The organism is Streptomyces sp. NPDC007917 (assembly GCF_042959105.1).
Taxonomy (GTDB): Bacteria; Actinomycetota; Actinomycetes; order Streptomycetales; family Streptomycetaceae; genus Streptomyces.
In genome coordinates this window covers 115,344-229,951 of the sequence record NZ_JBIBKK010000015.1, presented here as the reverse complement: position 1 = coordinate 229,951, position 114,608 = coordinate 115,344, and the positions used below count along the sequence as shown (strand labels likewise).

Annotated in this window: 91 protein-coding genes, 5 pseudogenes and 1 riboswitch (2 of these 97 cut by a window edge); of the genes and pseudogenes, 58 read left to right on the top strand and 38 right to left on the bottom strand. The window is 72.1% G+C overall.

What is annotated here, in order from left to right:
* The 5 genes from ACFZDL_RS28790 to ACFZDL_RS28770 all read left to right on the top strand — a co-directional run.
* Positions 1-175, top strand: the 3' end of a protein-coding gene (locus ACFZDL_RS28790) for a family 2B encapsulin nanocompartment shell protein (RefSeq protein ID WP_353591770.1). It extends 1,238 nt beyond the left edge of the window; only the last 175 of its 1,413 coding nucleotides appear in the window; the start codon falls outside the window, past its left edge; it ends in the stop codon at positions 173-175.
* 63 nt (positions 176-238) lie between these two features.
* Entirely contained in the window at positions 239-2,485 is a 2,247-nt protein-coding gene (locus tag ACFZDL_RS28785; RefSeq protein ID WP_353591771.1) for a germacradienol/geosmin synthase, read from the top strand.
* Between the two features lie 197 nt (positions 2,486-2,682).
* Complete coding sequence (locus ACFZDL_RS28780) at positions 2,683-5,004, top strand: glycoside hydrolase family 95-like protein (RefSeq protein WP_353591772.1); 2,322 nt, start codon at positions 2,683-2,685, stop codon at positions 5,002-5,004.
* A gap of 94 nt (positions 5,005-5,098) precedes the next feature.
* Positions 5,099-6,655: a phosphatase PAP2 family protein gene (locus ACFZDL_RS28775; protein WP_353591773.1), complete on the top strand. Its 1,557-nt coding sequence runs from the start codon at positions 5,099-5,101 to the stop codon at positions 6,653-6,655.
* Between the two features lie 95 nt (positions 6,656-6,750).
* A complete protein-coding gene (locus ACFZDL_RS28770; RefSeq protein WP_353591774.1) occupies positions 6,751-7,929 on the top strand; it encodes a DMT family transporter in 1,179 nt (392 codons plus the stop codon).
* Between the two features lie 4 nt (positions 7,930-7,933).
* On the opposite strand, the gene ACFZDL_RS28765 is transcribed toward ACFZDL_RS28770, so the two are convergent.
* Positions 7,934-8,800: an NAD(P)-binding domain-containing protein gene (locus ACFZDL_RS28765; protein WP_353591775.1), complete on the bottom strand. Its 867-nt coding sequence runs from the start codon at positions 8,798-8,800 to the stop codon at positions 7,934-7,936.
* Between the two features lie 138 nt (positions 8,801-8,938).
* Here ACFZDL_RS28765 and ACFZDL_RS28760 point away from each other — a divergent pair, with 138 nt between their 5' ends.
* Positions 8,939-9,298: a helix-turn-helix domain-containing protein gene (locus ACFZDL_RS28760; protein WP_353591916.1), complete on the top strand. Its 360-nt coding sequence runs from the start codon at positions 8,939-8,941 to the stop codon at positions 9,296-9,298.
* 56 nt (positions 9,299-9,354) lie between these two features.
* Here ACFZDL_RS28760 and ACFZDL_RS28755 read toward each other — a convergent pair whose 3' ends face one another.
* Complete coding sequence (locus tag ACFZDL_RS28755) at positions 9,355-10,275, bottom strand: family 16 glycosylhydrolase (protein ID WP_353591776.1); 921 nt, start codon at positions 10,273-10,275, stop codon at positions 9,355-9,357.
* Positions 10,276-10,505: 230 nt separating this feature from the next.
* On the opposite strand from ACFZDL_RS28755, the gene ACFZDL_RS28750 reads away from it, so the two are divergent.
* The 3 genes from ACFZDL_RS28750 to ACFZDL_RS28740 are packed head-to-tail and all read left to right on the top strand — an operon-like array spanning position 10,506 to position 13,876.
* Positions 10,506-11,846: an MFS transporter gene (locus ACFZDL_RS28750; protein WP_353591777.1), complete on the top strand. Its 1,341-nt coding sequence runs from the start codon at positions 10,506-10,508 to the stop codon at positions 11,844-11,846.
* A gap of 30 nt (positions 11,847-11,876) precedes the next feature.
* Entirely contained in the window at positions 11,877-12,548 is a 672-nt protein-coding gene (locus tag ACFZDL_RS28745; RefSeq protein ID WP_089510124.1) for a response regulator transcription factor, read from the top strand.
* Complete coding sequence (locus tag ACFZDL_RS28740; RefSeq protein WP_353591778.1) at positions 12,539-13,876, top strand: HAMP domain-containing sensor histidine kinase; 1,338 nt, start codon at positions 12,539-12,541, stop codon at positions 13,874-13,876. Before ACFZDL_RS28745 ends, ACFZDL_RS28740 begins: the two co-directional genes overlap by 10 nt.
* 28 nt (positions 13,877-13,904) lie before the next feature.
* Here ACFZDL_RS28740 and ACFZDL_RS28735 read toward each other — a convergent pair whose 3' ends face one another.
* Positions 13,905-14,852, bottom strand: a complete 948-nt coding sequence (locus ACFZDL_RS28735; RefSeq protein ID WP_353591779.1) for a TAXI family TRAP transporter solute-binding subunit — start codon at positions 14,850-14,852, stop codon at positions 13,905-13,907.
* A 96-nt stretch (positions 14,853-14,948) separates the two neighbouring features.
* A complete protein-coding gene (locus ACFZDL_RS28730) occupies positions 14,949-15,407 on the bottom strand; it encodes an ATP-binding protein (protein WP_353591780.1) in 459 nt (152 codons plus the stop codon).
* Positions 15,408-15,622: 215 nt separating this feature from the next.
* Between ACFZDL_RS28730 and ACFZDL_RS28725 the strand changes: the two genes are divergently transcribed.
* The 4 genes from ACFZDL_RS28725 to ACFZDL_RS28710 are packed head-to-tail and all read left to right on the top strand — an operon-like array spanning position 15,623 to position 18,394.
* Positions 15,623-16,480 carry a helix-turn-helix transcriptional regulator gene (locus ACFZDL_RS28725; RefSeq protein ID WP_353591781.1) on the top strand — a complete coding sequence of 286 codons (858 nt, stop codon included), beginning with the start codon at positions 15,623-15,625 and terminating at the stop codon, positions 16,478-16,480.
* Between the two features lie 32 nt (positions 16,481-16,512).
* Entirely contained in the window at positions 16,513-16,788 is a 276-nt protein-coding gene (locus ACFZDL_RS28720; RefSeq protein WP_391192808.1) for a DUF397 domain-containing protein, read from the top strand.
* A complete protein-coding gene (locus ACFZDL_RS28715; RefSeq protein WP_353591783.1) occupies positions 16,785-17,603 on the top strand; it encodes an SAM-dependent methyltransferase in 819 nt (272 codons plus the stop codon). Before ACFZDL_RS28720 ends, ACFZDL_RS28715 begins: the two co-directional genes overlap by 4 nt.
* Positions 17,600-18,394 (top strand): SAM-dependent methyltransferase, encoded by a 795-nt coding sequence (locus ACFZDL_RS28710; RefSeq protein ID WP_353591784.1) that lies wholly within the window; start codon positions 17,600-17,602, stop codon positions 18,392-18,394. Before ACFZDL_RS28715 ends, ACFZDL_RS28710 begins: the two co-directional genes overlap by 4 nt.
* 12 nt (positions 18,395-18,406) lie before the next feature.
* Here ACFZDL_RS28710 and ACFZDL_RS28705 read toward each other — a convergent pair whose 3' ends face one another.
* Complete coding sequence (locus ACFZDL_RS28705; RefSeq protein WP_353591785.1) at positions 18,407-19,807, bottom strand: HAMP domain-containing sensor histidine kinase; 1,401 nt, start codon at positions 19,805-19,807, stop codon at positions 18,407-18,409.
* Between the two features lie 2 nt (positions 19,808-19,809).
* Entirely contained in the window at positions 19,810-20,517 is a 708-nt protein-coding gene (locus ACFZDL_RS28700) for a response regulator transcription factor (RefSeq protein WP_353591786.1), read from the bottom strand.
* A 232-nt stretch (positions 20,518-20,749) separates the two neighbouring features.
* On the opposite strand from ACFZDL_RS28700, the gene ACFZDL_RS28695 reads away from it, so the two are divergent.
* The 3 genes from ACFZDL_RS28695 to ACFZDL_RS28685 all read left to right on the top strand — a co-directional run bounded on the left by ACFZDL_RS28695 (position 20,750) and on the right by ACFZDL_RS28685 (position 24,168).
* Positions 20,750-22,018, top strand: a complete 1,269-nt coding sequence (locus ACFZDL_RS28695) for a glycosyltransferase family 4 protein (RefSeq protein WP_353591787.1) — start codon at positions 20,750-20,752, stop codon at positions 22,016-22,018.
* A 226-nt stretch (positions 22,019-22,244) separates the two neighbouring features.
* Positions 22,245-23,756 carry a hypothetical protein gene (locus tag ACFZDL_RS28690; RefSeq protein ID WP_353591788.1) on the top strand — a complete coding sequence of 504 codons (1,512 nt, stop codon included), beginning with the start codon at positions 22,245-22,247 and terminating at the stop codon, positions 23,754-23,756.
* 118 nt (positions 23,757-23,874) lie between these two features.
* Positions 23,875-24,168: a DUF1330 domain-containing protein gene (locus ACFZDL_RS28685; protein ID WP_353591789.1), complete on the top strand. Its 294-nt coding sequence runs from the start codon at positions 23,875-23,877 to the stop codon at positions 24,166-24,168.
* Between the two features lie 4 nt (positions 24,169-24,172).
* Here ACFZDL_RS28685 and ACFZDL_RS28680 read toward each other — a convergent pair whose 3' ends face one another.
* From ACFZDL_RS28680 to ACFZDL_RS28650, 7 genes are all read right to left on the bottom strand, one after another.
* A complete protein-coding gene (locus tag ACFZDL_RS28680) occupies positions 24,173-25,636 on the bottom strand; it encodes an SDR family NAD(P)-dependent oxidoreductase (RefSeq protein ID WP_353591790.1) in 1,464 nt (487 codons plus the stop codon).
* A 116-nt stretch (positions 25,637-25,752) separates the two neighbouring features.
* Positions 25,753-26,859: a pyrroloquinoline quinone biosynthesis protein PqqE gene (gene pqqE, locus ACFZDL_RS28675; protein WP_353591791.1), complete on the bottom strand. Its 1,107-nt coding sequence runs from the start codon at positions 26,857-26,859 to the stop codon at positions 25,753-25,755.
* Positions 26,856-27,155, bottom strand: a complete 300-nt coding sequence (gene pqqD / locus ACFZDL_RS28670; RefSeq protein ID WP_353591792.1) for a pyrroloquinoline quinone biosynthesis peptide chaperone PqqD — start codon at positions 27,153-27,155, stop codon at positions 26,856-26,858. Before pqqD ends, pqqE begins: the two co-directional genes overlap by 4 nt.
* Complete coding sequence (gene pqqC / locus ACFZDL_RS28665) at positions 27,152-27,844, bottom strand: pyrroloquinoline-quinone synthase PqqC (RefSeq protein WP_353591793.1); 693 nt, start codon at positions 27,842-27,844, stop codon at positions 27,152-27,154. The genes pqqD and pqqC overlap by 4 nt, the downstream gene beginning before the upstream one ends.
* Positions 27,845-27,849: 5 nt before the next feature.
* Positions 27,850-28,758 (bottom strand): pyrroloquinoline quinone biosynthesis protein PqqB, encoded by a 909-nt coding sequence (gene pqqB, locus ACFZDL_RS28660; RefSeq protein WP_353591794.1) that lies wholly within the window; start codon positions 28,756-28,758, stop codon positions 27,850-27,852.
* Between the two features lie 10 nt (positions 28,759-28,768).
* A complete protein-coding gene (gene pqqA, locus ACFZDL_RS28655) occupies positions 28,769-28,912 on the bottom strand; it encodes a pyrroloquinoline quinone precursor peptide PqqA (protein WP_353591795.1) in 144 nt (47 codons plus the stop codon).
* Positions 28,913-29,025: 113 nt separating this feature from the next.
* Positions 29,026-30,819, bottom strand: coding sequence for a discoidin domain-containing protein (locus ACFZDL_RS28650; RefSeq protein WP_353591796.1), 1,794 nt, complete (start codon positions 30,817-30,819; stop codon positions 29,026-29,028).
* A 323-nt stretch (positions 30,820-31,142) separates the two neighbouring features.
* Here ACFZDL_RS28650 and ACFZDL_RS28645 point away from each other — a divergent pair.
* From ACFZDL_RS28645 to ACFZDL_RS28635, 3 genes and pseudogenes are all read left to right on the top strand, one after another.
* Positions 31,143-32,360: pseudogene (locus ACFZDL_RS28645) on the top strand (glycoside hydrolase family 27 protein); the annotation flags it as partial.
* 155 nt (positions 32,361-32,515) lie between these two features.
* A complete protein-coding gene (locus tag ACFZDL_RS28640) occupies positions 32,516-33,325 on the top strand; it encodes a hypothetical protein (RefSeq protein ID WP_353591797.1) in 810 nt (269 codons plus the stop codon).
* Between the two features lie 9 nt (positions 33,326-33,334).
* Positions 33,335-34,414, top strand: coding sequence for a PQQ-dependent sugar dehydrogenase (locus ACFZDL_RS28635; protein ID WP_353591798.1), 1,080 nt, complete (start codon positions 33,335-33,337; stop codon positions 34,412-34,414).
* Positions 34,415-34,493: 79 nt separating this feature from the next.
* Here ACFZDL_RS28635 and ACFZDL_RS28630 read toward each other — a convergent pair whose 3' ends face one another.
* On the bottom strand, positions 34,494-35,639 hold the full coding sequence (locus ACFZDL_RS28630; RefSeq protein WP_353591799.1) for a glycoside hydrolase family 88 protein: 1,146 nt from the start codon (positions 35,637-35,639) through the stop codon (positions 34,494-34,496).
* Positions 35,640-35,774: 135 nt separating this feature from the next.
* On the opposite strand from ACFZDL_RS28630, the gene ACFZDL_RS28625 reads away from it, so the two are divergent.
* The 6 genes from ACFZDL_RS28625 (at position 35,775) to ACFZDL_RS28600 (ending at position 40,911) form a co-directional block, all read left to right on the top strand.
* A complete protein-coding gene (locus ACFZDL_RS28625; RefSeq protein ID WP_353591800.1) occupies positions 35,775-37,133 on the top strand; it encodes a glutamine synthetase family protein in 1,359 nt (452 codons plus the stop codon).
* A gap of 3 nt (positions 37,134-37,136) precedes the next feature.
* Positions 37,137-38,318: an amidohydrolase family protein gene (locus ACFZDL_RS28620; RefSeq protein ID WP_353591801.1), complete on the top strand. Its 1,182-nt coding sequence runs from the start codon at positions 37,137-37,139 to the stop codon at positions 38,316-38,318.
* A 38-nt stretch (positions 38,319-38,356) separates the two neighbouring features.
* Positions 38,357-38,719 carry a hypothetical protein gene (locus ACFZDL_RS28615; RefSeq protein WP_353591802.1) on the top strand — a complete coding sequence of 121 codons (363 nt, stop codon included), beginning with the start codon at positions 38,357-38,359 and terminating at the stop codon, positions 38,717-38,719.
* 94 nt (positions 38,720-38,813) lie between these two features.
* The gene (locus ACFZDL_RS28610; protein ID WP_353591917.1) at positions 38,814-39,605 is read left to right on the top strand and encodes an SDR family NAD(P)-dependent oxidoreductase; all 792 of its coding nucleotides are present in this window, start codon (positions 38,814-38,816) and stop codon (positions 39,603-39,605) included.
* 51 nt (positions 39,606-39,656) lie between these two features.
* Positions 39,657-39,797, top strand: a complete 141-nt coding sequence (locus tag ACFZDL_RS28605; protein WP_353591803.1) for a hypothetical protein — start codon at positions 39,657-39,659, stop codon at positions 39,795-39,797.
* Between the two features lie 46 nt (positions 39,798-39,843).
* Positions 39,844-40,911, top strand: coding sequence for a zinc-dependent alcohol dehydrogenase family protein (locus tag ACFZDL_RS28600; protein ID WP_353591804.1), 1,068 nt, complete (start codon positions 39,844-39,846; stop codon positions 40,909-40,911).
* A gap of 12 nt (positions 40,912-40,923) precedes the next feature.
* Here the strand turns inward: ACFZDL_RS28600 and ACFZDL_RS28595 are convergent.
* The 3 genes and pseudogenes from ACFZDL_RS28595 to ACFZDL_RS28585 all read right to left on the bottom strand — a co-directional run.
* Positions 40,924-41,673, bottom strand: a pseudogene (locus tag ACFZDL_RS28595) (3-hydroxybutyrate oligomer hydrolase family protein); the annotation flags it as partial.
* Positions 41,674-42,013: 340 nt separating this feature from the next.
* Complete coding sequence (locus tag ACFZDL_RS28590) at positions 42,014-42,943, bottom strand: 3-hydroxybutyrate oligomer hydrolase family protein (RefSeq protein ID WP_353591805.1); 930 nt, start codon at positions 42,941-42,943, stop codon at positions 42,014-42,016.
* Between the two features lie 20 nt (positions 42,944-42,963).
* Entirely contained in the window at positions 42,964-44,277 is a 1,314-nt protein-coding gene (locus ACFZDL_RS28585) for a citrate:proton symporter (protein ID WP_353591806.1), read from the bottom strand.
* A gap of 149 nt (positions 44,278-44,426) precedes the next feature.
* Here ACFZDL_RS28585 and ACFZDL_RS28580 point away from each other — a divergent pair, with 149 nt between their 5' ends.
* The 6 genes from ACFZDL_RS28580 to ACFZDL_RS28555 all read left to right on the top strand — a co-directional run bounded on the left by ACFZDL_RS28580 (position 44,427) and on the right by ACFZDL_RS28555 (position 50,745).
* The gene (locus tag ACFZDL_RS28580; protein WP_353591918.1) at positions 44,427-45,365 is read left to right on the top strand and encodes a LysR substrate-binding domain-containing protein; all 939 of its coding nucleotides are present in this window, start codon (positions 44,427-44,429) and stop codon (positions 45,363-45,365) included.
* A gap of 83 nt (positions 45,366-45,448) precedes the next feature.
* Positions 45,449-46,696, top strand: coding sequence for a CoA transferase (locus ACFZDL_RS28575; RefSeq protein ID WP_353591807.1), 1,248 nt, complete (start codon positions 45,449-45,451; stop codon positions 46,694-46,696).
* Complete coding sequence (locus ACFZDL_RS28570) at positions 46,686-47,603, top strand: CoA ester lyase (protein ID WP_353591808.1); 918 nt, start codon at positions 46,686-46,688, stop codon at positions 47,601-47,603. Before ACFZDL_RS28575 ends, ACFZDL_RS28570 begins: the two co-directional genes overlap by 11 nt.
* Positions 47,604-47,727: 124 nt before the next feature.
* Positions 47,728-48,279, top strand: a complete 552-nt coding sequence (locus ACFZDL_RS28565; RefSeq protein WP_391192767.1) for a GDSL-type esterase/lipase family protein — start codon at positions 47,728-47,730, stop codon at positions 48,277-48,279.
* Positions 48,279-48,719 carry a hypothetical protein gene (locus tag ACFZDL_RS28560; RefSeq protein WP_391192764.1) on the top strand — a complete coding sequence of 147 codons (441 nt, stop codon included), beginning with the start codon at positions 48,279-48,281 and terminating at the stop codon, positions 48,717-48,719. Before ACFZDL_RS28565 ends, ACFZDL_RS28560 begins: the two co-directional genes overlap by 1 nt.
* A gap of 187 nt (positions 48,720-48,906) precedes the next feature.
* Positions 48,907-50,745 carry a glycoside hydrolase family 9 protein gene (locus ACFZDL_RS28555; RefSeq protein ID WP_353591809.1) on the top strand — a complete coding sequence of 613 codons (1,839 nt, stop codon included), beginning with the start codon at positions 48,907-48,909 and terminating at the stop codon, positions 50,743-50,745.
* Between the two features lie 57 nt (positions 50,746-50,802).
* On the opposite strand, the gene ACFZDL_RS28550 is transcribed toward ACFZDL_RS28555, so the two are convergent.
* Together ACFZDL_RS28550 and ACFZDL_RS28545 are read right to left on the bottom strand one after the other, a co-directional pair.
* Positions 50,803-55,518, bottom strand: a complete 4,716-nt coding sequence (locus tag ACFZDL_RS28550) for a putative T7SS-secreted protein (RefSeq protein WP_391192760.1) — start codon at positions 55,516-55,518, stop codon at positions 50,803-50,805.
* Positions 55,519-55,964: 446 nt separating this feature from the next.
* The gene (locus ACFZDL_RS28545; protein WP_353591811.1) at positions 55,965-56,453 is read right to left on the bottom strand and encodes a glutathione peroxidase; all 489 of its coding nucleotides are present in this window, start codon (positions 56,451-56,453) and stop codon (positions 55,965-55,967) included.
* Positions 56,454-56,574: 121 nt separating this feature from the next.
* Here ACFZDL_RS28545 and ACFZDL_RS28540 point away from each other — a divergent pair, with 121 nt between their 5' ends.
* The 5 genes from ACFZDL_RS28540 (at position 56,575) to fxsT (ending at position 65,699) form a co-directional block, all read left to right on the top strand.
* Positions 56,575-57,120, top strand: a complete 546-nt coding sequence (locus ACFZDL_RS28540; RefSeq protein WP_353591812.1) for a hypothetical protein — start codon at positions 56,575-56,577, stop codon at positions 57,118-57,120.
* A 47-nt stretch (positions 57,121-57,167) separates the two neighbouring features.
* Positions 57,168-58,349: a hypothetical protein gene (locus tag ACFZDL_RS28535; protein ID WP_353591813.1), complete on the top strand. Its 1,182-nt coding sequence runs from the start codon at positions 57,168-57,170 to the stop codon at positions 58,347-58,349.
* A 203-nt stretch (positions 58,350-58,552) separates the two neighbouring features.
* Positions 58,553-60,049 carry a hypothetical protein gene (locus tag ACFZDL_RS28530; protein ID WP_353591814.1) on the top strand — a complete coding sequence of 499 codons (1,497 nt, stop codon included), beginning with the start codon at positions 58,553-58,555 and terminating at the stop codon, positions 60,047-60,049.
* A complete protein-coding gene (locus tag ACFZDL_RS28525; protein ID WP_353591815.1) occupies positions 60,046-61,251 on the top strand; it encodes a MoxR family ATPase in 1,206 nt (401 codons plus the stop codon). The genes ACFZDL_RS28530 and ACFZDL_RS28525 overlap by 4 nt, the downstream gene beginning before the upstream one ends.
* A complete protein-coding gene (gene fxsT, locus ACFZDL_RS28520) occupies positions 61,248-65,699 on the top strand; it encodes an FxSxx-COOH system tetratricopeptide repeat protein (RefSeq protein ID WP_353591816.1) in 4,452 nt (1,483 codons plus the stop codon). The genes ACFZDL_RS28525 and fxsT overlap by 4 nt, the downstream gene beginning before the upstream one ends.
* A 16-nt stretch (positions 65,700-65,715) precedes the next feature.
* On the opposite strand, the gene ACFZDL_RS28515 is transcribed toward fxsT, so the two are convergent.
* The 3 genes from ACFZDL_RS28515 to ACFZDL_RS28505 all read right to left on the bottom strand — a co-directional run bounded on the left by ACFZDL_RS28515 (position 65,716) and on the right by ACFZDL_RS28505 (position 68,784).
* A complete protein-coding gene (locus ACFZDL_RS28515; RefSeq protein WP_353591817.1) occupies positions 65,716-67,536 on the bottom strand; it encodes an HEXXH motif domain-containing protein in 1,821 nt (606 codons plus the stop codon).
* Positions 67,537-67,664: 128 nt separating this feature from the next.
* Positions 67,665-67,835, bottom strand: a complete 171-nt coding sequence (locus ACFZDL_RS28510; protein WP_353591818.1) for a hypothetical protein — start codon at positions 67,833-67,835, stop codon at positions 67,665-67,667.
* Positions 67,836-68,070: 235 nt separating this feature from the next.
* Positions 68,071-68,784, bottom strand: a complete 714-nt coding sequence (locus ACFZDL_RS28505) for a DUF4232 domain-containing protein (protein WP_353591819.1) — start codon at positions 68,782-68,784, stop codon at positions 68,071-68,073.
* A 354-nt stretch (positions 68,785-69,138) separates the two neighbouring features.
* A riboswitch (cyclic di-AMP (ydaO/yuaA leader) is annotated at positions 69,139-69,320 on the top strand.
* A 5-nt stretch (positions 69,321-69,325) separates the two neighbouring features.
* Between ACFZDL_RS28505 and ACFZDL_RS28500 the strand changes: the two genes are divergently transcribed.
* Positions 69,326-70,636, top strand: a complete 1,311-nt coding sequence (locus ACFZDL_RS28500; RefSeq protein ID WP_353591821.1) for a transglycosylase family protein — start codon at positions 69,326-69,328, stop codon at positions 70,634-70,636.
* A 55-nt stretch (positions 70,637-70,691) separates the two neighbouring features.
* On the opposite strand, the gene ACFZDL_RS28495 is transcribed toward ACFZDL_RS28500, so the two are convergent.
* On the bottom strand, positions 70,692-70,985 hold the full coding sequence (locus ACFZDL_RS28495) for a dsRBD fold-containing protein (RefSeq protein WP_353591822.1): 294 nt from the start codon (positions 70,983-70,985) through the stop codon (positions 70,692-70,694).
* 20 nt (positions 70,986-71,005) lie between these two features.
* Positions 71,006-71,644: pseudogene (locus ACFZDL_RS28490) on the bottom strand (phosphoribosyltransferase); the annotation flags it as partial.
* A 262-nt stretch (positions 71,645-71,906) separates the two neighbouring features.
* Between ACFZDL_RS28490 and ACFZDL_RS28485 the strand changes: the two are divergent.
* Together ACFZDL_RS28485 and ACFZDL_RS28480 are read left to right on the top strand one after the other, a co-directional pair.
* Positions 71,907-72,146 (top strand): hypothetical protein, encoded by a 240-nt coding sequence (locus ACFZDL_RS28485; RefSeq protein ID WP_353591823.1) that lies wholly within the window; start codon positions 71,907-71,909, stop codon positions 72,144-72,146.
* Positions 72,143-72,901 (top strand): DUF72 domain-containing protein, encoded by a 759-nt coding sequence (locus ACFZDL_RS28480; protein WP_353591824.1) that lies wholly within the window; start codon positions 72,143-72,145, stop codon positions 72,899-72,901. The genes ACFZDL_RS28485 and ACFZDL_RS28480 overlap by 4 nt, the downstream gene beginning before the upstream one ends.
* A gap of 24 nt (positions 72,902-72,925) precedes the next feature.
* Here the strand turns inward: ACFZDL_RS28480 and ACFZDL_RS28475 are convergent, their stop codons facing one another.
* From ACFZDL_RS28475 to ACFZDL_RS28460, 4 genes are read right to left on the bottom strand one after another with little or no spacing between them, the layout of a single operon-like run.
* Positions 72,926-73,750, bottom strand: coding sequence for a carbohydrate ABC transporter permease (locus ACFZDL_RS28475; RefSeq protein WP_353591825.1), 825 nt, complete (start codon positions 73,748-73,750; stop codon positions 72,926-72,928).
* Positions 73,747-74,655: a sugar ABC transporter permease gene (locus ACFZDL_RS28470; RefSeq protein ID WP_353591826.1), complete on the bottom strand. Its 909-nt coding sequence runs from the start codon at positions 74,653-74,655 to the stop codon at positions 73,747-73,749. The genes ACFZDL_RS28475 and ACFZDL_RS28470 overlap by 4 nt, the downstream gene beginning before the upstream one ends.
* Positions 74,652-76,082 (bottom strand): extracellular solute-binding protein, encoded by a 1,431-nt coding sequence (locus ACFZDL_RS28465; RefSeq protein ID WP_353591827.1) that lies wholly within the window; start codon positions 76,080-76,082, stop codon positions 74,652-74,654. The genes ACFZDL_RS28470 and ACFZDL_RS28465 overlap by 4 nt, the downstream gene beginning before the upstream one ends.
* A gap of 41 nt (positions 76,083-76,123) precedes the next feature.
* Positions 76,124-77,242 (bottom strand): PfkB family carbohydrate kinase, encoded by a 1,119-nt coding sequence (locus ACFZDL_RS28460; RefSeq protein WP_353591828.1) that lies wholly within the window; start codon positions 77,240-77,242, stop codon positions 76,124-76,126.
* Positions 77,243-77,387: 145 nt separating this feature from the next.
* Between ACFZDL_RS28460 and ACFZDL_RS28455 the strand changes: the two genes are divergently transcribed.
* The 13 genes from ACFZDL_RS28455 to ACFZDL_RS28395 all read left to right on the top strand — a co-directional run bounded on the left by ACFZDL_RS28455 (position 77,388) and on the right by ACFZDL_RS28395 (position 91,791).
* Positions 77,388-78,149: a DeoR/GlpR family DNA-binding transcription regulator gene (locus tag ACFZDL_RS28455; RefSeq protein WP_353591829.1), complete on the top strand. Its 762-nt coding sequence runs from the start codon at positions 77,388-77,390 to the stop codon at positions 78,147-78,149.
* Complete coding sequence (locus tag ACFZDL_RS28450) at positions 78,146-79,507, top strand: 6-phospho-beta-glucosidase (RefSeq protein ID WP_353591830.1); 1,362 nt, start codon at positions 78,146-78,148, stop codon at positions 79,505-79,507. Before ACFZDL_RS28455 ends, ACFZDL_RS28450 begins: the two co-directional genes overlap by 4 nt.
* Positions 79,508-79,781: 274 nt before the next feature.
* Positions 79,782-80,543 carry a DeoR/GlpR family DNA-binding transcription regulator gene (locus ACFZDL_RS28445; RefSeq protein ID WP_353591831.1) on the top strand — a complete coding sequence of 254 codons (762 nt, stop codon included), beginning with the start codon at positions 79,782-79,784 and terminating at the stop codon, positions 80,541-80,543.
* 95 nt (positions 80,544-80,638) lie between these two features.
* Positions 80,639-81,994, top strand: a complete 1,356-nt coding sequence (locus ACFZDL_RS28440) for a sugar ABC transporter substrate-binding protein (protein WP_353591832.1) — start codon at positions 80,639-80,641, stop codon at positions 81,992-81,994.
* Positions 81,987-82,970 carry a sugar ABC transporter permease gene (locus ACFZDL_RS28435; RefSeq protein WP_353591833.1) on the top strand — a complete coding sequence of 328 codons (984 nt, stop codon included), beginning with the start codon at positions 81,987-81,989 and terminating at the stop codon, positions 82,968-82,970. The genes ACFZDL_RS28440 and ACFZDL_RS28435 overlap by 8 nt, the downstream gene beginning before the upstream one ends.
* A complete protein-coding gene (locus tag ACFZDL_RS28430) occupies positions 82,967-83,854 on the top strand; it encodes a carbohydrate ABC transporter permease (RefSeq protein ID WP_353591834.1) in 888 nt (295 codons plus the stop codon). Before ACFZDL_RS28435 ends, ACFZDL_RS28430 begins: the two co-directional genes overlap by 4 nt.
* Complete coding sequence (locus ACFZDL_RS28425) at positions 83,851-84,840, top strand: zinc-dependent alcohol dehydrogenase family protein (RefSeq protein WP_353591835.1); 990 nt, start codon at positions 83,851-83,853, stop codon at positions 84,838-84,840. The genes ACFZDL_RS28430 and ACFZDL_RS28425 overlap by 4 nt, the downstream gene beginning before the upstream one ends.
* A 105-nt stretch (positions 84,841-84,945) precedes the next feature.
* The gene (locus tag ACFZDL_RS28420) at positions 84,946-86,337 is read left to right on the top strand and encodes a hydroxylase (protein ID WP_353591836.1); all 1,392 of its coding nucleotides are present in this window, start codon (positions 84,946-84,948) and stop codon (positions 86,335-86,337) included.
* A gap of 281 nt (positions 86,338-86,618) precedes the next feature.
* A complete protein-coding gene (locus ACFZDL_RS28415) occupies positions 86,619-88,124 on the top strand; it encodes a BTAD domain-containing putative transcriptional regulator (RefSeq protein WP_353591837.1) in 1,506 nt (501 codons plus the stop codon).
* A 13-nt stretch (positions 88,125-88,137) separates the two neighbouring features.
* Entirely contained in the window at positions 88,138-88,644 is a 507-nt protein-coding gene (locus ACFZDL_RS28410; protein WP_353591838.1) for a S26 family signal peptidase, read from the top strand.
* Between the two features lie 99 nt (positions 88,645-88,743).
* Entirely contained in the window at positions 88,744-89,316 is a 573-nt protein-coding gene (locus ACFZDL_RS28405; RefSeq protein WP_353591839.1) for a MauE/DoxX family redox-associated membrane protein, read from the top strand.
* A 55-nt stretch (positions 89,317-89,371) separates the two neighbouring features.
* A complete protein-coding gene (locus ACFZDL_RS28400) occupies positions 89,372-89,920 on the top strand; it encodes a hypothetical protein (RefSeq protein ID WP_353591840.1) in 549 nt (182 codons plus the stop codon).
* Entirely contained in the window at positions 89,917-91,791 is a 1,875-nt protein-coding gene (locus ACFZDL_RS28395; RefSeq protein WP_353591841.1) for an ABC transporter ATP-binding protein, read from the top strand. Before ACFZDL_RS28400 ends, ACFZDL_RS28395 begins: the two co-directional genes overlap by 4 nt.
* Before the next feature lie 107 nt (positions 91,792-91,898).
* Here the strand turns inward: ACFZDL_RS28395 and ACFZDL_RS28390 are convergent, their stop codons facing one another.
* Together ACFZDL_RS28390 and ACFZDL_RS28385 are read right to left on the bottom strand one after the other, a co-directional pair.
* Positions 91,899-92,120, bottom strand: coding sequence for a hypothetical protein (locus ACFZDL_RS28390; RefSeq protein WP_353591842.1), 222 nt, complete (start codon positions 92,118-92,120; stop codon positions 91,899-91,901).
* A 159-nt stretch (positions 92,121-92,279) separates the two neighbouring features.
* A complete protein-coding gene (locus tag ACFZDL_RS28385) occupies positions 92,280-92,669 on the bottom strand; it encodes a RidA family protein (protein ID WP_353591843.1) in 390 nt (129 codons plus the stop codon).
* A gap of 72 nt (positions 92,670-92,741) precedes the next feature.
* Here ACFZDL_RS28385 and ACFZDL_RS28380 point away from each other — a divergent pair.
* Positions 92,742-93,642: pseudogene (locus ACFZDL_RS28380) on the top strand (LysR family transcriptional regulator); the annotation flags it as partial.
* 28 nt (positions 93,643-93,670) lie between these two features.
* On the opposite strand, the gene ACFZDL_RS28375 reads toward ACFZDL_RS28380, so the two are convergent.
* Positions 93,671-94,165, bottom strand: coding sequence for an aldolase/citrate lyase family protein (locus tag ACFZDL_RS28375; protein WP_353591844.1), 495 nt, complete (start codon positions 94,163-94,165; stop codon positions 93,671-93,673).
* 514 nt (positions 94,166-94,679) lie between these two features.
* Positions 94,680-94,796, bottom strand: a pseudogene (locus ACFZDL_RS28370) (NAD(P)-dependent oxidoreductase); the annotation flags it as partial.
* Between the two features lie 435 nt (positions 94,797-95,231).
* On the opposite strand from ACFZDL_RS28370, the gene iscB reads away from it, so the two are divergent.
* Positions 95,232-97,529, top strand: a complete 2,298-nt coding sequence (iscB, locus tag ACFZDL_RS28365) for an RNA-guided endonuclease IscB (protein ID WP_353591845.1) — start codon at positions 95,232-95,234, stop codon at positions 97,527-97,529.
* On the opposite strand, the gene ACFZDL_RS28360 is transcribed toward iscB, so the two are convergent.
* Genes ACFZDL_RS28360 through ACFZDL_RS28350 form a run of 3 tightly spaced genes read right to left on the bottom strand, consistent with a single transcriptional unit; the run spans position 97,519 to position 105,467 of the window.
* Complete coding sequence (locus ACFZDL_RS28360) at positions 97,519-100,101, bottom strand: glycoside hydrolase family 78 protein (protein ID WP_353591846.1); 2,583 nt, start codon at positions 100,099-100,101, stop codon at positions 97,519-97,521. The two genes, iscB and ACFZDL_RS28360, sit on opposite strands and share 11 nt — an antisense overlap.
* 15 nt (positions 100,102-100,116) lie before the next feature.
* Positions 100,117-104,145, bottom strand: coding sequence for a hypothetical protein (locus tag ACFZDL_RS28355; protein ID WP_353591847.1), 4,029 nt, complete (start codon positions 104,143-104,145; stop codon positions 100,117-100,119).
* Positions 104,142-105,467: an MFS transporter gene (locus ACFZDL_RS28350; protein ID WP_353591848.1), complete on the bottom strand. Its 1,326-nt coding sequence runs from the start codon at positions 105,465-105,467 to the stop codon at positions 104,142-104,144. The genes ACFZDL_RS28355 and ACFZDL_RS28350 overlap by 4 nt, the downstream gene beginning before the upstream one ends.
* Before the next feature lie 276 nt (positions 105,468-105,743).
* On the opposite strand from ACFZDL_RS28350, the gene ACFZDL_RS28345 reads away from it, so the two are divergent.
* Complete coding sequence (locus ACFZDL_RS28345) at positions 105,744-106,787, top strand: LacI family DNA-binding transcriptional regulator (protein WP_353591849.1); 1,044 nt, start codon at positions 105,744-105,746, stop codon at positions 106,785-106,787.
* A gap of 65 nt (positions 106,788-106,852) precedes the next feature.
* Here ACFZDL_RS28345 and ACFZDL_RS28340 read toward each other — a convergent pair whose 3' ends face one another.
* A complete protein-coding gene (locus ACFZDL_RS28340; RefSeq protein ID WP_353591850.1) occupies positions 106,853-107,419 on the bottom strand; it encodes a snapalysin family zinc-dependent metalloprotease in 567 nt (188 codons plus the stop codon).
* Between the two features lie 313 nt (positions 107,420-107,732).
* Between ACFZDL_RS28340 and recQ the strand changes: the two genes are divergently transcribed.
* Positions 107,733-109,553, top strand: coding sequence for a DNA helicase RecQ (gene recQ / locus ACFZDL_RS28335; RefSeq protein ID WP_353591919.1), 1,821 nt, complete (start codon positions 107,733-107,735; stop codon positions 109,551-109,553).
* Positions 109,554-109,606: 53 nt separating this feature from the next.
* Here recQ and htpG read toward each other — a convergent pair whose 3' ends face one another.
* Positions 109,607-111,526, bottom strand: coding sequence for a molecular chaperone HtpG (gene htpG, locus ACFZDL_RS28330; RefSeq protein ID WP_353591920.1), 1,920 nt, complete (start codon positions 111,524-111,526; stop codon positions 109,607-109,609).
* A gap of 170 nt (positions 111,527-111,696) precedes the next feature.
* On the opposite strand from htpG, the gene ACFZDL_RS28325 reads away from it, so the two are divergent.
* Entirely contained in the window at positions 111,697-112,671 is a 975-nt protein-coding gene (locus tag ACFZDL_RS28325) for an Lrp/AsnC family transcriptional regulator (RefSeq protein ID WP_353591851.1), read from the top strand.
* Between the two features lie 79 nt (positions 112,672-112,750).
* Positions 112,751-113,719, top strand: a complete 969-nt coding sequence (locus ACFZDL_RS28320; protein WP_353591852.1) for an acetylxylan esterase — start codon at positions 112,751-112,753, stop codon at positions 113,717-113,719.
* 218 nt (positions 113,720-113,937) lie between these two features.
* On the opposite strand, the gene ACFZDL_RS28315 is transcribed toward ACFZDL_RS28320, so the two are convergent.
* Positions 113,938-114,608, bottom strand: the 3' portion of a protein-coding gene (locus ACFZDL_RS28315) for an SDR family oxidoreductase (protein ID WP_353591853.1). The gene runs 73 nt beyond the window's last position; 671 of the gene's 744 nt are visible here — the last part of the coding sequence; the start codon falls outside the window, past its right edge — the gene reads right to left on this strand; its stop codon occupies positions 113,938-113,940.

Here is a 114,608-nt window from a genome sequence, read left to right as displayed (position 1 = left end):
GCACCAGACGGGGCTGCCCGACGAGTACGAGCCCGGTCTGTCCGTGCGGTTCATGGGCATCGACGAGAAGGCGCTGATCTCCTACCTCGTCACGGCGTACTACTCCGCGGCCGTCCTGGTGCCGGACGCGCTCGGCGTCCTGGAGAACGTCGAGATCTCCCACGGACGCGACTGAGCGGCCCCTGACCCGCTCGGCCGTCCGTCCCGAACACGACGAGAGGTGAGGTGAGAGGCGCGGATGTCACAGCCCTTCGAGCTGCCGGACTTCTACGAGCCGTATCCGGCCCGGCTGAATCCCCATCTGGCGGCAGCCCGGGAACACTCCAAGCGGTGGGCCCGCGAGATGGAGATGATCGAGGGGTCGGGCGTCTGGGACGAGGCCGACTTCGACTCCCATGACTACGCCCTGCTCTGCGCCTACACCCACCCGGACGCGCCGGCCGAGGTGCTGGCCACGGTGACCGACTGGTACGTCTGGGTGTTCTTCTTCGACGACCACTTCCTGGAGAGCTTCAAGCGCAGTCAGGACATGGCCGGCGCCAAGGCCTATCTCGACCGGCTGCGGGCGTTCATGCCGGTGCACGCCGACGGTGCGGGCGGCCGGGCGTGCGCCGAGCCGGGAAACGCGGTGGAGCGGGGCCTTGCCGACCTGTGGGCCCGTACGACACCGGCCATGTCCGGCGGCTGGCGCCGGCGGTTCGCCGAGGCCACCCGCCATCTGCTCGAAGAGAGCATGTGGGAGCTGTCCAACATCCGCGAGGGCCGGGTCGCGAACCCCCTGGAGTACATCGAGATGCGCCGCAAGGTCGGCGGCGCCCCCTGGTCCGCCGGGCTCGTGGAGTACGCGGCCGGCGCCGAGGTGCCCGAGTCCGTGGCGGCGAGCCGTCCGCTGCTGGTGCTCCGGGACGCCTTCGCCGATGCCGTGCATCTGCGCAACGACCTGTTCTCCTATCAGCGCGAGGTCGAGGACGAGGGGGAGCTCTCCAATGGCGTGCTGGTCTTCGAGCGGTTCCTCGGCTGCGGCACCCAGGCGGCCGCCGAGGCCGTCAACGATCTGATCACCTCACGGCTGCAGCAGTTCGAGCACACCGTGTTCACCGAGCTGCCCGCGCTGTTCGCGGAGACCGGCCTGGACCCTCGGTCCCGCGCGGACGTCCTGACCTACGCCAAGGGGCTGCAGGACTGGCAGTCGGGCGGGCACGAGTGGCACATGCGCTCCAGCCGCTATATGAACGGCGGCGGGGCCGGCGACCCCGGTGGCCCGGTGCCGGGCGGCCCGCTGGGCCTGGGCACCTCGGCGGCCCGTATCGCCACCTCGCTGGCGGCCACCCTGCCCTTCCGGCTGCGGAGCCATGCGCATCCGCCGCGCCGGGTGGTCGGGCCGGTGCGGATTCCGGATCTCCGTATGCCCTACCCGGCGCGGCTGAGCCCTCATCTGGACCGCTCCCGGAAGCACATCGTGGAGTGGGGGCGGCGGGCGGGCATGCTGGACGTGCCGCCCGGCCTCCCCGGCTTCGGCGTCTGGGACGAGCACAAGCTGAGGGCCTTCGACTTCGCGCTGGCCGCCGCCGGGGTCCATCCGGACGCCACCCCCGAGGAGCTGGATCTGACCACGGGCTGGCTGACCTGGGGGACGTACGCGGACGACTACTACCCCGTGGTTTTCGGGCGCGCCTTCGACCTGGTCGGCGCCCGGGTGTGCAATGAGCGGCTGTCGGCCTTCATGCCGGTGGACTCCACCGCCGTCCCCACCCCGGTGAACCCGCTGGAGCGGGGCCTGGCCGACCTCTGGTCGCGTACGGCGGGGCCGATGACGGTGGACGCCCGCCGCGCCTTCCGCGCCGCCGTCGAGGAGATGACCGGCAGCTGGATCTGGGAGCTGACGGGCGAGATGGAGCATCGCGTCCCCGATCCGGTCGACTACATCGAGATGCGCCGCAAGACCTTCGGGGCGGCCTTGACCATGGCGCTGTCGGGGCTGTCCCACGGCCGGACGCTCCCGGCCGAGGTGTACCGGGCCCGGCCGGTCCAGGCCATGGAGCACGCGGTCGGGGACTACGCGGGGCTGCAGAACGACCTCCACTCCTTCCGGAAGGAGGTCGAGTTCTCGGGCGAGATCCACAACGGTGTGCTGGTCGTCCAGAACTTCTTCGGCTGCGGCACCCCTGAGGCCCTGCGCATCGTCGCCGACCTGGTCAACTCCCGGATGCGCGAGTTCGAGCGGATCGTCTCCACCGAACTGCCCGCGATGGCCGAGGACCTGGCGCTCGACGACACGGTCCGGGCCACGCTCGACGGTTACGCGCGCGAGCTGCGGAACTACATGTCCGGGGTCCTCCTCTGGCACCGCCGGACCCTCCGCTATGCGGAGTCCGAGCTGCGCCGCCCCGTGGGCCTGCCGCCGCGCACCTCGTACGGCCCCACGGGCCTGGGCACGGCGGCCGCCCGCCTCTCCGCGGCGCTCGGCGGCCCCCGGGCGACGTAGCCGCCCGGCCCCGATAGCCTGGGAAGATCCGAGGTCTCGTCTGCCTGACAACCTTTCGTCCGGGTATCGGACCGCCACCACCGCCCGTCCATCCGATGTTTATCGCGCACGAGGGGTTCCGGTTCCTCCCAAGGGACTGCATCATGCCGAAGGGTTCAGAGTGTCGAACTGGAGGCATGTACGTGACCACGTCTGCGATGTCATCCACACCGTCCAGAAGAACGGTCCTCGGCGGCGCCCTCGCCGCCTCCGCCGGTGCCGCCGGGCTCGCCGCGGCGCCCGCCGCCCACGCCACCGAACCCGCCGCGCCCGACGCACCCGGCGCCCGCGACCCATGGGCCGAAGTCCTCGACGACGCCGACATGGTGTGGCAGAAGCTGCCGACGACCTGGTATGAGGGCCCCTTCCTCGGCAACGCGCGCCTCGGCTCGGGCATCTACGCGGAGCCGGGCGGCGCGAACGCCATCCGCTTCAACGTCCAGCACAGCGAGGTCCAGGACCACCGCCCCGAGTTCGGCTCGCTGTTCGGCCTGGCCCGGCTGCCCATCGGCTGGTTCACCCTGGAGCCGGTCGGCACCATCACCGCCGTCGACTGGCGGCTGCGGCTGCGCGACGCCGAGCTGACCGGCACCATCACCACCGACAAGGGCACCCTCACGCTCCGCGCCCTGGTCCACAACTCCCGCTCCGTGATGGCCGTCGAGGTCACCCCGAGCGCCGGCGAGGCCGCCTTCCGCTGGGTCTTCCACCCGGCCGAGGCGATCAGCCCGCGCGTCGCGTTCAAGCCGGTCCCGGACGGCTACACCGGCAACCCGGCGGCCGTCGTGGCGGAGCACGAGGGCGTCCACACCGCGGTCCAGCCCCTGCTGGCGGGCGGAGGGCATGTGACGGCCTGGCGGGAGCGCGAGGACTCCCGGCGGCGGACCCTGTATGTGACGGTGGCGCACTCCTTCCCCCGGACCACCGCCCTGGGCGCCGCATGCAAGGCCGTACGGTCGACCTCCGCGCTCGCCTACGACGCGCTCGCGGCCACCCACCGCCCCTGGTGGCACGCCTACTACCGCAAGAGCTTCCTGTCCTTCCCCGACGCGCGGCTGCAGCGCTTCTACTGGATCCAGCTCTACAAGGTCGCCGCGGCCGCGCGCGCCGACGCGCCCGTGATGGCCACCTGCGGGCCGTGGCTGGAGTCCACCCCCTGGCCGAACACCTGGTGGAACCTCAATGTGCAGCTGGAGTACTGGCTGATCCACGGCTCCAACCACCTGGAGCTCGACGCCGTGACCCGGGCGCTGAGCGAGTACCGCGACAACCTCTCCAACCAGCTCGACGCCCCGTACCGCAAGGACTCGGCGGGCATCCCGCGCACCACCGACCCCCAGCTGGTCAACGGCGGCGCCGTCGCGAACGGCGGCTACGCCGTCGGCATCCCGGGCCAGGACCCGCCCACCCCCGAGGTCGGCAACCTCACCTGGGCGCTGCACAACGTCTGGCTGAGCTACCGCCACACCATGGACACCGCGATCCTGCGCGACGTCCTCTTCCCCCTGCTGCGCAAGGCCGTCACCTACTACCTGCACTTCCTCACCCCCGGCAGCGACGGCAAGCTGCATCTGCCGGCCACCTTCTCGCCCGAGTACGGAGTGAACGCCCCGGACTGCAACTACGACCTGATGCTGCTGCGCTGGGGCTGCGCCACCCTGCTGGAGTCGGCGAGGACGCTGGGCGTCGAGGACGAGCTGGCCCCGCGCTGGCGGGAGGTGCTGGCCAGGCTCACCCCGTACCCGGTCGACGAGAACGGCTTCATGATCGGCGCCGGGGTCCCCTTCGCCAAGTCCCACCGCCACTACTCCCATCTGCTCGCGGTCTATCCGCTGTACGAGGTGACCTGGGAGGACCCGGCACACCGCGAGCTGATCGAGACCTCGCTGAACCACTGGGTCGGCTTCGAGGGCGCGCTGCAGGGCTATACCTTCACCGGCGCCGCCTCCATGTCCGCCCAGATGGGGCGGGGCGAGGACGCGCTGAAGTACCTGGGCGAGCTGATGCGCCGCTTCATCCAGGCCAACACCATGTACAAGGAGTCGGGGCCGGTCATCGAGACCCCGCTGTCGGCCGCCCAGTCGCTGCACGACATGGTGTGCCAGAGCTGGGGCGGGGTGATCCGCGTCTTTCCCGCGCTGCCCGCCGCCTGGCGCGAACTGGTCGTGCACGACTTCCGTACGCAGGGCGCGTTCCTGCTGAGCGCGGCGCGCGAGGGAGGGGCCACCCGCTGGGTGCGGCTGCGCAGCGAGGCGGGCGCGCCCTGCGTCGTACGGCACTCCCTCGGCGGGGACATCGAGGTGCGCGACGGGCACGGGCGGCCCCTGCGGTACGAGCCCGCGGGCGACGGCACCGTCCGGATCCGGCTGGCCCGCGGCCAGGAGGCGGTCATCACCGCGCCCGGCGACCGGCCCGATCTGCGCGTCCGGGCGGTGCGGCCGGGCGAGGAGGCGCCGCGCTGGGGGATGCCGGCCTCCTGACGGGGCGTGGCGAGGGGGCGTGAGGAGGGGGCGGATCGGCCGTCCGCGCACACCTGGGTGGCGTACGGGCGGCCGATCCGGATACGCATGTGCCATGAGACTCATCAGCGATCTTGACCGACGGCTGTTCGCGAGGGTCGCGGCAGGCCGGCTGCGCGGCGCCCATCCCCTGCTGCCCAAGCTCACCCACGCCGCCAACCACGGCCGGCTGTGGTTCGGCACCGCCGGAGTGCTCGCCGCCGTCGGCGGCCGGACCGCGCGGCGGGCCGCGCTGCGGGGCGTCGGGGCGCTGGCCGCCGCCTCGTTCGCGTCCAACACGGTGGTCAAGTGGACCGTGGACCGCCGCCGTCCGGGGCTCGACAGCGTGCCGCTGATCCGCCGGCTGGCCAAACAGCCGTGGACGAGCTCCTTCCCCTCCGGGCACTCGGCCTCCGCGGCCGCCTTCGCCACCGGGGTCGCCCTGGAGTCCACCGGGTACGGGATCGCCGTCGCCCCGCTGGCCGCCGCGGTGGCCTTCTCCCGGGTGTACGTCGGCGTGCACTATCCGAGCGACGTCCTCGCGGGGCTCGCCCTGGGCGTCGGCGCCGCCGCGCTCACCTGCCGCTGGTGGCCGCCGCGGCCGCAGACCCCCGCGCGGGCCCGGCCGCGGGTCTCGGCCCCGGCGCTGCCCGGGGGCGACGGGCTGGTGGTGGTCGTCAACACCCAGGCCGGCGTCGGCGTGCCGGGGGCCGCACGGCCCGTCGCCGAGCAGCTGCGCACGCTGCTGCCCGCCGCCGAGATCCTGGAGCGCGAGCCCGAGCAGGACCTCGGGCCGCTGCTGGCCCTGGCCGCCCGGCGCGCCGCCGAGCGGGGCGGGGCGCTGGGGATCTGCGGCGGGGACGGCAGCGTCAACGCGGCGGCCGCGGTGGCCGCCGAACGCGGGCTGCCCCTGGCCGTGTTCCCCGGCGGCACCTTCGACCACTTCGCCCTGGACGTGGGGGTGCCCGCCATCGAGGACACGGTGCACGCCGTGACCGAGGGCGACGCCGTCGCCGTGGACCTGGCCCGCGTGGCCCCGCTGCCGGGCGACGGGCCGGACGGCCACTTCATCAACACCTTCAGCCTGGGGATGTACCCCGAGCTGGTGCGGATCCGCGAGAGCCTGGAGGGCCGGCTCGGCAAGTGGCCCGCCGCCGCTGTCGCGTTCGCCCGCGTGCTGCGCACCGCCACGCCCATGGAGGTCGAGGTGAACGGCCGCCCGCGGCGGCTGTGGGTGCTGTTCGTCGGCAACTGCCGCTACGCGCCCGAGGGCTTCGCCCCGGCGTACCGCGAACGGCTCGACGACGGGCTGCTGGACGTCCGGGCCGTCGACGGGGACCAGCCGCTGGCCCGCACCCGGCTGCTGGTCGCGGCCCTCACCGGCACACTGGGGCGGTCCCGGGTGGTGGCGGCCCGGCGGCTGCGCCGACTGGACCTGTCGGGCCTGCACGACGTGGATGTCCGCGCCTACGACGGTGAGGTCGCCCCGTCCCCCGCCGAGGCGCTGGTGATCGAGAAGCGGCCCGGCGCCCTGACCGTCTACCGCCCGGTCGAACCCCAGAACGAGCTGGCGCAGCGCGCCCGCACGGCGGCCGCGACGGCACGCTTCCGACGGGCCGTACTGCGCCGGTAGTACGCGCAATGGGGGCTCAGGGACGACGACGCGGCGGGCGAAACACGTCATCGTGAGGACATGGACGACGACCGACCGGCCCTGGGGGCCCTGACGTGACCTCCCTGGCTCTCTCCGTGCTCCTGGCCCTGGCCTCGGCGGTCTGCTACGCCGCCGGCGCCATCCTCCAGGAGCATGTCGCGGCGACGACGCCACCCCGCCCGTACGCAGCGCTGCGCCGCGGCCGCTGGTGGACCGCGGTGGTGCTCAACGGGACCGGTGCGGTCCTCCATGTGCTGGCGCTGGCCTATGGGCCGCTGAGCGTGGTGCAGCCGCTGGGCGCGCTGACCATCGTCTTCGCGCTGCCGATGGCCGCGGTGTTCGTCCGGCGCCCGGTCGGCGCGGCCGGGTGGCGGGGCGCGCTGCTGGCCACCGCGGGGCTCGCCGGGCTGCTCTCGCTGAGCGATTCGTCGGGGGCCAGGGCGCTGGCGAAGGACGACCGGATCTCGGTGGCCGTGGTCACGGTGAGCGCGATCGCCGTGCTGGCCCTGGCCGCGCGCTGCTCGCGCCGCCCCGGTGTGCGCAGCGTGCTGCTGGCCGCGGCCGCGGGGACCGCCTTCGGTGTCTCGTCGGTGTTCACCAAGAACGTCACGGTGGAGCTGGAGTGGGGGAAGCCGGAGTTCAGCGGCTGGGCCTCGGGGCTGCCCAGCCTGGCGATGATCGGGCTGCTGGCCGGGGCCGGGGTGCTGCTGTCCCAGGCGTCCTACCGGGGAGCGGGGCTGGCCGCCCCGCTGGCGACGGCGACCGTGGTCAACCCCGTGGTCGCCACGGCCATCGGCGTCGCCGCGCTGGGTGAGCACTTCCGCCACGGCGCGCCGGGCACCCTGCTGGCCCTGGTGGCGGCGCTGGTCGCGGGCACCGGTCTGGTCATGCTGACCGTGCACGGGGTGGAGACGTCGGGGCAGGCGGCGCCTCCGGCCAGGCCGGAAGGCACCCCGCGGCCGCGCGAGACGTCCGAGAACAGCGGTACGGAGGCGACGCACGCGGCGGGCACGGCCGACGGAACGGACGGTACGGCCGGGGCGGGCGAGGGACACGAGACGCGGGGTCCGGACGACCGGACCGGCGGCCCCGGCGCCGGTGCCGGTGCCGCCCGCCCGCGCCGGCTCCCCCGTATACCCCGCCCGGCACGTGGCGCCGACGACCGCCTGTCGCCCGACCGCCGCCCCGGCCGCCGCTCACGCGACCAGCGGCGGTCCACCCGGGGCGAGGCCGTCCTGCAGGACCGCCGCTAGCGGGTCACCGACGCAACAGCTCCACCAGGCCCGAAAGGTCCTCGTGGCCATGGCCGTCGGCGACCCGCCGGGCCATCAGCGGCCCGAGCGGGGCGATCAGTTCGGGGCTGACGCCCTGCTCCTCGGCCGCCTCGAGGAGATGGCCGAACCCGGCCGCCTGCATGGCGAGGTTGGAGACCACGCCGTGGGCGTAGTCGCCGCTGTCCATCTGCTCGGCGTAGCCGGCCACGGCGCCCGACATGCCGTTCAGCCAGCGGCCGAGCATCGGGGCGAAGTCGGTCGCCTTGATGTCCTGGCTGCGGATCAGCGCGTAGGCGTGCAGGATTCCGGCGAGCATGCCGTACATCCCGCTCAGCAGGGCGATGTCGTGCAGCGGGGCGAGCGCCGCGTCCTCGCCCAGGTACTCGCTCCGTGCCAGGGCGTCCAGCGCCGCCCGGTGGGTCTCGAAGACCTCCCGGGACCCGCTGTAGAGCACGAAGGCGGCGGGGGTCGCGATCATCGGGGGGAGGGCCATGATGCCGCCGTCGAGATAGTCCGCGCCCTGGTCCGCGACCCAGGCGGCCATCTCGCGGGCCTGCCGCGGGGTGCCGCTGGTCAGGTTGGCCACGGCCCTGCCGGCCAGTGCCCCGGCCACCGGGCCGAGGGTGTGCTGCACGGAGTCGTGGTCCAGCAGGCACACCACCACCAGCGGGCTCGCCTCGACGGCCTCGGCGACCGTCGCGGCGCGCAGCGCGCCCTCGGGGACGAGGGCTTCGGCCTTCGCGGCCGTACGGTTCCACACGGTGGTCCGGAATCCCGCTTTCAGGAGGGCGCGGGCCAGTGCCGTGCCCATGTCGCCCAGGCCGAGGACGGTCACGGGGGTGTCGCTCATGTCGGGTGCTCCCGTTGCTCAATGCTGCTGTTCGTATCGGTCCGGCGCGCCTGTCCCAGCCTTGCCGCCCGCCTGTACTGTGGGCAAGTACGGATTAAAAAGTGCGTACTTACCTTGAGGTCAGTGGGGGATGGATTCATGAGGAAGCGGCCATATGTCTGTGGCCTGGACGCGGCCGTGGATGTCATTGGCGGCAAGTGGAAGGTGCTGATCATCTGGGCACTGAATTCCCAGCGGTGCCGGTTCGGTGAATTGAAGCGGCTGGTTCCGGGGGTGAGCGAAAAGGTGCTGACCCAGCAGCTGAGGGAGCTGGAGGCGGACGGAATCGTCCACCGTGAGATTTACGACCAGGTGCCGCCGAAGGTGGAGTACTCACTCACCGGTCTTGGCGAGGATCTGAATACGGCGCTGAAGCCGCTGGGCGCCTGGGGAAAGCAGCGGATGGCGGCTCTGGAGGACGCTGCCGACGACTGCCGTCATTCGCAGGCCTGCACGTGAGGCGGCGGCTTTCGGGAGCGGTCTCCCGGAAGCCGCCGCCTCGTGGCGGGGCGTGTTCAGGACGTGCGGTTGCGGCCCACATAGACGTTCCGGGCCCGGTAATAGGTGTCCCCGCCGGGGCCCGATGCCCCGGAGGAGCCCTCCATCTGGAGGTTGATGATGAGCCACAGGGGTTTTCCGACGAAACCCGCACCGCGGTGGACCGCTTTCCAGGTCCCGTCGAGGTAGTAGTGAATGTCGACGTCGGTGTTGTTCACCTTGGTGATCCAGGCCCGATAGGTGTGCCAGTTGCCGGGTGACGACACCCCGACAATCGTACTCGACACGTCCGAGGAGGTGCGGAAGGTGTTGAACCAGTTGTTGGAGTTCCCCTTGAATTCCAGGATGTCGCTCTCCGGCGGCCAGCTGTTGACCCCGGTCAGCCAGAAGGCCGGCCAGGTCCCCGCGCCGCTCGGCGCCTGGAATTCCCCCTTCACCTCGTAGTCGGGGAATTGACTGGTCACCAGGATCTGGTTCTTGGCGTGCACCGCTCCCGAGTGGTAGCGGATCGGCAGATGCGGGGAGGAGGAACTGGTCCCCTCGTCCCAGGTGATCCGGCTCGCCTTGAGGGTCAGCACTCCGGAGCTGAGATAGATGTGGTTGTGGTCGCTCGCGCTGCCGTACATCCGGGCGCTGCCGTTGTGATCGGAGCCCCAGGGGTAGAGATAGTTCCACTCCGACTCGAAGGCGCTGTAGCTCCCGAAGGAGCCGTTGATGACGTCCTCCCAGGTCGCGGCCGGGGCGGCGGCCGCCGGGCGCGGCCATCCGGTCAGGGCCGCGGCCCCGCCGAGGGCGGCGGCCGTGGTGAGGAACCGTCTGCGGCCGTACGACTCGCTCCGCGCCGGCTCGGCCCGCGCTGATCCGCCCTGTGCTGATTCACTCTGCGCTGATTCACGCTGTGCTGATTCACCCTGCGCTGACTTGCTCCGTGCTGACATGCCACTCATGGCTGCCTCCCGAAGTCCGAAACTTCGAACACAAGCAAACAGAAGTCAATCGGAATCACCACAGTCCCAAGGGCCCCACACCTCGTCAAGGGTCTTTGTTAAGCGCAGGTTAGCTCTGGCCCTCAAGGGCTGTACGCCGCCGCCCTCCGCCGCCGAAGCTGCCATCCGCGGCGGCGTCCCTCGGGCGGGCCGCCATCCACCCGCATGCTCCAGGAGGCCCCATGTCCGTCACATCCTCCGCGCCACAGGCCCGCACACCATGGCGCGCCGTACTCGGCGGCTCGATCGGAAACCTGGTCGAGTGGTTCGACTGGTTCGTCTACGCCAGCTTCGCCACCTACTTCGCCTCAGCCTTCTTCCCCAAGGGCAACGACACCGCGCAGCTGCTCAACACGGCCGGCATCTTCGCCGTCGGCTTCTTCATGCGGCCCGTCGGCGGCTGGCTGCTGGGCCGCTTCGCCGACCGGCGCGGCCGCAAGGCGGCCCTCACCCTGACCGTGACCCTGATGTCGGCCAGTGCGCTGCTCATCGCCATCGCGCCCACCTACGACCAGGTCGGATACTTCGGCGCCGGGGTGCTGCTGGTGGCCCGGCTGTTGCAGGGCCTGTCGGTCGGCGGCGAGTACGCGGCCAGCGCCACCTATCTGACCGAGGCCTCCCAGCCCGGCCGCCGCGGCTTCGTCTCCAGCTTCCAGTACGTCTCCATGACCGCGGGCCAGCTGATCGGCCTGGGCCTGCTGATCGTCCTCCAGCGCACCATGTCCGATGACTCGCTGCACTCCTACGGCTGGCGCATCCCGTTCGTCGTCGGGGCCGTGGCCGCGGCCGTGGTCTTCTGGCTGCGGCGCAATCTGCTGGAGACCGAGGTGTACGAGGAGGCCGACCCCCACCGGGCGAGCGAGCGCGGGACCATCGGCGAGCTGCTGCGCCACCGCAAGGAGGCCGCCCTCGTCATCGCGCTGACCATGGGTGGCACGGTCGCCTACTACACCTACACGACCTATCTGACCAAGTACCTGTCCAACACGGCGGGGCTGAGCAAGTCCGACGCCTCGCTGGTCAGCTTCTGCGCCCTGTTCGTCTTCATGCTGCTGCAGCCGCTGGCCGGGGCGCTGTCCGACCGGATCGGCCGCCGCCCGCTGCTCATCACCTTCGGCGTCGGCTCGATGCTGGCCACCGTGCCCATCATGACCGCGCTGTCGCACACCGACACCTTCGGCGGGGCGCTGCTGCTCTCGCTCGCCGCGCTGGTCGTCGTCACCGGCTACACCTCCATCAACGCCGTGGTGAAGGCCGAGCTGTTCCCCACCCATGTCCGGGCCCTCGGCGTCGCCCTGCCGTACGCGCTGGCGAACGCCCTGTTCGGCGGCACCGCGGAGTATGTGGCGCTGTGGTTCAAGAACGCCGGCGCGGAGTCCGGGTTCTACTGGTACGTCTCGGGCTGCGCCGCCGTGTCGCTGATCGTCTACCTGACCATGCGGGAGACCCGGGACACCTCGCTCACCAAGGCCCGCGCCGATGAGCCGGCCGCGGCCGAACGGACGGCACGCACCCCTGTCTGACCAGTACAGAGGCTGTTTACCCTTACGTCCATGCACATTCTCCTGGTCGAAGACGACGACCGGCTGGCGGCCGCGCTGACCGCCACGCTGGACCGGCTGGGGCACCAGGTCGTCCGCGCCGGGCGCGCGGACGACGCCCTGCGGCTCAAGGACGGCGCCGACTTCGTCCTGCTCGACCTGGGGCTGCCCGACATGGACGGCCTGGAGGCGCTGCGCCGGCTGCGCCGCGCCTCCGCCGTCCCGGTGATCGTGCTCACCGCCCGGTCCGAGGAGCGGGATGTGCTGCGGGGCTTGCGCGGGGGCGCGGACGACTACCTGGTCAAACCGTTCCGCACGGCCGAGCTGGTCGCCCGCATGGACGCCGTCGTACGGCGCGGCACCCGCCCGCTGACCGGGTCCGGCACGGTGGTGGCCGTGGGCGGTGTGCGGATCGACCTGGCCGCCCGGCAGCTGGAGGTGGACGGCCGGCCGGTCGCCCTCACCCGCCGGGAGTTCGACGTACTGGCCCTGCTCGCCCGCGAGCCCGGTGTCGTCCGCAGCCGGGAGGAGATCCTGGACGCGGTGTGGGGCGATCTGCTGCTGTCGGCCTCCCGCTCGCTGGATGTGCACATCGCCGGAATCCGCTCCAAGACCGGCTGCCCCTGGCTGGTGGAGACGCTGCGCGGCACCGGGTACCGCCTGGGAACCGGCGGATGCAGCTGAGGATCCTGACCGTCTACACGGTGCTGATCGCGTGCCTGGTGACCGCGCTCGCCGTGCCGTTCTCCCTGGCGTACTCCTCGCACCGCACCGGCAAGCTGCTGCTGGAGCGGCGCGCGGACGCCACCCGCTTCTCGGAACTGGCCGACCAGGCCATCCGCGACGGGGACACCTCCGGGCTCGTCCAGGAGGTGTCGCGCTACCGCGAGCTGTACGGCACCGCGGTGGAGATCCGCGACCGGGACGGCCGGCGGGTGGCGGGCGGCGGGGCCTGGTCCAAGGAGCCCGCCGAGCGCGCGCTGTCCGGCCGCACCACCGCCGGTCTGCCCCTGGTCACCCCCTTCGGTCCCGCCTCGGCCGTGGTCGCCGAGCCGGTGGGCCGGGACGCGCAGGTGTCCGGTGTGGTGGTCATGAAGGTGTCCACGGCAGCGGCCAGGCGCGATGTGACGCTGGTGTGGGCCGCGGTCGCGGCCGGCTCGGTGGTCGCCGTGCTCTGCGCCCTGATCGCCGCCCGCAGGCTGGCGCGGTGGATCCTGCGCCCGGTGACCGAGCTGGACCTGACCACCCGCGCCATCGCCGAGGGCAGGATGGACGCGCGGGTGCGCGACGGCGGCCGCGGCCCGGCGGAGCTGCGGCTCCTGGAGCGCCGTTTCAACGCGATGGCCGACGCGGTCTCGGCCGCCCTGGAGCGGCAGCGCGCCTTCGTCGCGGACGCCTCCCACGAGCTGCGCACCCCGCTGACCGTGCTGTCGCTGCGGCTGGAGAACCTGGAGCCACATCTGACGGAGGACGGCACCGAGGAGTTCGCCGAGGCCCTGGCCGAAGTCGACCGGCTCGGGCGGCTCATGGAGGACCTGCTGACCCTCGCCCGGGTCGAGGCCGGCACGGCGGCGCCCGAACCGATCGCCCGCGCGGCGCTGCGCGGGCGGCTGGCCATCTGGCACGACGTCTACGCGGCGCGCGAGCTGACCTTGACCGTGGAGCTGGAGGACCCCGGCCCGTCCGGCGCGCCGCTGCCCGCCGCGGCCGCCCGGATCGCGGACATCGCCCTGGACAACGCCGCGAAGTTCGTACCGCCCGGCGGCACGGTCACGGTCCGTCTGGAAGGGGACGTGCTGCGGATCGCCGACGACGGCCCGGGCCTTGAGCCCGACCAGTTCGAGGCGGCCCTGGGCCGCTTCTGGCGCTCCCCCGGCCACGGCAACGTCCCCGGCAGCGGCCTCGGCCTGGCCATCGCCTCGGAACTGGCCCGCGCCGCCGACTGCGAGCTGTCGCTGCGGCCCGCCACCCCGCACGGCCTGGTGGTCGAGGTGCGGCTGCCCGAGGCCTAGGTCCTGTCCGGGGCAGGTCCCGGAGCGTTCAGCCGTAGACCGCGCGGTAGTACGCCGCCGCCCCCCGGTGCAGCGGCACCGTCCCCGTGCCGATCGCGTACCGCTCGTCGAGCCGGCTGCCGGGGGCGTCCGGGACGGGGAGGCGGGCGCGGGCCTCGAAGAGGACGCCGGTGACGGCGCGCGCCGTGCCGGGCGCGAGGCCGGTGCGGCAGACCAGATAGCTGGGGGTGCCGACGGTCGTGGTCGGGGTGCGCAGACCGTAGGCGCCGGCGGGGATCGAAGCACTCTCGTAGACGGGGCCGTGCTCGCGGCGCAGCGCCGCGGCGAGGCCGCCGAGGGGCACCAGGCGCACGGGCCTGCGCCGGGCCAGTTGCGCTATCGCCCGGGTCGGCGCGCCGCCCGACCAGAAGAACGCGGCCACCTCCCGTCCGGCCAGCGCCGCGATGGACTCGCCGAGCCCCAGCTGCACGGAGCGGACGCGGTGTACGCCCGCCGCGGCGAGCACCCGTCCGGCGGTCACCGAGGTGCCGGACTCGGCGGCGCCGAGGGAGACCGTACGCCCGGCCAGCTGGGCCGGCTCCTTGATCGGCGAGTCGGCGGGCACGACGAGATGCAGATAGTTGAGATACAGCCGGGCGAGCGCCGCGACCGGCTCGGGCCGCTGGAAGAGGCCGCGGCCCGCGGTGGCGTCGGCCGCGCTGTCCGCGAGGGACAGGGCCAGGTCGGCCCGCCCGTCGGCCAGCATGTGCAGGTTCTCCACGCTCGCCGCGGTGGTGAGCACGCGCACCGTGAGCCGGTCGTGGGCCCGGTGCACCTCGTCGGCCAGCCGGCTGCCGAAGATCGCGTACGGGCCGCCCCGCGGCCCCGTGGCGAGCCGGACCCGGCCGGACGGGCCGTCGCCGGAACACCCCTGGAGGGCGCCGGCCGCGAGGGCGCCGGCGGTGAGCGTCAGGAGGCGGCGACGTGGGGCGGACACCCGGTCATGGTAGGTCGTAGCTTGTGGATCATGCCGGGCTCCCGGCGCGCGGAGTCCGGCAGACGCGCGGCATCAGGGGGCGCCTCCCAGCGGTAGCTAGGGGAGCATCGAGCTCAGCTGGGCCCACACCACACGGCCGCCGTTCAGCCCCGGCCGGTCCCCCCACGCCGCGGCCATGGCCCGCACCAGTGCGAGCCCCCGCCCGCCCTCGTCCTCGGCGCCCGCCTCGCGCGGGGCCGGTCCGGCCGACCCACCGCCCTGGTCGGCCACCTCGACGTACAGCGTGCGCGGCTCCTCCGCGCGCAGGACGCAGAGGATCTGCTCGCTGCCGGTGTGCACGAGAGCGTTGGTGAACAGCTCGGACATCACGAGCTCCGCGGCGTCGCACACGTCCTCGCAGAAGCCCCACACCGGCACCCGGGAGCGGACCCGGCGGCGGGCCGCGGCCACGGACGCGCCCTGCGCGGGCAACTGGAACCTCTCCTGGCGGACCCCGGTGTCGACCCTGCCGGGAAGCATGGGGCGGGCCATCGTCATGCGTTGAGGCAGTGCCATGGCCGTTCGCCTTCCGTCCAACGGTGGGGGGTTCGCATGCCGCAAGTCGGCGACACGTCAGCCACATTGGGCCCAGTCACACCATCACTATCGGTGCTGTAAGCGTCAGTTGGCAAGCGGCGTTCTGCAAAATGCAGAATAGCCAGAGCACTCTGTTCGGGTTCATCCCGAGCATGGCACACTGAGGCCCACGAGACCGTCCGAGGAGGTAAGGCGTGGGTGAAGCGCGGTCTGCCCCGACCGTCGGGCAGATGGTCCTCGGCATGCGTCTGAGAGATCTTCGCGAGAAAGCCGGCGTCAGTTACGACCAGGCCGCCCGGGCGCTGCACGTCAACCAGACGACGGTGCGCAGGATGGAGAAGGCCGAAGTCGGCCTGAAGCTCCCGTATGTCGAGAAGCTGCTGCAGACCTACGGAGCCCAGCAGGAGGAGATCGACGCCTTCCTCTCCCTGGCCGAGGACGCCAACAGACCCGGCTGGTGGCACCGCTATCGCGATGTGCTGCCCGACTGGTTCAGCCTCTATGTGAGTCTCGAGGGCGCGGCAAGCCGTATCCGCTCCTACGAGCCTCACTTCATCCCCGGACTGCTGCAGACCGAAGACTACGCACGAGCGCTTCTGACCATCGGATTCCCGCAGGCCGACACCAAGGAACTCGACCGGCGGGTCGCCCTGCGGATGGAGCGTCAAGAACTTCTCACCCGACCCGACGCACCTCATCTTTGGGTCGTCATGGACGAGCCGGTGTTCCGCCTGCCCATCGGCGGCCCGGACATCATGCGTGCGCAGATCGACCGCCTCATCGAGGCGATCCAGATGCCGAACGTCACCTTGCAGGTGGTGCCGTTCACCGCCGGACCGCACCCGGGCATGGGCGGACCGTTCCAGCTCTTCCGGTTCCATATCCCGGAACTGCCGGACATCGTCTATGTCGAAGGTCTGACCGGCGCCGCTTATCTCGACGAACGCGCTGATGTGGCCGCCTACTTGGAGGCCCTTGACCGAATGGGCACCCAGGCCACACCGGCGCGACGCACGGAGGCGCACCTCCGTGAGATTCGCAAGGAGCTCTGACCGTGGATCAGGTGGATCACATTTACAACGGTATGCCGGCCAAGCACCTCGGTGCGGAAGGCTGGCGCAAGCCCTGGAGCGGCCCCAACGGCGGCGCCTGCGTCGAGGTCCTGAAGCTGAGCGACGGCCGCGTGGCGCTGCGCCAGTCGACCGACCCCGACGGCCCCGCGCTGATCTACACGCCTCTTGAGATCGAGAAGTTCATCCAGGGCGCCAAGGCCGGCGCCGCGGACTTCCTCCTCACCACCCGTACGGAACCGAACCTGACCACCTCGGCGGGTACCCCAGCAGAACGGAGGGCCGCATGACCGAGCACCGCGGCTTCGCGGGCCGGATCGACACCACCAAGCCGCACTCGGCCCGGATGTACGACTACTACCTGGACGGCAAGGACCATTACGAGGTGGACGCGCAGGCCGCCGCCAAGGTGCTGGCCGTCCACCCGACCGTCAAGCTCAACGCCCGCGTCAACCGGGGGTTCATCCACCGGGCGACCCGCTGGCTGGCGGGCGAGGCGGGAATCCGGCAGTTCCTGGACATCGGCACCGGCATCCCCACCGAGCCCAACCTCCACCAGGTCGCCCAGTCCGTGGCCCCCGACGCCCGGGTCGTCTACACCGACCACGACCCCATCGTGCTGGCGTACGCCCAGGCCCTGCTGAACGGCACCCCCGAGGGCCGCACCGCCTATGTCGAGGCCGACGTCCGCGAGCCCCAGAAGATCATCACGGCTCCCGAATTGCTCGACACGCTGGATCTGGGCAAACCGGTGGCCCTGTCGGTGAACGCGCTCTTCCACTTCATCCCGGAGGAGCAGAAGCCGTACGGGATCGTCCGCGAGCTGATGGACGCCCTCCCCTCGGGCAGCTACCTGATGATGTCGCACTCCACCCACGACTTCTCCGCGGATACCTGGCGGAAGGTCATTGAGGTCTACAAGGAGAACGGGATCCCCTTCATCACGCGCTCCAAGAGCGAGGTCGCGGGCTTCTTCGAGGGCATGGACCTCGTCGACCCCGGCGTCTCGGAACCGCACCACTGGAAGCCCGATCCCGACGAGCGCCCCGAGGACATCCGCAGCGCGGACATATCCATGTGGGCAGGAGTGGCACGCAAGCCATGAAGACCACCAACATCGACACCACCAAGCCGCACTCGGCGCGGATGTACGACTACTACCTCGGCGGCAAGGACCACTACCAGGTCGACGAGGAAGCCGCCCGCAAGGTGATGGAGGTCTACCCGGGCATCATCCCGTGTGCCCGGAGCAACCGCGCCTTCATGCACCGGGCGACCCGCTGGCTGGCGAGCGAGGCCGGGATACGGCAGTTCCTGGACATCGGCACCGCCATCCCCACCGAGCCCAACCTCCACCAGGTCGCCCAGAGCATCGCCCGGGACGCCCGGGTGGTGTACGCCGACAACGATCCGATCGTGCTGGCGTACGCCCAGGCCCTGCTGAACGGCACCCCCGAGGGCCGCACCGCGTACATCGAGGCCGACGTCCGCGAGCCCGAGTCCATCCTGGGCTCGCCGGAGCTGCTGGAGACGCTCGATCTGAGCGAGCCCGTGGCGCTGTCGATCAACGCGACGCTGCACTTCATCCCCGACAAGTACGGGACGTACGAGATCGTGGCGCGGCTGATGGACGCGCTGCCCTCGGGCAGCTATCTCGAGATCAGTCACAGCTCTCCGGACTTCGACCAGGCGAGCGTGGACGCGGCGGTCGCGATCTACCGCAAGGGCGGCATCGAGGCCCAGCTGCGCACCAAGAGCGAGATCGAGAAGTTCTTCGACGGTCTGGAGCTCGTCGAACCGGGCATCGTGCCGCCGCACCGCTGGTGGCCCGACGGCCCGGTCACGGTCACCGACGAGGAGGTCTCCTTCTGGGCGGGGGTGGCCCGCAAGCCCTGAGGTCCCTCGGGTTCATGTGCCGGGCGCGGCGTCGGTGACCGTGAAGCCCATCACCGCGCCGCCGCCCGGCCGACGCTCGGCGAAGACCGTGCCGCCGTGTGCGGCGGCCACCTCCCGGACGATGGCCAGGCCGAGGCCGGAGCCGGGCAGGCTGCGCGCCCCGGGCGCGCGGTAGAAGCGGTCGAAGACCCGGTGGCGGTCCTCCTCGGCCACGCCGGGCCCCCGGTCCAGGACCGCCACCCGGCCGTCCCCGACGACCACCTCGATGGGCTCGGTGCCCTCCTGGTCGAACTTGGCCGCGTTCTCCACCAGATTGGTGATGGCGCGCTGGAGGGCCGCCGGGCGGCCCTCCAGGACCGTGTCGTCCGTGGTCACGGTGATCTCCCGGCCGGTGCGGCGGCGGGCGAGGGCGGCGGCCCGCAGCGCCACCTCGCCGAGCGAGGTGGCCACCCTCGGCTCGTCGTCGCCCTGTCCGGCCGCCAGGCTCACCACCTCGTTGACCAGGTCGGTCAGCTCCCGGGTCTCCCCCGCCAGATCGGCCAGCAGCTCCTCGCGGGCCGCCGGCGGCAGCTCCTCGAAGCGGCGCAGCAGCGAGATGTTGGTCCGCAGCGAGGTGAGCGGGGTGCGCAGCTCGTGCCCGGCGTCCTGGACCAGCCGCCGCTGGTCGTCCTTGGAGCGCGCGAGCCGCCCCAGCATGCCGTCGAAGGCCCGCCCCAGCCGGCCCACCTCGTCCGCCCCGGCGACCGGCACCGCCACGTCCATCCGCCCGGTGGCCGCCACGCTCTCGGCGACCCCGGCCAGCCGCACCAGGCGCCTGGTGATCCGCCCCGCCAGCCACCATCCGGCAAGACCGGCCGCGACGATGGCCGCGCCGACGAACAGCGCGGTGCGCTTCTGGAGCTCCCGCAGCAGGTCCTCGACGTCGCTTGACTGCTGCGCGACCTGCACCGCGCCCCGGCCGTCGCCGAGCGAGACGGTGGCCATCCGGAACTGCTCCTCGCCGATCTCGACGTTCCGCCGCGAGACCAGGCCCGCCGTACGGGACGCCGCCATCCGGCGCTCGGCCGCGCTCACCGGCAGGGCGGGGCTCCCGGCGTCGGCGACGGCGCCCGTGGGGCGGAGGATCTGGACGTCGGTGCGGGTCGGGCGGCGCAGATCGTCGCGCGGGCCGTCGTGGTCGGGGTCGGAGGAGACGAAGTCCGCGTAGCCGAGCGGCTGCCGCCGCACCTGGTTCCGCAGGTCGTGGATGACCTCGGTGAAGACGGACTGCTGGTCGACCCGGACCAGCCCGGCCGCGGCGTCGTAGCTGAGGAAGCCGACCAGCAGCGTGACGACGGCCGCCACCGCCGCGAAGGAGACCGCGAAGGTGACGCGCAGGCTGGATCTGGGGCGCCGCGGGCGCGGGAGCGGCACGGTCAGGCCGCCCTGAGGGTGTAGCCGACGCCCCGTACGGTGTGGATGAGCGGAACCAGCCCGGGCTGGTCCACCTTGCGCCGCAGATAGCCGATGTAGACGGCGAGGTTCTTCGACCCGGGGCCGAAGTCATAGCCCCATATCCGGTCGTAGATCGTGGTGTGGTCCAGCACGATGCCGCTGTTGCGCACCAGCAGCTCCAGCAGGTCGAACTCGGTGCGGGTGAGCTCCAGCTCCTCCCCCGCCCGCCACACGCGCCGGGCCGAGGAATCCAGGCGCAGATCCGCCACCTCCTCGGTGCCGTCCCCCGGCGCGGTCTCCTCCCCGGCCCAGGCGGGGGCGGCGCGGCGCAGCAGGGCGCGCAGCCGGGCGAAGACCTCGTCCACGTCGAAGGGCTTGGCCACGTAGTCGTCCGCGCCCGCGTCAAGGCCCTCGATCCGGTCGGCGGTCTCCACCCGGGCGGTCAGCATGAGGATCGGCGTACGGTCGCCTTCCGCGCGCAGCACCCGGCACACCTGCAGCCCGTCCAGGCCCGGCATCATCACGTCCAGCACGATCACATCCGGGTTCTCCCGGTGGGCGGCGGCCAGCGCCTCGATGCCGTCGGGGACGGCGGTGACCCGGTAGCCCTCCAGCGACAGGGCGCGCTCCAGGGCGTGGCGGATGGCCCGGTCGTCCTCGGCGAGCAGCACGGTGTTGTACGTCGTCACACCCCGAGTCTGCCAAGCCGGACGGGATACGGGCGCCGCGGAGCCCCCCGTGGCCTGGCTTCTTACCCGGCTCTCACCTTGTTCTCGCGGCCGGCTTACCGTGCCGGGCCATGGTGGTCACAACGATCCGGGGGCTGCGGACGCCACGCGGCAAAGCCGCAGATCGATCGCTGCCGGCTACCGCCGCGCGGTCGCCTCGCCCCGGTGTTGCCACCGGCCGGAAAGACACCACATGAAGATCGCATTCCTGCTCCACAACGTCTACGCGATCGGCGGGACGATCAGGACCACGCTGAACCTGGCGGCGGCCCTGGCCGAGCGGCACGATGTGGAGATCGCCTCGATGCAGCGGCACCGCGAGACGCCGCGCTTCACCGTGGACCCCCGGGTGCGGCTCGTGCCGCTGGTCGACACGCGTCCGAGCGGCCTCGACGCGCAGGACCCTCGGTTTCACGAGCCCGCCCGGGACTTTCCCGCCGCCGAGAAGCGGCACCGCCAGTACAGCCGGCTGCACGACGAGCGGGTCGCGGAGTATCTGCGCGCCAGCGACGCCGATGTGATCGTCGGCACCCGCCCCGGCGCGAATGTCTACATAGCCCGGTTCGCCCCGCGCCACGCCCTCCGCATCGCCCAGGAGCACCTGCGGCACGACGCGCACAGCAAGGCGCTGCGGGCCGAGCTCACCCGCCACTACCGCACGCTCGACGCGGTCGTCACCACGACCGAGGCGGACGCGGCCGTGTACCGGGCGAAGATGCCCCTGCCGGGCGTACGGACCCTCGCCATCCCCAACAGCGTCCCCAGGCCCCCGGTCGCCCCCTCGGACGGCACCGCCCCGGTCATCGCCGCGGCCGGCCGGCTGGCCCGCGGCAAACGCTTCGACCTGCTGATCGAGGCGTTCTCGGCGGTCGCGGACAAGTACCCCGACTGGCGTCTGCGGATCTACGGCGGAGGCGCCGAGGAGGACCGGCTGCAGGCCCTCATCGACCGGCTCGGCATCGCGGAGAGCGCACGGCTGATGGGGCCGTGCTCGCCGATCGAGGCGGAGTTCGCCAAGGCGTCGCTGGTCGCGGTCGCCTCGGACGCCGAGTCCTTCGGCATGACCATCGTCGAGGCGATGCGCTGCGGCGTCCCCGTGGTCAGCACCGACTGCCCGCTCGGGCCCGCGGAGATCATCCGGGACGGGGTCACCGGCCGGCTCGTCCCCACCGGCGACAAGGACGCCCTCGCCGCCGCGCTGCTGGACCTCGTCGCCGACGCCCCGGCCCGCCGGGCCATGGGGGCCGCGGCCCTGGAGAGCGCGCGGGCCTACGACCCCGAGCCGATCGCCCTGCGCTATGAGCGCCTTTTCGAGGACCTGGCGGCCAGCCGCCTCTCCCGCGGCTGGGAGCGGGGCCGGGCCCGGGTGCGGCGGCGCGCGGGGAGCGTGGCGCGCCAATGGCTCGCCGCGGCCCGACGCGCGACCCGCCCGGCCCCCGCGCCCCGCGTCAAGCGCCCATGAGGTGCGATTGCGCCACCCGGACCACCCCGCCCACCGGCCGCCGGCCGGCCACCCGCCCGCGCCGCCCCGGCGCGCGCACCGCGCCAGGCACCGGGCGCCCAGCCGCGCCCCGGTGGGAAGCCGACGGGCGGGCCGATGCCGTGACGGCCACGGCCCGTACGGGGTGCGGCGTGCCGGTCGCGCGGACCGCCCGGCCCCGGCGGGAGACCGGTGGGCGGGCCGCGTGGTGACCGCCACCGTTCGGGTCCGGGACGTCGCTGTGGGCGCGGCGCCGCCCCCGGCGCGGCGCGGCGTGCCGTGGCTCGCGGTCGTCGCGGCGGCGTACGCCGTGGTGCAGCTGGCCGTGGTCGTACCGCACGTGGGCGGTGGGCTGCTGTGGGACGAGAGCGTCTACGCCTCCCAGGTGGATCCGCGCCGTCCCGCGGCCTTCTTCAGCGCGCCGCGCTCCCGTGGCATCAGCTATCTGGTCGCGCCGGTGGTCGCCGCGACCTCCTCGGCCGTGGCGCTGCGGGTGGTCCTGGCCCTGCTGTCGGCGGTCGCGCTGTATGCCGTCTTCCGGGTGTGGGGGCCGCTGGTGGGGCGGGGCGCCGCCGCGCTCGCCGCGCTGCTGTTCTCTGGGCTGTGGATCGCTCAGATCAGCGGGTCACAGGTGATGCCGAACCTGTGGGTGGCGCTCGGCGCGGTGGCCGCCGTCGGCTGGTTCCTGCGGGCCCCTGCCGAGCCGCGCGCCCGCTGGTGGTCGGCCGCCGCGGTGGCCTCGGTCACGCTGCTGCGGATGCCGGACGGCGGCTGGCTCGGGCTGCCGCTGCTGGCGGCGGCGGTGTGCGTACGCCGGTGGCGGCCCACGCTGCCCGCGCTGCTGGGCGGGGTCGCGCTGGGCGCGGCGCCCTGGGTCGCCGAGGCCTACGCCCGGTTCGGCGGCGTCGGGGCGCGGCTGCGGGCCTCCAGCGCCACGGAGGGCGGGATGGTGCCGCAGCTCAACATCGGGACGGCGCTGCGCGACCTCAACGGCCCGCTGCTGTGCCGCCCCTGCCACGTACCGCTGCGCCACCCGGAGCTGACGCTGTGGTGGCTCGCCCTGCCGCTGCTGGCGGCCGCCGCGCTCGCCGTGGCCGTACGGGACCACCGCGCCGGGCGCGGCCGGGCGCTGCCCGCGACCGCGCTGCCGCTGGTGTGCGCCGGCTCGATGGCCGTGCCGTATCTCCTGCTCATCGACTACTCGGCGCCCCGCTTCCTGCTGCCCGCCTATGCCCTGCTCGCCCTGCCACTGGCCGCCCTCGGGGTGCGCGCGGTTCGGGCCGCGCGCTCGCCGGTGCCGGTCGCCGCCGCCCTCGGGCTGGTGGTGGCGCTGCAGCTGGGGAGCCAGTACGCCGTGCTCGCGGACACCACGGGGCAGGCCGCCGCCACCGCCGAGCGGTATCAGCGGGCGGCCACCGGACTGCGGGCGCTGGGGCTGCGGCCGCCGTGCCTGGTGGCCGGTCCGCGCGCGCTGCCGATCGGGTACGCGGCGGGCTGCGCCTCCGCCGAGGTGGTCGGCAACAACGCCTCGACCACGGCGTCCGCGCTGCTGCGCCGGGCCGCCCACGAGCCGACCGCGGTGCTCGGCCGCTCCCCCGGGCATGGCCTGCCGTCGCTGCGCGCCCGCGGCTGGACGCGGCACGCCCTGCCCGGCACGGGTGGCTTGCGGGTGTACGTGTCCCCGGCCTCCGGACGCGCCGAGCGTCCGGGACAGCGGTAAATTGTGAGGGTCCGGGGCGCCTCTCGACCCCGTGACCACTCCCGTTTCACCACTCCCGCGCCGCCGCTCCCGTGTGCCTCTCGGCCGACCCCTCCCGCCGAGCCGAAGGAGTCCGCTCATGTCCAAGGGCTACTGGGTCGTCGCCTACCGCTCGATCTCCGATCCCGCGAAGTCGGCCGCCTATGTGAAGCTGGCCGTCCCGGTCGTCGAGAAGGCCAAGGGACGGTTTCTCACCCTCGGAGGCCAGGTCGTCGCGCACGAGGCCGCGGTGGCGGAGCGAACGGTCGTCATCGAGTTCGACAGCTTCGAGCTGGCCGTCGCCACGCATGACAGCGAGGACTACCAGAAGGCGCTGACCGTGCTGGGCGACGGCGCGGACCGGGACTTCCGCATCGTCGAGGGCACCGACTGAACGCCTACCAGTCGGTGGGGGCGTAGTCCTTCAGGAAGCAGCCGAAGAGGTCCTCGCCGCCCTCGCCCCGCACGATCGGGTCGTAGACGCGGGCCGCGCCGTCGACGAGGTCGAGCGGGGCGTGGAAGCCCTCGGCCGCCAGCCGCATCTTGTCGGGGTGCGGGCGCTCATCGGTGATCCATCCGGTGTCGACGCTGGTCATCAGGATGGCGTCGGTCTCGAACAGCTCGCGGGCGCTGGTGCGGGTCAGCATGTTGAGGGCGGCCTTGGCCATGTTGGTGTGCGGATGGCCCGCGCCCTTGTAGCCGCGGCTGAACTTGCCCTCCATGGCGGACACGTTCACCACGTACTTCCGCCGCGCGGGCGAGGCCGCCATCGCCGAGCGCAACCGGCTGACCAGGATGAACGGCGCCGTCTCATTGCACAGCTGCACTTCCAGCAGTTCGACGGGGTCCACCTCGTGCACCCGCTGGATCCAGGTGTTGGTGTCGTCGAGGTCGGGCACAAGACCGCCCGCGTCGATCGCGGTCCCCGCCTCGATCCGTGCGGGCGAGGCGGAGCCGCTGGTCAGGGCGAGGGCGGTGAGGTCCTGCGCGCTCAGGGCGCCCTCCCGCGCGGCCGCCGGCCCCGGCAGGGCCGGCTGGGCGCCACTGCCGAACGCGCCCAGGACGACGGACTCCGGCAGCTCCCCGGCGGGCAGCGGGGCCGACTCGCCCGCTATGAGCTCCGCGTACGCGGCGGGCGTGCGACGCACCGTCTGCGCGGCGTTGTTGATCAGGATGTCCAGCGGGCCCGCCGCGCTCACCGAGTCGGCCAGCGCGACCACCTGGGCCGGGTCCCGCAGATCGATGCCGACGACCTTCAGCCGGTGCAGCCACTCCCCGCTGTCCGGCATGGCCGTAAAGCGGCGGATCGCGTCGTTCGGGAAGCGCGTGGTGATGGTGGTGTGCGCGCCGTCGCGCAGCAGCCGCAGCGCGATGTACATGCCGATCTTCGCCCGGCCGCCGGTGAGCAGCGCCCGGCGCCCTGTGAGATCGGTGCGCGCGTCGCGGCGGGCCCGGTTCTCGGCGGCGCAGCTCTGGCAGAGCTGGTGGTAGAAGGCGTCGACCTCGACATAGCGGGTCTTGCAGATGTAGCAGGACCGGGGCCGCTGCAGGATGCCCGCGATCGGGGTGGTCACCGAGCTGGCCAGGGCGCGGCCCAGCGTCTCGTCGTCGATGCGGTCGGCGGCGCCGGTGGCCGTGGCCTCGGTGACCGCCTTGTCGTGGGCCGTCTTCGCGGCCCGGCGCTCCTGGCGCCTGCGCTGCTTGACCGTCCGGTAGATGCCGGAGGTGGCGCGGCGCACCGCGATGGCGTCGGGGTGGTCGAGCGGCAGCCGGTCGAGCTCTTCGAGCACGCTCAGGCAGGTCGCCAGACGCTCCGGGTCGATGCCCGCCTCCTTGGCCCGGCCGTCTTCAGTCACCGTCATTCGCCGCTGCCGCTTTCTGCTGAACCCGTTCCAGGGCGGTGCCCTGGGTGGTGGTGGGGTGGGTAACGGCGAAACTTTACGGAAGCGGGGGCGGCCGCGCCAAACCCGGGGCGGGCTCACTCCCGCCCGGGCTTGCGGTAGACATAGCCCGGGTGGGCCGCGGGGGTGTCGTCCCGGCCGGGCCCCGCTGCCCCGGTGAGCGCGCGGACCAGGCCGTGGTGCGGGGAGAACCCGCAGGCCGGGTCCGCGGCCGCCGCGTCGCCGGTCAGCGCGTACGCCTGGCAGCGGCAGCCGCCGAAGTCCTCCGCGCGGTGCGCACAGCCGCGGCAGGGCTCCTTCATCCAGGTCTCGCCGCGGTAGTGGTTGAAGGCCCCGGAGTGGTTCCAGATCCAGTCCAGCCGGTGGTCGCGTACGTTCGGCGGGTCGAGGCCGGGGAGCGTGACCGCCGCCGGGCAGGGCAGCGCGGTGCCGTCCGGCGCCACGGTGAGCGAGACCGCTCCCCAGCCGCCCATACAGGGCTTGGCGACCGCGTCGAAGTAGTCGGGGACCACCCACACCAGGTCCATCGCGCCGTCCAGCCGCTCCCGCCACCGCTCGACCGCGTCACGGGCCCGCGCCAGCTGCTCGCGGGTGGGCAGCAGCGCGGTGCGGTTGCGCAGGGCCCAGCCGTAGAACTGGGTGTTGGCCAGCTCGATCCGCTGGGCGCCCCAGGAAGCGCCCAGCTCCACCAGGTCGTCGAGGGCGTCGAGGTTGTCGCGGTGCAGCACGATGTTGAGGCCCAGCGGCAGCCCCGCCTCCCGGACCAGGGCGGCGGCCCGCTCCTTGGCGGTGAAGGACCGGCGTCCGGCGATGCGGTCGGAGGCGCCCGGGTCGGCGTGCTGGACGGACAGCTGGACGCCGCCCAGCCCGGCGTCCACGAGCGCCGCCAGCCGCGCCGCGGTCAGCCCGACGCCGCTGGTGACCAGCTGAGTGTAGATCCCGGCGGACGCGGCGGACGCGGTGATCGCCTCGAGGTCGGTGCGCAGCAGCGGCTCCCCGCCCGACAGATGGGTGTGCACCACCCCCAGCTCCCCGGCCTGCCGCATCACCTCCGCCCACTCCTCGCCGGTCAGCTCCCGGGAGCGGCGGACCAGCTCCAGCGGGTTGGAACAGTACGGGCAGTGCAGCGGGCAGCCGTGGGTGAGCTCGGCCAGCATGGCCCAGGGGGGCGGCGCGCCGGTCATCGCAGCCAGCCCTCCCGCCGCAGCCGGCAAAGGAAGGCGGGGACCTCGGTGGCCACGGGGGCGCCGGGGAAGCGCCCGGCCAGTTCGGCGACGACCGCCTCGACGTCGCGGGCGCCGTCGCACAGCCGCAGGATCTCGCCGGCGGTGCCGCGCAGCACCACGACCCGCTCGGGCAGCACCAACAGGTCCACGTCGCGCACCCGGTCGTGGCGGAGGTGGACCACCGGCGCGAGGGCGGGCCGCCACGGGGGCGTGGCGGCGTTGGTGTCGGTGGTTTCGGAGGTGCCGGCGGTCACGGGCCCTCCTTGGGGTCGGCGTGGTCGACCGCGTCCAGCAGCGACCAGAGCACATCGCATTTGAAGGAGAGCGCCGCCACGGCCCGCTCCCGGTCCTCCTCGGTGCGCGCCCAGGACAGCACCAGGTCCAGGGCCTCCCGGCTGTCCCGGCGCCCCTGGGTCTCGCGGGTGCGGAAGTACGCGAGCCCGTCGCCGTCGATCCACCGGTAGTGGCGCTCGAAGGCGTCGACGCGGGTGCGCATGATGTCCGGGGCCGACAGCTCGGTGAGCGAGGCGGCGACCGCCTCCAGCGGGGAGCGCAGCCGGCAGAAGTTGACGTAGCCGTCCACGGCGAGCCGCACCCCCGGCAGCACGTCCCGGCCGGACAGCAGCAGGGTGCGGTCGAGGCCCGCGGCCTCGCCGAGTCTGAGCCACCGCTCGATCCCGCCCTCGCCCTCGGCCGTGCCGTCGTGGTCCTGGATGCGCCGCAGCCACATCCGGCGCAGCGCCGAGGTGTCCAGTTTGGCGGTGATCAGGGCGTCTTTTATGGGGATGTGGCGCTGGTAGTGGAAGCGGTTGGCGATCCACCGGCGGAGCTCGTCGGGGGTCAGCTCGCCTTGGTGCATCCGGACGTTGAAGGGGTGGCGGTCGTGGTAGCGCTCGCGCGCCACGGTCCGCAGCCGCTCCTCGAAGTCCCTCGCATCGCTCACACCGCTCACAGTTCGATCACCATCCCGTCGGCGGCCACCTCGAGACCCAGCCCGGCCAGCGCCTCGTGCTGGGGCGCGGCCGGGTCGGCGAGGGGGTTGGTGTTGTTCAGATGGGTGTAGAGGCAGCGGGCCGGAAGGCCGGCGAGCCGCTTGGCGGTGCCGCCGGGGCCGTCGATGGGCAGATGTCCCATGCCGGTGGCGGTGCGGGGGGAGAACCCGGAGCGCCGGGGCTCCTCGTCGTCCCAGAACGTGCCGTCGACGATCACGCAGTCCGCCTCGGCGGCGGCTTGCTGGAAGGCATCCGGCCAGGCGGCGAGGGCGGGGGCGTAGAGCAGGGAGCCGCCGGTGTCCCGGTCGGTCAGGCGCAGCGCCACCACCCACGGGTCGCCCCCCGCCACGTCGGTATCCATGCCGGCCGCGTAGCGCGGGCGTTTGGCGGAGACGGGTACGGCGCTGACGGTCAGGGGCGAGCCCTCTGCCAGGGGCACCGGATCGGCGTCGAGTCCGCGCCACCGCAGGGTGGTGTACGGACCCAGGACGTCGCCGAGGTGGAGGCCGTCGAGCAGGGCGCGGCGCACGGGGGCGGTGGCGAGTACGTCGACGCCGCCGGAAGCCTCGCGGAGCCGGGCGATGCCGAGGGTGTGGTCGAGTTCCGCGTCGGTGAGGACCACTCCGGCCAGCGGGGTCTGCCGGGGCCGCGGCCCGGGGTGCAGTTCCGGGCAGTCCTCGATCTGGTCGCCGAGGTCGGGGGTGGCGTTGACCAGGTACCAGTGGCCTTCGGCGGCCCGTACGGCGAGGGAGGCGTGGCGGCGGCGCCGGATGGGGTGGGCGCGTGCCCCGGTGCAACCGGGGCACGCGCAGTTCCACTGGGGCAGTCCGCCGCCCGCCGCGGTGCCGAGCACGCGCAAGCGCATGGCGGCGCCGTCAGCGGGTGGTCAGCGAGTAGGCGGTGACCTCCAGCGCGGTGTCCACGACCACGTAGTCGGGGGTCTGCCAGGCCGTTTCCTCGACGCGGGGGCGGGCTTGCTCCGCCGTCTTCGGCTCGGTCCGCTGCACGGTTTCGTTCATGTCCTTACCTGCCTTCCTGTGTGTTGGGGGGTGATCCTCGGGACGGTTTTCCGTGGATCCGCACGGAGGGTGGAGGGGGTCAAGGGAGCTGAACGGACGCGGTGTTCACGGTCTCATGAGCTCTTCCCCGCGTAGCCGGAGCCGATCCGCACCTCGTCGACGAGCAGTTTCCTGTAGCGCTTGGTGTCGGTATCGGCGGCCCAGGTGCTGTTCACGGTGAGCCGGACATACCGCTTGGTGGTGGCGGGGATGTCGATGAACTGCACACCGCGGGCGCTGGGGAGGGTGCCGGCCTTGACGGCGCTCCCCCAGTCGGTGCCGTCGCTGGAGACCTGGATCTGGTAGTCGCGGACGCGGGCTGACTGTTCGGTGTCCGAGCGGGCGTAGCTGACCGACCACTCCCGCTGGTTGACGGCCAGATACCGAATGCTCTTGGCGGAGCGCAGATCGAAGGTGAGCGAGACGGGGAGCTTGGTGTTGTTGTCCCAGTACGTCTGGGGATTGGCGTCGAGGACGGCGGAGGCCGGGTGTCCGCTCGCCGAGGCGCCGGCGCTCGCGGTCATGGAGTCGGCGGGGATCAGGCCCTGCCTGCCGTCGGTCTCGACCTTGAGGACGGTGTCGTACGGGTCCCAGTCGCCGATCCCGGTGATGGTGATCTTGCCGTCGCCCTGGCTGAAACTCAGGCGTTTCCCGGTGCGGAAGTCGGTGATCCGCGCGGCCCGGTAGCCGTTGTCGCGCAGCGTCAGGGTGGTGCCCGTGGGCTTGGTCAGGACGTGGACGAAGTGCAGATCCGGATCGGCCCTGGAGACCGTGGTCACCCCGCGCGCCCCATCGTTCCAGGCCCCGGGCGCGAGGCCGCCGTAGCTGTAGCCGCCGCCCTCGGTGCCGTTCAGCGAGCCCCAGATGGCGTCCAGATAGGTCTTGGCCGCGTTGTTGAAGGCCTCCTGTTTGCTCGGGAACCGGCCATTGACCTGAGCGGTCTCGGCCATGAGCGACTTGACGGAGGAGCCGGAGTCGGCGATCAGCCGGCGGAGGGTGAGCGCCTGGTCCACCGCCGAGTCGGTGCCGCTGTACCACCAGGCGCCGCTGCTCGGCAGCTTGAAGCAGGCCTCGGTCAGCCGGGGCTGGGGGCTCCAGATCGCCTGGGGATAGTCATAGGCCGGGGTCATGCCGGTCTTCTGCTCATTGCTGACCGTGTCCATGATCGGCGTGTCTTCGTTGTTGTTGCTCAGCAGCCAGCCGGGGCGGTCGGCGCGGATCTTCTCGTAGAGGCCGTGGTCGATCCAGTAGTCGTTGTCGTTGTCGATCCAGAAGCCGGACAGCTTCGGGTAGTTCCGCATCACCTCGACGAAGTTGTCGTACGCGTACTCGCCGAATCCGTCGCGCGTGGTCAGGTCGACATCGCGGCCCTTGTGGGCGGAGTACGCGGCCGAGTCCAGCCATTCGTGCCCGCCCTCGTCATGCCACTGCGGATCGTCGGTCATGTAGAGCAGGACCTTCAGCCCCCGGGCGTCGGCGGCGCTGATCAGCTCGCCGAGGAAGTCGCGCTTGGTGGAGCAGCTGCCGGGGATGTCGGACGGCCAGGCGCGGGCGTACCCCAGACGGCTGTGGAAGGAGGCCAGCACCAGGTATTTCGTATGCAGCTTCACGGCTTCGCCGACCCAGTAGTCGGCGTCCCAGCCGCCGTCGGTCACGGCCTTCTCCCAGGCGGAGCAGCTGGTGTAGCCCGGTGCGGTGCGCATGCCCCAGTGCAGGAAGAGTCCGGCTTGGGAGTCGCGCAGCCACTGCTGCCGCGCGTGCACGACCTCGGCGTGCGCGGGGGCGGGGCCCGTGAGGAGGAGGGCGCCGACGGCGAGCAGTGCGGTGGCCGACCAGGCGCGAAGACGTCGGCGCGGTCTGCGGCTCATGGGGGCTCCTTCCCCGAGCTGTCGGTGCCGGGCGTGGAGGACATGGGGTGGTGTCTCCAGTGGTGTCCTGTTGAAGAGTTGCGAGCCGCCAGGGCCGGGTCAATGGGGCGGACACAAAAATCCTCCGATCTCTACCCCTTGAGCTGACGGCATATCACTTTTCAAGCCACCAGAAACCGCAGGTGATTAGCCATACATGGCCCACCGACCGCCCCCTGAGCCATCTTCTGGCCTGCACCAATCCTTGACTCGACAGACAACACCTCCTACCTTCCGCGATGCATCACCCACGGATGCCTCATATGCGTTCGAAGGAGACGATCATGCAGGGAAACGCACGATCCGGCGGACTCCGCTCGTTCGTCGCGGTGGCCACCGCCACCGCGACCACCGCGGCGGCGGCCATCACCTTCACGCTCACCGCCGGGGCAGGTCAGGCCGCCGCGCTGGACAACGGCCTGCTCCGCACGCCCCCCATGGGCTTCAACAACTGGAACGCCACACACTGCGACCGCTCGTTCAACGAGTCCATGGTCAAGGGGGTCGCCGACGCCTTCGTCTCGCTCGGCCTCAAGGACGTCGGCTACCAGTACGTCAACATCGACGACTGCTGGGCGGAGCCCAGCCGGGACGGGAACGGCAGTCTGGTGCCCGACCGTACCCGCTTCCCGAACGGCATCAAGGCCCTGGCCGACTATGTGCACTCCAAAGGGCTGAAGTTCGGCATCTACACCAGCGCCGGCACCAAGACCTGCAACAGCGCCGGCTTCCCGGGGGCGCTGAACCACGAGAAGCAGGACGCCAAGCAGTTCGCGTCCTGGGGCGTGGACTACCTCAAGTACGACAACTGCAATAACCAGGGCGTGGACGCGCAGCAGCGCTACAAGGCCATGCGCGACGCGCTCGAGGCCAGCGGGCGGAAGATCGCGTACAGCATCTGCGAATGGGGCCAGACCAGCCCCAAGGTGTGGACCTGGGGCGAGCCGGTCGGGAATCTGTGGCGCACCACGGGCGACATCAGCGACAAGTGGTCCAGCATGATCGACAAGGTGCACATCAACGACGACCTCGCGCGGTACGCGGGCCCGGGCCACTGGAACGACCCGGACATGCTGGAGGTCGGCAACGGCGGGATGACCGCCACCGAGTACCGCACCCACTTCAGCCTCTGGGCGATGATGGCGGCGCCGCTGCTCATCGGCAGCGACATCCGCGACGCCTCCGCCACCACCCAGTCGATCCTGAAGAACACCGACCTCATCGCGGTGGACCAGGACACCCTGGGCAAGCAGGCGACCGCCGCCTCCTCCAGCGGCGGCAAGGTCGTCTACACCAAGCAACTGGCGAACGGCGACCGGGCGGTCGCCCTGCTCAACGAGAACTCGTCCACCCAGACGGTCTCCACCACGGCCTCCGCGATCGGCCTCGGCGGCTCGTCCTCGTACCGGCTCAAGGACCTGTGGTCCAAGGCGACCAGTACCACGACCGGTTCGATCAGCGCCTCGGTGCCCGCGCACGGCACGGTGGTGTTCCGGGTCTCCCGCGGCTGAACCGCGCTGAACTGTTGACGGGATAGGAAGGTTTGCTTACAGTCCCCCTCAACAGCGATTCACCTCATGCGCCACTCCCCCACCGTGGCCTTTCCATGTCCGGCAAGTTCATGGATATGACCAAAGGTCAGACAGGAGAATCACTGATGGAGCGCAATCCGCTCAGGGGCCGCCGTGCCGCGGTGGCCCTGGCGGCAGCAGGCGCGCTGGTCCTCCCCGCGGTCGCCGCCCACGGCGCGCAGCGATCGCCGCAGGCGCCCACGGCGACCTGGAGCCTCAAGTGGAGCCCCGCGTCGGGGGCCAGTGTCGCCGACGCCTTCGAGGGCGCCGAGGACGACCGCGCCGACTCCCACCCCGGGGTCACCCACATCTACCCGAGCGGCGGCGGATTCCGCACCGACATCCACTACCCCAAGGACGTGGACACCAGCACCGACCGCCAGCGCAACGAGGTCCGGGGCATGCGGCAGAACGGCGCCGCCGTGAAGATCCTCAAGGACGAGACCTGGCGGATCCAGTACCAGATGTACGTACCGGACACGCTGGACGCGACCACCGGCTTCACCCACATCATGCAGATCAAGGTGGGGGACGTCGCCGCCCCGCTGTTCACCATGTCGCTGCACCAGCACGACGGCGGTCCGAAGGTCGAGATGCGCACCTCGGACGACGCGGAGAACCTGACGGAGGCCGGGGCCGCCGACATGGCGCCGATCCAGGGCAAGTGGAGCGAGGTGTCGGTCGAGGTGAAGGCGTCCGACTCCGGCGCCTACGTCGACTGGTCGGTCGTCACCGACGGCGGGACGGTGGCCAAGCACAAGCGCACCGGTCTCGACATGTGGCGCGGCAAGAACTACCTGCGTCCCAAGTGGGGCATCTATCGCAGTCTCAACAGCGGCGGCCTCCGGACGACTTACCTGCTCACCCGCAACTTCAAGGCGTACAAGCTCCAGTAGGAGGACGCGATGAAGAGCCATCGGAACATCGCCGCGGCGGCCACCGCCGCCGCGCTCGCCGCAGGGCTGCTGGTCGGAACGGCCGGAACGGGCAACGCCTCGTCCGACGGAGCCGACTCTGTGCCGTCGAGCATCAAGACCGTCTCGTCCGGCTGGTCGATCCCCTGGGGGCTCAGCTGGCTGCCCGACGGGTCGGCTCTGATCACCGAGCGCGACTCGTATCGGGTCTTCAAGCTCACCCAGTCGGGCACCAAGACCCAGGTCGGCACGGTGCCGAACGTCGTGACCACCAGCGGCGAGGGCGGGTTGCTGGGGATCGCGGTCTCCCCGAACTGGAACACCGACCACTACGTCTACCTCATGCACACCGCGTCCGAGGGCAACCGGATCGCCCGGATGACCTTCGACGGCTCCTCGCTGAGCGGCTACACCACACTGGTCAGCGGCATCAAGAAGAACAAGTACCACAACGGCGGACGCCTCAAGTTCGGCCCGGACGGCTATCTGTACGCCACCGCCGGGGACGCGCAGACATCCGACCTCGCCCAGGACAAGAACGCGCTCAACGGCAAGATCCTGCGGATGACCACGGACGGCAAGCCCGCCCCCGGCAACCCGTTCGGCACGCTCGTCTACTCCTACGGCCACCGCAACCCGCAGGGCCTCACCTGGGACGCACAGGGGCGGCTGTGGGAGGCCGAGCTCGGCAACAGCAAGTACGACGAGCTCAACCTCATCGAGCCGGGCAAGAACTACGGCTGGCCGACCTGCGAGGGCAACTGCTCCACCTCCGGGATGACCAATCCCAAGCGCCAGTGGTCGGTCGGCGATGCCTCGCCCAGCGGTGTCACCTACGCCGACGGAGCGCTCTACATGGCCGCGCTGAGGGGCGAGCGGCTGTGGCGGATCCCGGTCGACGGCACGAGCGCGGGCACTCCCAAGGCGTACTACATCAACGAGTACGGGCGTCAGCGCACCGTCGAGACGGTCCCGGGCAAGAACACCCTGTGGCTGTCCACGACCAACGCCGACAACAACGGCGGTGAGCCGGACGGCGCGGACAAGGTGTTCCAGGTCGAGCTGAAGTAGCCGCCGCCACCGGCGCCCGGACAGAACCGGCCGCACGTCGCGCTCCGCGGTCCGCCGCGGAGCGCGACCGTGCGGGTGGTCAGTGGGCGAGCCGCTCGTTCATGAGCAGGAAGGCTCCCAGGCCATGGAGATCGTTGGTGTTGCGCTTGCGGCCGAAGTAATAGGCCAGGTCCCCGACGTTGGTGCCCTCGCTGATGTCGGTGATGTCGGTCAGCCCGTCCGCGTTGACCTTCACCTTCTTCAGGACGCCCTGATAGCCCCGGCGCGCCGCGGAAGCGTAGTCGCCGCCGGCGATGTACTTGCGCTCCAGCGCCGCGTGCAGCATCAGGGTGTACATGCTGGAGGCGGAGGTCTCGGTCCAGTTGCCCGCCTCGCTCCCCTTGTCCACCACCTGGAACCAGCGGCCGGTGCTCCGGTCCTGGTAGCGGACGAACCCCTTGGCCAGGTGTTTCACGTTGGCGATGAGACCGGCGCGCCGGGGGTGGTCCGCGGGCAGCAGTTCCAGCACCTCGATGTGGGTCATCGCGGTCCAGCCGATGGCCCGGGCCCAGTGGTGGGCGGAGGTGCCGGTGGCCGGGTCGGGCGACCAGGGGGCGTCGCCGTCCGCGTCGTAGGCGTGGTAGAGCAGCCCGTTCGACGCCTTGAGATGGTCGAAGTACACGGCCAGATTGCGGGTGACCTCGTCGTACGCGTAGGCCTCGTCCCCGTACGCGAGGCCGTAGCGCAGCAGGAACGGCTGGGCCATGAACACGCCGTCGGCCCACAGCTCGTTGGTCTTGCCGGTGGCGTGCCACATGCCGCCGTCGGAGGTGCGCGGATAGGTCGTGACGCGGGTGCGGATCTGGTCGGCGGCGGTGCGGTAGCGCGGGTCGCCGGTCTCCTTGTGGAGGATCAGCAGCAGGTTGCCGGACTGCATGGCGTCGAGGTTGTCGAAGCTGTGGTTGATGTGGCCGTCGGCGTCCACGTAATAGTCCACCCACCGCTTGATGTACGCGAGGTAGGACGCCTCCTTGACCCGCTGGTACACCCGGTAGGTGCCGTAGAGGAACAGCCCGCGCGTGTAGCCCCAGCCGCCGAGCGACTTGGGGTCCGGGTTGCGGGCGATGGTGGAGTCCACCACGGCCCGGGACCAGTCGGCGGGGGCCGCGGCCGCGGCGGTGCCGAGCCCGAGGCCGCCGGTGAGGCCGCCCAGGGTGCTGGCGAGTACGGTCCTGCGTCTGATCACTGGTCGGCTCCCGAGTGCGTGGTTTTCGGATTTGTTCGGGACATGTCAATAATCGTAACGCTCGTGAGCCCCGCGCGTTAGACGTCGAGGACCCGCGAACACACCGGATGAGCGCACCCCGGACAGGAGCCGCCCGTGGACACCGAACACCGTGCACAGGCCCGCGCACGGGCGCGCGAGGAGGCCGGGCGGCTGACTGCCCAGGGGATCGTGGGCACCGCCCTGACCTGGGTGGACAACGCGGGCCTCACCCGCGTCAAGGCCGTGCCCACCGAGCGGCTGGAACACGCCGCGCAGTGGGGCGTCGGCATGTCCCCCGTCTTCGACGTCTACCTCGTCGACGACTCCATGACCACCAGCCGCCACGTCGGCGGCCCCGACGGCGATCTGCGGCTCTTCCCCGACCTCGACCGGCTCACCCCGCTGGCCGCCCAGCCCCGCTGGGCCTGGGCCCCGGTCGACCGGTACGACGTGAGCGGGCGGGAACACCCCGTGTGCCAGCGCCGGTTCGCGCACCGCATGACCGAGCGCGCCCGGGAGCGCGGCCTGGGGGTGCTCATGGGCTTCGAGACCGAATGGGTCGTCGCCACCGCGGACACGCCGGAGGCGGAGCCGCACCACCCCACCGCCGGGCCCGCCTACGGTATGAGCCGCCTGGTGGATCTGTCCGACTACCTCGCGGATGTGCTCGACGCCCTGCGGGCCCAGCAGGTCGAGGTGTGGCAGCTGCACCCCGAGTACGCCCCCGGGCAGTTCGAGGTGTCCGTGGCGCCCACCGACCCCGTCGGCGCGGCCGACCTCGCCGTGCTGGTGCGCCAGACCATCCGGGGCGTGAGCGCACAGCACGGCCTCCGTCCGTCCTTCGCGCCCCAGGTCACCCCGGGCACCGTGGGCAACGGCGGCCATCTGCACCTGAGCCTGTGGCAAGGCGAGCGGGATCTGTGCCGCGACGGGGACGGGCCGTGCGGTATGACCGCGACCAGCGAGGCCTTCCTGGCCGGTGTGGTGCGCTCGCTGCCCGCCCTGCTGGCCATCGGCGCCCCTTCGCCCGCCAGTTATCTGCGTCTTGAGCCCTCCCGCTGGGCCGGGGCGTACCAGTGCTGGGGGCTGGAGAACCGCGAGGCCGCGCTGCGCTTCGTGGCGGGGGCGCCGGAGGACCCCGGCGGGGCCAACGCCGAGGTCAAGTGTGTCGACCAGGCGGCCAATCCGTATCTGCTGACGGGCGCGGTCATCGCCGCCGGGCTCGCCGGGCTCGACTCCGGGCTGACGCTGCCCCCTCCCGTGACCGGCGACCCGGTGCACGAGGGCCGTGAGCGGCGGCTGCCGACCTCTCTGCCCGCCGCCCTGGAACACTTCGAGGCCTCGGACACGCTCCGCGAGGCGCTGGGCGACCCGCTGTTCGAGTCGATCGCCGCCGTGCGCCGCGCCGAGGCCGCGCTGTTCGAGGGGGCGAGCCCCCAGGACATCACCGCGGCCACCCGCTGGAGGTACTGACCCATGGCCGGCCACGGCGCGGCGCGGCCCCGGCCGCCCCTGGTGGACCACCACTGCCACGGCCTGCTGCGCGGTGAGCCGGACACCGCGGCGTTCGAGGCGTGTCTCACCGAGTCGGACGCGCCCGCCGCGCCCGGCACCAGCTACTTCGACACCCAGCTGGGGTTCGCGGTGCGCCGCTGGTGCCCGCCGCTGCTGGGCCTTCCGCCGCACTGCCCGCCCGAGCGCTATCTGGCCCGGCGGCGGGAGCTGGGCACGGCGGAGGTCACCCGGCGGCTGCTGCGCGCCGCCGGGATCACCGAGTTCCTGGTGGACACCGGGCTGCCCGGGGAGCTGACGGGCCCTCAGGAGCTGGCCGAGGCCGCCGGGGGCGCGGCGCGCGAGATCGTACGCCTGGAACACCTCGCCGAGCGGGTCGCGGACGCCTCACGGACCGCCGATTCCTTCCTCGCCTCGCTCGACACCGCGGTGCGGGGGGCCGCGCTCACCGCCGCCGGGTTCAAGTCGGTGGCCGCGTACCGCTACGGGCTCGACCTCGCGCCCGCACCGCCCGCCCCGGCCGCGCTCCGCGCGGCGGCGGACCGCTGGCTGGCCGCCCGCGCGGGCGGCGGCCCGGGCGCGGCGCGGGTGGCCGACCCGGTGCTGCTGCGCCATCTGCTGTGGTCCGCCGCGCGCACCGGCCTGCCGCTGCAGCTGCACACCGGGTTCGGCGACCCCGATCTGCGCCTGGACCGCTGCGACCCGCTGCTGCTCACCGACTTCATCCGCGCCGTGCGCCCCACCGGCTGCCCGCTGATCCTGCTGCACGGCTATCCGTACCACCGCGGCGCCGCCTTTCTGGCCGCGGTGTATCCGCATGTGTACGCCGATGTGGGGCTGGCCCTGACACACACCGGTGCGCGGGCCGGGGCCGTGCTGGCCGAGGTGCTGGAGGTGGCGCCCTTCGGCAAGGTGCTCTTCTCCACCGACGCCCACAGCCTGCCCGAGCTGTACGCGGTCGGGGCGCTGCTCTTCCGGGAGGCCCTGGACGCAACTCTGGCCCGCTGGGTCCGCGACGGCGCGTGGTGCGCGGCGGACGCGGAGCGGGTGGCGGACCTGGTGGCCGCGGACAACGCGCGCCGAGTGTACGGGCTGGACAGCACAGTCACCGGCAATACCCGGAGCCGACCGCAAAATCACCGGTAACCAACGCGTCGGGCGCGGGTTTTGGTCACGATGGTGTCATGGACGAAGAGCACTTCCTGGAGCGCGCCAAGCAGTTCGCCCACCGGCTGGCCGAGCTCCAGAGCCGTCTGGACCCCGACTCGTACGACCTCCTGTTGCGCATCCTCCGCGGCATCAACGACGCCATCGTGCACCGCCGTGACGGCGACAGCGGCGGCGTCGACAGCGTCGACGTGGCGTTCTCCCCGCGCGACCAGGATCGGTTCACCCCCGCCCTCGGGCAGGAGCTCACCGAGCTGACCAGTCTGCTCGGGCCGAACGGCCTGCGACTGGTGGTGCACCTCGGGGCCGAGCAGGAGCGCGACCGGCGGGAGGTGGAGGCCATCGCGCGGGTGAGCGGCATGGACCCCGGGCGGTCGTGACATGACCCGCGCACCGCCGGGCAGTACCGTTCGTCCGGTACGGACCGGCCGTACGGCCACCACCCGGACCAGCCACTACGCGGAGGAGACACGCATGCGGATCGGCGGCGCGACCGTCCTGCTCACCGGAGCGACCGGAGGCATCGGGCAGTCACTGGCCCGCGCCCTCGCGGCCAGGGGGGCCAGGCTGCTGCTCACCGGCCGCCGCGAGGACGTGCTGCGGCCGCTGGCCGACCGGCTGGGCGCCCGGGCCGTCGCCGCCGACCTGGCCGACCGGGCCCAGCTGGACCACCTGATCGCCGAGGCCGCCGAGGCCGACATCCTCATCGCCAACGCCGCGCTGCCGTCCAGCGGCGAGGTCCTGGGCTACGCGCCCGACGAACTCGACCGCGCCCTGGAGGTCAATCTGCGCGCCCCGCTCCAGCTGGCCAGGGCGCTGGCGCCGCGGATGGTGGCCTCCGGCTCCGGCCACATTGTGATGATCGGCTCGCTGTCGGGCCGCACCGCCTCGCCCGGGGCGGCGCTCTACAACGCGGCCAAGTTCGGGCTGCGCGGATTCGCGCTCGGGCTGCGCCAGGACCTGCACGGCACCGGGGTGGGGGTCTCGGTGGTGCAGCCGGGATTCGTGCGCGACACCGGGATGTTCGCGGACTCCGGCGCCACCACGCCCCCCGGTGTCCGTACGGTCTCCGCCCGCCAGGTGGCGGTGGCGACCCTGCGCGCCATCGAACGGGACCGCGCCGAGGTGAACATCGCACCGCTCGAACTGCGCCTGGGCAGCGCCCTCGGCGGGCTCTTCCCGAGCCTGGCCGCCGTGGCCCAGCGCGGCGCCGGCGCCGACCGGACGACCCGCCAACTGGCGGAGGGCCAGCGGCACAACCGCTGAACCGAGGCCCACGCCCCTGGCACGGGGCTTCGTTCGCCGGTGCGGGCGGCGATGACCCCGTTCACCACCGGGCCGGACGGTATGACGCTCGCCCACCGGCTGGGCACCGAGCCGTCCGCCTGGGGCACCCGGCCGGGCGCCGAACCGCCGTCGGTGGGTGGGGCCGGTCGCCCGGGGTCGAACGTGGTGTAGGTTCTACGGCCCCCCACCATGTGCGGCTGAGCGAGGGAGCGGGTCCATGCGCGCTGTGGTGTTCGATGCCTTCGGGCACCGGCCCGAGGTCCGGAACGTCCAGGATCCGACTCCCTCGCGGCGCGGCGCGGTCATCCGCGTCGAGGCGACCGGGCTGTGCCGCAGCGACTGGCACGGCTGGATGGGGCACGACCCCGGTATCCGGCTGCCGCACGTACCCGGCCATGAGCTGGCCGGGGTGGTCGAGGAAGTGGGGCCCGAGGTCCTGAACTGGCGCCCCGGGCAGCGCGTCACCGTGCCGTTCGTCTGCGCCTGCGGGCGCTGCGGCGCCTGCGCGGACGGGGCGCAGCAGGTGTGCGAGCGGCAGACGCAGCCGGGCTTCACCCACTGGGGCTCCTTCGCGGAGTACGTCGCGATCGAGAACGCCGATGTGAACCTGGTCGGCATCCGCGGCGAACTGGCCTTCACCACGGCCGCCGGTCTGGGCTGCCGCTTCGCGACGGCCTTCCGCGCCGTGGTGGCGCAGGGCCGGGTGGCCCCGGGCGAATGGGTCGCGGTGCACGGATGCGGCGGGGTGGGGCTGTCCGCGGTCATGATCGCGGCCGCGGCGGGGGCGCGGGTGGTCGCGGTGGACATCTCGCCGCGGGCCCTGGCCCTGGCCCGGCAGTTCGGGGCGGAGGTGTGCGTGGACGCGTCCTCGACGCTGGGGTCCGTGGCGGACGCGGTCGCGGACGCGACCGGCGGGGGCGCCCATGTCTCGCTGGACGCGCTGGGCTCCCCCAGGACCTGCGCGGCGTCCGTCAACAGCCTGCGGCGGCACGGGCGCCATGTGCAGGTCGGCCTGCTGCCGCCGGCCGCCGGGAGCCCGATGCTGCCGATGGACCGGGTCATCGCGCTCGAACTGCGGCTGCTCGGCAGCCATGGCATGGCGGCCCACGCGTACGGGCCGATGATGGAGATGGTCGAGGCCGGGACGTTGCGGCCGGACCTGCTGGTCACCGACACCATCGGTCTTGACGAGGTGCCGGAGGCCCTGATGGCGATGGGGGCGGCGGCCGGCGCCGGGGTCACGGTCATCGAGCCCCGGCGGCTGGCCACGGCCGCCCGGCGGTGACGGCCCGGCGGTTCAGCCGGGGATCCGTACCGTCTCGCCCGCGATCCTGACGCGGTCCCCGGCGGCCGGGCGGTCCGCGATGTCCGGGACGTTGGCGGGCGTCAGGTCCGGGGCGTGGCCCGGCTCGCCGCCCCGGGGCACCGTGCGCACGACCTGGCTGGGCGGCAGCGTCCCGCGCCCCTCCAGCCGCTGCCACATCACATCCAGGGCCTGCTGGTAGTAGTAGCCCAGCGGGACGTACCGGTTGTCGAAGCCGGGCGCCGTGGAGTCGAAGTGGTGCGCGTTGGTGACCTCGACGTAGGCGACGGTGCCCGTGCCGTGCTGGGCGCGGGAGTTGAGACCCAGATAGGGCCTGGAGCTGTGGTTGACGGGGACCCGGGTGTCGTCGCGGCCGTGCACGATCAGCGCGGGCTTGCCGTGCAGATCACCGGTGCGCCGGGTGGCGTCAAGACCCTCGGCGAGCCGTGCCGCCCACTCCCGCTCCCGAGCCGTGTCGAACGCCAGCCGGTAGACGCAGCTCTCCCCGCGCAGGTTGTAGTCGTGGCGGCCGTCCGGACCCTGGGACTTGGCGTCGGCGACGGGTCCGCCCGGCGAGTTCTCGTCGATCAGCACCCCGGGCGCGGGCGCCCGGCCGGAGCTGGTGCCGAAGGCGGCGGCCAGTTCGGCGGTGCGGTACGGGACGGGGGCGCCCGAGGCGTCGGTGCGGGCCCAGCCGTAGCCGCGCAGGGAGTCGGCGACCGAGGCGCGGGCGAAGCTCATCGCGTACGAGGCGGAAGCAACTGTTCACCGAAGAGAGCGCATGACGACGGTTTAGCCCGATCGTGTGATGTCCTGCTTGGGAGCTTGCGCGGTCTTGGGCGGGCCGAGGTAGCGTTGCTGTGCGATCTGGGACGCTGGGTGCGGTGCCAGCGTGCGGGGCCCCTGCTCCACCAGAGAGATGGTTCAGGGCCTCCCCGTCGCCTCTGGCCGCATCCACATGACCAGGTCGTGAGGGACTCCGCCCTTCCGGACCGGACCACGGACAGGATCCGTGTCGCCGCCCGGTTGTGAAAGTGGACGACCAGTGCGCCCAACACCGTTCGGGGCGTGCCAGTGCGTGGACTCACTCCAGCTCACTGCCAAGGAACGGTCTGCGGGTCGTAGTGCGCAAGCCTGGCGCACCGCTGGAGCAGCGAGATGGCCGACCCGGGGCGCCCCCTCGCGTCAGTCGCAGCTGACGAGCGCGAGGGCCAGCTCCACCGAGCGCAGCACATCGCGCCCCCAGGGCCTGCGGGTTGGTCTTCGCGTGCGCCATCTTGTACGCGACGCGGTAGGGGCGCCCGGCGTCGAACCGGGCCCGCTCGGCGTCGCTCAGCCCGGCGTCGAACGCGGCGCGGTCGGCTGTCTGTTCGCGGGGTCCGGTCGTGCCGTCGTAGGCCATGACGGTGCCGGAGTGCAGATCGTCGAAGGCCGGGCCCATGCCCTTGTCGGTGTAGGCGACCGCGCAGCGGCGGTGAAGCCCCCAGGCTCCGGCGGTGCCCACCATGTTGTAGACGCCGCCCAGGCCGGAGGCGGGCGCGGCGATGACACAGGGGCGGGCCCGGTCGAAGTCGTCCGGGACCTGGACCACGAAGCTGACGCTGCGCGAGCCGCTGCCCGCCACGGCGCGGTACTCGACGCCCGCGACCTTGCCGTCGCCGGGCACCGGGCGGCCGCGGTCCACGTTCGGCCCGTACAGCCGCCCGAGGCCGCCGCCGGACCCGGCGTACAGCCCGGCGGAGGCCCAGATGGCCTGGCGGCGCAGCTCGGCGGCGGTGGGCCGGTCGGGGTCGGCCGGGGCGGGCGGCGCGGCGGCGCGCAGCCCGGAGAAGCCGAGCCCGGCGCTGATCAGGTCGTCGCTCACCCCGTCGTACCGTACGGAACTCAGCGCGCTGATGTAGGGCGGGAGTGTGGGGGCGGCGGGCGCGGCCGTGGCGGCCGGGACGAGGGCGGCGGTGAGCGCGGCGGCCAGCAGCGGCGCGAGCGCGGCCGACCGGCGTACGGGTCTGGGCACGGGTACTCCTGAAGGCGAGGTCACAGCGGCAGGGCGCCGGTCAGCAGGGCGGCGGCGGTCATCACGAGCGTGGTGCCGAAGGCCCAGCGGAAGATGAACCGCTGGTGCTCGCCGAGTTGTACGCCGCTCATGCCGAGCAGGATGAAGGTGGCGGCGGTGAGCGGGCTGAGCGGGAAGCCGGTGGTCATCTGGCCGAGGACGGCGGCGCGGGCGACCTCGGCCGGGTCGGTGCCGAAGGAGTCGGCGGTGCCGGCCAGCACCGGGAGGATGCCGAAGTAGTAGGCGTCGGGGGTGAAGACGAGGCTCAGCGGCATGCTGGTGACCGCGACCAGCAGCGGCAGATGGCCGCCGAGGCTGTCGGGGATCACCTCGACCATGGCCTGGGCCATCTTCTCGATCATTCCGGTGCCGGTGAGGATGCCGGTGAACACCCCCGCGGCGAAGATCATGGTGGTGACCAGCACCACGCTGTTGCCGTGCTTCTCCAGCAGGGCCTGCTGCTCCTCCCAGCCGGGGTGGTTGACCAGCAGCGCGATCACGAAGGCGAGGACGAACAGCACGGGCAGCGGCATGACCTCCAGCACCAGGCAGGTCAGCAGGGTGAGGGTGAGCACGAGGTTGAAGACCGTCAGCGCGGTGCCGGCCCGCGCGGCCACCCGGGGCGTACCGGGGCCGTCGCCGACCGCCACCTCGTCCGCCTCGTCCCGCGCGGCGGGGATCTCGCCGAGCCGGCGGCGCTCACGGCGGCCGATGAGATACGCGGCCAGCAGCACCCAGGCGATGCCCGCGGCGAGGGCGGGCAGCAGCGGGGTGATCACATCCGAGGTGTCCAGCTTGAGCGCGGCGGCCGCCCGCGCGGTGGGGCCGCCCCACGGCACCATGTTCATCACGCCCGCGCCGAGGGCGACCACCCCGGCGAGGACCAGCCGGCTCATGCCCAGGCGCTGGTAGACGGGCAGCATGGCGGAGATGGTGATGAGGAAGGTCGACGCGCCGTCCCCGTCGAGCGCCACACAGATCGTCAGGGCGGCGGTGCCGACGGTGATGCGCAGCGGGTCTCTGCGGGCGATCCGCAGAATCCCGCGGATCAGCGGTTCGAACAGGCCAGCGTCGACCATCAGGCTGAAGTAGAGCACCGCGAAGGCGATCATGATGCCGGTGGGCGCGACCTTGGACAGCCCGTCCAGGGCCATCGGGCCCAGATCGTCCCCGTATCCGCCGATGACCGCGGCGACCACCGGGGTGAGGACGAGGGCGACCAGCACCGAGACCCGTTTGGTCATGGTGAGCAGCAGGAAGCCGCCGATCGTGCAGAAGCCCAGTGCTGCCAGCATGGTCCGCTCGCTTTCTCTTACCTCGGACGCGTTGCCGATGAGTTTCCGAGCGCCGAAAGATCCGCGTCCAGCATCGAACACAGATCTGTCCATGCGTTTAGCGCAACAGTTCCCCCGCGCGCCTGCCGCGTCTACTCTCCCGCTTCATGATGGACGTCACTTTGCGCCAGCTCGCGGCCTACGCCGCGGTGGCGCGCGCCGCGAGCTTCACCGCCGCGGCGGCCGAGATGCATGTGTCCCAGTCCTCGCTGAGCCGCGCCGTCGCCGACCTGGAGCGCACCCTCGGCATGCGGCTGCTGGAGCGCGACACCCGCAATGTGGAGCTGACCCCGGCCGGGTCCGAGGCGCTGCGGATAGCGGACCAGATCCTGTCCGCGCACCGGGCGGGCCTGGCACAGCTGGGGCGCTATGTCTCCGGTGAGCGCGGCACGGTGGCGCTGTCGACCCTCCCCTCGGTGGCGGCCGTGCTGCTGCCTCCGGTGATCTCCGCCTTCCGAGCGCGGCGCCCGGAGGTGACCGTACGGCTGCTGGACGGTCTTGAACGCCCGGTGCTCGAGCGGGTCGTGGACGGCGACGCGGACTTCGCGGTGTCCACCGTGGCCCGGCGCACGGCCGGAATACGGCTGCGCCCGCTGGTCCGTGACCGTTTCGACGCCGTGCTCCCCGAGCACCACCCGCTCGCCGAGCGGTCCGAGGTGAGCTGGGAGGACCTGGGCCGCGAGCCGTTCCTGGCGGTGGGCGCGGACTCCAGCGTGCGCCGGATGACGGACGCGGCCTTCGCCCAGGCGGGCCTGTCGGCGGACCCGGCGGCGGAGGCGTCGAGCGTGGCGACGGTGGGCGGGCTGGTCGCGGCGGGGCTCGGGGTGTCGGCGATGCCCGCCCTGGTGCATCCGCTGGTGCCGCCGGGGAAGCTGGTGCGGCGTCCGCTGGTGGAGCCGGTGGTGGAGCGGCGGCTGCATGTGGTGCTTCCGGCGCGGCGGGCGCTGCCGCCGGGGGCCCGCCGTTTCCTGGAGCAGCTGGAGGAGTTCCGTGACGCGGGCCATGGGCTCCCCGAGGGGGTCTTCTGGGAGGACGGCGAGGCGCGCTGACGCAAAACTATTGTGAGATCCGCATGAATTGATGACCGTTCATTGCTGGACCCGCATATGGCCGACCCCGCAGCCTGACCCGTATGGACCGTATGAGCAACGACAGCCGCGCCTCGTGGGAACAGCGAGGACAGCAGGGGCAGCAGGGGCAGCTGACCGGCTTGAAGGTGGTGGAGTTCGCCCACGTCGTCGCGGGCCCGCTCGCCGGGGCGATGCTCGCCGACCAGGGGGCCGACGTGGTGCATGTGGAGCCCCCGGGCGCGGGTGACGCGGCCCGCGCCATGGGGCCGCGGCGCGACGGCGTGCCGCTGTGGTTCAAGGTCGCGGGCCGCAACAAGCGCTCCGTCACCCTGGATCTGCACCACGAGGAGGGGCGGCGGATCGCCCATGACCTCATCGCCTGGGCCGATGTGGTGATCGTGACCCTGCGCGCGGGGCGGCTGCGCGCCTGGGGCCTTGACTGGGAGGCCGTGCACGCGGTCAACCCCAAGGCGATCCTGCTGCAGATCTCCGGCTTCGGCGCGACCTCCTCCCGGGCCGACGCCCCGGGGTTCGGCAAGATGGGCGAGGCCCGCAGCGGGGTGGTGCATTTGACCGGGTTCCCGGACGGGCCGCCCGTGCACACCGGGTTCTCGCACGGGGACGCGGTCACCGGCCTGATGGGCGCGTTCGCCATCCTGGCCGCGCTGCACCGCCGCGACACCGATCCGCACTTCGACGGCGAGTGGATCGACCTGGCCCTCTTCGAGCCGCTGTTCCGGCTGGTGGAGTGGCAGATCATCGCGTACGACCAGCTCGGCGCGGCTCCGGAGCGGGCCGGCAACCAGCTGGCCGTCGCGCCCGCCGCCGTCATCAACACCTACCGCAGCGGCGACGGCGACTGGCTGACGGTCACCTCGGCCACCACCCGCTCGGTGCTCAACGTGGTGCGGCTGCTGGGCCTTGACGAGGAGGAGTACGCGACCGTGGAGGCGCAGCACGCCGGGCGGGAGCGGCTGGATCACGCGCTGCGCGCGTGGGTGGCGCAGCGCCCGGCGGACGAGTGCCTGGCGGCCTTCGAGCGCGCCGAGGTGGTGGCCTCCCGGGTGTTCAGTGCGGCGGACATCGTCGCCGACCCGGTCTACGCCGAGCGCGAGGACATCGTCACCGTCGAGGACCCGGACCTCGGCCCGGTCCGGATGCAGGCCGCGCTGCCGCACTTCCGCCGCAACCCCGGCGCGGTGTGGCGCACCGGCCCGGCGCTGGGCGCGGACAACGGCCTGGTGTACGGGCAGTGGCTGGGCATCGACGAGGAGCGGCTGGCGAAGCTGGAGGGCCAAGGTGTCATCTGACCTCGACGGCGGGGAGGGCCGGCGCGAGCCGCTGCGCTCGCTGCTCTTCGTCCCCGGCAACCGGACCGAGTGGCTGGCCAAGGCCGAGGCGGCCGGCGCCGACGCGGCGATCCTCGACCTGGAGGACGCGGTGCCCCAGGGCGCGAAGGACGCGGCGCGCGAGGCGGTGGCCGAGGCCGTCGAGGGGGTGGCGCTAAGGCCGGGGCCGATGCGGCTGCTCGTACGGATCAACCCGCTGGACCGGGGGGCGGGCTGGGCGGGCGCCGAGGACCTGCGCGCGGTGGCCGGGCCGGGGCTGTACGGCGTGGTGCTGCCGAAGGTGGACCGCGCCGACGACGTACGGGTCGCCGACCGGCTGCTGGCCTGGTGCGAGCGCGAGGCGGGGCTGCCCGAGGGGCGGATCGCGCTGGTGCCGCTGCTGGAGACGGCGCGCGGGCTGCGCGAGGCGTACGACATCGGGCGGGCCGCCCGCCGGGTGGCGCACCTGGGCGCGCTGACGGCCCCGGGCGGGGACGTCGAGCGCGCGGTCGGCTACCGCTGGAGCCCGGGCGGCGAGGAGACCCACCCGCTGCGCGCCCGGGTGCTGCTGGACGCGCGCGCCGCGGGCAGCCCGCATCCGGTGGCCGGGCTGTGGGCGGATGTCGCCGATCTCGCGGGGCTTCGGGGTTTCGCGGAGCAGAACCGGGCGCTGGGGTACGAGGGGATGACGGTGATCCACCCGTCCCATGTGGCGGTGGTCAATGAGGTGTTCTCGCCGGGCGCCGAGGAGCTGGCGCGGTGTGAGCGGCTGGTGGCGGCGGTGACGGCGGCCCAGGCGCGGGGCGAGGGCGCGGTGCTGTTCGAGGGGCGGATGGTGGACGAGGCGATGGCCGCGACGGCGCGCCGCACCCTCGCCCGGCGGACATGACGGCCTGACCGGCCGTCACGGGCCGGTCACTCCCACCCGTCCAGCCCCTTGACGCACCCGAGTAACGTGGCTAGACAAATTGGGAGCGCTCCCAGACCCCCCACCGAGCCGAGGAGGAACGGCCGTGCGGAGAAAGAGGCTTCTGAGGACACTCCTGGCGATCCCGGCGCTGACCCTGGCCCTGACCGCGATGCGGCCGCTGGGCCCCGCGCCGGACACCGCTTCCGCCACTGACCCCGCGGCCGCCACCGCCGCGGCCTCCGCGCCGGTGCGCATCATGCCGCTGGGCGACTCGATCACCGGCTCGCCCGGATGCTGGCGGGCGGCGCTCTGGAACAAGCTGCAGAGCACCGGCTACACCTCCGTCGACTTCGTCGGGACGCTCGGCCCGCAGGGCTGCGGGGTGCCGTACGACGGCGACAACGAGGGCCACGGCGGCTTCCTGGCGACGGCCGTGGCCCAGCAGAACCAGCTGCCCGGCTGGCGCTCCGCCACCCGTCCGGACATCGTTGTCATGCACTTCGGCACCAACGACGTCTGGAGCAATACCGCCCCGGACCGGATCCTGGCCGCCTACGGCACGCTCAAGATAGCCGCGCGCTGGTACCCCGCGCTCACCAGGCTGCTGACACCCGGTCGGACGGACCGGACCCCGAGCACCCCCGGGAGCCGGTGATGCGCGGCCCCACCCGCACCGGCGCCGCGCTCGGCGCCGTCGCCGCCGTTCTGATGTCCGTCCTGGCCCTCGCCCCGACCGCCCACGCGGCCACCGGATTACATGTCAGCAACGGCCGTCTGGTCGAGGGGAACGGCAGCGACTTCGTGATGCGCGGCGTCAACCACGCCCACACCTGGTACGCGTCCAGGACCGCCAAGGCCCTGTCCGACATCAAGGCCCTGAAGGCCAACACGGTCCGCGTGGTGCTGAGCACCGGGGACCGCTGGACGAAGAACGACACGGCCGATGTAGCCAACGTCGTCGCGCAGTGCAAGCAGAACCGGCCGACGGCAACCCGGACGAGGACGCGATCATGGCGACCGCGCAGTCGCTCGGGATCGGCTATTTGGGCTGGTCCTGGAGCGGCAACAGCGGTGGGGTCGAATACCTCGACATGACCACCACCTTCGACCCGGCCGCCCTCACCAGCTGGGGCCGGCGGATATTCAAGGGTGCCAACGGCATCGGCGCCACGGCCAAGGAAGCCACGGTCCACCGCTCCTGACCCGACCCGACCCCCGACCCCCGACACCCGGTGTCCGGCACGCGCGTGGCCGGACACCGGCCGCGACAGAAAGGTCCGCCATGCCCGCTCGCCCCCGTCCGCGCGGCGCCCGCGGCGCCGCAGCACTGCTGGCCGGCGCGCTGCTGCTGATCGCCGCCCCAGCCGCCCCAGCCGCCCCCGCCGCCCCCGGCGGGGCGCGCACCGGCGCCACCCCCCTGGCCGCGCCCTCGGCGGTCCAGGTCAACCAGCTGGGCTATCTGCCCTCCGGCCCCAAGCGCGCCACCGTCGTCACCACCGCCACCACCGCGCTGCCCTGGCAGCTGCGCAACGACACGGGCGCGGTGGCCGCCTCGGGCACCACCACCGTGCGCGGCGCCGACGCCGCCTCGGGCGACGCCACGCACCTGGTGGACTTCTCCTCGTACCAGGGCACGGGTACCGGTTACACGCTCACCGTGGACGGCCGGACGAGCCACCCCTTCGACATCCGCGCGGATCTGTACGACGGGCTGCGCGCGGACACGATGTCCTTCTTCTACCAGCAGCGCAGCGGAATTCCGATCGAGGCGTCGCTGGCGGGGGCGGCGTACGCCCGGCCCGCCGGACACCTCGGCGTCGCGCCGAACAAGGGGGACACCAACGTGCCGTGCCAGACCGGGGTGTGCGACTACGCCCGGGATGTCCGCGGCGGCTGGTACGACGCCGGTGACCAGGGCAAGTACGTGGTCAACGGCGGCATCGCGGTGTGGCAGACGGTGAACTCCTTCGAGCGCGCCAAGCGCTCGGGGCACCAGGCGGCGCTCGGGGACGCCACGCTGCGGGTGCCCGAGCGCGGCAACGGCGTGCCCGATGTGCTGGACGAGGCCCGCTGGGAGCTGGAGTTCCTGATGCGGATGCAGATCCCGGAGGGCAAGCCGCGGGCGGGCATGGCCTTCCACAAGATCCACGACGCGCAGTGGACCGGTCTGCCCACCCGGCCCGAGCAGGACTCCCAGCCGCGCGAGCTGCACTCCCCGTCGACCGCGGCGACGCTCAACCTGGCGGCGGTGGCGGCCCAGTGCGCCCGGGTGTTCGCGCCGTACGACAAGGCCTTCGCCGCCCGCTGTCTGTCCTCCGCCCGCCGCGCCTGGACCGCGGCGAAGGCCAACCCGAGCGTGCTCGCGCCGGATTCGGACTCCACCGGTGGCGGGGCGTACGGGGACACGCGGGTCGGCGACGAGTTCTACTGGGCGGCGGCCGAGCTGTACGCGACCACCGGGGAGAGCGCGTACCGGGACGCCGTCACCTCCTCGCCCTTCCACACCTCGGCCGACGCGTTCACCCCGCTCGGCTTCGCCTGGCCGGACACCGCGGCCCTTGGCCGGATCACCCTGGCCACCGTGGCGAACGGGCTGGCCGCCGGCGACCGGGCCCGGGTCCGTGCCTCGGTGGTCTCGGCCGCCGACGGCTATCTGGCCGCCATGGCGGGCCAGGGCTATGCGGTGCCGCTGCCGGTGGACGGCTATGTGTGGGGTTCCAACGGCCAGGTGGCCAACAACGCGAGCGTGATCGCCGTCGCGTACGAGCTGACCGGGCAGCGGCGCTACCGCGACGGGGCCCTGGAGGCGCTGGACTATCTGCTCGGCCGCAACGCGCTGGGCCAGTCCTATGTGTCCGGCTACGGCGAGCAGGCGTCCCACAACCAGCACCACCGCTTCTGGGCCCACCAGGCGGACGCCTCGCTGCCCAACCCGCCCGCCGGGTCGCTCGCGGGCGGCCCGGACTCGGCCCTGCAGGACCCGGTGGCGCAGGAGAAGCTGCCGGGGTGTGCCGCGGCCAAGTGCTACATCGACGACATCGGCTCGTACTCGACCAATGAGGTGGCGATCAACTGGAACGCCCCGCTGGCCTGGCTGGTCGCGTTCGCCGCGGAGCGCTGAGCGGGCTGAGTGGGCTGAATGGGCTGAGTGGCCTGAGCGGGGGCCGGGAGCCCCCGCTCAGGGGATGACCTCCCGGCACGCCGCCCAGTGCACGTTGCCCATGTTCGGCTGCAGCAGCTCCGAGAGCTGGGTCTCCCTCGTCACCGTCCTCGGATTGCCCATGATCGTCAGACCGTCGGGCGGGAAGAGCGAGTAGTTCAGGACCCGTTGGCCCGGTTCGACGACCTCGGCGGGGAACAGCGGCCGGGTGCCGAGCTCGATCAGGTTGCCCATGTCCACGCTGAGGGTCTCGCCGTGGTGGACGTACAGGAGGAGTCTCGTTCCCTTCGGGACCGTGATCAGGTCCTCTTCGCCCGGACGGAGGGATTCCGACCAGATGGCGCCGTGGCCGCTGAGAACGGTCTCGCCGTCCGGCCGCCCACCCGGCCGCGAACCGGGCGTACACGGGCACAGCCCCAGCGGGTCGACCCAGGCGTGCGGGTTCGCCACGTACGCGACGGGGTTGGGCGCGGCGGCCAGGCCGAGCGGGTCGGGGCTGGTGTAGCGGGCGGTCTCCGGGTCGTAGTAGCGGAACAGGTTGTAGTGGAGCCCGGTTTCGGGGTCGTGGTACTGGCCGGGGAAGCGCAGTGGCGTCTGCGCCTCCTCGGCCGCCGCGGGGCCGGTCGCGCCCCACAGGGTGGCGTGGTGGCGCGCGACGATGTCGCCGTTCTCGTCGAGGAGTTCGCTGGGGGTGCCCACCAGGTCGGTGACGATGCCGAAGAATCTGCGGTCGATCTCCCGGCGGCCCATCTCGTCGGTGACGCGCTCGGTCTGCGCGACCGGGCTGAGCCCGTGGTGGTCCCAGGTCAGGGTGGTCGGCTCGGGCCGGGCCTGTCCGGTGGTGGTCTGCTCGACGAGCGTGGAGCCGTCCCAGACGAAGTCCACGCGCTCGACGACGGTCTCGCCGTCGGCGGCGAGCCGCTGCTTGGCGGTGCGCCGGCCCAGCGGGTCGTACAGATAGCGCCAGACGGTGCCGTCGGGGGTGGTGACGGAGGTCAGCCGGTCCTCCGCGTCCCATGTGTACCGCCAGGTGTCCGGCTTGCGCGACAGCCGGGTGCGCTGTTTCAGGGTGATCCGGCCCGCCGCGTCGTACGCGTAGCGGACGCGTCCCGCGCGGGTGACGCGGGTGCCGGTGTATGTGCGGGGGCCGGTGGCGTCGGAGTGCGATGCGAAGGGCGCGGGCCAGGAGGCGTAGGTCTGGTTGCCCGCCTCGTCGTACGCGTAGCTCTCGCCGCGCCCGCCGGGGGCGTGGACGGCCGTGACCCGGCCCGCCGGGTCGAGCTCGAAGCCGTGGGCGCCGCGCAGGTGGTCCTCGACCCCGGTCAGATGGCCGTCGGCGCGGTAGGTGTACACCCGGCGCTGTACGGTGGCGCCTTCGGCGGCCGGGGGGTGGCCGGCGAGGGTCTGCTCGGTCAGGCGGCCGGCCGGGTCCCAGATCTGCGCGAGGGTGGCGCCGGCGCCGATGCGGCGGGAGGTCTCGCGGCCGGCCTCGTCGTACGCGGAGGCGATGGTGTGGCCGCCGGCCTTCAGGGTGGTGCGGTGGCCCGCGGCGTCGTACGCGAAGGAGGACAGCGCGCCGGAGGGGGTGACGCGGCGGACGGGCCGGCCGAGCGCGTCGTAGGTGTGCGCCAGGACCCGCCCGCCGGACAGCTCCGACTTGACCCGGCCCATCAGGTCGCGGTGGAAGGCGAGCCCAGCGTCCGGGCCCGCGGCTGACGCCAGTCGGCCGGCCGGGTCCCAGTCGAAGGTGGTGACCCGGCCGTCCGCCTCCTTGCGCACGATCCGGCCCATGGGGTCCCGGGTGAGGTGGACGGTCTGGCCCAGGGGGTTGGTGCGGGAGACGAGCCGGCCGGCGGCGTCGTACCGGTAGCTGGAGGTACGGCCGTCGAAGTCGGTCTCGCTCAGCGGGCGGCCCGCCGGGTCGTACGCACAGGTCCAGGTGAGGCCCTGGGGGTCGGTCACCCGGGTCAGCCGCAGCCGGGTGTCGTAGGTGTACTCGACGCGGGCGCCGTCGGGCCCGGTGCGGGCGGCCATCAGGTCGAAGTGGGTGTACTCGTACGAGGTGGTCCGGCCGAGCGCGTCGGTGTGCGCGACGCAGTTGCCCTCGCCGTCGTAGGCCCAGGTCTGCCGGGCGCCGCCCGGGTCGGTGTGCGCGGCGAGCCTGCCCTCGACGGTCCACTCCAGGCGGGTGGTGGCGCCGAGCGGGTCGGTGACGGCGGTCGGGCGGCCGAAGGCGTCGCGGTGGTAGGTGGTGGTGGCGCCCAGCGGGTCGGTGATCTCCAGTGGCAGGCCCGCCGCGTCGCAGCGGATTCGGGTGGTCCCGCCGAGGGGGTCGATCACCGAGGTCAGGGCACCGCGCTCGTCGTAGGTGTAGCGGGTGGTGTGGCCGGCGGGGTCCGTGGTGGCGGTGCGGTTTCCGCGCTCGTCGTAGCTGTGGCGCCACACGGTCCCGTCGGCGTCGGTGAACTCCACCGGCAGCCCCAGCCGGTTGCGGGCGATGCCGCGGGTGTGGCCGTCCGGTGTGGTCAGCCGGGTCAGGCGGCCGGCCTCGTCGTACGCGTAGCGGGTGGTGTGCCCGAGCGCGTCGGTGTGGGCCAGCGGGTGGCCGTGGCGGTCGTGCCTGGTGCGGACGGTGTTGCCGAGCGGGTCGGTGACGGCGACGATCCGGCAGCGGTCGTCGACCAGGTAGCGGGTGGTGTGTCCCTCGGGGGTGCGGACCGTGGTGACGCGGTGGCCGGTGTCCGGGTCGACGCCGTCGCCGGCGCCGGCGCCGTCGTAGTCGATGACCAGCGACACATGGCCTTCGGTGCCGCCTTCGGAGACGACGCGGTGGCGGTCGTCGTAGACGTACTCGTAGCGTCGGTGGTTGGTGTCGGTCCAGGCGATGACCCGGTGGTCGCTGTCGTACTCGAAGCGCAGCGGGAGGCCGGCGGAGCCGGTGACCTCGGTCAGGTCGCCGTCGGTGTAGCCGTAGCGGACCAGTTCGGTCCCGCCCAGGCGCAGGGCGGTGATCCGGCCGCCCTCGGTGGCGTACGTCAGGTGGTAGCCGCCGTCGTGGACGATGCCCGTGGGGGTGCCGTCGGTGTCGTAGGTGAAGGTGAGGCGTTGGCCGTTGCGGTCGGAGATCTCGGCCAGCGGCGCCTCGCCGTCCCCGCCGGGTCCCACGCCCACCGGTCCCGTGTAGCGCCGGACGTGGCCGGTGTCCGGGTCGGTGACGGTGTAGTCGCCGCCGGGGGTGCGCTCCAGCGGCCACCGGGGGCCCAGTTCGGGCAGGGTCGGCACACCGGGGGCGGGGTGCGGGTAGGACAGCAGCAGTCCGTCGGCGCCGACGAGGACGACGCCCCGGGCAAGGATCTCCAGCCGCTGATCGGCCGTGCTGGACCAGGAGGGGCCGAACCAGCGCCCGGCGCGGTAGCCGGACTCGGTCCTGCGGGAGAACACCAGCGGCAGCAGGCCGGGCAGGGACACATCGGTCTGCGGCAGGTACATCCTGCCGGTGGCGAGGTCCACCGGGTCGGTGTGGCCGGTGGTCTTGGCGTGGTCCGGCACGCTGTGCGGCGCGGCGCCGTCCTTCTCGAGCTGTGCGTGGCCGCCGAACTTCCACTTCCAGCTGCTGGGCTTCCAGCCCCTGCCCGGCGCCCGCTCGGCGAGTTTGGCGAGGTCCTTGCCCGCGGTGGCGAGCGACCGGACCCCGCCGAGGCCCTTGGTGCCGATCAGTTCGGGCACCAGCCGCCCCAGGCCCTCCGCGGGGTCCTTCTGGAAGGAGTCCCACATGGCCTTCAGCGCCGTGTCCGGGTCGTTGGCCATCCGGAGCAGGCCGGCGGCGGTGTCGTTGAGGCGGGTGGCGTATTCGGCGGGGTGGGTGAGGTTGTAGGGGTCCAGGGCGTTCATGGAGCGGACGAAGCCCACCAGCCCGGCCGTGCCCTTGACGACGCCGCCGACGAAGTGGCTCCCGTCCAGCCGCAGCCCGTCCACCCCGTCCGCCGCCCGCCGCAGGTACGAGGGTGTGCGCGGGGCCTTGTCGCGCGCCGCCGCCACCGCACGCTGGGCGGTGAGGTGTGCGGTGTTCCGCTGCCGCCGCGCCTCGCCGAGGATGTCCTGGGCCGCCTCCATGTCGGCGCTGCCCGGGTCGTTTCCGGCGGACGCCCCGGCGGGGTGGGCCGGCGCCCCGGCGGGGTGGGCGGCGCGGGCCGCCTCGGAGGCCTGCCTGCCCCTGCGGTAGGTGCGGACGGCCTCGTCGGCCTGCTTCTGGGCCCACTCCACCGTCTCGGCGAACTCGCGCAGCGCCGCGGCCGCTTTCCCGCAGGCGTCGGCCGCGACGTACCACTTCTTCGGCTCGGCGGACACCCGCCGGGTGAAGGCCGCGGCGGACTGTCCCTTCAGGGCGTCGAGGGCGGCGGGGCCGACCCCTTGGAGCCCCTTGCCGACGTCGTTGAAGGCGTTCTCGAAGGTGGTCAGGTGGTCGGCCGTGGCCCGCAGCTTGTCGGGGCTGCCGTGGACGAGCCGCTTGGGGTCCTCGGTCTGGTCGAGCCGCATCTCCTCGACGTCCGCGCCCAGCGCGTCCGCGGCCGAGTCGGTCGTACGCCGGACCCAGCCGGCCCCGTCGGACCAGCCCATGTCGTCCAGCCGGTCGGCGGTGAAGTCGCCCGCCCCGTCGACGGCCTCGCCGAGGTTCTCCACCTGGTCCTCGACGAAGCGCTGCACCGGGTCAGGTATGAAATCCCCGAGTCCCACCGCGTGTACCCCCGTACGTGTGCTGGTGCCGCAGTGAGCCTACTTGCGCCGCGGGCCACCGAGAGCGTCCAGGCCACGGGTTTGAGCAGGTTCTGAGGAAGCGGGTACGCGGCCGGGCCCCCTTTTTCGAGGCTCGGTTCTCCCCCGGCTACCGCTGGGAGGTGCCCCCGCCGGGGCGCTACAGCCCCCTGTCGACGGTCGACCACGCGGCGGTAGCCGGCTGCAGTCGATCTGCGGCTCCGCCGCGCGGCGATCGCAGCCTCGGCCACTCGTACCTCGCGGCCTCCGCGCGCTCTCCCTTTCACAGCGACATCAGCGCCTCCGGCGCGGGCGGCCGCCTCCCTTCGGCTCACCGGCCCGTGGGGCGGTTTCCCCGCGGGCCGGTGAGGGGGTGTTCGCCCGGTGTGCGGGGATTGCCCGCTCCCCCGTCCCCCGCTCTTCGGTGCTCAGCGGGGCAGCTGCGCCTCGATCGCCGCGACGACCTCCGTCGCCTCCGGCTCGGTCCGCGGCCGGAACCTGGCCACGACCTCGCCGCGCGGCGAGAGGAGGAACTTCTCGAAGTTCCACTGGACGTCGCCCGCCTCGCCCGCCTCGTCCGCGGTCTTCGTCAGCTCGGCGTACAGCGGATGCCGCCCCTCGCCGTTGACCTCGATCTTCTCCATGAGCGGGAAGGAGACCCCATAGGTGGTGGAGCAGAAGGTCTGGATCTCCTCGCTGCTCCCGGGCTCCTGGCCGGCGAACTGGTTGCAGGGGAAGCCCAGCACGGTGAAACCGCGCTCGGCGTAGCGCTGCTGCAGCCGCTCCAGGCCCTCGTACTGCGGGGTCAGCCCGCATTTGGAGGCCACGTTGACCAGCAGCAACGCCGTGTCCTGATGCGCGCCGAGGGTGGTGGGCTCACCGGACAGGGTGCGCAGGGGGATGTCGTACAGACTCATCGGTGCAACTCGCCTTCGTCGTTCCGTCGGTGCATGGCAAATCTATGCGCTGCCGTCGGCGCTCTGCCGTTACGCTCGGTGGTCCGGGGTCTTGGGGCGCGAGAGCTCGCCAGGGGGATGTGTGTCACGGGACGAGGAATCCGTCGTCGGCAGGCTGCTCATCGTGGAATACGAGCAGGTGAAGGAAGAACAGCGGGCGCGCATCGGGTTCCGGGACAATCTGCTCTACGCCACGCTGGCCTCCATGGCGGCCATCATCACCTTCTCGCTGCAGGGCGGCGGCCGGCCCGAACTGCTTCTGCTGCTGCCCCCGGCCTCGGTGCTGCTGGGCTGGACCTATCTGGTCAACGACGAGAAGATCTCGGCCATCGGCCGCTACATACGCCAGGACCTGGACCCACGGCTGGCCGCGCTCGTCCCCGAGCGGGCCCGGGTCTTCGGCTGGGAGACGGCCCACCGCGACGACCGCCGCCGGATCTCCAGGAAGCGGCTGCAGCTCGCGGCCGACCTGCTGCTCTTCGCCGTGGCGCCGGTCGCCGCCCTGACCGTCTACTGGAGCTGCGGCCCGGCCGACGCGCCGCTCGTCGCGATCTCGGTGGCCGAAACCCTGCTGATCGCGGTGTTGACGGTGCAGATCGTGCTGTACGCGGATCTGCACCGTCCCTGACACCATGGGACCGCTCGGGCCGGACATGCGCGACCTAGGGGGACAAGGTGTGGTCTGACGGGAACGGGGGGCCGGCGGGCAGCGCCGGGCGGGCGGAGGTGGTCATCCTCACCGCGCTCGAGGTGGAGTACCGGGCCGTGCGGGCGCATCTGGAGGAGCTGCGCACCGTGGCGGCGGAGCGGGGGTCCCTGTTCGAGGTGGGCGTCTTCCGCGAGGGCCACCCCGGCACCTCGGTCGCGATCCATATGACGGGCCCGGGAAATCCGGGCGCCGCGGCCCTGGTGGAGCGGGCCTCGGCGCTCTTCGCCCCGCGGACGCTGCTGTTCGTCGGGGTGGCGGGCGGCCGCAAGGACGTGGGCCTGGGGGATGTGGTGGCCGCGGAGGCGGTGTACGACTACGAGACCGGCAAGGACACCGAGGACGCCTTCCTGCCCCGCCAGAAGACCCATCAGTCGGCATATGACCTGGTCCAGCTGGCCAGGATGGTCGCCGCCGGGGACGAGTGGCAGCGGGGGATCCGCCCCGCCCGGAGCGGCGGAAACGTGCCGCGCCCGAGGGCCCATGTCAAACCGATCGCGGCGGGCGGCCGGGTGGTGGCGCACCAGCGCTCGGAGGTGGGCCGCCGGCTGACGGCGGGCGCGGGCGACGCGGTGGCCGTGGACATGGAGGGTTTCGGCTTCCTGGCCGGCGCGTATGTCAACCGGCACGTCGACGCCCTGGTGATCCGCGGGATCTCCGATCTGCTCGCCGACAAGGACGAGGCGCACGACGAGCACTGGCAGCCCGTCGCCTCCCGGCACGCGGCGGCGTTCGCCTTCGAACTCCTCCGCCGGCTGCCCGCGGCGACGGCGACCGGCCCGGCGGCCGCGACCGGCCCGGCGACGGCTACGGTGACGGCGACCGGAAACGCGGCAACTCCCCCGGCCCGCCCCGCCACCGCGCCCCGCAAGCTGACGATCCGTGAACTGGGCGCGCTCACCGACCTGTTGCTGACCGTCCCCGGGCTGACGTCCCCGGCCAGCTGGCAGCAGCTGCTGGACGAGCTGCCGGGCGTCGGCACGGCGGTGGCCCGGCAGTCGGCGAGCCGGCCCGAGGCTCTGTCCCTGCTGCGCACCTGCGAGGCGTACGGCGCATGGGCCCAGCTGGCGGACGTCCTCACGGTCATCGCGCCGGACGCCCCGGCCACGGCGGAGCTGATCGCCCGGCTGAAGCTGCTCGGCCTCGGCTGACCGCGGCGCACCCCGCTGACCTGCCGCGGAGCCGGCCGGCGTGGTGTGACGGGCGCGACTTACGCGTCTCACGGGGTGTCAGGTGAGGAGTTCCGGGCATACAAGTTGTCCGGAGTCCGGGCCGGGCGCGGACCGCCTGTGGCAGGGTTCCGGAGAAGATCACCGGCGGCGGGGACCGGTGATGGGGGCGCGGGAGGTCTTGCATGGCGGCCACGGGGGAAGGCGGCCTGAAATCGGTCAACCATCTCGTCACGGCGCTGAGGGAGTTCCGGGTCCTGATCGATCCGGACTCCCGCGCGCTGTGTCTGGAACTGGTCGCCCGGGAGCTGGACGCGGCGCTGCCCGTCCGCAGCCACCGGGTGACCGACTATTTCCTGGTGGAGCTGGCCCAGGAGTGCCTGGACAACGAGCGGGTCATGCGGGCGCTGCGCGAATCCCTCGCGATCCTGGCGCCGGCGGACGCGACCGCCATGACACAGCTCGATTCGGTGATGGAGCAGATGACGGCGCGTCCGGCGCTGCGCCCTGACGCCACCGAGCGGCTGCGCTCGCTGCTTGAGGGGCTCGAGGTCGCGCATCTGGCGCGGCTGTGCCGGGGCGCGGCCGGGCCGCTGCAGGAGGTGCCGCCGGTCACCGGCCCGTGGCACGCGTTCGAGACCCTGAGCCGGATGAACGCGCGGCCGGACGGCCTGCCGCCCAGCCTGGCCCTGGTGGAGTACCTGGCCGCGTCCGCCCGGCCGCTGGAGCTGGCCGACCGGCTGCGGGGCTGGGCGGACGAGCAGGCGCGCGGGCTGTCGCTGACCTCGGCGCTGAGGTCGCTGCGTCAGCAGGTGGGGCACGCCGCACCGGCCGAGCCGATCGACGCCTATCTGGTGATCCAGCTGCTGCCGCAGGACGAGCCCGGCCGGTACGAGCTCTCCTCGTGGCACGCCTACGACCCGACGGGCTGGTATCCGGTCCGCGGCCCGGCCAGCAAGGTCACGGCCGCCACGGCCGAGCGCGCCGTACAGGATCTGGTGCACGAGGCCGTGGTGGAGTGGGAGGACGCCCACTGCGTCCACCTGGAGTTCGTGCTGAGCGCCGAGGACCTCCATCTGCCGGTGCACATGTGGCGCGACGAGCTGGACAGCGACTTCGCCACCCCGCTGTGCTCCAGCTACTCGGTGGTCGTACGGAGCCTGGAGCGCAGCCAGAAACGGCACTGGTACCGCCCCTGGAAGAAGCGGTGGCAGACCTTCAGCTCCCAGCCGGAGCGGTCCCGGCAGCTGGTCGTGGACGGGCCGGATCCGGACAGTCCGCGCTCGGGTGACCCGAGCGCCCTGGTGGCCCGGCTCAACGCCGATCAGCATGTGTTCGCCCTGGTGCTGAACGCGCCGCCGGGCACGAGCCAGGAGGGGAACCGGCAGGCCTCGGCGGCGTGGCGGGCGGGCATCCCCGTCGTCATTTGGGACCGGCGGCATCCCCGGGACCCGTACCTGGTCCATCAGTTGAGACAAAAACCCGTCGAGGCCAACGGGGACCTGGCACGGCTCCGCGAAGCCGTGAAAGAGTTGCGGTTGGAGGCCCAGGGGAGGACCGGCTCCGCGGAGCGGGAACGGCACCTTGGGCAACATGTCATGCTCGTTTGGGACGACCCGACCCGTCCCGTGGGGACGCAAGGGCGAGTGGCGGGGCCGGACGAGGGGGTGGGCAGTCGATGACCGACGCAGGGCCTACGAAGCGGCACAACGGACACGCGGGCGGTGATCCGGGCCCCATGTCCGGCGTCGGCCCGGCGTCGTCGGGCATCCCCCGCCCCTGGTGGATCTACCAGGGCACCGGACGCCCCTTACACGACGTCAGCCTGGAAGAGATCCTTCCGCCGCCTCCTCCGTGGCGGACGTTCAACGGCGTCTCCGCGGGCCCCGCGGACGGCATCGAGGCCGAAGCGCGGGAGCCTTCAAACGAGGTATTACAGAACGGGGCAGACGATGCGCCGACCGAGCCGCCCGCCCCGCCCGAGGACGCGCAGGACGCCGCCCGGCGGCTGGGCGCAGCCCCCCTCGGCATGCGGTCGGACCCGGAAGAGGCCGATGTCGTCAACGCGGCGCTGATTTTGCGCCGTCCCCTTCTGGTGACGGGCCGCCCCGGGACGGGCAAGTCCACGCTGGCGTACCGCATCAGCAGGGAGCTGGGGCTCGGCCGCGTCCTGCGCTGGCCGGTCACCACCCGCACCACCCTGCGGTCGGGTCTGTACGAGTACGACGCGGTCGGCCGCGTACACGCCGCGGCGGCCGGGCAGGCGGCGGATCCGGAGCACCACGAGCCCGGCCCCGAGGACATCGGGGGCTTTCTCCAACTCGGCCCGCTGGGCACGGCGATGCTGCCGCATCGGCTGCCCCGCGTGCTGCTCATCGACGAATTCGACAAAAGCGATATCGACCTTCCCAATGACCTCCTCGACATCTTCGAGGCGGGCGAATACGCCATTCCCGAACTGGTGCGCATCCGCAGCCGCACCCCCGCCGTCCGGGTGCTCACCGACGACCCCGACCGCAGCGCCGTCATCGCGGCCGGGCGGGTACGCTGCCGCGCGTTTCCGATCGTCGTCATCACCAGCAATGACGAGCGGGAATTCCCGCCCGCTTTTCTGCGCCGCTGTCTGCAGCTGCGGCTGCCCGACCCGGATGCCGACCGGCTCGCCGCCATCGTGGCCGCGCACCTCGGCCGGGCGGACGACCCGCGCGCCCTGGAACTCATCCAGATGTTCCTCGAACGCAGCCGCCTCGAAGGCGGTCTCGCGGCCGACCAGTTGCTCAACGCGGTGTATCTGGTGACGTCTCAGGCCCATCGCCCGGGTCCCGAGTGGGAGGAGCTACTGCACGCCGTCTGGCACCGGCTGGATGCAGCAGGCCCGACATGACACAGGACCCAGGCGCCAGGTCCTCCCGGCACGGCCGGCCGGACCTCGACTGGCAGCAGCTCGCCGACGCGTTATGGCTCACGATCTGCAGCGCGGAGACCGACCGCGAGGCCGGCCGCCCCGCCCCCGCCCCGCCCTCCCCCGCGCCCCCCGCGCAGGAGCCGCCCCACGCCCCGGACCCGCCGCGGAGTTCTCCCGCGGACGCCGAGGACGGGGAGCCGGAGCCCGAGGGCGACCTGGTCCTGTCCGCACCGCGCCCCGTGGAGCTCGTCGGCGTCCCGGCCCGGTCCGGCGAAACCCCGCGGCAGGCGATCGCCGCCGATGTCGTCACCCCCGCCCCCCGGCCGGCCGCCGTCTCCCGGCCGACCGCCGAGCGCGCCCTGTCCCGGGCGCTGCGGCCGCTGCGCCGCACCGCGCCCTCGCCGGTCGAGGTCGAGATCGACGAGGAGACCACGGCCGAGCGGGCGGCGCGCGACGGGCTGTGGCTGCCCAGCTGCGTACCGGTGCGGGAGCGCTGGATGGACATGGTCCTGGTCGTGGACAGCAGCAGCTCCATGGTGGTGTGGCGGCAGACGGTCGGCCAACTGGTGACCGTGCTCGAGCGCACCGGCGCGTTCCGTACGGTCCGTGTGCAGCGGATCAACTTCGACCATCCGCTCCCCGCGGACCCGGCGGGCCACCACGACGGGGCGATCCGGAGGCAGGGGAGACAAGGGAGACAGGGGGGACAGGGGGGTCGGGGCGGCGGGCGCTCGCCGGTGGACGGGATCGCGCCCCGCGGCAGACGGACCGTCCTGGTGCTGACCGACGGCATCGGCGCGGCGTGGGGCGACGAGACGGGCAAACGGGCGCTGGCGCGCTGGGCCCGGCACGCCACGGTCGCCGTCCTGCACACCCTGAACCAGGGCCGCTGGCATCACACGGGGCTGACGCCCGAGCGGGTGCGGGTGCGGGTGCCCGCGCCGGGCGCGCCCAACGGCGCCTGGCAGAGCGCCGACGGCGCCCCCTGGCCCGGCGGCGAGCCGCCGGTCCCGGTGCTGGAGCTCGAGGCACGCTGGCTGCACCGCTGGGCGCAGTTGGTGACCCGGCCGTCCACGCACGGCCGCCCCACGCTCGCGCTGCTGCCAGGGGTACCGGCCGAGCGCTGGGAGCGGGAGCCGGAACCCACCGCCCGGGACCGCGTCTTCCGTTTCCGCGCCACCGCGTCTCCGGGCGCCTTCAAGCTGGCCTCGCGGCTGGCGGCGGCGCCGTTGAACATTCCGGTGATGGAGTTCGTCCAGGGCATGCACGAGCCGCAGGGCAGCCCAGGCGACCTCGCCGAGATCCTGCTGGGCGGGCTGCTGCGCAAGGTCGGCGCGGCGGACCCGATGGACGAGACCGGGATCGGTTATGAGTTCCATCAGGGCGTACGTGAGTTACTGCTGTCGGCGGGGATGCGGGACGAGTCGCTGTACATCCTGCGCAGCGTCCTGGACCGGCTCGGCCGCCGCTGGAAGCCCCTGCACGTCCTGCGGGACGCGCTCAACCACCCCTCGCAGGCGCTGCCCGACCTTCCCGAGACCGAGCGGCTGCTGCCGTACATGCGGGTCCAGGAGCAGGTCTACCAGGCGCTCTCCGGCCCTTATCTGGAGGGCGCGCGCACCTTTCACGCGCGCGTGCTCGAGCATCAGGCGCTCGGCCGCCCGGGGGAACGCCGACGCAATCCAGTTGAAGACCCACCGAATGGGGAAAATCCCCCCAATGGGGGACGCTCGACCCCCGAGGCGGCTGCCGTGACTGACTCCTATTTGTCCCGATCCGACCGGTCCTCCGCGAAGGACGAATCACCCCCGTCGGCGCACGGCACGCCGGGCGCGGCGGGTGAGCACCAGAGAGGAAGTTTTGTGCCCGTGACCGCTGCCCGGTCCCTGCCCGCCGTGGAGGAGCGCCGCGCCGGGGATCCCCCGGCCATCTGGGGGAACGTCCCGCCCCGGAACAACAACTTCACCGGGCGACAAGCGTTGCTCGACACCTTGCACGAGCGTCTGAGCAGCGAGGGCACGGCCGCCGTGCTGCCGGAGGCCCTGCACGGGCTCGGCGGCGTGGGCAAGTCGCAGATCGCCCTGGAGTACGTGCACCAGCACGCCTCCGACTACGACGCGGTGTGGTGGATCCCGGCCGAGCGCCCCGAGCAGATCCGCCAGGCGCTGGTCCAGCTGGCCGACCGGCTCGGGCTGCAGGTCGGCCTCGAGTCGAACATCGCCGTGCCCAGCGTGCTGGAGGCGCTGCGCACCGGCCGCCCCTGCCGCGACTGGCTCCTGGTCTTCGACAACGCGGAAGAGCTGGAGACGGTACGCCCCTTCTTCCCCAGCGGCGGCCCCGGCCGCATCCTGGTGACCTCCCGCAACGCCCAGTGGTCCCGGGCCGCGCGCACGGTCGAGGTGGATGTCTTCGACCGGGAGGAGAGCATCGAGCTGCTGCGGCGCCGGGGCCCGGAGCTGCCGGACGACCAGGCCGACCGGGTGGCCGAGGCGCTGGGCGATCTGCCGCTGGCGATCGAGCAGGCGGCCGCATGGCTCACCGAGACCGGGATGCCGGTCGACGAGTATCTGCACGTCTTCGAGGACGAGCGGGCCGATGTCAGCACGCGGCGCGCCGAGTTGCTGGCCCAGGGCGTCCCGGTCGACTACCCCGAGCCGGTCGCCGCGGCCTGGAACATGTCGCTGCGCCGGCTCGCGGAGCACCATCCCGGAGCCCTGCAACTACTGCAGGTGTGCTCCTTCTTCGCTCCGGAGCCGATCTCGCGGCGGCTGTTCTCCGGCGTTCGAGGGGTCTCCCTCTCCCCCGAGCTCTCGGAGGTGCTGCAGGACCCGATCAAGCTCGGTCATGCGATCCGTGAGATCAATCGCTACGCGCTGATCAAAATCAATCACCGGAACAACACCATCGAAATGCACCGGCTGGTGCAGGCCGTGCTGATGGGCCAGATGTCGCCACAGCAGCAGGCCGACATGCGGCACAGCGCCCACGTCCTGCTCGCCTACGGCGACCCCAACGACGTCGCCCCCGTCAACTGGCCCCGCTACGCCGATCTGCTGTCCCATGTCCGCGCCTCCCGCGCCATGGAGTGCGACGACAAATGGGTGCGGCAGATGGCACGCAACCTGATCAGCTTCCTGTTCGTCTGGGGGGACCACCAGGGCGCCCGCGAATTCGGCAGCCAGGTGGTGGAGACCTGGCGCCAGACCCTGGGCGAGGACAGTCTGGAGACGCTGTCGGCCTCCCGGACCCTCGGCCACGCCCTGACCGCGCTCGGCCACTACGAGGAGGCCCGGGAGCTCAACGACCGGGTCCTGGAGCTGCTGCGCGCCCATCCGCAGGCGGGCGAGAACAACGAGGACACCATCGCGACCATGGGCGCGGTCGCCAACAGCGCCCGGCTGCGGGGGGATTTCGGCAGGTCTGTCGAGTTGGAGAAGGACCGGTGGACCAGGGCCCTCCGCGTCTTCGGTGAGGAGGACCCGTACACCCTGGCCGCCGCGAACGACTACGGTCTGGCGCTCCGCGCCGTCGGCGACTTCGCGCTCGCCCAGGAGATCCACCAGCCCGCCCGCGACACCGCGGCCCTCGTCCTCGGGGAGGACTCCCTCACCACGATCCTGCTCTCCACCCACCTCTCCAGCGACGCCCGCGGCATCGGCCAGTACCACGCCGCCCGCGCCATGCAGGAGGAGACCTTCGCCCTCGCGCTGCGCAGCGTGCCACCCAACGCGCCCACGTTCGTGGCCGCGATGCGCACCCTGGCCGTGGCCCGCCGCAAGGCGGGCGATCACGAGGGGGCGATCGAACTGACCCGGCAGGCCCTGGACAGCTACCGGCTGCGCTATATCGAGCCCAACCTCGACATCTCCACGGCGGAGATGAACCTCTCCATGGACCTGCGCCAGAACGCCGACCTGGCCGGCGCCCGGGACCTCGGCAGAAAGTCCCTGGAGGACCTGCGGGTCATCCTCGGCCCCCGGCACCCCTACACCTCGAGCGCGGCGACCAACCTGGCCGTCACGCTCAGGCTGCTGGGCGAGACGGAGGAGGCGCTGGCGCTCAACAAGGAGACGCTGCCGGTCTTCGTGGAGACGCTGGGGGCCGACCACCCCTCGACCCTCACCTGCGCCATCAACCTGGCCAGCGATCTGTACACGCTGGCGGACTACGAAGAGGCGCACAGCCTGGACACCGACACCCTGGCCGCCTGCCGGGAGCGGCTGGGCGAGGACCATCCCACCACGCTGGCCTGCGCGGTCAATCTCTCGGCTGACCTGCGCGCCCTGGGCGAGAGCCGGTCGGCCGAGGAACTGCACAACGACGCCCTGGAGCGCTTCCGCCGAGTGCTGGGCAACCAGCACCCGGCGACCATCGCGGCGGCTCGAGGCATCCGCGCGGACTGCGACCTGGAGGCGTACACGTTCTGACGCGAGGCCTCGGCGCTCAGCGGCGGGTCCCGATCCAGTGGGCGAGAGCCACCGGGTCGGGGCCGCCGCCGGCCGGGTCTCGCAGCGCCCGGTGCACCGCGAGCACGACTTCCGGGCAGTCCAGCAGCGCCTCCCTGGCCGGGCCAGGGGGCATGGCCAGGGCCAGCCCCGACCATGCCGGGAGGTCGTCAGGGCGCTCGGCGAGACGATCGCGGTAGCCGTCCAGCGCGGCCACGGTGTCCCCGGCGGCCCAGTCGAGGTCGGCCCTCAGCAGGGCGTCCGCACCGTCGAAGGGATGCTCCTCCGGCTTCTCCCGCAGCAGGGCGAAGCCGGCCGGGTCGCGCAGGCGCAGCCGCATGAGGTCCGGGCGCGCCGCCACCGCCGTCCGGGACGCACGCAGCGCGGTCGTGGGGAGGGTGTCCGGAGCGGGCCGGCCCAGCCGCCGGGCCCGCGCCCACTGCCCGGTCCGGCCGGGGTCCGGGTGCAGATGATGCAGTCGGTAGAGCAGCCGGTGATCGAGGTTGATGTCCTCGGCGGCGCGCAGCGGGCCCTCGGACACGGGCTCCGTGAACCACGCGGCCAGTCGGTCCTCGACCCCCCGCAGAAAGCGGTCGCCCAGGTCGGTGAGGTCCGCGTGGGTGCGCAGCGTCCGGAGCCCGTGGGAGGTCTGCGCGCGCCGTAGCGCGAACTCGAACTCCGCGACGGTCCGCGTGGTCTCGTCCGCTGCAACATGTCTGTAGGCCTGCCAGAACGCCGTGACGCCCAAGAAGGCGTACACGCCGTGCAGCAGGCCCCGCAGCGGGCGGGGATCCATGCGCCAAGGCGCGTAGTGGCTCTCCTCCGTGCCGCCGTGCATCAGGGGCACCAGGTCCAGCAGGGCGCTCAGTTTGACGTGCTGGGCCTCGTGGATCAGCGAGGCGGCCAGGGTGGCCGGATCGGTGGGAGGGTTCAGCAGGACGCAGCCGTAGGCCTCGGGTGACGACGCGCTGAAAGGTTCCGTCCGCGCGGGGTACCGCACGGGGACGACGGAGAGCAGACAGCCGGCGACACCGGCCGGATCCACATTGCTCTGCCCGGCGACGAGCGCCCAGGCGCTGTCGAAGTGTTCCTGCCACCGCCGCGCCTCCGGTTCGCTCAGCCGCGCCGGAGCGGTGGGGCGCAGAAAGTCCCGGTAGGGGTCGAGGTCGTCCAGGTAGGGCGAGCAGGGGTGGTCGGGGTGGCGGCCGTGCAGCCGTCTCAGGGGGTGCCAGCCCTTGGCGTCCAGGGTGAGGTCGGAAGGCAGCGGCACAGCGCGCGAGCCGGCCCGTACGGCTCGGCCGCCCGCGCCGTCGGCGACGATCTCGGCGACAGGGACATCACAGCCTGCGAGGTCGACGAAGCCCAGCGCCGGCAGCATCACCCCGCCGTCGCGGACCCCGACCGGGATCCTGAAGTCGATCCCCGCGAGGAGAGCCGCCGAAGCGGCCACGGTGTGCAGATAGCCGGTCTCCAGCCAGAGCGGGACCGCTGTTGTCTCTTGCTCTCCTTCCCCCACGATGCCGCGCAACCTGCGCAGACAGCGGCTGAGCCAGGCGCCGACCGGTGGGTGCAGCAGCAGCCGCTCCACGCTCAGCGGGCTGTGCCGCTCGGCCCTTATCACCAGCTCCCACGCCTCACATGGTGCGGGCAGCGGCCCCGGCACCTGGGGATGGCGGGAGGCGAACTCGGTCAACGCGCGTAGCAGGAGCATGAGGCGGCTGCGTTGGCCCGCCCGTAACTCGGCGATCGCCGCCGCTCCCCCACCGCCATGCGCCAGCTCCTCGAAGCACGCCGTGGACAGCCGGTGGTGGCGGCTCATCCGTGACCCGGAGAGCGGCTGCTTGCGTCCCAGGGTCGGGAGCAGGCAAGGAGGGTCGGCTGAACCGTCCGCCGGCATGGCCGCCTTTCTCGGTGGGGTGAATGCTGCCGCGCCACGCCGGGATCGCATCAACAGCCCGGTCCGTTCGCGGAGGAGGTCGAGGGTGTCGGCGGGGACTGTACGAGATCGAGCAACCGCTGGGTCGCGAGAGTGAACTCCTGGCTGTCGCCCAGTTCTTCGAGCGTCGTTCCCGACAGGTCCACCAACTCCGTCTCGACCCCGGTCGCCGCTCGCTCCATGACATCGTCCCCCTCTAGACGCTCCGCGCCGGCTCAGGCGAGGCCTCTTCACATGGTGACCCACCCGATAATGATTGCGGAAGGGCGGAAGGGGCCAGTGGGTGTCGGGCCCATCAAGATTTTCGGACACCCTTGGGCGTCATGTGGCCGCGCTTCCCGGCCAATTCATTTCCGGCGCGTCCGGTCGGGCGCGGGGCGGGGGACGGTGTTCCGCGCCCGGCCGCGGCGCTCCGGGTCAGGGCTGGGAACCGGGCTCGAGGGCGGTGACTTCGAATACGCCCCCGCAGACCTGGAAGGAGCGCGCCGACGTCTTCATGGAGCGGTAGGAGTCCGGCGGGTAGGCGCGAATTTCGGCCGCGGTCCGCCAACAGGGCTTGTCGGACAAGCCTTTGTTGAGGGTGTGCAGACTCGCGTGGGCGCTGTCGCCGGGTTTCAGGACGACCGTGGGCCGCGCCGGTCCCCGGCGGGTGGCGGGGTCACCGATAGCCGAGCCCGGGGCGTCCAGCAGGGAAACCCCGGGAAAGCCGGTCAGCGTGCAACTGGTCTCACCGGTATTGGTGAAGGCCAGGGGAACATAGACATTGCCCGCGCCGATATCCGCCCGGCCGGTCGAGAGTTTCAGCTGGCCCTTGGAGCAGATACGGCGCACGGTGGGCGGGGCCGCGGACGCGCCCTCGGTGGCGACGGACGGCTTGGCCGCGCTCGGCGCCTTCCCGGGGGTCGACGCCTCGGCGGAACGGCGCCCGGCGGTGCCCGGCTCGGCCGTGCCGGGCCGGGCACCGCTGGTGGCCGAGTGGGGCGCGTCGGCGGAGCCGGGCGGCGCCGGCGCCCCCGAGTCCTCCTCGGCTCCGCAGGCCGTGACAGCGGCCAGCGCGCCGATGAGCAGTGCGGATACGGATAAGACCGGCGGTCGGCGCCTCGCGGGCGTCCCGCCGTACCGCTGAGCCATGGGCAACCTCCTGTGGGTCGGGCATCTGGCGGCTCGTCAGCCGCCGCGCCGAGTGCCCCGACATTCCCCGTCCATTCCCCTTCGGCTCCTCTTCCCCCGTTCGGCGCCCTTATGTCTGCGACCGCATTAATCGCATAACAGGCGCAATTCGGCATTGCGGATTCCGCGCCACATTCACCCCATCCGGAATGTGGTGACGTGAATCACAGTTCACCGGGGGCCTGATCGATTTCCGGACACAGGCCCGTCGAGACCTTGTCGTGACCAAAACGATGTGTTTACTGTGCCGCACCCGGCGCATTCCATGCACGGGTCTCTCCCTCGCCGGAGCGCCGAGTCCTGCCGTGGCGGAGGAGTGACACGACGACCTGTCACGGCAGGAGCGGGGGAACCAGGTAGGCGCCGTGCCGCGCGATCGCGGGCGGGACGGCTAGGGGTGAAGTCGCGCCACGGTGCCGGGGGCACCGAGAAGGGCGCGGCCGGGCAGCTCCCGCCCGAACCCGACAGCTCACCTCGCAGGCGTCAGGAGAGGATGAGCTCAATGGCTGCACGCGGACGTCACCGTCGGCCCCGACCACGCCGCGTCTCCCGCGCCTCGCTCGCGTTCACCGCGGGCGGCGCCGGCGTCGCACTGCCCCTCATAGGCGTCGGCCAGGCGAACGCCGCCTCCGTCGACACCTGGGACAAGGTGGCGGAGTGCGAGTCCACCGACAACTGGAGCATCAACACCGGGAACGGCTACTACGGCGGTCTGCAGTTCTCGCAGTCCACCTGGGAGGCGTACGGCGGGACGTCCTTCGCGCCCCGGGCCGATCTGGCGTCCAAGGACCAGCAGATAGCCATCGCCGAGAAGGTGCTCGACGCCCAGGGCCCCGGCGCCTGGCCGGTCTGCTCGGTCAAGGCGGGTCTGACCCGCGGCGGCCAGCCCGCGGACGTCTCGCCCGGCAGCTCCGGCAACTCCGGCACGAGACAGACCGCTCCCAACGCGGCCCCGAAAGCCACGCCGAAGACCGAGGCCGCTCCTAGGGCCACTCCCAAGGCCGTCGACCGGAGCGCGGCCACCACCGGGCGCTCCGGCTCCTCGTACACCGTGGTCAGCGGCGACACGCTGTCCCGGATAGCCGACGCGCAGGACATGGACCGCGTCGGCGGCTGGCAGCGGCTCTACGAGGCCAATCGCCGGGTCATCGGCGGCGACCCGGACCTGATCTACCCCGGTCAGCGGCTCACCCTCGACACAAGCCGCTCCCCCGCCGGACAGGCGCGCGAGAGCCGGCCCCAGGCCGAGCGGCGGACGGACCAGACCAAGCAGCGCGCGGAAGCGGCCGACCGGGCCAAGCAGCGCGCCGAGCAAGCGGCCAAGCAGCGGGTCGAGCAGGCCAACAAGGCCCGTGAGCGCGCCAAGAAGCAGTCCGGCTCGGCGGCGCACTCGTCCTCCTCGTCGGCATCCTTCACCACGCCGGTCGCCAGCCACGCCATCGGCACCGCCTACGGCGTCTCCGGCAGCAACTGGTCCAGCGGCCACCACACCGGCGTCGACTTCCCCGTCGCCACCGGCACCCAGGTGCGCGCGGTGGGCTCGGCCGAGGTGGTCGCCGCGGGCTGGGGCGGTGCGTACGGCTACCAGGTCGTGCTCCGCCACCCCGACGGCATGTACAGCCAGTACGCGCACATGTCGGCGCTGTCCGTCCACGTCGGCCAGACGGTGTCCGGCGGCCAGCAGATCGGCCGCTCAGGGGCGACCGGCAATGTGACCGGGCCGCATGTGCACTTCGAGATACGCACCGGCCCCGACTACGGCTCGGACGTCAACCCGCTCGCCTATCTCCGCTCCAAGGGCGTCCAGATCTGAGAGGCGGGTGAGTGAAGGGTGCTCTGCCGCGGCCCGGTGCCGCGGCAGATCCGCCCTACATCACCAGATGTGCCTTCGCGTGCGTGACCTCCTCGATGTCACCGCCGGCCTTCGAGATCAGCCGGTGAGCGAGGTTGTTCAGCGCACGCGCCGCCGCGATCTCCTCGCCGACCCGCGGCTGAGACGGGTCGTCCGGGTTCCGGTTCGCCCGGCCCTGAGCCAGCATCTCGGTCCCGTCGTGCATCCTCAGCCGGACGACCGCCTCGGTCAGGGGTCCGAGCTCACGGAACTCCATTTCGATGTCGCATCCCACGATCGTCTCCATCGCGGTCATCACCTCCTGCTTCATCTACCAGGATGCGCCCGACCCGGCATCCCGGTCGACCGGGAGAGCAGTTCGACCACCTCGGCGTCGCTGGTCTGGGAGAAGTCCTCGTACCACTCGCCCACCGCCGAGAACTCCGCGGGGGTGGACAGACACACCACGTCGTCCGCGTCCTGGCGCAGCGCCTCGGCCGCGTCCGGCGGTGCGACCGGGACCGCCAGCACCACCCGGGCCGCGCCCTGGGCCCGCGCGACCCGGCAGGCGGCCCGGGCCGTGGCGCCGGTGGCGATCCCGTCGTCCACGACGATCACCGTCCGGCCGCCGACCGCGACCCGTGGCCGGCCGCGCCGGAACCGGCGCGCCTGCCGGGCCAGCTCCTCCCCCTCGGCCCGCTCCACCTCCTGGAGCTCCTCCTCGCCCGCCCGGCTCATCCGTACGATCGCGTCGTGCACCACGCGCACCCCGCCCTCGCCGATGGCGCCGAAGCCCAGCTCGCGGTGGAAGGGGACGCCCAGCTTGCGGACGATGATCACATCCAGGGGCGCCTTCAGCTCCCGCGCCACCTCGAAGGCCACCGGCACCCCGCCCCTCGGCAGCCCGAGCACCACGGGATCCTCGCCGCTCAGGGACCGCAGCCGGGCGGCCAGCCGCCGCCCGGCGTCCGCGCGGTCGACGAAGATCATGACTCACCCCCTGGTACAGGGAGACCCCGCTCTTACGACTCCACCCGAAGATTCCCCCGTGCGCAATCCGACGGGGACCCAATTGGCCCCGTCGGCGCGCGTAACCGGTGGGGGCGACCCACCCTGGAACCGTGACTCCGCTCCCCCACCCGAAGGAGGGGGGCTTCCAACCCGAGGGTTGCGGTCCAGCCCGAACCGGCCCCTTACGGGGCGTAATGAACCTATCACACGTCAGGGGAGCCAATCCCTCACTAGGAGACCGATGGAGAACGCCACGGATCCGAGCGAGTCCGGCCATCTCGTCTTCGTGGACGCGTACGACGCGGACAGCAGATACCGGCGGGTGTGGCTGCGCGGCCTGGGCTGGGAGCAGCTGGAGCGCGAGGAGTTCGAGCCGCGCGTGCGACGGCTGTTCCCGGCCATCGACCTGGACGACCCGGAGCAGGTCCACTGGGTCGACCGGCCGGGCCAGTGGCCCCCATGGCATCCGGGTGAAGCATGACCGTCCTCGTCGGCACCTCGGGGTGGCAGTACAAGGACTGGCGCGACGTCCTGTATCCGTCCGGCTGCCCACAGCGGCTGTGGCTGGAGGAGTACGCCCGGGGGTTCGCCACCGTCGAGTCCAACAACGCCTTCTACCGGCTGCCCACCCGTGAGCAATTCGCCGCCTGGCGGGAGCGCACCCCCGACGGGTTCGTGATGGCCCTCAAGGCCAGCCGCTATCTCACCCACATCAAGCGGCTCAAGGACCCCGAGGAGCCCGTCGCGCGGCTGATGGGGCACGCGGAGGGCCTGGGCGACCGGCTGGGGCCCGTGCTGCTGCAGCTGCCGCCCACCCTGCGCGCCGACAGCGGGCTGCTGGACACCGCGCTCGGCTGTTTCCCCTCCGGGACGCGGGTGGCCGTGGAGCCCCGCCATGACTCGTGGTGGACCGACGAGGTCCGGAAGGTGCTGGAGCACCGCGGCGCGGCGCTGTGCTGGGCGGACGCCGCCGCCCGGCCGGTGACCCCTTTGTGGCGCACGGCCGGGTGGGGCTATGTCCGCTTCCACCACGGCCTGGCCAAGCCCGCGCCGCGCTACAGCCCCCAGTCGCTGACCGCCTGGGCGCGCCGGGTGGCCGAGGCCTGGCCCGAGCGCGCCGATGTCTACGCGTACTTCAACAACGACCCGGGCGGGGCGGCCGTCCATGACGCCGTGGTCTTCGCCCGGGCCATGGAGCGGCGCGGGCGCGAGGTGAGCCGCACCCCCGACCTGTGACCGGCCCCGCTCCCGGGGGAACGCTCACTCCTTGACCGCGCCGCCGAGCATGCCCTCGATGAACCGGCGCTGGAGGGCCACGTAGACGACGACCACCGGCAGCGCGATGAGCACCGAGGCCGCCGCGAGCAGCGCCGCGTCCGAGCTGTGCTGCCCCTGGAAGAAGGCCAGGCCCAGCGGGACCGTGCGGTGCGCCTCGTCGCTGACCATGACCAGCGCCATCAGGAATTCGTTCCAGGTCCACATGAAGGTGATGACCACCATGGTGGAGATGGCCGGGCGGCCCATGGGGACCAGCACCCGCCACAGCGTGGTCCAGGTGTTCGCGCCGTCGATCCGGGCCGCCTCGATCACCGCCCGTGCGCTGCCCCGGAAGTACGTCCGCATCCAGAAGACGCCGAAGGCGAGCGACTGCGCGGTCTGCGGCAGGATCAGCGCCCAGTAGGTGTCGGTGAGCTCGGCGTACCGCAGATCGAAGTAGAGCGGTACGACCAGGGCCTCCTGGGGCAGCGTCAGGCCGATCACGAAGAGGTAGAACAGCACCGTGGAGCCGGGGAAGCGCATCACCCCGAAGGCGTACGCGGCGAGCACGGCCAGCACGGTGGTGGCCGCCACCACCGCGGCCGTCACCAGGATCGAGTTGCCGAGGTAGCTGCCGAAGTGGCCGCGGTCCCAGGCGTCGGCGAAGTTGCTCCAGTGCAGTCCGCCCTCGGGCAGTGAGAAGCCGGTGTCCAGGGAGTCCTGTGAGCCGAAGGCGGTGGAGAGGATGCCGATGACCGGGGTGAGCGCGATGACCGAAAAGAGGGCGAGGATGCCGTAGGTGACAGTGCGTTCCAGGCGCGTGATCATGACCGCCGCCCTTCCACGAGCCGGGAGACCGTGACGGTCAGGACGAAGATCAGGACGGTGAGGGCCACTCCCACCGCGGCCGCCGAGCCGACCTGGTTGGTCTCGAACGCGCGGTGGTAGACCTCGTAGGCGGGTACGGAGGTGGAGTTGCCGGGGCCGCCGCTGGTGGTGATGTAGATGAGGTCGAAGTTGCGCAGCCCCGCCACGATCGTCAGGGTCAGCGCGACCGCGATCTGCGGCCGCAGCCCGGGCAGGGTGACGGAGAAGAACTCCCGCACCGGCCCGGCGCCGTCCATCCGGGCCGCCTCGTACAGCTCGCGCGGGATGCGCTGGGCGCCGGCCAGGAAGAGGACCATGCACAGCCCGGTGCCGACCCAGGTGCCGACGATGCCGACGGCGGGCAGGGCCCAGTCGTAGTCGCCGAGCCAGGGACGTGCGAGCGAGCCGAGGCCGACCGCGCGGAGCGTGTCGTTGAGCAGCCCGTCCGGGGCGAGGATCGAGCGCCAGGCCACGCCGACCACGATCAGCGCGAGGACCTGGGGCAGGAAGAGGACCGTACGGAAGAAGGTCATGCCGCGGACCCGGGCACGGGACATCGCGGCGGCCAGCAGCAGCCCGATGGCCACCGGCAGCGCCGAGTAGAAGACGAGCAGCAGCAGGGCGTGGGCGAAGGGGGCGCGCAGCGCGGGGTCGGTGAACAGGTCGCGGTAGTTGTCGAGACCCGCGGGGGTGGCGACGGTCAGGCCGTCCCAGTGCACGAACGACAGCCAGACCGACTGGCCGAAGGGGTAGAGCAGAAAGGCGGCGTACAGGACGAGCGCGGGCAGGATGTAGAGATAGCCGATGGCGCGGGGCTCGCCCGGCGACCGGCGCCGGTACGCGGCCGCGGAGAGAGGGTTTTTCATTTCGGCTCCGCCGGGGTGGGCGTGGCCGCGTGGCGCTCACGCTGTTTCTTCATGAAGGCGCCGTAGTCCTGCTGCAGGGTGGTGGCGAATTCCCCGGGCGAGGTCTTGCCGCTGATGACGCCCTGGAGCGCCGCGGTGATGGTGTCGAAGAAGGTGGGGCTGGAGTAGTCGAGGTACGGGACGAGACCGTCGGCCGCGCTCAGCCGCTTCCACCCGGCGATCATCTGGCCGTCCACGGTGTCCGGGTCGACCCGCTCCGCGGCAGCGCCGGGCACCGCGGGCAGCACCCCGTGCTCGGTCATCACATCGGCCGCGTGCTTGTTGGTGATGAAGTCGAGGTAGGCGGCGGCGACTTCGGGGTGGCGGGAGCGGGAGGTGATCGACCAGGCGAGGCCCTGGCCGCCGGTGGTGACGGGGGCGCCGCCGGCCGAGGCGGGGGGCGGAGTCATCAGGCCGAGCTTGTCGCCCATGGCCTTCTTCAGGTCGGCCAGCAGCCAGGTGCCGGTCAGCAGATAGCCGCCGTCGCCGGAGGAGAACTTCTTGGCGGCGTCGTCGTAGCCGAGCCCGTTGGCGCCCTTGGGGAGGTAGCCGCGCTTCGTCCAGTCGGCGAGGGTGGCCGCCGCGTCCTTGGTGGCGGCGGTGTCGAAGCCGGTGCCACGGCCGAGGACGGTGTCGCGGACCTCGGCGGGCGCGAGCTGGTCCTGCAGCACACCGAAGGTGTGGATGGCCGGGTACTTGTCCAGGTTGCCGAACTGGATGGGCAGCTCCCCGCGGTCCTTCAGGCGCGCCAGGCTCGCGGTGAACTCGCCCCAGGTCTTCGGCGGCTCGACGCCGGCCTTCGCCAGCACGTCCTTGTTGTAGTAGAGACCGACGAACTCGCCGGTCTGGGATATGCCGTAGAGCCGGCCGGTGCCGAAGTCGGTGCCGTCGGCCGAGACCCGGTTGAGGTTGAGCAGGGTGTTCGGATAGCGGGTGTTCCAGGCGTAGATCCCGGCGTAGTTGTCGAGCGGGGCGAGCAGCCCGGCCCGGACGAAGGACACCATGTCCGGGTAGCCCTGGTTGGCCTGGACCACATCGGGAGGGTTGTTGCCGGAGAGGGCGAGCTTCAGGGTGGTCTTCAGATCGTTGAAGCTGCGCGCCACCCGCTTGATCCGCACATTGGGGTACTTGCGCTCGAACTCCTTGTTGAGCTGCTGCAGTTCCCCGTTGGTGCCGCCCCGGGTCTCCTGGTCCCAGACCGTCAGCGTGACCTTCCCCGCCCTGGCCGGGTCCGGTACGGCGGTGGCGGGGCCGCTGCCGGGGCCGTAGGCCTGCGACCCGTCGGTGCCCGGCACACAGGCGGTGGCCAGCAGCGCGATCCCGGCGGTGAGCAGGGCCGGCACAGCCCTCCGGCGTACGCGGCGCGACCCGGTACGGGGGAATCTCATGAAGATCTCCTTCAGATGTGTCCGTGGCCTCGCGGGCATCGTCACGCGCCCCGGAAACCGATGGTGGGCAGGGCACGCAGGCGCGGCCACTGGCGCACCCCGGCCGGGATGAGCTCGTTCAGGAACCCGTAGCGGTGGGCCAGTTCGCCGCACGCCCCGCCGTCGTCGGCGGCCTCGGCGGTCAGCGCCCACCACGCGGCCACCTCCGCCCAGCCCGGGGCGGCCAGCGAGCCGCCGAAGTGCTGGACCGAGAGGGCGGCGGTGAGGTTGGCGAAGGCGAGCCGTTCGGCGAGCGGCCAGCCGGCGAGGGTGCCGGTCATGAAGCCCGCGACGAACACGTCGCCGGCCCCGGTCGGGTCGAGCGCGGCCACCGGCAGCCCCGGCACCTCGGCGCTCTCCCCGGTGGTCGAGTCGATGGCCACGGCTCCTTCGGCGCCCCTGGTGACCACCGCGATGGGCACCAGGTCGGCCAGCGCCCGCACGGCCCGCTCGGGGGTGTCGGTGCGGGTGTAGCGCTGCGCCTCGGCCGCGTTGGGCAGGAAGGCGTGGGCGTACCCGAGGTCGGGCAGCGCGGCCAGGTCCCAGCGGCCGGAGTCGTCCCAGCCCACATCGGCGAAGATCCGGCTGCCCTGGGTGTGCGCCTGGCGCACCCAGTCCTCCTGTCGCCCCGGCTCGAAGGCGGTGACGCAGGCGCGGGAGGGCGGCGGTGCGGTGTGGGTGGCGGGCGGCGGGGCCGGGTGTTCGTGGGTGACCATGGTGCGCTCGCCGTCGTACGCCATGGAGACGGTGACCGGCGAGTGCCAGCCGGGCAGCCGGCGGGAGTGGCTGAGGTCGACGCCCTCGCCGGTGGCCAGGGACTCCCAGCAGTAGTCGCCGTACACATCGGCGCCGAAGGCCGCGGCGAGGGTGGTGTGCAGGCCCAGGCGGGCGAGGGCGGTGGCCATGTTGGCGATGCCGCCGGGGCTTGAGCCCATGCCGCGGGCCCAGGTCTCGGTGCCGCGCACCGGGGCGTGGTCGAGGCCGGTGAAGATGATGTCGAGGAACACGGTGCCGGTGAGATAGACGTCGTGCTCGGGGTCTCCGGGGGCGCGCAGGGCGGCCAGCGGGTCTATGGAATCTGCGGTTCCGGCAGTGCTCACCGGTGCGCCCTTCCTGTTCATCACGGTTCTCTTGTGGCGTTTTCGGGTGTTTGTCGTGCTGCGCAGGGGTGACCTACGTGAGCGACACCCTGCATGGCCTGACCAGCGATTGCAAGAGGTCGGTCACAGTCGCGCAAACCCGCTCACGTGGAGTACGTTGGCCGACATGCTGCGAGAGACCCGGCACGAGAAGCTGCTGAGCATCCTCGGCGAGGAGGGCGTGCTGCCCATCGGGGAGATCGCCAAGCGGCTCGGGGTCAGCGAGGCCACCGCCCGCCGCGACCTCACCGAGCTGGGCCGGGCCGGCCGGCTCACCCGGGTCTACGGCGGCGCGGTGGCCAGCCCCCGCCCGGACGAGGAGCGGCCCTTCAGCGAGGTGGTGGTCGACGACCTGCCCGACAAGACGGCCGTCGCCCGCCGGGCCGCCCGGCTGATCGCCGACGGGGACGTGGTGCTCCTGGACATCGGCACCACCACGCTGCAGCTGGCCAAGCTGCTGCGCGGCCGCCCGGTCACCATCGTCACCAGCAATCTCGCCGTCTACGACGAGCTGCGCGACGACCCGGAGGTGACCTTGATCCTGCTGGGCGGGCAGGTGCGCAGCAACTACCGGTCCGTGGTCGGCTTCCTCACCGAGTCCAACATCCGCCAGCTGCACGTCGGCCGCCTCTTCCTCGGCGCCAGCGGTGTGCTGCCCGACGGGAGCGTGCTGGACAGCACGCATGTGGAGGTGCCCATCAAACGGGCCATGCTCGCCTCGTCCCGCGAGGTGGTGCTGCTGGCGACCGCCGGGAAGTTCCCCGGCGACACCGGGCTCGCCCGGATCTGCGGGCCGCAGCAGATCGACACCCTGATCACCAACGAGACATCAGACCCGGCGACCCTCGAGGTGTTCCGCGAGGCCGGTGTGGAGGTAGTGACCGTATGAGGCTGACTGTGCTGGGCGGCGGCGGGTTCCGGATGCCGCTGGTGTACCGGGCACTGCTCGACGATAGCGGGGACGCCGCCGGGCGCTGCACCGAGCTGGTCCTGTTCGACACCGACCGCGGCCGGCTGGACGCGATCGGGGCCGTGCTGGCCGAGCAGGCCGCCGGCCGCCCCGGCGCACCCGCCGTCCGCGCCACCACCGACCTCGACGACGCGCTGCGCGGCGCCGACTTCGTCTTCTCCGCCATCCGCGTCGGCGGCCTGGCCGGCCGGGCGCGCGACGAGCGCGTTCCGCTGGCCGAGGGCGTCCTCGGCCAGGAGACCGTGGGCGCGGGCGGGGTGCTGTACGGGCTGCGCACCTTGCCGGTGGCCCTGGAGATCGCCGAGCGGATCGCCGCCGTGGCCCCCGACGCCTGGGTCATCAACTTCACCAACCCGGCCGGCATGGTCACCGAGGCGATGCAGCGGGTGCTCGGCGACCGGGTGATCGGCATCTGCGACTCCCCGGTCGGGCTGTGCCGGCGCGCCGCGCGGGCGCTGGGCGCCGACCCGGGCCGGGCCGGTTACGACTATGTGGGCCTCAACCACCTGGGCTGGCTGCGCGGGGTGACCGTGGACGGGCGGGACCGGCTGCCCGAGCTGCTGGAGGACACCGCGGCCCTGGAGTCCTTCGAGGAGGGCAAGCTCTTCGGCGCGGAGTGGCTGCGGGCGCTGGGCGCCCTGCCCAACGAGTATCTGCACTACTACTACTTCAACCGGGAGGCGGTGACCGCCATCCGGCAAGCCCCGGCCACCCGCGGGGAGTTCCTCCGCGACCAGCAGGCGGGCTTCTACGCCGAGGCCGCGGCGGCGGGAACGGCGCAGGGGGCCGCCGGGGCCGGGGCGCTGGAGCTGTGGGAGCGGACCCGTAGGGAGCGCGAGGCCACGTACATGGCCGAGAGCCGGGAGGCGAGCGGCGGCTGGCAGCGCGACTCCTGCGATCTGGACGGCGGCGGCTACGACCGGATCGCCCTGGCCATCATGCGGGCCATCGCCCGCGACGAGCGCGCCACGCTGATCCTCAACGTCCGCAACCGCACCGCCGTCCCCGGCCTCGACGCCGACGCCGTGGTGGAGGTCCCCTGCGTGGTCGACGCGGCCGGGGCGCGCCCGCTGGCCACCGGGGCCGTGGCGACGGACCAACTCGGGCTGATGCTCATGCTGAAGGCCGTCGAGCGTGCCACGATCAGCGCGGCGACCTCCCACGGCCCGGCCGCCCGTGCGGCGGCCCTCCGCGCGCTCGCCCTGCATCCGCTCGTCGACTCCGTCCATGTGGCGAGCCGCATCCTCGACGCCTCAGGAGCGCTCTCAGTCTCCTAGCACATGCCCGAACGGGCTTTCCCTAGTCTCTGAACGCGCCCGGGCGGGCGCCGATCGTGCCCATTTTCCAGAAACGGGCAGCGAACGGGCCCGCCGGGCGCGCATTCAGTCATCCCGCCACGCAACCACCGCTCCCCGAACACCCGCCGACCAGGGAAGACAACGGTCCTGCAACGGGCGCAGGCGGGCACGATCCACCTGGTGCCGCCACTGGCGACCCTGTTTCCCGTTTGTAAAACTGCCACGCAAGTCAGCAGCAGGCAGGAGGTGCGGTGTGGACGCGGAAGAACGCCGTCGGGAAATCCTCGACGCGGCCCGGCGCGCGGGGTCCGTCGATGTCGGGAAGCTCGCCGCCGACCTCGGGGTCTCCAAGGAGACCGTACGGCGCGATTTGCGGGTGCTCGAGGACCACGGTCTTGTGCGGCGCACCCACGGTGGCGCCTACCCGGTGGAGAGCGCCGGTTTCGAGACCACCCTCGCCTTCCGCACCACCATGCACGTCCCGGAGAAGTCGCGGATCGCGGCGGCCGCCGCGGATCTGCTCGGCGACGCCGAGACGGTCTTCATCGACGAGGGCTTCACCCCCCAGCTGATCGCGGAGGCCCTGCCCCGGGACCGTCCGCTCACCGTGATCACCGCCTCGCTGTCGGCCGCGAGCGGCCTGGCCACCCGCGAGAACACCACCGTGCTGCTGCTGGGCGGCCGGGTCCGCGGCGGCACCATGGCCACCGTCGACCACTGGGCCACCCACATGCTCTCGGGCTTCGTCATCGACCTGGCGTTCATCGGCGCCAACGGCATCTCCCGGCAGTATGGGCTCACCACGCCCGATCCGGCGGTGAGCGAGGTCAAGGCGCGGGTGGTCAAGGTGTCCCGGCGGAGAGTGTTCTCCGGGGTGCACAACAAGTTCGGGGCCGTCAGCTTCTGCCGCTTCGCCGATGTGTCGGACTTCGAGACGATCGTGACGGACACCGGGCTCCCGCTGACCGAGGCCAATCGCTACTCGCTGCTGGGCCCGCAGATCATCCGGGTCTGACGCCCCCGTCCCCGCCCTTCTGACTCCTCCTCACTACTCCTCGTTTCTCCTCGTTTCTCCTCGCTTCTTCAACTGTTCCTTCGATTGGACCCGTTATGCCCATCCTGACACTTCGTGCTGCCCGGATACCGGTCGTGGCCATGGCCGCGGGGGCGCTCCTCGCGGGGTGCGCCGGTATGGGGGGCGGTGGATCCGGTGGCAAGACCATCAACGTCCTGATGGTGAACAACCCGCAGATGATGGATCTGCAGAAGCTCACCGCCAAGCACTTCACCAAGGAAACGGGCATCCGGGTCAACTTCACGGTGATGCCCGAGAACGACGTCCGCGACAAGATCAGCCAGGACTTCTCCAATCAGGCCGGGCAGTACGACGTCGCGACCATCAGCAACTTCGAGGTGCCCTTCTACGCCAAGAACGGCTGGCTGCTGCCGCTGGACGACCACGTCGCCGACGACCGGGCGTTCGACCAGAAGGACATCCTGCCCTCGATGCGGCAGTCCCTGACCGCCGACGACGGCAAGCTGTACGCCCAGCCGTTCTACGGCGAGTCGTCCTTCCTGATGTACCGCAAGGACGTCTTCGCCGAGAAGAACCTGAAGATGCCCGAGCACCCCACCTGGCAGCAGGTCGCGGACCTCGCGGCCAAGGTGGACGGCGCCCGCAAGGGGATGAAGGGCATCTGTCTGCGCGGACTGCCCGGCTGGGGTGAGCTGATGGCCCCGCTCACCACGGTCGTGAACACCTTCGGCGGCACCTGGTTCACCAAGGACTGGAAGGCGCAGCTCACCTCCCCCGAGTTCACCGCGGCCACCGAGTTCTATGTCGACCTGGTGCGCAAGCACGGCGAATCCGGGGCGGCCCAGTCGGGGTTCGCCGAATGCCTCAACAACCTCACCCAGGGCAAGACCGCCATGTGGTACGACGCCACCTCCGCCGCCGGCTCGCTGGAGGGCGCCAAGTCCCCCGTACGGGGCAAGATCGGCTATGTCCAGGCGCCCGTGGTGAAGACCAAGAGCTCCGGGTGGCTCTACACCTGGGCGTGGGGCGTGCAGAAGGCGTCCCGTAACAGCGACAACGCGTGGAAGTTCGTCTCCTGGGCCTCCAGCAAGAAGTACGAGGCCCTGGTAGGCACCACGTACGGCTGGTCCAGCGCGCCCGCGGGCAAGCGGGCCTCGACCTACGCCAACCCGGAGTACCGCAAGGCGGCGGGCACCTTCTCCGAGGTCACCCGCCAGTCCATCACCAGCGCCAATCCGCGCGACCCGGGTGTGCAGCCTCGGCCGACCATCGGCATCCAGTTCGTCGACATCCCCGAGTTCTCCGACCTCGGGACCAAGGTCGCCCAGGAGATCAGCGCCGCCATCGCCGGAAAACAGTCCGTCGAGTCGGCACTCAAGAAGTCTCAGAAGCTGGCCGAGAAGGTGGGCGAGGAGTACCAAGATGACTAATCCACTCACGGCGACGCCCGTGCGCAGCGGACCGCCCCCGACCGTGGCCGTCCCACCCCGGCGCGCCCCGCGGGCGCCCAAGGCGGCCCGGGCCTGGGCGACCCGGGCGCCGCTGATGCCCGCCCTGATCTTTCTGATCGCGGTCACCCAGCTGCCGTTCGTGGCGACCTTGGTGATCTCCCTCTTCGACTGGAACTCGCTCAAGCCCGATGAGCGCGAGTTCGCCGGTCTGTCCAACTACACCTCGGTGGCGAGCGACGAGGCGCTGCGCGAGTCGATCGTCACCACCGTGCTGCTGACCGCGACCGTGGTCATCGCGAGCGTGGTGCTCGGGCTGGCGCTGGCGCTGCTGATGGACCGTAAGTTCCGCGGCCGGGGGCTCGTGCGCACGATGCTCATCGCGCCGTTCCTGCTGGTCCCCGTGGCCTCCGCGCTGCTGTGGAAGCACGCGCTCTACAACCCGGAGTACGGGCTGTTCAACGGCGCGCTCAGCTGGGTGGGCGATCTGTTCGGCGTGGACAACCCGCCACAGCCGGACTGGATATCCGACATGCCGATGTTCGCGGTCGAGGCCTCGCTGGTGTGGCAGTGGACGCCGTTCATGATGCTGATCCTGCTGGCCGGGCTGCAGAGCCGCCCCCTGGACATGATCGAGGCGGCCCGGCTGGACGGCGCGAACAACTGGCAGATCTTCCGCTTTCTGACGCTGCCGCATCTGCGGCGCTATCTGGAGCTGGGCACCCTGCTGGGCTCGATCTACATCGTGCAGAACTTCGACGCGGTGTTCACCATCACCCGGGGCGGTCTCGACACCGCCAACCTCCCCTACACCATCTACGAGACCTTCTACAACGCCCACGAGTACGGGCAGGCATCCGCCGCGGGTGTCCTGGTGGTGATCGGCACGATCATCATCGCCACCTTCGCGCTGCGCGTGGTGTCGTCCCTGTTCCGTGAGGAGGTGTCCCGCGCATGACCTCCTTGACCGCCGCGGCGCCGGCGGCCCCCGTGACCGCCGTCCCGCCGGCCGCCCGCCGGGCCCGCCGCCGCAGCACCGCGCTGGGCCTGCTGGCCTGGCTGACCGGCATCGTGTTCGTCCTGCCGGTGGCCTGGATGGCGCTGACCTCGTTCCACTCCGAGGCCGACGCCGCCACCAACCCGCCGTCCCTGACCGCCTCGCTCACCCTCGACGGCTACCGCGAGTTCTTCGGGGTGAACGGCGGGGCCGACCCGTGGCCGCCGCTGCTCAACTCGCTGGGTGCCAGCCTGTTCTCCACGATCTTCGTGCTGGTGCTGGCCCTGCCGGCGGCGTACGCGCTGTCGATCCGGCCGGTGCGCAAGTGGACGGATGTGATGTTCTTCTTCCTGTCCACCAAGATGCTTCCGGTGGTGGCCGGGCTGCTGCCGGTGTACCTGTTCGCCAAGAACACCGGTTTCCTGGACAACATCTGGCTGCTGGTCATCCTCTACACCTCGATGAACCTGCCGATCGCGGTGTGGATGATGCAGTCCTTCCTCTCCGACATCCCGGTGTCCATCATCGAGGCGGCCCAGATGGACGGGGCGAAGCTGCCGACCGTGCTGCTTAGGGTCGTCGCCCCGATCGCCGGGCCCGGCATCGCCGCCACCTCGCTGATCTGCTTCATCTTCAGCTGGAACGAGCTGTTGTTCGCCAATGTGCTCACCGGCGTGGTCGCGCAGACCGCACCGGCGTTCCTGACCAGCTTCGTCACCAGCCAGGGCCTGTTCCTGGCGCAGGTGTGCGCGGCCTCCATCGTCATTTCCCTGCCGGTGCTCGCCGCCGGTTTCGCCGCCCAGGACAAGCTGGTCCAGGGCCTGTCGCTAGGAGCAGTCAAATGAGGGCCGCCGTCATCGAAGCCCCCGGCAAGGTCACCGTCGCCACCGTCCCCGACCCCGCCCCCGGGCCGCGCGAGGTGGTCGTCGACGTGGCGGCCTGCGGGCTGTGCGGCACCGATCTGCACATCCTCCAAGGGGAGTTCGCCCCCACCCTGCCGATCGTCCCCGGACACGAGTTCGCCGGCGAGGTCGTCGGCATCGGCAGCGAGGTCACCGAGGTGGCGGTGGGCGACCGGGTCGCCGTCGACCCCTCCCTCTACTGTCATGAGTGCCGCTACTGCCGTATCGGGCGGGGCAACCTCTGCGACCGCTGGAACGCCATCGGGGTCAGCGTCCCCGGCGGCGCCGCCGAGTTCGCCGTGGCGCCGGTGGCCAACTGCGTACGGCTGCCCGAACATGTGGACGTGGCGGACGCGGCGCTCATCGAGCCGCTGTCCTGTGCGGTGCGCGGCTACGACGTGCTCAACAGCCGGATGGGCAACGAGGTGCTGATCTACGGGTCCGGGACCATGGGCCTGATGATGCTGGAGCTGGCCAAGCGCACCGGGGCGGCGAGCGTCGACGTCCTGGACATCAACCCCGACCGGCTCGCCACCGCGAACCTGCTCGGCTGCTCCCGCGCCGCCGCCTCGGCCGATGAGCTCGACCAGCCGCGCGGCTGGGACGTGGTCATCGACGCGACGGGCAACCAGGCCGCGATTCAGGACGGTCTCGGCCGCGTCGCCAAGGCGGGGACGTTCCTGCAGTTCGGTGTCTCCGACTACGCGACCAAGGCCGTCATCGAGCCGTACAAGATCTACAACCAGGAGATCACCATCACCGGCTCCATGGCCGTGCTGCACAGCTATGAGCGCGCCGCCCAGCTGTTCGCGACCGGGGTGCTCGACCCGAAGGTCTTCATCAGCGACCGGCTGCCGCTGGAGCAGTACCCGCAGGCGCTTGAGCAGTTCCGCTCGGGACAGGGCCGGAAGATCGTCGTGGAGCCCTGAGACGACCGCGGCTGACACGACACGCGCCCCACCCGTGCGCCGTTGACGGCCCGAGCCCGGCACCCCAGGCTTGGGCTGATCACCGGAGACGAGGAGGGGTGCGGCATGAGCGGCGGCGCGGTGGTGGTGGGCGGCGGTCTGGCCGGAACGCTGGCGGTGGCGGCGCTGCTCGGGCAGGTGGAGACGGTGACCGTCATCGAGCGCGACCGCTACCCGGAACAGCCGGTGTTCCGCAGAGGGGTCCCCCAGGGCCGCCATCTGCACGTCTTCCTCTCAGGCGGGCAGCGGGCCCTGGAGAAGCTGCTGCCCGGGACCGTCGCGGAGCTGGAAGCGGCCGGAGCGCGCCGTATGGAGGCGCCGCGCGATGTGCTCACCAGGACCCCGCACGGCTGGCACCGCCGTCTGCACGAGGGTAGACACGCCGTGATCAGCTGCACCCGCCCGCTCCTCGACGCCACCGTACGGGCCCAGGTCCTCGCCAGGGCCGCCGAGTCCGGGACCCGGGTGGAGGTGTTACAGGCGTGGGAGGCGGTCGGGCTCATCGGCAGCGCGGACCGGGTGACCGGCGTCCGCGTGCGCTCGCGCGATGCCGGGCACGCCGAGCGGGAGCTGCCCGCCGAGCTGATCGTCGATGCCTCCGGACGTGGCTCGCGCGCTCCGCGGTGGCTTACGGAACTCGGCCGCCCGGCGCCGCGCGAGGAGGTCATCGACGCCGGAATCGGCTACTCCACCCAGATGTTCCGGCCCGCCGAGCCGCTCCGCACCGCCGTGGTCCTCGAGCCCAGGCCCGCTCTTCCGCGTGGCGCGGCGTGGTCGCCCGTCGAGGGCGGCAACTGGCTGCTGACCCTCGCCGGGGTGCGCGGCCACCACCCGCCGACCGACGGTTCGGCGGTACCCGACTTCGTGGCCTCGCTCGGCGAACCGTATCTGCTGGACCACCTCAAGACCTGCGAGGCGGTGTCCCCGCCGTACGCCTACCGGGACACCGCCAACCGCCGCCGCGACTATCACACTCCGGGCGGCGTCCCCGAGGGGTTCATCGCGGTCTCGGACGCCGCCTGCACGTTCAATCCGATTTACGGGCAGGGCATGTCGGTGGCCGTTCTGAGCGGACTGGCCCTGCGCGAATGCCTGGCCGACGGCGGTCCGCGCCGCCCCGGCTTCGCGGCCGCGGCCCAGCGCGCCGTCGCCCGCGCGAGCGAGACCGCGTGGCTGACCGCCGCGGGGGCGGACCGCCCGTACTCCGAGGGCGCCGACGCCACTTCCCCGGGGACGGCCGAGCGGCTGCAGACCTGGTACTTCGGCCGACTGGCGGCTCGGGCGACCCATGACCCGACCGTCGGGGCCGCCTTCCGCGACGTCACCCATCTCGCCGCGCCGCCGTCCCGGCTGCTGACCCCCGCGGTCGCGCTGCGCACGATACTGCTGCCCCGGCGGCCGGGCCCGGCGAGCATTCCCCTGCGGGTGGAGGGCGCGGCGGGTTCGCCCCGCACCTGATGCTCCCGTCGCCTGGTGCTGTCGCCACGTCTCAGGACCGTTCTGGCACCCCTCCTCTGCCCCTGTGACCGGCTGATACAAACCGGCAACAAGGTTTGTTCAAGGTTCATGGAAGAGCCTGTTCGCGCAGTGGACGTCGTTTTTGCCAAACCGTCGCGAGTGGGACTCGGGTCGTGACGGGGGCACAGCGCCCGACAAGAACACAGGAGGAGCAGTTGCGTCACACCTTCCAAGTCTTGGGGCCGGTGCGAGTTGTCCGTCAAGACGGGGAGCAGCTGTCGATGGGTGGCCCCAAACAGCGGGCGCTGCTCCTGGCATTACTGCTCCACCTCAATCAGCCCGTGTCCATTGGCTGGCTCACCGAGGCTCTGTGGGAAGATCGGGCACCCGCCTCGGCCACGGCGAACCTGCGCAGCTACATCCATGCGCTGCGCCGCAGCCTGTCCGGCTTCGAGGGTGTCGAGATCACCGCGCTCGGCCGCTGTTACCAGCTTCAGGCCGCCTCCGGGCAACTCGACCTCACGAGCTTCGAACAGGCGGCTGCGGACGGGCGGGCCGCGTTGAGACGCGGCGACCACTCCGCGGCAGCCGCGCTGCTACAGCGGGCGATCAACCTCTGGCGTGGGGAGGCCGGGCACGGCATCCCATGCGGGCGGTCGATGGGAGCCCGTCTTGCCGCGTTGCAGGAGCAGTACTCCACCGCGGTCGAGGACCATGCCGAGGCCGTGATCCATCTTGGAGCGCGCGCCGACACTTTCTCCAGACTGCGGGACCTACTCAGCAGAGAGTCACTGCGGGAACGCGCTTGGGGTCTGCTCATGAAGGGCCTCCACGGCGCCGGCGACACGGCGGGGGCGCTTCTCGCCTATGGGCAGGCCAGGAAGCATCTCGTAGCCGAGCTGGGAATCGAGCCCGGCGCGGAACTCCGCCGTATCCACCAGAACGTACTGAACCGCGACCCGGGCCCTTCCGCTCAGATGCGGCACAACGCCGCGTCTGGTACAGACGCCGGGCCCGGACAGAGCAGGCCGGTGCCCCGGCAGTTACCCCGGCCCCTACTGTGTCGGGGGCGGGAGCGGATGACGGAGGCCGTGACGGATGTCCTCAGGCGAGAAGAACCGTTCGCGCGGCTGATGGTGATCAGTGGCTCGCAAGGCGTCGGCAAGTCGGCGATGGCGCTTCGTGCGGCGCATGCCGTCAGCGACCGTTTTCCCGACGGGCAGCTCTATGTGGATTGGGGTGGGCTTTCGGGCGGAACACCCACGCGTCCGTCGATGAGCAGCCGACACCTGCTCGCCGGCTTTCTTTCCGCACTCGGCGAACCGGTCCCGGCACCCGGAGCCGACACGAGCGAATGCGCGAGCCGGTTTCGCTCAGCAACCGCCGACTTGAGTCTTCTGCTCGTGCTCGACGGCGTCCCGGACGCCGGGCAGGTGCGTCCGCTGCTCCCCTGGGGACGTCATTGTGCCGTCCTGATCACCAGCAGACGGCGTCTGGCACTGGATTATGCCGAACACCTGCAGGTGGAGCCCCTGTCCAGGCGGGAGTCGATGGCCCTGCTCACTGAGTTCGCCGGCGCTGCCAGGATCGCCGCATCCCCGCGGGCGACCCACGACATCGTCGAGCTCTGCGCCGGTCTGCCTGGGGCTATACGCCACGTAGGAGAGCTCCTGTCCACGCGGCCGGACTTGGGGCTGGCCCAGGTTGCCGGGGCACTCCGTGCAGAGGGTCGTGGTCTTCCCGACCCCGCCCATGTCCTGGAACCGTTGTTCGCCGCGTCGAAGTGACCAGGGGACGATCGTGTGGAATCTCACGGGCACCTCGCCGGTCGGTGTCGCCGCCGTCGGTGTGACCGCTCTCGTCGGGGCCTTCCTGTGGTGGTTGCGCCGCTCATACACCATGGTCACCGTCCGCGGGACCAGCATGGAACCGACGTTCAGCGCGGGGGACCGGGTCCTGGTACGCCGGGGCGGTAAAGGGCGGCTCGCCCCCGCCACCGTCGTTGTCGTACACGACCTGCGCTATACGCAGGTTCCCATTCCCGCGTCGGTGCGTCCGCGCGGACGCCGTCGCCCTGTGCGGAGTCGAAGCGGGCCATTCCTGATCAAACGGATCGCCGCCGTGCCGGGCGACCCTGTGCCCCGGATTGCCGTGCCCGCGCTGCGTGATGTTCCGGAGGCAGCGGTCCCGATGGGACAGCTGGTTCTCCTCGGCGACAACGAAAGCGCGAGCTACGACTCACGGGAGCATGGCTACTTTCCCACCGAGCAGGTCCTGGGGCGTGTTGTCGCACGGCTGGCGCCCTGAGCGGCGACGTATACGGCTTTTATATCAAGACTGTGCGTCCACATGACTAGTGTTCTCTGGCGGTATTGCGAAAAACGTCGGTGAATAAGGGGGGCTTTCATGCTGTATCTGGTTTCGGCTTGTCAATTCTTGCTGGGCACCGTCTTCGCGGCTGCCGCAGTGGGAAAGATCCGCGATCGCGACGCGTTCGCGGCGTTCGCGACCGTGGTGAAAGGGCTCGGCCTGGTACCGCGTCCTTGGGCCCGTGTCACGGCGCGTATAACGGTGGCCGTAGAAGCAATGGTGCCCGCCCTGCTCCTCGTCGCGCTCGTACCCGCCGACCCGGTGGAGACGGCCTCCTGGTGGCTCAGGGGTTGCTCGACCGTACTGGCCATCGGACTCTTGCTGGCGTTCACCGTCGGCATCGTTCTCGCCGTGCGCAATGGCACCCAGGCGTCCTGCGCATGCTTCGGAGCCCGGGGGTCGGTCCTTGGAATGCGCCACATCATCCGCAACACCGCCCTCGCCGTGATCGGCGGTGCGGGGCTGCTCGGCCATCTGGTGGTTGGACAAATCCAGGGAAGCACCGCCGGACATGTCCTGGCCGCCTTCGCGGGCGTGATTGTCGCGAGCGTCTTCGTGCTCTTCGACGACATCGCGGAACTGTTCGTGTCCGTGCGGGCCACTACCTGAGGCACGTTCAAACGCACCCGGAAGAGACGTCCAACCCAGGAAAGAGGATTCCACCATGCCGTATGTCATCGCCGTGCTCTGCTTCATGGGCCTGCTGTGCCTGGTCAACCTGGTCTTCACCTACGGGGTGATCATGAAGCTGCGCGAGCATTCCGAGGCGCTCGCCGAACACAGTGGGCCGACCGAAGGGGGGACCGGACGGCCACGGCCCCTGGGGAGCGCGGTCTCGGATTTCACAGCCATGACGGTGACAGGCCAGACCGTGTCGCGTCATTCGTTAGCCGCGTCCTCCGTCGTGGCCTTCCTCTCGCCCGGATGCCTGCCGTGCGAACAGGCCGTACCCGACTTCCTGAAGTACGCCGCGGCCGTGCCCGGCGGCCGTGACCGCGTCCTGGTCGTCGTCTCGGGTCAGCCTTCCGAGGGCGCCGAGTACGCGGAACGGTTCGGCGAGGTGGCCCACGTCGTGGTGGAGGCACCGGGCGGACCAGTGCAGTCGGCGTTCGCAATGAACGGGGCGCCCGCCTTCGGAGTGCTCGGCGCGGGCGGATCCGTCTCGGTCGCCACCCGCAGCGTCGCCGAGTTGCCCACGGCGGTCTCGGCGTGACCAGGCCGACGGGGGCGCGCCGGGCCGACGACACCAGTCCGGCGCGACTGTCGGACCTCCCGCCCGCCTTGGCCGTGGCGAGCCGGGCCGCCCCCGGAGCCGTGGCCTTCCTCCTCCTGGCGGCCGTGTGCACCGGCTTCACCCCCGTGATGTCCGCCTGGCTGACCAAGCTTCTACTCGATGACATCACCGGTTCCTCCCGGAGCGGACTGCGCCACCTGCTCGCCCCCGCACTGGGGCTGGCGGCCGCCGGAGTGATCACAGCCCTCCTTCCGCACGCCACCGCCTACACAGCCAACCGCATGTCGCGCAAGGTGAAGCTCGCCACCAGGCAGCGGCTGTTCACCAAAGTCGGCGACATGCAAGGGCTCGGCCAACTCGAGGATCCGCCCTTCCACGATCGGCTCATGCTCGCGCAGCAGGCCGGAAGCGAGAGCCCCGGGCAGATCCTCGGCGGGCTGCTCAGCCTGCTGCAGGCGGGAATCACTCTGGCCGGATTCCTCATCACCCTGACCGTGCTCAGTCCCGTCATGGCCATCGTGCTGGTGATGGCCATCATCCCGGCGCTGCTCGCCGAGCGAGCGCTGAACAGACATCGGGCCGGGCTGCGATGGCGCCTCGGACCGGCCGAGCGACGGGAGATGTTCTACACCGATCTGCTGCGCGATCTGAAGGCCGCCAAGGAGATCCGCCTGTTCGGCATCGCGGGGTTCCTGCGCGACCGGATGCTGGGCGAACTGCGCACCATCCACGCCGCCGGTGACCGGCTGGACCGACGGGTGCTGCGCACGCAGGGCGGCCTGTCGGCGTTGTCCGCGGTGGTGGCGGGGGCTGGACTCGTGTGGGCTGTCCAAGCCGCGTTGTCCGGACGGTTCACGGTCGGCGATGTGTCCATCTTCGCCGCGTCCGTAGTCGGCACCCAAGGGGCTCTCTCGAATGTGGTACGAGGTCTGTCGACCGTTCACGACTCGCTGTTGATGTTCGGCCACTATCGGGTCGTGATGGACACCGAATCCTCTCTCGCGGTCCCCGCCGCACCCCGCCCCGTGCCGCCGTTGCGGCACGGCATCGAGCTGAAAGGGGTGTGGTTCCGTTACGGCGACGACCAGCCGTGGATCCTGCGTGGTGTGGACCTGTTCCTCCCACGCGGGCAGGCCACGGCCCTGATCGGCCACAACGGCGCGGGGAAATCCACCTTGGTCAAACTGGTGTGCCGGTTGTACGACCCCACCCGTGGCGCGGTGCTGTGGGACGGCATCGACCTGCGGGAGTTCGACCCCGTGGAACTACGGCAACACATGAGTGCGGCCTTCCAGGACTACACCTGCTACGACCTGCCGGTGAGTGAGAACATCGGCCTCGGCGACATCTCCGCCCTCGGCGACCTCTCGCGCCTCACGCTGGCGGCCCGCCACGCGGGCGTGCACGACATCATCGCCGGGCTGCCCCGTGGCTACGACACACTGCTCAGCCGGATGTTCCTGGACGTGGACGGCGACGATCCGGCCTCCGGCGTGCTGCTTTCCGGCGGGCAGTGGCAGCGGGTGGCGCTCGCCCGTGCCTTCCTGCGGGCCAGGCGGGATCTGCTCATCCTCGACGAGCCGAGTTCGGGGCTCGACGCGGAGGCGGAGTACGAGATCCACAGACAGTTGACGGAATACCGAGTCGGCCACACCAGCCTGCTCATCTCCCATCGCCTGGGAACGGCGCGCGACGCCGACCGGATCGTGGTGCTCAGCGACGGACGCATGGCGGAACAGGGCTCCCATCGCGAACTTCTCGCCTTGGACGGCTTGTACGCGCGGTTGTTCCGGCTCCAGTCACGCGGCTACCGAGAGCAGAACGAGGAGCAACCAGAACCCACTCACTGACACACCCCCAGAGGTGTCTCGCGTTGTGCGGTGCGTGAAACCGACCAAGAAGGCCCCGGCCTCCCACAGGGAGGCCGGGGCCGTCGGCTGTCACCTGACGCGCAGGGTCAGGCCGCGCAGGTGCCGCACGACGCGTACCAGGTGTACTGGTACACGCCGTTGCAGATCCGGTCGTAAGCGATCCGGTCCTGCCACGGCAGCGGGCTGCACTTGTTGGTCTGACAGTGGGAGTACTCGTCGTAGCACGCGGCCGCCGCGGCGTCCGCCGTCGCCGACGGGACCGCACGGGCCACCATGCGAGCGCCCATCGTCTCGATCCACTTGAGCATGGACATCTCCTTCCTCTCTCGGTCAGGAATTCTGACGCCTCTGACGTTAGAGGCCAAAAAGACAGGAAGAATACAATCCACATATAAGAACGGAAAGGACGTCGGGCATGATTCGCGCATTCCCCCGCGGGTGGAATGCGCGGCGGTCAGGGCGGCCCGTTACGAGGTGGGGCGCCGCGCGTACACCTCGATCTCGATCTTCATCCGGGGGTCGGCGAGCCCGCACACGAGCATCGTGGCGGCCGGGCGGACCTCGCCGAAGCGGCGGCGCAGCACCGGCCAGCAGGGCTCGAAGTCGGCCCGGTCGGGCAGCAGATAGCGCACCCGCACCACATCGGCGAAGGAGCATCCCGCCTCGGCCAGCGCGGCCTCGATATTGCGCAGGCACTGCTCGGCCTGGACCACCACATCGTCGGAGATGGTCATCGTGGTGTAGTCGAAGCCGGTGGTCCCGGACACATGCACCCAGTCGCCGTCGACCACGGCCCGGGCATAGCCGATCTGCTCCTCAAAGGTCGAGCCGCTGAGGATCGCACGTCGCTCCGTCATGCGCGGCACGCTAGGCGACCAGCACCGATACGTCTAATACGACCACAGGCATGAGCTGATATCTCTAGGCCTATGGAGCGCCCCGAACTCCCCCTGCCGCAGCTGCACGCCTTCGTCGTGCTCGCCGAGGAACTTCACTTCGGCCGCGCGGCCACCCGCCTGGGCATCGCCCAGCCACCGCTGAGCCAGCAGATCGCGCGGCTGGAGGGCAAGGTGGGCCATGCGCTGTTCAGCCGCGAGCCGGGGCGCGTGGCCCTCATCCCGGCGGGCCGCGAGCTGCTGCCCGGCCGCCCGGCGGGCCCTCGGCGACCTCGCCGACGGCCTGGCCGCGGCCCGCGCCGTCGGCGGCGGCCGGGCCGGCTGTCTGCGGATCGGCTTCGCCGCCTCCCTCGCCCTGACCGTCCTGCCCGGTCTGCCGCGCACCTTCCGGCAGCGGTTTCCCGAAGTGCGGCTGAACATCCACGAGATGACCACCGCGCCGCAGATCGCCGCCCTGCGCGACAAGACCATCGATATCGGCCTGCTCCGCGAGCCCCCCGCCGACGAGCCGGACCTCGGCTTCGAGACCGTACTCGGCGAGCCCTTCGTGCACGTACTGCCGTCCGCGCACCCCCTGGCCGACCAACGGACCGTGGAGACGGCGCCGTTGGCCGACTCGCCCTTCGTACTGCTGCCGCGCGAGGTCGGCCCCGGGCTGTACGACCGGATCACCGGCCTGTGCGCGGCGGCGGGCTTCACCCCCCGGGTGGCCCAGCACGCGGTGGAGTGGCAGACGGTGTGCGCCCTCGTGGAAACCGGCCTGGGTATCTCCCTCGCCCCGGCGAGCATCCGGCGCATCCGCCTCAGGGACGTCTCCTTCCGCACGGTCAGGCCCGGCGCCGCCCGTACCCGGGTCGCCGTCGCCTGGCGCAGAAACGACCCGAACCCCCTGGTCGGGCAGTTGCTCACGGCCGTCGAACACGATCCGTCGGACGGAGGGGAGGAGCGGGGCGCGGCGGCGGTCAGCCGAGGGCGTCGCGGAGGTGGCCGGCCGCGGCCTGCTCCAGGTGGGCCAGATCGCTGCTGACCGTGGCGAAGGTGAAGCCCTGGGCGAGCCGTTTGGCGGCCGTGACGCCGTTCGGGGTGTGGATCCCGGCCGCGATGCCCGCCGACTCGGCCGCCGCGGCCACCTTCGCGAGCGCCGCCTCGAACTCCTCGGCGACCGAGGGGTCGGTGGAGGTGCGCCCGCCGAACGCGATGGTCAGGTCGGAGGGGCCGATGTAGACGCCGTCGAGCCCTTCGGTCGGGCAGATCTCCGCGGTGTTGCCGAGCGCCTGGGCGGTCTCGATCATCACGACGCAGGTGACCTGCTCGTTCGCCTCGGCCGGGGCCGGGCCCACCCTCAGCCCCGAGCGCATCGGGCCGTAGCTGCGGACGCCGTGCGGCGGGTAGCGGCAGGCGCTGACGGCGGCGGCCGCCTCCTCGGCGGTGTTGACCAGGGGGACGATCACGCTCACGGGCGCCGGCGTCGAGGGCCTGGCCGATCCAGAAGCCGTCGTTGACCGGGACCCGGACCATGCCGGCGCTGATGCCGCGCGCGTCGATGGCGGTCATCGCGCCGAGGGTGCCCTTGTAGCCGAGGAGGCCGTGCTGGGCGTCCACGCAGATGTAGTCGTAGCCGAGTCCGGCCAGGCGTTCGGTGCCGACCGGGTTGTCGAGGACGACCCAGTAGCCGAGGATGCGCTGGCGTGCGCGCAGGCGGGCCGCGAAGTCGGCGGGGGAACTGGTCATGCTGTCAGCTTCTCTCCATCGGGGTCGGGGTCCGTAACCGGGAGTGGCAACGGAGGCAGCGAGAGCGGCCGGGGTGTGGGTCACACCACGGCGTTGACGGGGGCCTCCGCCGCGCAGCAAGCGCACCACATTGGCCGCGGCGGTGCTGCCCATCGCCGCGTTGACCTGGTGGTTGAATGCACCGCAGTGCGGGGTCAACACGGTGTGGGGCGCGGTGAGCAGCGGGTTGCCCGCCGGGGGCTCAGTGGCGAACACATTGATCCCGGCCGCGGAGAGGTGTCCGCTGTGCAACAGCCCGGCGAGCGCGGCGTCGTCGACCAAGCCGCCCCGCGCCGTGTTGACCCGGCCGAAGCCCACCAGACCGAGGGTGCGCCGGGCTATCCGCCTTCATCAGTTCCCCCCCATCCAGTGCATGTTATGAGCGAAACTTCACATGATTGCACACAACACGCAAGATTTTGCATAACAACCGAGGAAAAATGGCGCAGAATACGCAGACTGATAGGCTGACCCGGGTTCGTCGCGGACAGTCACGGAGAGGATGACACGCGTAACCGGATCCTCCGTCTGAAGGCGGGGGCTTTCAGCCCGTGTGGCTGGGGCCCGTGTGTTACCAGCACAAGCCAACTGCGTTGGAGGTGAACCAAGTTGGCTACGTTCCGTACAGGACGGAAGACCCACCAGGCTGTGCTTCCTCAGCAGCCTGCTCTGGAATTCGGCCCAGCAGACAACCCCGGGATCAGGGACGAAACGGGGGCCGAAGACCGCGATGCGGTACCCGGTGCGGGACATGTGCGAGGGGAGACCGCCGCGCCTTCGCCTGGGCACGGTGGCGTCACCCCCGACCGTCAGGTCCGGGAGGAGGGCCGTGAGGCCCACCCGTGTGTGTTCGTCCTCGACCGGCACGGCACACCGTTGCAGCCCACCACACCCGCCAGGGCACGGAAGCTGCTGAAGTCCGGGCGGGCGGTGGTAACCCGGCACACCCCCTTCGTCATCCGCCTGAAGGACCGCACCGCGGCAAAGAGCGAGGTCGACGGCGTAGAGCTGGGCATCGACCCCGGCAGCAGACACACCGGCCTGGCGGTGTTCACCGCACAGGCCGGACAGCGGCGGGGCCGGTACGCGGTCCAACTCGACCACCGCGGCGCACAGATCCGCAGGAAGCTCGAGCAGCGGGCCGCGTACCGGCGCGGGCGCCGGTCCCGCAACCTGCGCTACCGGGCGCCGCGGTTTCTCCACCGACGCCGCCCAGAGAGTTGGCTGGCGCCGAGCCTGCGGCACCGGGTGGAGACCACCGTCTCGTGGGTGGACCGCCTCTCGCGGTGGGCACCGGTCAAGGCGATACATGTGGAGCGAGTGGCGTTCGACACACACGCCATCAGCGCCGGTCGCCCCCTGGAGGGGGCCGAGTACCAGCACGGCACCCTGCACGGCACGGAGGTACGTGAGTACCTGCTCGCCAAGTTCGGCCGGGCCTGTGTGTACTGCGGTGCCACCGAGGTGCCGCTGAACATCGACCATGTCCATCCCCGCTCCCGTGGCGGCAGCGACAGGGTCTCCAATCTCGTCCTGTCGTGCGTGCCGTGCAATCAGGCCAAAGGCAACCGTTCGGTGGAGGAGTTCGCCCGCCCGGCCGTCGCCGCCCGCATCAAGGCCCAGGCGAAGGCACCGCTGCAGGATGCCGCCGCCGTTCAGAGCGTCCGCTGGGCGCTGTGGCGCGCCCTGGAGCAGCGGCTGCCCACACATGTGGCGTCGGGCGGCCGTACGAAGTGGAACCGCACCCGCAACCACCTGCCCAAGACCCACACCCTCGACGCCCTGGCGGTCGGCAAACTCGACACCATCACCGAAACCGTCACCCAGGTCCTCATCGCCGGGTGCACCGGACGAGGCACCTACACACGCACCCGCCCCGACAGACACGGCTTCCCCCGCCTGAGCCTGCCCCGGCACAAGCAGTTCTTCGGCTTCCAGACCGGCGACCTGGCCCGCGCCGTCGTCCCCACCGGCAAATACGCCGGCACCTACACCGGCCGCGTCGCCGTCCGCGCCTCCGGCAGCTTCGCCATCCGCACCGCCCACGGCCTCATCACCACCCGACACACGCACCTCCACCTGCTGCAACGCGCGGACGGATACGCCTACACCACCCACCCCGAGAAGCCCTCCCACCCACTGCTCCGCCGTACCGCCGCGGAAGGACAGGACGAGCTTCCCCCCGCCCGAAGGCGGGAGTTCCCACGCAAGGAGTTCCCGATGAGTCCGGCAAGTTCGCGCACATCACGCACGACGGCCGCGCCGGCCGGGGCGGAGGACCCCAGAAGGTTGCGGGCCCCCGATCGCCGTGCGCTGATCGCCCGCATGATCCAGACCGACGGGGCCGTCGTCGTCGAGGAACTGGCCCGCTCCCTGGACGTCACCCCGTCCACGATCCGCAGGGACCTCGCCCTGCTCACCGAGCAGGGCACCATCGCCCGCACCTACGGCGGCGCGATGAGCGCGGGCCATACGGCCGAGCCGACGCTCGGCCAGCGCAGCGGCCTGGCCGTCGCCGAGAAGGACCGCATCGGGCGCTGGGCGGCCGCCCGGATCGCGCAGGGGGACACCGTCATCCTGGACGCCGGCACCACCACCGGACGGCTCGCCCACCATCTGCGCGGCCGGACCGAACTCACCGTCATCACCAGCGGGCTGACCGCCCTGCGGGAGCTGGCCGAGGCGGACGGCATCGAGCTGATCACGCTCGCCGGGACGCTGCGCCACGTCAGCCAGGGGTTCGTCGGCCCGCTCGCCGAGCTGACCTTGACCCGTCTCACCGCGGACAAGGTGTTCCTGGGCGCCGACGGCCTCGATGCGAAGCTCGGCATCTGCGAGGCCAGCCTGCAGCAGACCGCGCTCAAGGAGCTGATGGCCCGGCGCGGTGGACAGGTGTACGTCCTGGCCGACAGCAGCAAGCTCGGTCAGTCGCCCTTCACCGCCTGGGCCCCGCTGACCGGGCCCTGGACGCTGGTCACCGACAGCGGGGCCACCGATGACCAGCTCGCGCCCTTCCGGGCCCTGCCCGAAACCGAGGTCGTCACCGTGTGAAGGTGTGCCTGCCCGAGCCCACCTCGAAGGGCTTGTCCTCGCCCGGCAGCCGGACCTCGGCCCGGGTGTTCGGCGGCACCAGCACCTCGACGACCAGCCGCTCGCCCTCGTAACGCCAGCCCGCCTCGGCCCGCCCGTACGGGGTCAGATGGGCGGCCTCGGCGTAGTCGAGACCGCCGCCGGGGACGGGCTCGATCCGCAGCCGCCGCCAGCCGGGGGCGGCCGGGGCCAGGCCCGCGACGGTGCGGTGGAGCCAGTCGCCGACCGCGCCGAGCGCGTAGTGGTTGAAGGAGGTCATCTCGCCCGGGTTGATGGTGCCGTCGGGCAGCATGGAGTCCCACCGCTCCCAGATGGTGGTCGCGCCCATGGTGACCGGGTACAGCCAGGACGGGCAGCCCCGCTCGAGCAGCATCCGGTAGGCGAGCTCGGGCTCACCGGCCGCGCAGAGCGCGTCGCAGATCAGCGGGGTGCCCGCGAACCCCGTGGCGATCTTGAAGTCCGCGTCGCGCACGATCGCGGCCAGCCGCGCCCCGGCGCCCGCCCGCTGGCGCTCGGTCGGCAGCAGCGCGAAGCACAGCGCCAGCGCGTAGGCGGTCTGCGCGTCGGAGGACAGCCGCCCGGCCGGGGTCACGAACTCCTCCTGGAAGGCCGCCCGCGCCTCCTTCGCCAGCTGGTCGTAGCGGAGCGCGTCATCCGACTCGCCCAGCAGCCGGGCGGTCTTCGCCAGCACCTCGGCCGAACGCACCAGATAGGCGCCCGCCACCAGGACGCCGTCCGTACGGGCGGCCTCCGGGCGGTCCGGCGGGGCCGCCGGGTCGAGCCAGTCGCCCAAGTGCCGGTGGTCGCGCCACAGCCCGCCGCGCTCGCGCGCGTACCGGGCGGCGGTCTCCACCCAGCCGCGCATACCGGGGTACTGGTCGCGCAACACCCCCAGATCGCCGAAGCGCTGGTGGAGCACCCACGGCAGCAGCACCGCGACATCCGCCCAGACGGCCTGCGCCCTGGGGAAAACCTCGAACTCCGGCGGAACGGCGTCGGGCACCACGAGCGGCGGCACCTGCTCGGGGTGGGCCAGCTGTTCGGCTGACAGGTCGCGCAGCCAGCCGGCGAGCATGCCGGAGCAGTCGTACAGGAAGGCGGCGGTCGGCGCGAACACCTGGATGTCGCCGGTCCAGCCCAGGCGTTCGTCGCGCTGCGGGCAGTCGGTGGGGATGTCCAGGAAGTTGCCGCGCATGCTCCACACCACGTTCTCGTGCAGCCGCTCCACCAGCGGCTCGGAGCAGGAGAACCAGCCGGTGCGCTCCATGTCGGTGTGCACCACCACGGCCCGCACGTCCGCCGGGTCCAGCGGCCCGGGCCAGCCGGTGACCTCGGCGTAGCGGAAGCCGTGGAAGGTGAAGCGCGGCTCGTAGGTCTCGGGGCCCCCGCCGCGCAGGGTGTAGACGTCGGTGGCCTTGGCCTCGCGCAGCGGCCGCACCCCCAGCTCGCCGCCTTCCAGCACCTCGGCGTGGCGCAGGGTGACGGTGTGCCCGGCCGGTCCGCTGACCGTGATGCGCAGCCGCCCCACCAGGTTCTGGCCGAAGTCCAGGACGGTACGGCCCGACGGGGTGGTGATCACCTCGACCGGCGCCAGGGTCTGGACGCGCCGCACCGGCGGCCCGGTCGGCGCCACCAGCTCCCCGGCCGGGGGGTCGGTCTCCTCGGCCGGGCTCCAGCCGTTGGTGTCATGGCCCGGGCTGGACCAGCCGTCGCGCTCCAGGCGGGCGTCGTACACCTCGCCGTCGTAGATCTCCGAGCGCAGCAGGGGGCCGGTGGCCGCCCGCCAGTCGGAGTCGGTGGCCACGGTCTCCCGTGTCCCGTCGGCGTAGCGGATCTCCAGCTGGGCCAGCAGTGAGGTCCGCTCGCCCCAGATGGCGCGCCGGCCGCCGTTGAAGCCGATGCGGCCCGCGTACCAGCCCTCCCCCAGCAGCGCGCCGACGGCGTTCGCGCCCTCGCGCAGCAGGCCGGTCACATCGTGGGTCTGGTAGCGCAGCCGGTGGGCGTACGAGGTCCAGCCCGGGGCCAGGACGTGGTCGCCGACCCGTACGCCGTTGAGCTCGGCCTCGTACACGCCGCAGGCGGTGATGTACAGCCGCGCGGCGGCCACCGGGCCGCGGACGGTGAACTCGCGGCGCAGCAGGGCGGCGGGCAGCGGGCCTTCTGCCTGGGGCCCCGCAGGGGTGATGGGGCGGGCCGTCCAGTCCTCGGGCACCAGGAGCCCCGCCTCCGCGTGGGCGGGCTCGGACCACGCCGAGGGCTCGTCGGCGCCGGTGCCCCAGACCCGGACCCGCACGGACACCCGCTGCCGGGAGCGCAGCGCCGGGCCCGGCCAGGGGACGAGTACCGACTCCGCGGACTCAACCCGCCCGGGCGCGGCGAGTTCGGTGCCGTCCTCGGCGTACACCCGCACCTCGTAGGCGGTCTGCCGCCAGTCCTCGGCGTCGGTGGCGGTGCGCCAGCTCAGCCGGGGCTCGGGCTCGCCGATGCCGAGCGGTTCCCGGTGGTGCTCAAAGACGGGGGTGGTGACCTGCAACGCTCGTTCCCTTCCTCAGGACTCGGGCCCTGATGAGTCGGACCGGATGAGTCGGACCGGGCCGAACAGACCCGTGCGTACCTGACCCGCCGCGACGGCGCGGGTGGGCGAGGCGTCGTCGAGATACCCGGCGAGCGTGCCGCTCACCACGATCTCGATGTCGTTGTCGCCCGCCCTAAGGGCGTCGGTGACCTCGACCGCCCACGGCCCCCAGACCCGGCGGCCGACCGGGGTTCCGTTGACGCGGATCTCGGCGGTGCCGCGGACCTCCCCGAGGTCGAGGAGGGTGCGCCCGGCCGGGGGCTCGGGCAGGCGGGCGGTGGTGCGGTAGCGGACCCGCCCGCCCAGGGCGCGCAGGCCGAGCTCTTCCCAGGCCACGAGCTCCACCCCGGCCTCGGCGACCTCGGCCTCGATCGCCGCGTCGAGCAGCGCGCCGCCCCGGCGGCCGTCCACCGCGACCACCTTGAGCAGCACCCGGGTGGCGGCGGCCAGCGGGGCGGGCAGCCGCACCCACCCGTCGCCGTCCGCCGTGTACTCGCGGCCCTCGACCAGGACCGTGACGCTCAGCGGGGTGGGCACGCGCAGCGCCGTCGTGCCGAGCGGGGCGGGGAAGCGCAGCCACTCCTCGCGCTCGGGCCCGGGCGCCAGGTCCGGTACGAGCGGCAGGGCTACTCCGTCGGGGGCGGCGGCAGGCTCCAGCCAGTGGGCGCCGGGCAGCGGGTGGGCACGGGCCCAGGAGCAGATCCACCGCGGATCGCGGCCGCCGCTCGCGATCCGCAGCCGCAGCGGCACGGGCGCGCCGTCGCGGCTCGCCTCCCAGCCGCCGCCACTGCCGTCACTGCCACTGCCGCTCCCGCTGATCCAGCCGAGGCCGCCGCGCGCCGCCGGGGCCGAGTCGAGGGCCGCTCCGGTGGGGGCCCCGGTCCCCGCGTCGGTGACCCGCAGCGTGAGGGTGTTCTCGCCGGCGCGCAGCAGTTCGCCGAGGTCGTACGCGTGGACGCGGATGTCGCGGTGGCCCGGATAGGGGGCGAAGTCGCCTTGGCGGCCCACCTCGACGCCGTTGACCAGCACGGCACACGCGCCGTCGGCGGCGACCTGGACGACCGGGTCGTCCGGGACCCGGTCCAGCCGGGCCCGCAGCGTCAGCTCGTGGGTGCGGCCGGGCACCGAGCCGTCCCCGGCCTCCATCCACTCGGGGCGGCGGAACGCGTCCGGGTCGCCGACCACCGCGAACGACGCGCGCACCGGCCCGTCCTCGACGGCCGTCAGCTCGATCTCCAGGGCGACGGTCCGGCCGCGGGCGGACGGCGGCAGCGGGCTGAGGGTGCGGTACCCCTCCCCCGCCACGGGCAGCTCCGCCCCGTCGAGCAGCACCCGGCGGAGCGCGCCCGCGCCCACCACGAGGCTCAGCCCGTCGCGGTCGGGGATCGTCAGATGCGTACGGACCGCGACGCGGCCGCCCGCGGGAACGGCCCGCCAGTCCAGGAACTCCTCGGGGACATATCCCTTGGGGCCCAGCCGCTCGTCGTGCAGCGGGTCGTCGGGGATGCCGCGCGACAGCGACCACACCGCGGGCCGCCACGCCTCCGAGTCCGGGCCTCTGACCAGCGCGAACGGGCCGAAACCGGCCGTGACGGGCGACCAGCCCGCGTCAACCTTGTGTTCCAGCCGCCACACCTCGATCGGCAGCACCCCCGTGCGGTGCGCCGCCGCGAGGTCCCCGTCGCTGTTGTCCAGGGTGGAGGTGGCGAGCCCGCGCCAGGGGCCGGGCAGCGGGATGGTGCCGGTGGTCGGGCCGAGGGGGGCGCGGGTCGGCTCGGGCAGCTCTTCGGCGAGCACCACCAGCGCCACCGCCCCGTCCTCGAACGGCACCTCGAGGAGCCAGGCCCCGTCCGGCGCCCGGACCACGGCCACCTCGGTGCGCTCTCCGGTGCCCGGGTCCCAGCGCTGGGCACGCGGCCGGGCCTGGCCCTCCAGGCGCACCCGGGCCGTACGGCCGTCGGCGGGGACGAAGTCGTAGCCGTCGGTGCGCAGTCGCTCCCAGTACCGCTCCCAGGAGAAGCCGTCCGTGGGCCAGTCGCCCATCGGGAAGGCGACGATCGGCGCCTTGGTGCCGCTGCGGTCGTCATGCGCGATCAGGGCGAGGACCAGCGCGTCGCCGTGGCGGCGGAGCAGGTACGGCGCGTCGGCGTCCACCCGCACCGGGCCCCGGGCCACCGCCGCGGGCACCTGCTCGGCGCTCCCGACCACCGTCACCAGGCCACGCGCGACGGCGTCGGCGAACAGCCGGGCGGCCTCCGCGCTGTTGGTGTCGTCGGTGCCGGGGCCGCCGGGGAACAGCTCGGGCGCCCGGGCCACGCACACCACCCGGCCGCCCGCCGCCGCGAAGCGGACCAGCGTACGGGCCGCCGCGGCGTGCAGGGCGGACGGCCCGGGCAGCACCACGGTGCGGTACCGCTCCTGGCCGATGACCAGGGCGGGGCCCGCCTCGTCGGCGGTCACCTCGCCTGAGGCGAGCGTGTTCTCGTCGAAGGTGTCGTGGTCGAGCCCCGCGCGCTCCAGCACCCCGCGGCGCTCGGCGAACCAGCAGTTGACGCCGTTCAGCTCGTGGTAGAGCCGCCCCGCCTCCGTCGCCGGGGCCAGTGGGCCGTCCAGCGTGAGGTAGGCCTGCGCGGTCGTGGTCGGCGACAGCAGGACCGTGTCGCACACGTGGGTGCCCTCGGTCAGCACGGAGCACAGCCGCGCCACGGCGGTGGCGAACACGTGGTACGAGGACCAGTACGGCTGGCGCCAGCAGGTGGACGGCGGCGCCCACTCCCACCAGCCGCCGACGGTGCTGTAGTAGACGGCGTGCGGGTCGTAGAGATTGGCGCCGCGGCGCAGGAAGGGCGCGAGCCAGTCGTAGGTCTCCTCCAGCGTGCCGCCCCAGCCGGAGGAGTGGAATGCCTCGATCCAGGTGCGCCGGTGGCCGAGCGCGTGCGCCATCGAGCTGTGCGCCTTGGCGTCGCCCCAGTGGTCGCTGCCCGGCGCCCCGTATCCGGCGTGGGTGCCCTGGTAGTCGCCGTACACCCGCACACCGCCCACCGGGTCCCCCTCGCGGGCCGGGGAGGGCTGGTCGAAGCCGCAGACCAGGCCGTGCCGGGAGAAGAACGCCTCCTGGGGGTCGAAGAAGGCCCGGCGGCCCAGCCGGGCGCGGTGTTCGTGGTAGTCGCGGCGCACCCGCGCGGCGTGCGGGTCCTCGCCCTCCCACAGCGCCCACAGCTCGGGCACCAGGTCATAGCCGTACACCTCGGCGAAGCTCGCGGCGAAGTCGCGGCCCCAGGTGGGCATGGCGGGCAGCTCGTCCTGGAAGAAACCGCCGATGGCGCGGCCGAACCACTTGCCGACGTGCCGCTCCAGGGTGCCGTGCACCCGGTCGAGCAGCGCCGCGCAGGCGGCCTCGCCGAAGTAGTCGAAACCGCTGACCCCGCTGTGCACCAGGGTGATCTCGGCGGGGCCGCCGCTCCAGCGGGCCGCGCCGCCGGCCAGGGGCACCGCCACCCGCCCGGCCGCGGCGCCGCCGCCCCGGGTGGGGACGGCGGCGGGGACGGCGTACGCGGCGAGCGGGGTGTGGCCGGTCGGCGGCCGCACCACCGTCTCGCCGCCCTCCGCCGCAACGCTCGTACGGTAGAGGGCGAGCCCGGCGAACTCGGGGTTGCGGGCGGTGAGTTGGCCCTGGAAGTTGGCGCCGGAGAAGCCGATCTGATCGTACATCCACAGGCTGAACCCGAGCTCGTCGGCGTCCGCGCAGGCCCCGTCGAGCAGCCGCAGCCACTCCTCGCTCAGATACGGCGGGTCGTCCGCCAGCGAGCCGAAGGTCGGGCCGGTCGGCGCGAGGCACATCACCACGGCCTGCCGGATGCCCTGGGAGGTCAGCTCCGCCATCTGCCGGCGCAGCCGCTCCCGGGTCACCTTCGCACCGCTCCACCACCAGATCGGCAGCGGCCCGTATTCGGGTGCGGGGTCGGTGAACCGGGAGAGCAGTTCGTCCGCGGACCGCGTCACGCGGCCACCCGGCGCTCGGCCTCGATGCGGTCCAGGGACTTCCCGGCCGTGTCCGGCATGAAGAAGTAGCCGATGCCGCCGCTGATGACCAGGAACGCGGTCAGCAGGGCCGCGATGGCGGTGATGCCCGTGTCGGCGAGGTGGGGCACGAAGTAGCTCCAGATGCCCAGGCAGGTGCGCGCCGTGCCGAAGGTGAAGCCCTGGGCGGTGCCGCGCAGCATGGTCGGGAAGAGCTCCTGGCTGAACGTCTTGTAGACCGCCTCACCGGCGATCGAGGCCCCCACGCCGAACAGGAAGGTGTTGAGGAGGATCGTCGGCACGGTGAAGGGGAACCACAGGAAGAGCGCGTAGGCGGCGATCTGCATCACCGCTCCGATGGCCCACAGCATCCGGCGGGTGCGGTGGTCGCGGTCGGTCAGCGGCATGAACACCAGCACGGTCGCGGCGATGCCGACGCCGAACCCGGCGCAGGACAGCGCCACGCTCGTCCCCTGGCCGCCCGCGCCCAGGTTCTTGACCATGTACGGGGTGAACAGGCCCGCGGTGCCCGCGGCCAGGTTCCAGAAGAGGTAGAAGCTCCCGGTCCACAGCAGCGCCTTCAGATGCGCCCCGCGGAACAGCTCCCGCACCCCGGCCGCCGCGGCGGCAGCCCCCTCGGCCGCGCTGTTCGCCTTGCTCGCCGCGGCCTTCCACACCGCCGACTCGGTCATCCCTCTGCGCAGCGCCCAGGTGACCAGCGCGACCACGAACAGATGGAGGAAGACGATGCGGATGCCCAGCAGATCCAGCGGGGAGAGCGCGAGTGCGAGCAGGAGCACGATCATCGGCCCGACGTTCCAGGCGACCTGGGTGAACCCGAGCAGCTTGCCCCGGGCCCTGGCCGGTGAGAACTCCCCCACCAGGGCCAGCGAGGTCGGCACGTCGGCACCCACCGCCACGCCCACCACGAAGGTGCCGATGAACAGCATCGCCGGGTTGACGGCGAGCGCGATCAACAGGATCGCGGCCGCGTAGACCAGCAGATCCCACTGGTAGATCCGCTTGCGGCCGAGCTTGTCGCCGAGCCGGCCGCCGATGAAGGCCCCGACCGCCGCGCCGATGGCGTTGGGCCCGATGGCCGCGAGGGCGCCGACGCCGGTGAGGCCCGAGTCGCTGAGGCCGAGTTCGTCCTGGAAGAGCGCCAGGCCCGCGCCCAGCGCCACGATCGACCCCGCATCCAGATACGAGGCCATGCCGGCCAGGACCGACCACTTCCACTGTTGACGGCTGACGGTGCCCTCGGCGTCGGCCGAGGGCGCTTGGGTGGACTGATCCATGGCCATCCGGTGGCTCCCGTCTTCTTTGACATGCTCCGGAGTCCCGATTCGGAGAGTACGTGTGTAGAACGTTCTCCGAATTGAAACGACTCAAAGGTGAGGCGAGGACGGCACGGTGGTCAAGCCGCGTGCAGGTAACAATGCGGAAAAGCGCGCGGCCGGGCATCGGCACCCCGCCCCGTTCGACGGCGTACAGTGGCGTTCCGTAGACCGTTTCACAGGACCGTTCTCACCGGAAACACCGACCGCCGTGAGACGCGAGCCCACCGGAGGGAGAGACCCGTGGCCCCCACGAGCGGCAAGCGCCGCGTGACGATCACGGACGTGGCGCTGCACGCCGGGGTCTCGACGTCAGCCGTGTCCAAGGTGCTGCGCAACGCCTACGGCGTGAGCCCCGCCATGCGCGAACGGGTGCGCTCGGCCATGGCCGAGCTCGAGTACCGCCCGCACGCGGCCGCCCGCGGGATGCGCGGCCGTACGTACACGATCGGCGTGCTGCTGGACAACATCCGCAACGCCTTCTTCGCCGACATCCTCGACGGCGTCAACACCGAGCTGCGGGGCGGCGACTACCAGGTGCTGATCGGCGCGGCCGGCTTCGGCGAGGAGGACCAGACCAGGCTGGCCCGGGCCCTGGTGGACCGCCAGATGGACGGGCTGATCCTGATCGGCCCCGGCTTCCCGCGCACCGAGGTGCTGCGGACGGCGGCCACCGTGCCCACGGTGGTGATCGGCCACCACGACGTGGCGGACGAACACGACTCGGTCGTCGACGCCGACGCCCTCGGCGCGGGCCTGGTGGTCGACCACCTGGTCCGGCTCGGCCACCGCCGCATCGCCCTGACCTCCACCCCCGGAAACCGGGGCAGCGGCTGGTCGGGCACCCCCGAGCGGGTCCAGCGCCGCGGCTACCACGAGGCGATGCGCCGGCACGGGCTGCAGGACCTGGCGCGGGTGGCCATGACCGCGTTCTCCGAGGAGGGCGGCTACCGGGCCGGGATGGAGCTGCTGGCCTCGGCGGACCGGCCGACCGCCGTCTTCGGGGGCGCGGACGTGGCCGCCATGGGCGTCTTCCGCGCCGCGCGTGAGCTGGGGCTGCGGATCCCCGAGGACTTCTCGCTGGTCGGCTACAACAACACCGCCGTCGCCGCGCTCGCCCCCGTCCGGCTCACCAGCGTCGACCAGGCGGGCGGCCTGATGGGCACGACGGCGGCGCGGCTGCTGCTGGAGCGCATCGAGGGCCGCACGCGGTCCGTGCTGATGACCGTCTCGCCCACCCTGGTCGTCCGCGGCACCACGGGCCCACCGCCGCCCGCCGACGGCTAGACGCCCGTGCGGGCCGGGAGCGGTGCTCCCGGCCCGCACGGGGTCAGCCTACGAACACGCGGGTGTCAGTCCACGAACAGCAGGTCGCGCTTGGCCGCCGAGGAGGCGAGCGCAGCGGCGAAGTTGTCCTCGACCTCCGCCTTCTCCGCCGCGTTGGGGTTGGGGTTGGTGCACGAGGTACCGGCCGTGGAGCCGGACATCAGGCTGGAGCAGGGGCCCGGCTTCATGTCGGGCAGGCCCAGGATGTGGCCGAGCTCGTGGGACGAGATCCGCACGGTGTTGTAGCCCTGGTCGACGGCCTGCCGCCCGAAGTAGATCGTGCCGCTGCCCAGGCTGGTCGTGGCGGTACGCGGCCAGCCGTTGTCCGCGATGATGCGGATGTTCGCCCGCTGCCCCGAGGCGACCGGCTTGAGCTCCACGTTCGCCACGCTGTCGTTCCAGATCGCGGCGCCCTTGGTGACGGCGTCCTTGAACTCCGCGGCCTGGGACGAGTCGTACGTCAGCACCCTCGCGGCGATGACCTGCTGCTGCGCCGGCCCGGACGCGGGCGCCGCCACCGCCTGGCCGCCCGCCAGGACGAGCACCGCCGCCGCGGCGGCGGGTAATGCGCGCAGGGCTTTGCTGGATCTCACGATCGGCCTCCTCGTGGGGTAAGGAACGGAACGCGGTTGACGCGGGCATGACTACTCCGTCTGCCTCACGGCCACACTGCCCACTCACAGCCATCCCCAACCGGTGCACACCGGCGGTCCTCATGCGGCGCGATTCACCCTTTCGGCGGTCCCCCGGCCACCACCGGGAGGAACCCCCTAGACTCGCCGGGTGGCACTCCCCGAGAACGATCCCCTCACGAACGGTGACATCAGCGATCCGGCCCCCAGCAGCCCGGACACCGGAGAACCGGACACGAGAAGAGAACCGGACCCGGGCGATACGAGTGACGCGCTGCGCGTCCTGCGCCGGGTCTTCGGCTACGACGCGTTCCGGGGCGATCAGCAAGAGATCATCGACCATGTCGTGGCCGGGGGCGACGCCCTGGTCCTGATGCCGACCGGCGGCGGCAAGTCGCTGTGCTACCAGATCCCCGCGCTCGTCCGCCGCGGCGTCGGTGTCGTCGTCTCCCCGCTCATCGCGCTGATGCAGGACCAGGTCGACGCGTTGCGGGCGCTCGGCGTACGGGCCGGGTTCCTCAACTCCACCCAGGACCTGGACGAGCGGCGGCTGGTCGAGGCGGAGTTCCTCGCGGGCGAGCTGGACCTGCTGTACCTCGCGCCGGAGCGGCTGCGGGTGGAGTCGACGCTCTCGCTGCTGGGCCGCGGCTCGATCTCGCTGTTCGCCATCGACGAGGCGCACTGTGTGGCCCAGTGGGGGCACGACTTCCGCCCCGACTATCTGGCCCTGTCCGAGCTGCACGAGCGCTGGCCCGACGTGCCCCGCATCGCGCTGACCGCGACCGCCACCGAGGCCACCCACACCGAGATCGCCTCGCGGCTGAAGCTGCAGGACGCCCGCCATTTCGTGGCGAGCTTCGACCGGCCGAACATCCAGTACCGCATCGCGCCCAAGAACGACCCCAAGCGGCAGCTGCTGGAGCTGCTGCGCACCGAGCACGCGGGGGACGCGGGCATCGTCTACTGCCTGTCGCGGGCGTCGGTCGAGAAGACCGCCGAGTTCCTGGTGAAGAACGGGATCGAGGCGCTGCCGTACCACGCGGGCCTGGACGCCCGGACCCGGGCCGAGCACCAGGCGCGGTTCCTCCGGGAGGACGGGCTGGTCGTGGTCGCCACGATCGCGTTCGGCATGGGCATCGACAAGCCCGACGTACGGTTCGTCGCCCATCTGGACCTGCCCAAGTCGGTCGAGGGCTACTACCAGGAGACGGGCCGGGCCGGGCGGGACGGGCTGCCCTCCACCGCCTGGCTGGCCTACGGCCTCCAGGACGTCGTCCAGCAGCGCAAGATGATCGACGGCTCGGAGGGCGACGCGGCCCACCGCCGCCGCCTCGGCGCCCACCTGGACGCGATGCTGGCGCTGTGCGAGACGGTCGAGTGCCGGCGGGTGGGGCTGCTCGCGTACTTCGGACAGCAGAGCACGGCGTGCGGCAACTGCGATACGTGTCTGACGCCCGCGGAGTCCTGGGACGGCACCGTCGCCGCGCAGAAGCTGCTGTCGACGGTGGTCCGGCTCAAGCGGGAGCGGAACCAGAAGTTCGGCGCCGGCCAGGTGATCGACATCCTGCTCGGCAAGAAGACCGCCAAGGTGATCCAGTTCGACCATGACGCCCTGTCGGTGTTCGGGATCGGCACGGAGCTGCGCGAGGCCGAATGGCGGGGTGTGGTGCGGCAGTTGCTCGCTCAAGGGCTGATCGCCGTGGAGGGCGACTACGGCACGCTGGTGCTCTCCGAGACCAGCGGCGAGGTGCTGGGCGGACGGCGCCAGGTCATGCTGAGGCGCGAGGCGGAGCGGGCGCCACGGGCCGCGAAGGCTTCCTCGTCGTCCGCCAAGTCCGGCCGCGCCGCCGCCCCGGTGGACCTGCCCCCGGAGGCGGTGCCGCTGTTCGAGCGGCTGCGCGCCTGGCGCGGGGCCACCGCCAAGGAGCAGGGCGTCCCGGCGTATGTGATCTTCCATGACGCCACGCTGCGCCAGATCGCGACGCTGTCGCCGACCACCCTGGCCGAGCTCGGCGCGGTCAGCGGCGTCGGCGAGAACAAGCTGGCCAAGTACGGGGAGCAGATTCTGGAGACGGTCGCGGCCACGGAAGAGTGACGCGTACGGGGGAGGGCCGGCTGCCGGCGGCCCTCCCCCGTACGGTGTCCGCGCTACAGCGTCTGCTGGAGCCGGTCGGCCATCAGCTTGATGAAGCGCGCCGGATCACCCAGCTCGCCGCCCTCGGCGAGCAGCGCCATGCCGTGGATGAGCTCGGCCATCTCCGCCAGCCCGTCCGCGCTCCCGTCCGCGCCGTGGGCCTCGCGCAGGCCGGTCACCAGCGGGTGCGTGGGGTTGAGCTCCAGGATGCGCTTGATCTGGGGCATGTCCTGGCCCATGGCGCGGAACATGTTCTCCAGCGCCGGGGTGACGTCGTGGGTGTCACCGACGATGCACGCGGGCGAGGTGGTGAGCCGGGAGGACAACCGCACCTCCTTCACCTGCTCGCTCAGCGTCGTCGTCATCCAGGACAGCAGCTCGGCGAAGTCCTTCTGCTGCTGCTCGCGCTCGGCCTCGCCCTCCTTCTTCTCCTCCTCGGTGTCGAGGTCGACCTGTCCCTTGGCGATCGACTGGAACTGCTTGCCGTCGAACTCCGGCACCGACCCGACCCACATCTCGTCGATCGGGTCGGTGAGCAGCAGCACCTCGTAGCCCTTGGCCCGGAAGGCCTCCATGTGGGGCGAGCTCTCGATGATCGAGCGCGACTCGCCCGTCATGTAGTAGATGTGCTGCTGCCCGTCCTTCATGCGGTCCAGGTACTGCCGCAGAGTGGTGGGCTGCTCCGCGTCATGGGTCGAGGCGAAGGAGGAGATCTCCAGGATCGCGTCGCGGTTCTCGAAGTCGTCGAGAAGGCCTTCCTTGACGGCGCGGCCGAACTCCCGCCAGAACGTCGCGTAGCTCTCGGCGTTGGCGGACATCATGTCCTTGACCGTCGACAGCACCTTCTTGACCAGGCGCCGGCGCATCAGCTGGATCTGGCGGTCCTGCTGAAGGGTCTCGCGGGACACGTTCAGCGACAGGTCCTGCGCGTCCACGACACCCTTGACGAAGCGCAGGTACTCCGGCATGAGCTCTTCGCAGTCGTCCATGATGAACACGCGCTTGACGTAGAGCTGCACACCGCGCTTGCGCTCCCGCATGAACAGGTCCAGCGGCGCCTGGGACGGGATGAACAGCAGCGCCTGGTACTCGAAGGTGCCCTCCGCCTGCATGCGGATGGTCTCGAGCGGGTTGCTCCAGTCGTGGCTGATGTGCTTGTAGAACTCGTGGTACTCGTCGTCGGTGACCTCGTCCCGGGAGCGAGCCCACAGCGCCTTCATCGAGTTGAGCGTCTCGACCTCGGGCTCACGCGGGGTCTCGGCCTCGCCGTCCCCGTCGCCGTCCTTGTCCGTGTCCGTGGCCGCGTCCGTGGCCGTGTTCGGGGACTCGGCGGCCATGCGGATGGGCCAGGTGATGAAGTCGGAGTACCGCTTGACGATCTCCCTGAGCTTCCGCGGGGAGGTGTAGTCGTAGAGGTGGTCCTCGGTGTCCTCCGGCTTCAGCCGCAGGGTGACGGAGGTGCCCTGGGGCGCCTCGTCGACCGCCTCGATCGTGTAGGTGCCCTCGCCCGTGGACTCCCAGCGGGTGCCGTGGTCCTCCGTCGCGTGCCGGGTCACCAGCGTGACCTGGTCGGCCACCATGAAACCGGAGTAGAAGCCGACGCCGAACTGGCCGATGAGGTCCTGTGAGGCCGCGGCGTCCTTCGACTCCTCCTTCGCCTCCTTCAGCTCACGAAGGAACTCGGCGGTGCCGGACTTGGCTATGGTGCCGATGAGTTGGACGACCTCGTCGTGCGACATGCCGATGCCGTTGTCGCGCACGGTCAGCGTGCGGCGCTCCTTGTCCACCTCGATCTCGATGTGGAGATCGGACGTGTCCGCCCGCAGGTCGGTGCCGCGGAGCGCTTCCAGCCGCAGTTTGTCCAAGGCGTCGGACGCGTTGGAGATGAGCTCCCGCAGGAACACGTCCTTGTTGGAGTAGATGGAGTGGATCATCAACTGCAGGAGCTGGCGCGCCTCGACCTGAAACTCGAACGTTTCGGCCTTCGTGTTCACATGCTTCCTTTCACGAGCGAGTACCTGTAGCGAGTACCTGACGTCAGCTTAGAGGCGAAGGCCCCCCTCACAGGGCCCGAATGGGGTGCAAACTGGCATGCTGACGGCCGATGAACACGGATACCGTCACCCTCGACGACATCGACCGGGGCCTGGTCCACGCCCTCCAGATCGACGGCCGGGCGTCGCTGCGCACGCTCGGCCAGGCCCTCGGCGTCTCCGAGAACACCGTCGCCCGCCGCTACCGCCGGCTGCGCTCCGCCGGGGTGCTGCGCGTGGTGGGCGCCCTCAACGGCGGCCGGCTCGGCTACAACGCCTGGACCATCCGTCTGCAGTGCACCCCGGACGCGGCGGGTGCCATCGCCCGGGCGCTCGCCGCCCGCCCCGACACCTCGTACGTCCATCTGCTCTCGGGCGGCACCGAGATCTCGTGCAGCGCGCAGACCCGCTCCAGCGACGAGAGTGACGCGCTGCTGCTGCACCGGCTCCCCCGTACCGGCCGGATCACCTCCATCTCCGCCCATCTGCTGCTCGGCCACTCCGCCCTGCCCGACAGCTGGGCGGGGCCCGCCCGGCTGACCCCGGAGCAGACCGCGCTGCTCAGCCCGCCGCCGGTCGCCGACGCGGACGCGGAGGTCACCCTGGATGACGGGGACCAGCCGCTGTTCGAGGTGTTGTCCCGGGACGGCCGGGCAAGCTACGCCGAACTGGCGTCCGCCACCGGCTGGTCCGACTCGACGGTCCGCCGCCGGCTGACCGCGCTGCGCCGGGCCGGAGTGCTCACCTTCCTGGTCGACATCCCGCCCGCCGCGCTCGGCTTCCGCGCCGAGGCGCGGCTGTGGATGTCGGTACGGCCGTCGCGGCTGGCCGAGGTGGCGTCCGCGCTGGCCGGGCACCCCGAGGTGTCGCTGGTCGCCATGACCACCGGCCCGACCAATCTCCTCGGCGCCGTCAACTGCCGCGACGCCCAGCACCTCGCGCGCTATCTCACCGAGCGCATCGCGTCGCTGGACGCGATCCGTTCCCTGGAGACGGCCCCGGTCATCCGCACCGTGAAACGCGCCGGGGCGCTGCTGCCGATCTGACCGGGCCGTACGGCCCCCTCCTTGTCAGGGGGCGCGCGCGATGGTTTCCTTCGCACAACATGAAGGGAGCTTGCCGTCCATGGCCCTGTTCGATCTTCCGCTCGACGAGTTGCGCGCCTACCGGCCGCGCATCCCCGAGCCCGAGGACTTCGACCGATTCTGGGAGAAGACCCTCGCCGAGGCCCGTGACCACGAGCTGAACGCCACCTTCGAACCCGTCGCCACGGCGCTCACCGGTGTGGCGGTGTACGACGTCACCTTCGCGGGGTACGGCGGCCACCCGGTCAAGGGCTGGTTCCTGCATCCGGCCGGGGCCCTGGAGCCGCTGCCCGTCGTGGTCGAGTACATCGGCTACGGCGGCGGGCGCGGGCTGCCGCACACCCATCTGCTGTGGCCGGCCGCCGGCTTCGCCCACCTCGTGATGGACACCCGCGGCCAGGGCAGCGGCTGGGCCACCGGCGACACCCCGGATCCGGTCGGCTCCGGGCCCGCGTACCCGGGGTTCATGACCCGGGGTATCGAGAACCCCGAGGACTACTACTACCGGCGGGTCTTCACCGACGCCGTGCGCGCGGTGGAGGCGGCCCGCTCCCATCCGCTCACCGACCCCGCCCGCACCGCGGTCACCGGCTCCAGCCAGGGCGGGGGCATCACCCTCGCCGTGGGCGGCCTGGTGCCCGACCTGGTCGCAATCGCCCCCGATGTGCCCTTCCTGTGCCACTTCGGCCGGGCGGCGACGCTGACCGACCGCGATCCGTACCGCGAGATCGGCAACTACCTCAAGACGCACCGCGGCCGGGACGAGCGGATCTTCCGTACGCTCTCCTACTTCGACGGGGTCCACTTCGCCGCCCGGGGGCGGGCACCGGCACTGTTCTCGACCGGCCTTGAGGACCAGACCTGCCCTCCGTCCACCGTGTTCGCCGCGTACAACGCCTACGCGGTCGAGGACAAGCGCATCGAGGTGTACTCGTTCAACGACCACGAGGGCGGCGGACCCGCCCATCAGGAGGTCCAGCTGGACTGGCTGGCGCCGAGGCTGCGCTAGGGACCCGCACCGCGCGTCCCCCCTTCCCCAAGGACGGACGGCCGCACCCGGAGATGGTTGGGGAGCCTTCGCGAGGCTCCCTCCGGGTCGGCCGTCCGTCCTTCTTTCCCCCCCCTGCGCGGATAAATCCTTGCTGGTGGACGAGGGCGAGGGCAGGGCCGACCGGCCCCTGAACCAGGGCCGTCCGGCCCTGGACGGGCAAGGACAGACGACAGGGCCTAGCGGCCGAACTGGGCGCCGCCATTGATGTGCAGCACCTGGCCGGTGACATAGGCGGCCTCCGGGGAGGCCAGATAGCGGATGGCGGCCGCGATCTCGGCGGGGTGGCCGGGCTGCCCGGTCAGCGTCTGCCCGATCTGCTGGGCGATGAACTCGGGGGTGCCCCGTTCGCCGAAGAACTCGGTGTCCTGGACATAGCCGGGGGCCACCGCGTTGACGGTGACGCCCTCCGCGCCCAGGCGCTTGGCCAGGTCGTAGGTGTAGACGTGCAGATGCGCCTTGGTGCCGCCGTACGAACCGGGGCCGCGCAGCGCCGCCACGGAGGACAGGTGCACGATCCGGCCGCCGGGCCGGGTGAGGTGCGGCAGCAGGGCCTCGGTCAGCAGCACCGCGGTCAGCACATTGGCCGAGAAGTTCCGCTGGAACTGGTCGGCTATGCCTTCGAGGGTGCCGTCGTTACCGGGCGCGACATTGCCGCCCGCGTTGGTGACCACGACGTCGACCGGGCCGTCGGCGGCGATGAACTCGGCGGCGCGCCGGGTCTGCTCGGGATCGCTGAGATCGGCGCTGGTCCAGGTGACCAGGTCGGCCCCGTGCGCGGCGTTGACCTTGTCCGCGGCGGCGCGGAGCACCTCGGCGCGGCGCCCGACGACGACCACCCGGTCCCCGT

Excerpts from the sequence above, each read along its gene's own strand:
- ACFZDL_RS28785 (WP_353591771.1), top strand. The coding sequence starts at position 239 with ATGTCACAGCCCTTCGAGCTGCCGGACTTCTACGAGCCGTATCCGGCC.
- ACFZDL_RS28780 (WP_353591772.1), top strand. The coding sequence starts at position 2,683 with ATGTCATCCACACCGTCCAGAAGAACGGTCCTCGGCGGCGCCCTCGCC.
- ACFZDL_RS28775 (WP_353591773.1), top strand. The coding sequence starts at position 5,099 with ATGAGACTCATCAGCGATCTTGACCGACGGCTGTTCGCGAGGGTCGCG.
- ACFZDL_RS28765 (WP_353591775.1), bottom strand. The coding sequence starts at position 8,800 with ATGAGCGACACCCCCGTGACCGTCCTCGGCCTGGGCGACATGGGCACG.
- ACFZDL_RS28760 (WP_353591916.1), top strand. The coding sequence starts at position 8,939 with ATGAGGAAGCGGCCATATGTCTGTGGCCTGGACGCGGCCGTGGATGTC.
- ACFZDL_RS28755 (WP_353591776.1), bottom strand. The coding sequence starts at position 10,275 with ATGTCAGCACGGAGCAAGTCAGCGCAGGGTGAATCAGCACAGCGTGAA.
- ACFZDL_RS28750 (WP_353591777.1), top strand. The coding sequence starts at position 10,506 with ATGTCCGTCACATCCTCCGCGCCACAGGCCCGCACACCATGGCGCGCC.
- ACFZDL_RS28745 (WP_089510124.1), top strand. The coding sequence starts at position 11,877 with ATGCACATTCTCCTGGTCGAAGACGACGACCGGCTGGCGGCCGCGCTG.
- ACFZDL_RS28740 (WP_353591778.1), top strand. The coding sequence starts at position 12,539 with ATGCAGCTGAGGATCCTGACCGTCTACACGGTGCTGATCGCGTGCCTG.
- ACFZDL_RS28730 (WP_353591780.1), bottom strand. The coding sequence starts at position 15,407 with ATGGCACTGCCTCAACGCATGACGATGGCCCGCCCCATGCTTCCCGGC.
- ACFZDL_RS28720 (WP_391192808.1), top strand. The coding sequence starts at position 16,513 with ATGCCGGCCAAGCACCTCGGTGCGGAAGGCTGGCGCAAGCCCTGGAGC.
- ACFZDL_RS28715 (WP_353591783.1), top strand. The coding sequence starts at position 16,785 with ATGACCGAGCACCGCGGCTTCGCGGGCCGGATCGACACCACCAAGCCG.
- ACFZDL_RS28710 (WP_353591784.1), top strand. The coding sequence starts at position 17,600 with ATGAAGACCACCAACATCGACACCACCAAGCCGCACTCGGCGCGGATG.
- ACFZDL_RS28695 (WP_353591787.1), top strand. The coding sequence starts at position 20,750 with ATGAAGATCGCATTCCTGCTCCACAACGTCTACGCGATCGGCGGGACG.
- ACFZDL_RS28685 (WP_353591789.1), top strand. The coding sequence starts at position 23,875 with ATGTCCAAGGGCTACTGGGTCGTCGCCTACCGCTCGATCTCCGATCCC.
- ACFZDL_RS28680 (WP_353591790.1), bottom strand. The coding sequence starts at position 25,636 with ATGACGGTGACTGAAGACGGCCGGGCCAAGGAGGCGGGCATCGACCCG.
- pqqE (WP_353591791.1), bottom strand. The coding sequence starts at position 26,859 with ATGACCGGCGCGCCGCCCCCCTGGGCCATGCTGGCCGAGCTCACCCAC.
- pqqB (WP_353591794.1), bottom strand. The coding sequence starts at position 28,758 with ATGCGCTTGCGCGTGCTCGGCACCGCGGCGGGCGGCGGACTGCCCCAG.
- pqqA (WP_353591795.1), bottom strand. The coding sequence starts at position 28,912 with ATGAACGAAACCGTGCAGCGGACCGAGCCGAAGACGGCGGAGCAAGCC.
- ACFZDL_RS28650 (WP_353591796.1), bottom strand. The coding sequence starts at position 30,819 with ATGAGCCGCAGACCGCGCCGACGTCTTCGCGCCTGGTCGGCCACCGCA.
- ACFZDL_RS28640 (WP_353591797.1), top strand. The coding sequence starts at position 32,516 with ATGGAGCGCAATCCGCTCAGGGGCCGCCGTGCCGCGGTGGCCCTGGCG.
- ACFZDL_RS28635 (WP_353591798.1), top strand. The coding sequence starts at position 33,335 with ATGAAGAGCCATCGGAACATCGCCGCGGCGGCCACCGCCGCCGCGCTC.
- ACFZDL_RS28620 (WP_353591801.1), top strand. The coding sequence starts at position 37,137 with ATGGCCGGCCACGGCGCGGCGCGGCCCCGGCCGCCCCTGGTGGACCAC.
- ACFZDL_RS28615 (WP_353591802.1), top strand. The coding sequence starts at position 38,357 with ATGGACGAAGAGCACTTCCTGGAGCGCGCCAAGCAGTTCGCCCACCGG.
- ACFZDL_RS28610 (WP_353591917.1), top strand. The coding sequence starts at position 38,814 with ATGCGGATCGGCGGCGCGACCGTCCTGCTCACCGGAGCGACCGGAGGC.
- ACFZDL_RS28605 (WP_353591803.1), top strand. The coding sequence starts at position 39,657 with ATGACCCCGTTCACCACCGGGCCGGACGGTATGACGCTCGCCCACCGG.
- ACFZDL_RS28600 (WP_353591804.1), top strand. The coding sequence starts at position 39,844 with ATGCGCGCTGTGGTGTTCGATGCCTTCGGGCACCGGCCCGAGGTCCGG.
- ACFZDL_RS28585 (WP_353591806.1), bottom strand. The coding sequence starts at position 44,277 with ATGCTGGCAGCACTGGGCTTCTGCACGATCGGCGGCTTCCTGCTGCTC.
- ACFZDL_RS28580 (WP_353591918.1), top strand. The coding sequence starts at position 44,427 with ATGGACGTCACTTTGCGCCAGCTCGCGGCCTACGCCGCGGTGGCGCGC.
- ACFZDL_RS28575 (WP_353591807.1), top strand. The coding sequence starts at position 45,449 with ATGGACCGTATGAGCAACGACAGCCGCGCCTCGTGGGAACAGCGAGGA.
- ACFZDL_RS28560 (WP_391192764.1), top strand. The coding sequence starts at position 48,279 with ATGCGCGGCCCCACCCGCACCGGCGCCGCGCTCGGCGCCGTCGCCGCC.
- ACFZDL_RS28555 (WP_353591809.1), top strand. The coding sequence starts at position 48,907 with ATGCCCGCTCGCCCCCGTCCGCGCGGCGCCCGCGGCGCCGCAGCACTG.
- ACFZDL_RS28545 (WP_353591811.1), bottom strand. The coding sequence starts at position 56,453 with ATGAGTCTGTACGACATCCCCCTGCGCACCCTGTCCGGTGAGCCCACC.
- ACFZDL_RS28530 (WP_353591814.1), top strand. The coding sequence starts at position 58,553 with ATGGCGGCCACGGGGGAAGGCGGCCTGAAATCGGTCAACCATCTCGTC.
- ACFZDL_RS28525 (WP_353591815.1), top strand. The coding sequence starts at position 60,046 with ATGACCGACGCAGGGCCTACGAAGCGGCACAACGGACACGCGGGCGGT.
- fxsT (WP_353591816.1), top strand. The coding sequence starts at position 61,248 with ATGACACAGGACCCAGGCGCCAGGTCCTCCCGGCACGGCCGGCCGGAC.
- ACFZDL_RS28515 (WP_353591817.1), bottom strand. The coding sequence starts at position 67,536 with ATGAGCCGCCACCACCGGCTGTCCACGGCGTGCTTCGAGGAGCTGGCG.
- ACFZDL_RS28510 (WP_353591818.1), bottom strand. The coding sequence starts at position 67,835 with ATGGAGCGAGCGGCGACCGGGGTCGAGACGGAGTTGGTGGACCTGTCG.
- ACFZDL_RS28505 (WP_353591819.1), bottom strand. The coding sequence starts at position 68,784 with ATGGCTCAGCGGTACGGCGGGACGCCCGCGAGGCGCCGACCGCCGGTC.
- ACFZDL_RS28500 (WP_353591821.1), top strand. The coding sequence starts at position 69,326 with ATGGCTGCACGCGGACGTCACCGTCGGCCCCGACCACGCCGCGTCTCC.
- ACFZDL_RS28495 (WP_353591822.1), bottom strand. The coding sequence starts at position 70,985 with ATGAAGCAGGAGGTGATGACCGCGATGGAGACGATCGTGGGATGCGAC.
- ACFZDL_RS28485 (WP_353591823.1), top strand. The coding sequence starts at position 71,907 with ATGGAGAACGCCACGGATCCGAGCGAGTCCGGCCATCTCGTCTTCGTG.
- ACFZDL_RS28480 (WP_353591824.1), top strand. The coding sequence starts at position 72,143 with ATGACCGTCCTCGTCGGCACCTCGGGGTGGCAGTACAAGGACTGGCGC.
- ACFZDL_RS28475 (WP_353591825.1), bottom strand. The coding sequence starts at position 73,750 with ATGATCACGCGCCTGGAACGCACTGTCACCTACGGCATCCTCGCCCTC.
- ACFZDL_RS28470 (WP_353591826.1), bottom strand. The coding sequence starts at position 74,655 with ATGAAAAACCCTCTCTCCGCGGCCGCGTACCGGCGCCGGTCGCCGGGC.
- ACFZDL_RS28465 (WP_353591827.1), bottom strand. The coding sequence starts at position 76,082 with ATGAGATTCCCCCGTACCGGGTCGCGCCGCGTACGCCGGAGGGCTGTG.
- ACFZDL_RS28460 (WP_353591828.1), bottom strand. The coding sequence starts at position 77,242 with ATGAACAGGAAGGGCGCACCGGTGAGCACTGCCGGAACCGCAGATTCC.
- ACFZDL_RS28455 (WP_353591829.1), top strand. The coding sequence starts at position 77,388 with ATGCTGCGAGAGACCCGGCACGAGAAGCTGCTGAGCATCCTCGGCGAG.
- ACFZDL_RS28450 (WP_353591830.1), top strand. The coding sequence starts at position 78,146 with ATGAGGCTGACTGTGCTGGGCGGCGGCGGGTTCCGGATGCCGCTGGTG.
- ACFZDL_RS28440 (WP_353591832.1), top strand. The coding sequence starts at position 80,639 with ATGCCCATCCTGACACTTCGTGCTGCCCGGATACCGGTCGTGGCCATG.
- ACFZDL_RS28435 (WP_353591833.1), top strand. The coding sequence starts at position 81,987 with ATGACTAATCCACTCACGGCGACGCCCGTGCGCAGCGGACCGCCCCCG.
- ACFZDL_RS28430 (WP_353591834.1), top strand. The coding sequence starts at position 82,967 with ATGACCTCCTTGACCGCCGCGGCGCCGGCGGCCCCCGTGACCGCCGTC.
- ACFZDL_RS28425 (WP_353591835.1), top strand. The coding sequence starts at position 83,851 with ATGAGGGCCGCCGTCATCGAAGCCCCCGGCAAGGTCACCGTCGCCACC.
- ACFZDL_RS28420 (WP_353591836.1), top strand. The coding sequence starts at position 84,946 with ATGAGCGGCGGCGCGGTGGTGGTGGGCGGCGGTCTGGCCGGAACGCTG.
- ACFZDL_RS28415 (WP_353591837.1), top strand. The coding sequence starts at position 86,619 with ATGGGTGGCCCCAAACAGCGGGCGCTGCTCCTGGCATTACTGCTCCAC.
- ACFZDL_RS28405 (WP_353591839.1), top strand. The coding sequence starts at position 88,744 with ATGCTGTATCTGGTTTCGGCTTGTCAATTCTTGCTGGGCACCGTCTTC.
- ACFZDL_RS28400 (WP_353591840.1), top strand. The coding sequence starts at position 89,372 with ATGCCGTATGTCATCGCCGTGCTCTGCTTCATGGGCCTGCTGTGCCTG.
- ACFZDL_RS28390 (WP_353591842.1), bottom strand. The coding sequence starts at position 92,120 with ATGCTCAAGTGGATCGAGACGATGGGCGCTCGCATGGTGGCCCGTGCG.
- ACFZDL_RS28385 (WP_353591843.1), bottom strand. The coding sequence starts at position 92,669 with ATGACGGAGCGACGTGCGATCCTCAGCGGCTCGACCTTTGAGGAGCAG.
- ACFZDL_RS28350 (WP_353591848.1), bottom strand. The coding sequence starts at position 105,467 with ATGGCCATGGATCAGTCCACCCAAGCGCCCTCGGCCGACGCCGAGGGC.
- htpG (WP_353591920.1), bottom strand. The coding sequence starts at position 111,526 with ATGATCCACTCCATCTACTCCAACAAGGACGTGTTCCTGCGGGAGCTC.
- ACFZDL_RS28325 (WP_353591851.1), top strand. The coding sequence starts at position 111,697 with ATGAACACGGATACCGTCACCCTCGACGACATCGACCGGGGCCTGGTC.
- ACFZDL_RS28320 (WP_353591852.1), top strand. The coding sequence starts at position 112,751 with ATGGCCCTGTTCGATCTTCCGCTCGACGAGTTGCGCGCCTACCGGCCG.